The 110,512-nt window shown below is 69.3% G+C and carries 110 protein-coding genes, 5 tRNA genes, 1 other RNA gene and 1 pseudogene (1 of these 117 cut by a window edge); 43 read left to right on the top strand and 74 right to left on the bottom strand.

The window, feature by feature from the left end:
• The 9 genes from lon to GRI72_RS04325 all read right to left on the bottom strand — a co-directional run.
• A protein-coding gene (lon, locus tag GRI72_RS04365; RefSeq protein ID WP_160732728.1) for an endopeptidase La crosses the window boundary here: on the bottom strand, positions 1-887 show its 5' end (the start). 1,540 nt of this gene lie to the left of the window's left edge; 887 of the gene's 2,427 nt are visible here — the first part of the coding sequence; it begins with the start codon at positions 885-887; its stop codon lies beyond the left edge, outside the window.
• A 383-nt stretch (positions 888-1,270) separates the two neighbouring features.
• Complete coding sequence (locus tag GRI72_RS04360; protein ID WP_237486790.1) at positions 1,271-2,053, bottom strand: class II aldolase/adducin family protein; 783 nt, start codon at positions 2,051-2,053, stop codon at positions 1,271-1,273.
• A 96-nt stretch (positions 2,054-2,149) separates the two neighbouring features.
• The gene (locus GRI72_RS04355; RefSeq protein WP_160732726.1) at positions 2,150-2,491 is read right to left on the bottom strand and encodes a YbaB/EbfC family nucleoid-associated protein; all 342 of its coding nucleotides are present in this window, start codon (positions 2,489-2,491) and stop codon (positions 2,150-2,152) included.
• A 28-nt stretch (positions 2,492-2,519) separates the two neighbouring features.
• On the bottom strand, positions 2,520-4,340 hold the full coding sequence (locus tag GRI72_RS04350) for a DNA polymerase III subunit gamma/tau (protein WP_160732725.1): 1,821 nt from the start codon (positions 4,338-4,340) through the stop codon (positions 2,520-2,522).
• Positions 4,341-4,386: 46 nt separating this feature from the next.
• An RNA gene (gene ffs, locus GRI72_RS04345) (signal recognition particle sRNA small type) lies at positions 4,387-4,481 on the bottom strand.
• Between the two features lie 68 nt (positions 4,482-4,549).
• A complete protein-coding gene (locus GRI72_RS04340) occupies positions 4,550-4,828 on the bottom strand; it encodes an NADH dehydrogenase ubiquinone Fe-S protein 4 (protein ID WP_160732724.1) in 279 nt (92 codons plus the stop codon).
• A gap of 17 nt (positions 4,829-4,845) precedes the next feature.
• Positions 4,846-7,320: an ATP-dependent helicase HrpB gene (gene hrpB, locus GRI72_RS04335; RefSeq protein WP_160732723.1), complete on the bottom strand. Its 2,475-nt coding sequence runs from the start codon at positions 7,318-7,320 to the stop codon at positions 4,846-4,848.
• A gap of 104 nt (positions 7,321-7,424) precedes the next feature.
• A complete protein-coding gene (locus GRI72_RS04330; protein WP_160732722.1) occupies positions 7,425-7,811 on the bottom strand; it encodes a DUF1801 domain-containing protein in 387 nt (128 codons plus the stop codon).
• 12 nt (positions 7,812-7,823) lie between these two features.
• Entirely contained in the window at positions 7,824-8,849 is a 1,026-nt protein-coding gene (locus GRI72_RS04325; RefSeq protein WP_160732721.1) for a polyprenyl synthetase family protein, read from the bottom strand.
• Positions 8,850-8,927: 78 nt separating this feature from the next.
• On the opposite strand from GRI72_RS04325, the gene GRI72_RS04320 reads away from it, so the two are divergent.
• Positions 8,928-9,263, top strand: coding sequence for a chorismate mutase (locus GRI72_RS04320; RefSeq protein WP_160732720.1), 336 nt, complete (start codon positions 8,928-8,930; stop codon positions 9,261-9,263).
• Positions 9,260-9,793 (top strand): hypothetical protein, encoded by a 534-nt coding sequence (locus GRI72_RS04315; RefSeq protein WP_160732719.1) that lies wholly within the window; start codon positions 9,260-9,262, stop codon positions 9,791-9,793. The genes GRI72_RS04320 and GRI72_RS04315 overlap by 4 nt, the downstream gene beginning before the upstream one ends.
• Positions 9,794-9,797: 4 nt before the next feature.
• Here GRI72_RS04315 and GRI72_RS04310 read toward each other — a convergent pair whose 3' ends face one another.
• From GRI72_RS04310 to GRI72_RS04295, 4 genes are all read right to left on the bottom strand, one after another.
• On the bottom strand, positions 9,798-11,339 hold the full coding sequence (locus GRI72_RS04310) for a sensor histidine kinase (protein WP_407675100.1): 1,542 nt from the start codon (positions 11,337-11,339) through the stop codon (positions 9,798-9,800).
• Positions 11,290-11,967, bottom strand: coding sequence for a response regulator transcription factor (locus tag GRI72_RS04305; RefSeq protein ID WP_160732717.1), 678 nt, complete (start codon positions 11,965-11,967; stop codon positions 11,290-11,292). The genes GRI72_RS04310 and GRI72_RS04305 overlap by 50 nt, the downstream gene beginning before the upstream one ends.
• A 120-nt stretch (positions 11,968-12,087) precedes the next feature.
• Positions 12,088-12,393 (bottom strand): PepSY domain-containing protein, encoded by a 306-nt coding sequence (locus GRI72_RS04300; RefSeq protein ID WP_160732716.1) that lies wholly within the window; start codon positions 12,391-12,393, stop codon positions 12,088-12,090.
• Positions 12,394-12,495: 102 nt separating this feature from the next.
• A complete protein-coding gene (locus tag GRI72_RS04295; protein WP_160732715.1) occupies positions 12,496-13,221 on the bottom strand; it encodes an SIMPL domain-containing protein in 726 nt (241 codons plus the stop codon).
• Between the two features lie 153 nt (positions 13,222-13,374).
• Here GRI72_RS04295 and GRI72_RS04290 point away from each other — a divergent pair, with 153 nt between their 5' ends.
• A complete protein-coding gene (locus tag GRI72_RS04290) occupies positions 13,375-14,970 on the top strand; it encodes an amidohydrolase family protein (protein WP_237486788.1) in 1,596 nt (531 codons plus the stop codon).
• Positions 14,971-15,020: 50 nt separating this feature from the next.
• Complete coding sequence (locus GRI72_RS04285) at positions 15,021-16,826, top strand: ABC-F family ATP-binding cassette domain-containing protein (RefSeq protein WP_160732713.1); 1,806 nt, start codon at positions 15,021-15,023, stop codon at positions 16,824-16,826.
• Positions 16,827-16,830: 4 nt separating this feature from the next.
• Here the strand turns inward: GRI72_RS04285 and GRI72_RS04280 are convergent, their stop codons facing one another.
• Positions 16,831-17,307: a DUF6456 domain-containing protein gene (locus GRI72_RS04280; RefSeq protein ID WP_160732712.1), complete on the bottom strand. Its 477-nt coding sequence runs from the start codon at positions 17,305-17,307 to the stop codon at positions 16,831-16,833.
• A gap of 103 nt (positions 17,308-17,410) precedes the next feature.
• On the opposite strand from GRI72_RS04280, the gene GRI72_RS04275 reads away from it, so the two are divergent.
• Positions 17,411-17,983 carry a helix-turn-helix domain-containing protein gene (locus GRI72_RS04275; protein ID WP_160732711.1) on the top strand — a complete coding sequence of 191 codons (573 nt, stop codon included), beginning with the start codon at positions 17,411-17,413 and terminating at the stop codon, positions 17,981-17,983.
• Entirely contained in the window at positions 17,944-19,158 is a 1,215-nt protein-coding gene (locus GRI72_RS04270; protein WP_160732710.1) for a glycosyltransferase, read from the top strand. Before GRI72_RS04275 ends, GRI72_RS04270 begins: the two co-directional genes overlap by 40 nt.
• A 114-nt stretch (positions 19,159-19,272) precedes the next feature.
• On the opposite strand, the gene secF is transcribed toward GRI72_RS04270, so the two are convergent.
• From secF to yajC, 3 genes are read right to left on the bottom strand one after another with little or no spacing between them, the layout of a single operon-like run.
• Positions 19,273-20,250, bottom strand: coding sequence for a protein translocase subunit SecF (gene secF, locus GRI72_RS04265; protein WP_160732709.1), 978 nt, complete (start codon positions 20,248-20,250; stop codon positions 19,273-19,275).
• A gap of 12 nt (positions 20,251-20,262) precedes the next feature.
• Entirely contained in the window at positions 20,263-21,858 is a 1,596-nt protein-coding gene (gene secD / locus GRI72_RS04260) for a protein translocase subunit SecD (RefSeq protein ID WP_160732708.1), read from the bottom strand.
• A 13-nt stretch (positions 21,859-21,871) separates the two neighbouring features.
• Complete coding sequence (gene yajC / locus GRI72_RS04255) at positions 21,872-22,192, bottom strand: preprotein translocase subunit YajC (protein WP_160732707.1); 321 nt, start codon at positions 22,190-22,192, stop codon at positions 21,872-21,874.
• 209 nt (positions 22,193-22,401) lie between these two features.
• Between yajC and GRI72_RS04250 the strand changes: the two genes are divergently transcribed.
• The 6 genes from GRI72_RS04250 to accC all read left to right on the top strand — a co-directional run bounded on the left by GRI72_RS04250 (position 22,402) and on the right by accC (position 26,406).
• Positions 22,402-22,478: transfer RNA gene (locus tag GRI72_RS04250), tRNA-Pro, on the top strand.
• Positions 22,479-22,567: 89 nt separating this feature from the next.
• Positions 22,568-23,461 (top strand): HpcH/HpaI aldolase/citrate lyase family protein, encoded by an 894-nt coding sequence (locus GRI72_RS04245; RefSeq protein ID WP_237486785.1) that lies wholly within the window; start codon positions 22,568-22,570, stop codon positions 23,459-23,461.
• 111 nt (positions 23,462-23,572) lie between these two features.
• Complete coding sequence (locus GRI72_RS04240; protein WP_160732706.1) at positions 23,573-23,986, top strand: holin family protein; 414 nt, start codon at positions 23,573-23,575, stop codon at positions 23,984-23,986.
• 38 nt (positions 23,987-24,024) lie between these two features.
• Positions 24,025-24,459, top strand: coding sequence for a type II 3-dehydroquinate dehydratase (locus GRI72_RS04235; protein ID WP_160733212.1), 435 nt, complete (start codon positions 24,025-24,027; stop codon positions 24,457-24,459).
• Between the two features lie 79 nt (positions 24,460-24,538).
• Positions 24,539-25,036 (top strand): acetyl-CoA carboxylase biotin carboxyl carrier protein, encoded by a 498-nt coding sequence (gene accB / locus GRI72_RS04230; protein WP_160732705.1) that lies wholly within the window; start codon positions 24,539-24,541, stop codon positions 25,034-25,036.
• Positions 25,037-25,044: 8 nt separating this feature from the next.
• A complete protein-coding gene (accC, locus tag GRI72_RS04225) occupies positions 25,045-26,406 on the top strand; it encodes an acetyl-CoA carboxylase biotin carboxylase subunit (protein WP_160732704.1) in 1,362 nt (453 codons plus the stop codon).
• A gap of 72 nt (positions 26,407-26,478) precedes the next feature.
• On the opposite strand, the gene GRI72_RS04220 is transcribed toward accC, so the two are convergent.
• The 3 genes from GRI72_RS04220 to GRI72_RS04210 form a co-directional block, all read right to left on the bottom strand.
• Positions 26,479-26,985, bottom strand: coding sequence for a hypothetical protein (locus tag GRI72_RS04220; protein ID WP_160732703.1), 507 nt, complete (start codon positions 26,983-26,985; stop codon positions 26,479-26,481).
• Positions 26,986-27,063: 78 nt separating this feature from the next.
• On the bottom strand, positions 27,064-27,564 hold the full coding sequence (locus tag GRI72_RS04215; protein WP_160732702.1) for a tetratricopeptide repeat protein: 501 nt from the start codon (positions 27,562-27,564) through the stop codon (positions 27,064-27,066).
• A 129-nt stretch (positions 27,565-27,693) separates the two neighbouring features.
• Positions 27,694-28,158 (bottom strand): Lrp/AsnC family transcriptional regulator, encoded by a 465-nt coding sequence (locus GRI72_RS04210; RefSeq protein WP_160732701.1) that lies wholly within the window; start codon positions 28,156-28,158, stop codon positions 27,694-27,696.
• 210 nt (positions 28,159-28,368) lie between these two features.
• Between GRI72_RS04210 and GRI72_RS04205 the strand changes: the two genes are divergently transcribed.
• The 4 genes from GRI72_RS04205 (at position 28,369) to GRI72_RS04190 (ending at position 31,407) form a co-directional block, all read left to right on the top strand.
• Positions 28,369-30,147: a histidine kinase dimerization/phospho-acceptor domain-containing protein gene (locus tag GRI72_RS04205; protein WP_160732700.1), complete on the top strand. Its 1,779-nt coding sequence runs from the start codon at positions 28,369-28,371 to the stop codon at positions 30,145-30,147.
• 32 nt (positions 30,148-30,179) lie between these two features.
• On the top strand, positions 30,180-31,178 hold the full coding sequence (locus GRI72_RS04200) for a polysaccharide deacetylase family protein (protein ID WP_160732699.1): 999 nt from the start codon (positions 30,180-30,182) through the stop codon (positions 31,176-31,178).
• Between the two features lie 54 nt (positions 31,179-31,232).
• Positions 31,233-31,309, top strand: a tRNA-Ile gene (locus GRI72_RS04195).
• Positions 31,310-31,330: 21 nt separating this feature from the next.
• Positions 31,331-31,407: transfer RNA gene (locus tag GRI72_RS04190), tRNA-Pro, on the top strand.
• Positions 31,408-31,554: 147 nt separating this feature from the next.
• Here the strand turns inward: GRI72_RS04190 and GRI72_RS04185 are convergent.
• From GRI72_RS04185 to dgcN, 4 genes are all read right to left on the bottom strand, one after another.
• Positions 31,555-34,398, bottom strand: coding sequence for a TonB-dependent receptor plug domain-containing protein (locus tag GRI72_RS04185; RefSeq protein WP_237486783.1), 2,844 nt, complete (start codon positions 34,396-34,398; stop codon positions 31,555-31,557).
• Between the two features lie 144 nt (positions 34,399-34,542).
• Positions 34,543-36,168 (bottom strand): N-acyl-D-amino-acid deacylase family protein, encoded by a 1,626-nt coding sequence (locus tag GRI72_RS04180; protein ID WP_160732698.1) that lies wholly within the window; start codon positions 36,166-36,168, stop codon positions 34,543-34,545.
• Positions 36,169-36,262: 94 nt separating this feature from the next.
• A complete protein-coding gene (gene dgcA, locus GRI72_RS04175; RefSeq protein WP_160732697.1) occupies positions 36,263-37,252 on the bottom strand; it encodes an N-acetyl-D-Glu racemase DgcA in 990 nt (329 codons plus the stop codon).
• Positions 37,210-38,247 (bottom strand): N-acetyltransferase DgcN, encoded by a 1,038-nt coding sequence (dgcN, locus tag GRI72_RS04170; protein WP_160732696.1) that lies wholly within the window; start codon positions 38,245-38,247, stop codon positions 37,210-37,212. Before dgcN ends, dgcA begins: the two co-directional genes overlap by 43 nt.
• Positions 38,248-38,429: 182 nt before the next feature.
• Between dgcN and GRI72_RS04165 the strand changes: the two genes are divergently transcribed.
• The 4 genes from GRI72_RS04165 (at position 38,430) to GRI72_RS04150 (ending at position 43,106) form a co-directional block, all read left to right on the top strand.
• Positions 38,430-39,770, top strand: coding sequence for an MATE family efflux transporter (locus tag GRI72_RS04165; RefSeq protein WP_160732695.1), 1,341 nt, complete (start codon positions 38,430-38,432; stop codon positions 39,768-39,770).
• A gap of 113 nt (positions 39,771-39,883) precedes the next feature.
• Complete coding sequence (ettA, locus tag GRI72_RS04160; RefSeq protein ID WP_160732694.1) at positions 39,884-41,563, top strand: energy-dependent translational throttle protein EttA; 1,680 nt, start codon at positions 39,884-39,886, stop codon at positions 41,561-41,563.
• A 77-nt stretch (positions 41,564-41,640) separates the two neighbouring features.
• Positions 41,641-41,907 carry an acylphosphatase gene (locus GRI72_RS04155; protein ID WP_160732693.1) on the top strand — a complete coding sequence of 89 codons (267 nt, stop codon included), beginning with the start codon at positions 41,641-41,643 and terminating at the stop codon, positions 41,905-41,907.
• 362 nt (positions 41,908-42,269) lie between these two features.
• Positions 42,270-43,106: an RcnB family protein gene (locus GRI72_RS04150; protein ID WP_160732692.1), complete on the top strand. Its 837-nt coding sequence runs from the start codon at positions 42,270-42,272 to the stop codon at positions 43,104-43,106.
• Positions 43,107-43,209: 103 nt separating this feature from the next.
• Here GRI72_RS04150 and GRI72_RS04145 read toward each other — a convergent pair whose 3' ends face one another.
• Positions 43,210-43,767: a cytochrome b gene (locus tag GRI72_RS04145; protein WP_337191127.1), complete on the bottom strand. Its 558-nt coding sequence runs from the start codon at positions 43,765-43,767 to the stop codon at positions 43,210-43,212.
• A gap of 86 nt (positions 43,768-43,853) precedes the next feature.
• On the opposite strand from GRI72_RS04145, the gene GRI72_RS04140 reads away from it, so the two are divergent.
• Positions 43,854-44,522, top strand: a complete 669-nt coding sequence (locus tag GRI72_RS04140; RefSeq protein WP_160732691.1) for a prolyl hydroxylase family protein — start codon at positions 43,854-43,856, stop codon at positions 44,520-44,522.
• Positions 44,523-44,534: 12 nt separating this feature from the next.
• Here the strand turns inward: GRI72_RS04140 and GRI72_RS04135 are convergent, their stop codons facing one another.
• Both GRI72_RS04135 and GRI72_RS04130 read right to left on the bottom strand, forming a co-directional pair.
• Positions 44,535-46,178: a lysine--tRNA ligase gene (locus GRI72_RS04135; protein ID WP_160732690.1), complete on the bottom strand. Its 1,644-nt coding sequence runs from the start codon at positions 46,176-46,178 to the stop codon at positions 44,535-44,537.
• Positions 46,179-46,304: 126 nt separating this feature from the next.
• Positions 46,305-47,009, bottom strand: a complete 705-nt coding sequence (locus GRI72_RS04130; protein WP_160732689.1) for a hypothetical protein — start codon at positions 47,007-47,009, stop codon at positions 46,305-46,307.
• A gap of 198 nt (positions 47,010-47,207) precedes the next feature.
• Here GRI72_RS04130 and GRI72_RS04125 point away from each other — a divergent pair, with 198 nt between their 5' ends.
• Complete coding sequence (locus GRI72_RS04125) at positions 47,208-49,958, top strand: ATP-dependent DNA helicase (protein ID WP_160732688.1); 2,751 nt, start codon at positions 47,208-47,210, stop codon at positions 49,956-49,958.
• Positions 49,955-50,482, top strand: coding sequence for a histidine phosphatase family protein (locus GRI72_RS04120; protein WP_160732687.1), 528 nt, complete (start codon positions 49,955-49,957; stop codon positions 50,480-50,482). Before GRI72_RS04125 ends, GRI72_RS04120 begins: the two co-directional genes overlap by 4 nt.
• Before the next feature lie 9 nt (positions 50,483-50,491).
• Here GRI72_RS04120 and GRI72_RS04115 read toward each other — a convergent pair whose 3' ends face one another.
• The gene (locus GRI72_RS04115) at positions 50,492-51,454 is read right to left on the bottom strand and encodes an AraC family transcriptional regulator (protein ID WP_160732686.1); all 963 of its coding nucleotides are present in this window, start codon (positions 51,452-51,454) and stop codon (positions 50,492-50,494) included.
• A gap of 83 nt (positions 51,455-51,537) precedes the next feature.
• On the opposite strand from GRI72_RS04115, the gene GRI72_RS04110 reads away from it, so the two are divergent.
• Positions 51,538-52,512, top strand: a complete 975-nt coding sequence (locus GRI72_RS04110) for an SDR family NAD(P)-dependent oxidoreductase (protein WP_160732685.1) — start codon at positions 51,538-51,540, stop codon at positions 52,510-52,512.
• A 15-nt stretch (positions 52,513-52,527) separates the two neighbouring features.
• Here GRI72_RS04110 and GRI72_RS04105 read toward each other — a convergent pair.
• The 4 genes from GRI72_RS04105 to grxC all read right to left on the bottom strand — a co-directional run bounded on the left by GRI72_RS04105 (position 52,528) and on the right by grxC (position 54,236).
• A tRNA-Arg gene (locus GRI72_RS04105) sits at positions 52,528-52,604 on the bottom strand.
• A 40-nt stretch (positions 52,605-52,644) separates the two neighbouring features.
• Entirely contained in the window at positions 52,645-53,106 is a 462-nt protein-coding gene (locus GRI72_RS04100; RefSeq protein ID WP_160732684.1) for a DUF1178 family protein, read from the bottom strand.
• Positions 53,107-53,115: 9 nt separating this feature from the next.
• A complete protein-coding gene (locus GRI72_RS04095; protein WP_160732683.1) occupies positions 53,116-53,976 on the bottom strand; it encodes a carbon-nitrogen hydrolase family protein in 861 nt (286 codons plus the stop codon).
• Positions 53,973-54,236 (bottom strand): glutaredoxin 3, encoded by a 264-nt coding sequence (gene grxC, locus GRI72_RS04090; RefSeq protein WP_160732682.1) that lies wholly within the window; start codon positions 54,234-54,236, stop codon positions 53,973-53,975. The genes GRI72_RS04095 and grxC overlap by 4 nt, the downstream gene beginning before the upstream one ends.
• Positions 54,237-54,404: 168 nt before the next feature.
• Between grxC and GRI72_RS04085 the strand changes: the two genes are divergently transcribed.
• The gene (locus GRI72_RS04085; protein ID WP_160732681.1) at positions 54,405-54,902 is read left to right on the top strand and encodes an Hsp20 family protein; all 498 of its coding nucleotides are present in this window, start codon (positions 54,405-54,407) and stop codon (positions 54,900-54,902) included.
• 478 nt (positions 54,903-55,380) lie between these two features.
• Here GRI72_RS04085 and GRI72_RS04080 read toward each other — a convergent pair whose 3' ends face one another.
• Both GRI72_RS04080 and secG read right to left on the bottom strand, forming a co-directional pair.
• Positions 55,381-57,015 carry a CTP synthase gene (locus tag GRI72_RS04080; RefSeq protein ID WP_160732680.1) on the bottom strand — a complete coding sequence of 545 codons (1,635 nt, stop codon included), beginning with the start codon at positions 57,013-57,015 and terminating at the stop codon, positions 55,381-55,383.
• Positions 57,016-57,106: 91 nt separating this feature from the next.
• Positions 57,107-57,484 (bottom strand): preprotein translocase subunit SecG, encoded by a 378-nt coding sequence (secG, locus tag GRI72_RS04075; RefSeq protein WP_202388930.1) that lies wholly within the window; start codon positions 57,482-57,484, stop codon positions 57,107-57,109.
• Positions 57,485-57,636: 152 nt separating this feature from the next.
• On the opposite strand from secG, the gene GRI72_RS04070 reads away from it, so the two are divergent.
• Positions 57,637-59,061 carry a glutamate ligase domain-containing protein gene (locus GRI72_RS04070; protein WP_160732679.1) on the top strand — a complete coding sequence of 475 codons (1,425 nt, stop codon included), beginning with the start codon at positions 57,637-57,639 and terminating at the stop codon, positions 59,059-59,061.
• On the opposite strand, the gene GRI72_RS04065 is transcribed toward GRI72_RS04070, so the two are convergent.
• Positions 59,058-60,002 (bottom strand): DUF808 domain-containing protein, encoded by a 945-nt coding sequence (locus GRI72_RS04065; RefSeq protein WP_160732678.1) that lies wholly within the window; start codon positions 60,000-60,002, stop codon positions 59,058-59,060. The two genes, GRI72_RS04070 and GRI72_RS04065, sit on opposite strands and share 4 nt — an antisense overlap.
• Before the next feature lie 218 nt (positions 60,003-60,220).
• Here GRI72_RS04065 and rpsF point away from each other — a divergent pair, with 218 nt between their 5' ends.
• The 4 genes from rpsF (at position 60,221) to GRI72_RS04045 (ending at position 63,031) form a co-directional block, all read left to right on the top strand.
• Positions 60,221-60,586, top strand: a complete 366-nt coding sequence (gene rpsF / locus GRI72_RS04060) for a 30S ribosomal protein S6 (protein WP_160732677.1) — start codon at positions 60,221-60,223, stop codon at positions 60,584-60,586.
• A complete protein-coding gene (gene rpsR, locus GRI72_RS04055; protein ID WP_160732676.1) occupies positions 60,586-60,810 on the top strand; it encodes a 30S ribosomal protein S18 in 225 nt (74 codons plus the stop codon). Before rpsF ends, rpsR begins: the two co-directional genes overlap by 1 nt.
• Positions 60,811-60,823: 13 nt before the next feature.
• Positions 60,824-61,465: a 50S ribosomal protein L9 gene (rplI, locus tag GRI72_RS04050; protein WP_160732675.1), complete on the top strand. Its 642-nt coding sequence runs from the start codon at positions 60,824-60,826 to the stop codon at positions 61,463-61,465.
• 126 nt (positions 61,466-61,591) lie between these two features.
• The gene (locus tag GRI72_RS04045) at positions 61,592-63,031 is read left to right on the top strand and encodes an AMP nucleosidase (RefSeq protein ID WP_160732674.1); all 1,440 of its coding nucleotides are present in this window, start codon (positions 61,592-61,594) and stop codon (positions 63,029-63,031) included.
• A gap of 63 nt (positions 63,032-63,094) precedes the next feature.
• Here the strand turns inward: GRI72_RS04045 and rimK are convergent, their stop codons facing one another.
• The 11 genes and pseudogenes from rimK to trmD all read right to left on the bottom strand — a co-directional run bounded on the left by rimK (position 63,095) and on the right by trmD (position 71,640).
• Positions 63,095-64,000 carry a 30S ribosomal protein S6--L-glutamate ligase gene (gene rimK, locus GRI72_RS04040; protein WP_160732673.1) on the bottom strand — a complete coding sequence of 302 codons (906 nt, stop codon included), beginning with the start codon at positions 63,998-64,000 and terminating at the stop codon, positions 63,095-63,097.
• A 10-nt stretch (positions 64,001-64,010) separates the two neighbouring features.
• Positions 64,011-64,454 (bottom strand): ATP-dependent zinc protease family protein, encoded by a 444-nt coding sequence (locus GRI72_RS04035; RefSeq protein WP_160732672.1) that lies wholly within the window; start codon positions 64,452-64,454, stop codon positions 64,011-64,013.
• A gap of 61 nt (positions 64,455-64,515) precedes the next feature.
• On the bottom strand, positions 64,516-66,363 hold the full coding sequence (locus GRI72_RS04030) for a M2 family metallopeptidase (protein ID WP_160732671.1): 1,848 nt from the start codon (positions 66,361-66,363) through the stop codon (positions 64,516-64,518).
• Between the two features lie 112 nt (positions 66,364-66,475).
• On the bottom strand, positions 66,476-67,231 hold the full coding sequence (locus tag GRI72_RS04025; RefSeq protein ID WP_160732670.1) for an alpha/beta fold hydrolase: 756 nt from the start codon (positions 67,229-67,231) through the stop codon (positions 66,476-66,478).
• 12 nt (positions 67,232-67,243) lie between these two features.
• A complete protein-coding gene (locus GRI72_RS04020) occupies positions 67,244-67,975 on the bottom strand; it encodes a hypothetical protein (protein ID WP_160732669.1) in 732 nt (243 codons plus the stop codon).
• A pseudogene (locus GRI72_RS04015) lies at positions 67,972-68,073 on the bottom strand (2-hydroxychromene-2-carboxylate isomerase); the annotation flags it as partial. The pseudogene GRI72_RS04015 and the gene GRI72_RS04020, both read right to left, overlap by 4 nt.
• 64 nt (positions 68,074-68,137) lie before the next feature.
• The gene (locus GRI72_RS04010) at positions 68,138-68,575 is read right to left on the bottom strand and encodes a GyrI-like domain-containing protein (RefSeq protein WP_160732668.1); all 438 of its coding nucleotides are present in this window, start codon (positions 68,573-68,575) and stop codon (positions 68,138-68,140) included.
• Positions 68,572-69,219: a 2-hydroxychromene-2-carboxylate isomerase gene (locus tag GRI72_RS04005; RefSeq protein WP_160732667.1), complete on the bottom strand. Its 648-nt coding sequence runs from the start codon at positions 69,217-69,219 to the stop codon at positions 68,572-68,574. Before GRI72_RS04005 ends, GRI72_RS04010 begins: the two co-directional genes overlap by 4 nt.
• 32 nt (positions 69,220-69,251) lie before the next feature.
• Positions 69,252-70,277 (bottom strand): aspartate-semialdehyde dehydrogenase, encoded by a 1,026-nt coding sequence (locus GRI72_RS04000; RefSeq protein ID WP_160732666.1) that lies wholly within the window; start codon positions 70,275-70,277, stop codon positions 69,252-69,254.
• A 149-nt stretch (positions 70,278-70,426) separates the two neighbouring features.
• Positions 70,427-70,801, bottom strand: a complete 375-nt coding sequence (gene rplS / locus GRI72_RS03995) for a 50S ribosomal protein L19 (RefSeq protein WP_160732665.1) — start codon at positions 70,799-70,801, stop codon at positions 70,427-70,429.
• The gene (trmD, locus tag GRI72_RS03990; protein ID WP_160733208.1) at positions 70,798-71,640 is read right to left on the bottom strand and encodes a tRNA (guanosine(37)-N1)-methyltransferase TrmD; all 843 of its coding nucleotides are present in this window, start codon (positions 71,638-71,640) and stop codon (positions 70,798-70,800) included. The genes rplS and trmD overlap by 4 nt, the downstream gene beginning before the upstream one ends.
• A gap of 42 nt (positions 71,641-71,682) precedes the next feature.
• Here trmD and GRI72_RS03985 point away from each other — a divergent pair, with 42 nt between their 5' ends.
• Positions 71,683-72,609, top strand: a complete 927-nt coding sequence (locus GRI72_RS03985) for an NAD(P)/FAD-dependent oxidoreductase (protein WP_160732664.1) — start codon at positions 71,683-71,685, stop codon at positions 72,607-72,609.
• Here GRI72_RS03985 and GRI72_RS03980 read toward each other — a convergent pair.
• From GRI72_RS03980 to GRI72_RS03955, 6 genes are all read right to left on the bottom strand, one after another.
• Positions 72,596-73,123: a hypothetical protein gene (locus tag GRI72_RS03980; RefSeq protein ID WP_160732663.1), complete on the bottom strand. Its 528-nt coding sequence runs from the start codon at positions 73,121-73,123 to the stop codon at positions 72,596-72,598. The genes GRI72_RS03985 and GRI72_RS03980 overlap by 14 nt on opposite strands.
• Positions 73,124-73,178: 55 nt before the next feature.
• The gene (rimM, locus tag GRI72_RS03975; RefSeq protein ID WP_160732662.1) at positions 73,179-73,667 is read right to left on the bottom strand and encodes a ribosome maturation factor RimM; all 489 of its coding nucleotides are present in this window, start codon (positions 73,665-73,667) and stop codon (positions 73,179-73,181) included.
• A 10-nt stretch (positions 73,668-73,677) separates the two neighbouring features.
• A complete protein-coding gene (rpsP, locus tag GRI72_RS03970) occupies positions 73,678-74,157 on the bottom strand; it encodes a 30S ribosomal protein S16 (protein ID WP_160732661.1) in 480 nt (159 codons plus the stop codon).
• 40 nt (positions 74,158-74,197) lie between these two features.
• Positions 74,198-75,631, bottom strand: a complete 1,434-nt coding sequence (gene ffh / locus GRI72_RS03965) for a signal recognition particle protein (protein ID WP_160732660.1) — start codon at positions 75,629-75,631, stop codon at positions 74,198-74,200.
• 185 nt (positions 75,632-75,816) lie between these two features.
• Positions 75,817-75,892 (bottom strand) — tRNA-Ala (locus GRI72_RS03960).
• Between the two features lie 111 nt (positions 75,893-76,003).
• The gene (locus GRI72_RS03955; protein ID WP_160732659.1) at positions 76,004-76,330 is read right to left on the bottom strand and encodes a TIGR02300 family protein; all 327 of its coding nucleotides are present in this window, start codon (positions 76,328-76,330) and stop codon (positions 76,004-76,006) included.
• Positions 76,331-76,535: 205 nt separating this feature from the next.
• Between GRI72_RS03955 and aroA the strand changes: the two genes are divergently transcribed.
• The gene (aroA, locus tag GRI72_RS03950) at positions 76,536-77,849 is read left to right on the top strand and encodes a 3-phosphoshikimate 1-carboxyvinyltransferase (protein ID WP_160732658.1); all 1,314 of its coding nucleotides are present in this window, start codon (positions 76,536-76,538) and stop codon (positions 77,847-77,849) included.
• 4 nt (positions 77,850-77,853) lie between these two features.
• Here aroA and GRI72_RS03945 read toward each other — a convergent pair whose 3' ends face one another.
• Positions 77,854-78,174 (bottom strand): DMT family transporter, encoded by a 321-nt coding sequence (locus tag GRI72_RS03945; protein ID WP_160732657.1) that lies wholly within the window; start codon positions 78,172-78,174, stop codon positions 77,854-77,856.
• A 287-nt stretch (positions 78,175-78,461) separates the two neighbouring features.
• On the opposite strand from GRI72_RS03945, the gene GRI72_RS03940 reads away from it, so the two are divergent.
• Both GRI72_RS03940 and GRI72_RS03935 read left to right on the top strand, forming a co-directional pair.
• Complete coding sequence (locus GRI72_RS03940) at positions 78,462-78,755, top strand: CBU_0592 family membrane protein (RefSeq protein WP_419880236.1); 294 nt, start codon at positions 78,462-78,464, stop codon at positions 78,753-78,755.
• Positions 78,752-79,378, top strand: coding sequence for a (d)CMP kinase (locus GRI72_RS03935; RefSeq protein WP_160732656.1), 627 nt, complete (start codon positions 78,752-78,754; stop codon positions 79,376-79,378). Before GRI72_RS03940 ends, GRI72_RS03935 begins: the two co-directional genes overlap by 4 nt.
• Positions 79,379-79,436: 58 nt before the next feature.
• On the opposite strand, the gene GRI72_RS03930 is transcribed toward GRI72_RS03935, so the two are convergent.
• Positions 79,437-82,259, bottom strand: a complete 2,823-nt coding sequence (locus GRI72_RS03930; RefSeq protein ID WP_202388929.1) for an autotransporter family protein — start codon at positions 82,257-82,259, stop codon at positions 79,437-79,439.
• Between the two features lie 176 nt (positions 82,260-82,435).
• On the opposite strand from GRI72_RS03930, the gene GRI72_RS03925 reads away from it, so the two are divergent.
• The 3 genes from GRI72_RS03925 (at position 82,436) to gloB (ending at position 85,693) form a co-directional block, all read left to right on the top strand.
• Entirely contained in the window at positions 82,436-82,885 is a 450-nt protein-coding gene (locus tag GRI72_RS03925; RefSeq protein WP_160732655.1) for a hypothetical protein, read from the top strand.
• 239 nt (positions 82,886-83,124) lie between these two features.
• Complete coding sequence (rpsA, locus tag GRI72_RS03920; RefSeq protein WP_160732654.1) at positions 83,125-84,825, top strand: 30S ribosomal protein S1; 1,701 nt, start codon at positions 83,125-83,127, stop codon at positions 84,823-84,825.
• A gap of 112 nt (positions 84,826-84,937) precedes the next feature.
• Positions 84,938-85,693: a hydroxyacylglutathione hydrolase gene (gene gloB / locus GRI72_RS03915; protein WP_160732653.1), complete on the top strand. Its 756-nt coding sequence runs from the start codon at positions 84,938-84,940 to the stop codon at positions 85,691-85,693.
• Positions 85,694-85,705: 12 nt separating this feature from the next.
• Here gloB and GRI72_RS03910 read toward each other — a convergent pair whose 3' ends face one another.
• The 9 genes from GRI72_RS03910 to GRI72_RS03870 form a co-directional block, all read right to left on the bottom strand.
• Complete coding sequence (locus tag GRI72_RS03910) at positions 85,706-86,323, bottom strand: flavodoxin family protein (RefSeq protein WP_160732652.1); 618 nt, start codon at positions 86,321-86,323, stop codon at positions 85,706-85,708.
• Between the two features lie 128 nt (positions 86,324-86,451).
• A complete protein-coding gene (locus GRI72_RS03905) occupies positions 86,452-87,015 on the bottom strand; it encodes a F0F1 ATP synthase subunit B family protein (RefSeq protein ID WP_160732651.1) in 564 nt (187 codons plus the stop codon).
• Complete coding sequence (locus GRI72_RS03900; RefSeq protein WP_160732650.1) at positions 87,008-87,502, bottom strand: F0F1 ATP synthase subunit B family protein; 495 nt, start codon at positions 87,500-87,502, stop codon at positions 87,008-87,010. Before GRI72_RS03900 ends, GRI72_RS03905 begins: the two co-directional genes overlap by 8 nt.
• A gap of 77 nt (positions 87,503-87,579) precedes the next feature.
• Positions 87,580-87,807 (bottom strand): F0F1 ATP synthase subunit C, encoded by a 228-nt coding sequence (locus GRI72_RS03895; protein ID WP_047805836.1) that lies wholly within the window; start codon positions 87,805-87,807, stop codon positions 87,580-87,582.
• 47 nt (positions 87,808-87,854) lie between these two features.
• Positions 87,855-88,613, bottom strand: coding sequence for a F0F1 ATP synthase subunit A (locus tag GRI72_RS03890; protein ID WP_160733205.1), 759 nt, complete (start codon positions 88,611-88,613; stop codon positions 87,855-87,857).
• A gap of 70 nt (positions 88,614-88,683) precedes the next feature.
• Positions 88,684-89,019, bottom strand: a complete 336-nt coding sequence (locus GRI72_RS03885; protein WP_160732649.1) for an AtpZ/AtpI family protein — start codon at positions 89,017-89,019, stop codon at positions 88,684-88,686.
• A gap of 127 nt (positions 89,020-89,146) precedes the next feature.
• Positions 89,147-89,548: a YdbL family probable chaperone protein gene (locus GRI72_RS03880; protein ID WP_160732648.1), complete on the bottom strand. Its 402-nt coding sequence runs from the start codon at positions 89,546-89,548 to the stop codon at positions 89,147-89,149.
• A gap of 11 nt (positions 89,549-89,559) precedes the next feature.
• Entirely contained in the window at positions 89,560-89,769 is a 210-nt protein-coding gene (locus GRI72_RS03875) for a YnbE family lipoprotein (RefSeq protein WP_237486780.1), read from the bottom strand.
• A 47-nt stretch (positions 89,770-89,816) separates the two neighbouring features.
• Complete coding sequence (locus tag GRI72_RS03870) at positions 89,817-93,092, bottom strand: intermembrane phospholipid transport YdbH family protein (RefSeq protein WP_237486778.1); 3,276 nt, start codon at positions 93,090-93,092, stop codon at positions 89,817-89,819.
• Between the two features lie 104 nt (positions 93,093-93,196).
• On the opposite strand from GRI72_RS03870, the gene radC reads away from it, so the two are divergent.
• Positions 93,197-93,907: a RadC family protein gene (gene radC / locus GRI72_RS03865; protein ID WP_237486777.1), complete on the top strand. Its 711-nt coding sequence runs from the start codon at positions 93,197-93,199 to the stop codon at positions 93,905-93,907.
• 26 nt (positions 93,908-93,933) lie between these two features.
• Here radC and GRI72_RS03860 read toward each other — a convergent pair whose 3' ends face one another.
• The 7 genes from GRI72_RS03860 to GRI72_RS03830 all read right to left on the bottom strand — a co-directional run bounded on the left by GRI72_RS03860 (position 93,934) and on the right by GRI72_RS03830 (position 99,937).
• Positions 93,934-95,157, bottom strand: a complete 1,224-nt coding sequence (locus GRI72_RS03860) for a mechanosensitive ion channel family protein (RefSeq protein WP_160732645.1) — start codon at positions 95,155-95,157, stop codon at positions 93,934-93,936.
• 156 nt (positions 95,158-95,313) lie between these two features.
• Entirely contained in the window at positions 95,314-95,700 is a 387-nt protein-coding gene (locus GRI72_RS14685; protein WP_337191126.1) for a DUF1801 domain-containing protein, read from the bottom strand.
• A complete protein-coding gene (locus GRI72_RS14680) occupies positions 95,697-96,110 on the bottom strand; it encodes a DUF1801 domain-containing protein (RefSeq protein WP_160732644.1) in 414 nt (137 codons plus the stop codon). The genes GRI72_RS14685 and GRI72_RS14680 overlap by 4 nt, the downstream gene beginning before the upstream one ends.
• Positions 96,107-96,304, bottom strand: a complete 198-nt coding sequence (locus tag GRI72_RS03845) for a hypothetical protein (RefSeq protein WP_160732643.1) — start codon at positions 96,302-96,304, stop codon at positions 96,107-96,109. Before GRI72_RS03845 ends, GRI72_RS14680 begins: the two co-directional genes overlap by 4 nt.
• Entirely contained in the window at positions 96,304-96,714 is a 411-nt protein-coding gene (locus GRI72_RS03840) for an SRPBCC family protein (RefSeq protein WP_160732642.1), read from the bottom strand. Before GRI72_RS03840 ends, GRI72_RS03845 begins: the two co-directional genes overlap by 1 nt.
• Positions 96,711-97,055, bottom strand: coding sequence for a metalloregulator ArsR/SmtB family transcription factor (locus GRI72_RS03835; protein WP_160732641.1), 345 nt, complete (start codon positions 97,053-97,055; stop codon positions 96,711-96,713). Before GRI72_RS03835 ends, GRI72_RS03840 begins: the two co-directional genes overlap by 4 nt.
• A 92-nt stretch (positions 97,056-97,147) precedes the next feature.
• A complete protein-coding gene (locus GRI72_RS03830; RefSeq protein WP_160732640.1) occupies positions 97,148-99,937 on the bottom strand; it encodes a DUF3857 domain-containing protein in 2,790 nt (929 codons plus the stop codon).
• A gap of 128 nt (positions 99,938-100,065) precedes the next feature.
• Between GRI72_RS03830 and purB the strand changes: the two genes are divergently transcribed.
• Positions 100,066-101,376, top strand: coding sequence for an adenylosuccinate lyase (purB, locus tag GRI72_RS03825; protein ID WP_160732639.1), 1,311 nt, complete (start codon positions 100,066-100,068; stop codon positions 101,374-101,376).
• 103 nt (positions 101,377-101,479) lie between these two features.
• On the opposite strand, the gene GRI72_RS03820 is transcribed toward purB, so the two are convergent.
• Both GRI72_RS03820 and cobS read right to left on the bottom strand, forming a co-directional pair.
• A complete protein-coding gene (locus GRI72_RS03820) occupies positions 101,480-103,678 on the bottom strand; it encodes a transglycosylase domain-containing protein (RefSeq protein WP_237486775.1) in 2,199 nt (732 codons plus the stop codon).
• A 49-nt stretch (positions 103,679-103,727) separates the two neighbouring features.
• Positions 103,728-104,720, bottom strand: a complete 993-nt coding sequence (gene cobS, locus GRI72_RS03815) for a cobaltochelatase subunit CobS (RefSeq protein ID WP_160732638.1) — start codon at positions 104,718-104,720, stop codon at positions 103,728-103,730.
• 100 nt (positions 104,721-104,820) lie between these two features.
• Between cobS and GRI72_RS03810 the strand changes: the two genes are divergently transcribed.
• The gene (locus GRI72_RS03810; RefSeq protein ID WP_160732637.1) at positions 104,821-105,678 is read left to right on the top strand and encodes an oxygenase MpaB family protein; all 858 of its coding nucleotides are present in this window, start codon (positions 104,821-104,823) and stop codon (positions 105,676-105,678) included.
• A 24-nt stretch (positions 105,679-105,702) separates the two neighbouring features.
• On the opposite strand, the gene soxR is transcribed toward GRI72_RS03810, so the two are convergent.
• Positions 105,703-106,194: a redox-sensitive transcriptional activator SoxR gene (soxR, locus tag GRI72_RS03805; protein ID WP_160732636.1), complete on the bottom strand. Its 492-nt coding sequence runs from the start codon at positions 106,192-106,194 to the stop codon at positions 105,703-105,705.
• 117 nt (positions 106,195-106,311) lie between these two features.
• Here soxR and GRI72_RS03800 point away from each other — a divergent pair, with 117 nt between their 5' ends.
• Entirely contained in the window at positions 106,312-106,683 is a 372-nt protein-coding gene (locus tag GRI72_RS03800) for a VOC family protein (RefSeq protein ID WP_160732635.1), read from the top strand.
• A gap of 6 nt (positions 106,684-106,689) precedes the next feature.
• On the opposite strand, the gene ubiA is transcribed toward GRI72_RS03800, so the two are convergent.
• Positions 106,690-107,592 (bottom strand): 4-hydroxybenzoate octaprenyltransferase, encoded by a 903-nt coding sequence (gene ubiA / locus GRI72_RS03795; RefSeq protein ID WP_160732634.1) that lies wholly within the window; start codon positions 107,590-107,592, stop codon positions 106,690-106,692.
• A gap of 217 nt (positions 107,593-107,809) precedes the next feature.
• On the opposite strand from ubiA, the gene GRI72_RS03790 reads away from it, so the two are divergent.
• Complete coding sequence (locus GRI72_RS03790) at positions 107,810-108,571, top strand: 16S rRNA (uracil(1498)-N(3))-methyltransferase (RefSeq protein ID WP_160732633.1); 762 nt, start codon at positions 107,810-107,812, stop codon at positions 108,569-108,571.
• Between the two features lie 49 nt (positions 108,572-108,620).
• A complete protein-coding gene (locus GRI72_RS03785; protein ID WP_160732632.1) occupies positions 108,621-109,991 on the top strand; it encodes a glutamate--cysteine ligase in 1,371 nt (456 codons plus the stop codon).
• Positions 109,992-110,512 lie beyond the last annotated feature (521 nt).

Raw genomic sequence — 110,512 nt, 5'->3', positions numbered from 1 at the left:
TCGAGGTAGTTGCGGATGACGGTCGCCTCCGCGCTCATCGGCTGCATCGTCTTGAGCTTCTTCAGCTCGCTCTCGGCCTTGGCGCGGGCTTCGTCCGACAGTTCGAGGCTCTCGATCTTGGCCTGGAGCTCGGCGATCTCGTCACCGTCCTCGCCGTCGCCGCCGCCCAGCTCGCTCTGGATCGCCTTGAGCTGTTCGTTCAGGTAGTATTCGCGCTGCGTCTTCTCCATCTGCCGCTTCACGCGGCCGCGGATCTTGCGTTCGACCTGGAGGACCGAGAGCTCGCCTTCCATGAACGACATGACCATCTCGAGCCGCTTGAGCGGGTCGAGCTCGGTCAGCAGCGCCTGCTTGTCGGCCACTTTCGCGCCGATCGCGGCGGCGATCGTGTCGGCGAGCTGGCCGGCATCGTCGATCTCGCCCAGTTCCTCGCCCGCGCCTTCGCCCAGCTTCTTGTTGAGCTTCGCGTATTCGTCGAACTGCTCGATCACTTGGCGCATCATCGCCACGACTTCGTTGCCCGAGGCCGTGCCCGGTTCGCGCAGGGTCACTTCGGCCACGATGAAGTCGCCGTTGGGCTTCAGCCCTTCCAGCCGGGCGCGCGCCGTGCCCTCGACCAGCACGCGCACGGTGCCGTCGGGCAGCTTGAGCATCTGCAGCACCTGGGCGACGGTGCCGATGTCGTAGAGATCGTCTTCCCCCGGCTCGTCGCACCCGGGATCGAGCTGCGAGAGGAGGAAGATGTCCTTGCTGCCGTCTTCGCCGCTCGCCTCCATCGCCGCTTCGAGCGCGGCGACCGACTTGTCGCGCCCGACGAAGAGGGGCACGACCATGCCGGGGAAGACGACGATGTCGCGCAGGGGGAGAAGGGGGTAATGCTGGTTCATTGCGTCAATCCGTAGGTCTGGCGCGGCAACCGGTGCGCCGCGCCTGGCCCGGAGATATGGGAACCCGCCCCGCCGGCCGCAACGCCTGCCTCCCGCGAAGCTGTGGATGCCGCCCCCGGCGGAGGAGACATGGACCGCCTGTTACACTGTCCTGAGGAAGAAAAACCGCGTCCCCTCAGCCCCCGCCGAACGCCGCCTGCGCGGCGCGCGCGAGGCTGCATGGCGGGTAACGGGATGACGCGTGACGAGCGGAGCATGGCCCCACGATGGCAGATTCGCGCCGTGTAGGAAAACGATGCGCGAACGATCTTCGCGGCGCCCGGACAAAGGGCCGCCGGCGCACCCGGCGGGCGGGACGCGCCGCCCCGCGCGTGGCCCCTATTCTATTCGCGGAAGCCCGGGTCGATCCGGTCGAGCTTGCGCAGGAGCGCGGGCCAGGCGAGCGCATTGGCGACCATGCCGATGCCGGCGGGCGGGGTCTGCTCGCGCACTTTTTCCGGCGTGCCCTGGGGCGGGTTATGCAGCCCGTCGCGCCCGGCGGAAAGCATCTTCACCTGGGCATCGCAGGCGCGCTCGAGGAAATAGAGGCGCAGGAAGCATTCGCCGACCGTGCGGCCGATCGCCAGGGTGCCGTGGTTGCGCAGGATCATCGCGTGCCTGTCGCCCATGTCCTCGACCAGGCGCTCGCGCTCTTCCAGGTCGGTCGCGATCCCCTCGTACTCGTGATAGGCGATGTCGCTGCGCGCGATCATCCCGGTCTGGGTATGCTCCATCAGCCCGTCGGCCATCGCGCTGACCGCCTGCCCCGCCGGGGTGTGCAGGTGCATGACCGCATGGGCATCCTCGCAGTTCATGTGCAGCGCCGAATGGATCGTGAAGCCCGCCGGGTTGACCGGGTGGCTGGTGGGGATGACCGGCTGCCCCTCGACATCGATCTTCACCAGGCTGGAAGCGGTGATTTCCTCGAACATCATGTCGTAGGGATTGATCAGGAAATGGTGCTCCGGTCCCGGCACGCGGGCGGAAAGGTGGGTGAAGATCAGGTCGTCCCAGCCGTAGAGCGCGACGAGGCGGTAGGCGGCGGCGAGATCGACCCGCACCGCCCATTCCTCGTCCGAAACCTGCGCGCGAACGTCCGCGTCGGACCCGGTCGCGTTATCGTTCATCACCGTTGCCATGCTGCCTCTCCGATTGGTTGTCTTTCGCCACCGGTAGCATGATTTGGCGGGCGTGCGCCATGGCCATGGCGCCAGGACCCCGGGTCACCCCATGCCGGGCAGGTTGAAGCCCGGGGGCAGGCCCATGCCGCCCTGCATCTTCTTCATTTCCTCGTTCGAAACGCGGTCCGCCTTGTCGCGCGCGTCGTTGAAGGCGGCGGTGACGAGGTCTTCCACCATCTGCTTTTCTTCGGGCTTCATCAGGCTCTCGTCGATCTCGACGCGCAGGATGCGGCCCTTCGCGCTGGCACGGACCTTGACCATGCCGCCGCCGGCCACGCCCTCGACCTCGATCGCGTCGAGCTTGGCCTGCATCTCGCCCATCTGGGTCTGGATCTGCTCGGCCGCCTTCTGCGCGGCCTGGATCATCTCTTCCATCGATTGCATCGCTTGCGTCCTCGTTGTTCCGTTCGGGTCAGCGGCCCCAGGCCTGGCGGCCGGCGGGCTGGATCTCGGCATCCTCGACCAGCTCGGCCTCGGGGAAAGCCTCGAAGGCCGCCTCGACCAGCGGGTGCGCGCGCATTTTCGCCTGAGCTTCCGCTTTCGCCGCTTCCTCGCGCTCGCGCAAGCTCGGCTCGCCGCCGGTCTCGCGCTGTTCGACGTCCCACCGGCTGCCGGTGAGCTTGTAGAGCGTGTCGCGGAAATCGGCCGCCGGATCGCCGACGAAGCCGGGCGCGAGGGCATAGACCAGCCGGCCCTGCGCCACCTCCACCGGGCGGACCCAGTCGCGCATCGTCTGCGCCACGCGCAGCGCGCCGGCGGCATCGACCTGCTCGACCAGCGCCTGCCAGTCGATCGCGCCGGCGGCGGCCGGGGCGGTGCCGGAGGGGGCAGCCGCGTCGCCGGCAGCAGGGGCGACGCCGCTGGCGGCCATGTCGTCCAGCTTCTTCGCCAGCCTGCCCGGATCGGGCAGGTCGGCGGCGTGGAGCACGCGCAGGAGCGCCATCTGCGCCGAGACCAGCGGATCGGGCGCCTGGCGCACCTCGTCGTAGCCCTTGAGCAGGAGCTGCCACAGGCGGTGAAGCTGGCCGGCGGAAAGGCGCGCCGCCCATTCGGCCAGCGCGGCCCGTTCCTCCGCGCTCGGCGCGTCGGGCTCCGCCTGGCCGATCTGGGCGACGGTGATCCGATGGACGAGATCCATCAGCCCGCGCATCAGCGCCAGCGGTTCGACGCCGAGCGCGTACTGGTCCGATACGCCGTCGAGCAGGGCCCGCGCATCGCCTTCCAGGATCGTGCCGAGCAGGCGGCGCTGCGCGCCCTTGTCGGCCAGGCCCAGCATGTCGCGCACCCGATCCGCCGTGACCTGCCCGTCTTCGCCCAGGTCGGCATGGGCGATCGCCTGGTCGAGGATCGAGAGCCCGTCGCGCACCGAGCCTTCGGCCGCGGCGGCGATCATCGCCAGGGCCTCGGCCTCGGCCGCGACCCCTTCCTGTTCGCAGACCCAGGCGAAATGCGCCTGGAGCAGTTCGGCCGGGATGCGGCGCAAGTCGAACCGCTGCGTCCGGCTGAGGACGGTGACCGGCAGCTTGTCCACCTCGGTCGTCGCGAAGAGGAACTTCACATGCGCGGGCGGTTCCTCAAGTGTCTTCAGCAAGGCATTGAAAGCATTGCGAGACAACATGTGAACTTCGTCGATGATATAGATCTTGTAACGCGCGCTGACCGCGGCGTAGCGGACCGCCTCGATGATCTCGCGCACGTCGTCCACGCCGGTATGGCTGGCGGCGTCCATCTCGATCACGTCGATATGGCGCCCCTCGGCGATCGCGCGGCACGGCTCGCACACGCCGCACGGGTCGATCGTCGGCCCGCCCTGCCCGTCGGGGCCGATGCAGTTGAGCGCCTTGGCCACCAGCCGCGCGGTCGATGTCTTGCCCACCCCGCGCACGCCGGTCATCAGGAAGGCATGGGCCAGCCGGTCGCGCTCGATCGCGTTGGCGAGCGTGCGCACCATCGGTTCCTGCCCGATCAGCTGGGAAAAGGTCTGCGGGCGATACTTGCGCGCCAGCACGCGATAGGGCTGGTTCGCCGGGGGCGGCGTTTCTTTCGCGGCGGCAGGCTCCGCCGGCTGCGCTGGGGGAGAATCGACGGGCGGATCGGCCGGCGCATCGCCGAACATCGCGCCCTGCCCTTCGGCCTCCAGCTCGGCCGCGCTCGGCTTCGCCGCCGCGTCCTCCCCCGTATCCCAGGGCAGGTCGTGCGCGCCGTTTCCCGCGTCTGTCGGTGAATCACCCATGCTCGCCTAGGTAGGCGCTTGCCGGGGGATTGTCATGCTGGTGTGGAGAAAAGGAGCCGGGCGACCCGCCGCAATTCACCTGGGCTGCTTCCTTCCGGACCTGACCCGGTGAGCGAACGCAAACGTCCACCCGACTCCCGGGCCGCCATATGGCCGGGCCCGCGGCGGATTTCAACCTTGAAGACGGCCGCGCGGCGCGCCCGGCGCGATCAGCGGAAATTGTCGGCGTAGGCCTGGAGCTTGAGATGCCGCGGCGGCGTTTCGTGAACGCGCGCGGGAATGCCGTATTTCGCGGCATAGGCCTGCGCCGCCGCCTTGTCGGGGAACGTCAGCTGGACCTGCGCCTGGGTGTCGCCGCTGCCGATCCAGCCCATCAGCGGATCGGGCAGGCGCGCCTCGGTCTGCTCGAATTCGAGCACCCATTCGTCGATCCGGGCCTTGCCGGACTGCATCGCGTTCTTGGGTCGCTGATAGATACGGGCTGCCATGGGCTCGGTCCTCTAGATCACGAATCGCCGCGTGAAAAGGCGTTCCTCGTCTTCAGGCTCGGCTTTTCGGCCCAGGGTTCCTCGGGCCAGCGGTGCTTGGGATAGCGGCCCTTCATCTCCTTCTTCACCTCGGCCCACGATCCGCGCCAGAAGCCCGGCAGGTCGCGAGTGGCCTGGATCGGCCGGCCCGCGGGGCTGGTCAGCTTGAGCAGCAGCGGCGTGTCGCCGATCACCGGGTGCCGCTCCAGCCCGAACAGCGCCTGGACCCGCACTTCCACGCTCGGCGCGTCGTCGCCGGTGTAATCGATCGCGTGGCGGGTGCCCGCGGGCGAGACGAACTCGCGCGGGGCGCCGCGATCGAGCGCCTGGCGGCTGTCCCAGTCGAGCAGCCCGAGCAGGGCCTCCACCACCCGCCCCCGCGGGACCGCGAGATCGCGTCGCCCGGCAAGCAGGGGGCGCAGCCAGAGATCGGCATTCGCCGCCAGTTCCCCGGGTTCGAGCGCGCGGATGCCGGCATGGCGCGCGCGGGCGAGGAGATCGGGGGGGAGCCATGTCCCCAGCCGTTCCACCGCCTTTTCCACAAGGATATCCACAGCGGCCTCGCCATCGGGCGCTGGGTCGGGGCCGCTCGCGAGGACGATGGCGTCAAGCCGCCGCTCCAGCCGCGCCTCGATCCGCTGCTCCCCCTCGTTCCAGCGGACCACCTGCCGCCGCGCGATCCGTTCGGGCAGCCAGCGCTCGATCGCGCTTTCCTCCAGCGGCAGGGCGGCGGTGATCCGCGCGCCTTTCGCCTGCCCCTGGGCATCGCCGATCGCGATCCACTCGCTGCGCGCGAGCGGGCTCGCCGGGTCGAGCACGAACCCGCGCCCCCCGGCCGAGAGCCAGTGTTCGCCCGAGCGATCGCGTCGCCGGGCGACGTTGTCGGGCATTCCGGCGGCGAGCAGGATGCCGGGCGGGACCGCGCCTGCCCCCCGATCCGCCGCCGCCGGCTTGTCCGTCCCCGCCAGCTTGACCGCCTGCGCGGCCCAGCGCGCGGCCAGCTTGCGGCTCGCCCCGGCGCGGGCGGAGCGGTCGCCGGCCCAGCGCTGGAGGCGTGACGCCAGGTCCTCCCCCCGGCCGCCCAGCCCGCGCTCCTGCAGCAGCAGCGCGATCCGCGCCGCCTCTTCCGCCGCGCCGTGCTCCGCGCCGAACAGGACCATGGCGGCATGGGCCGGCCCCAGCGGCAGCGCGGCCAGCGTCTCGCCGCGCGGCGTGATCCGCCCCGCGCCATCGAGCGCGCCGAGCCGTTCGAGCCGTTCGCGCGCCGAGGCGACGGCGGCTGCCGGCGGCGGGTCGATCCACGGCAGCGAGGCGGGATCGGCCGTGCCCCACCGCGCGAGCGCGAGGACGAGCGGGGCGAGATCGGCGCTGGCAATTTCCGGCAGGTCGAACGCGGGCCGTCCGGGGTGGGCCGCCTCTTCCCACAGGCGATAGGCGACGCCCGGGCCCTGCCGCGCCGCGCGGCCGGCGCGCTGCCCGGCCGCGGCCTGGCTGGCACGGCGGGTGACGAGATGGGTCGTGCCCGCCGCCTTGTCGAACAGCGCGTGGCGGGCGAGGCCGCTGTCCACGACCACCGACACCCCGTCGAGCGTCAGCGAGGTTTCCGCGATCGCGGTCGCGAGCACGATCCGGCGGCGGCCCTGCGGATCGCGGCGGAGCGCGGCGCGCTGGGCCGCGGGATCGACCTGGCCGTGGAGCGGCAGGACCGGGGTGTCGGGCAGCCGTTCGGCGAGCCGTTCCTGCACCCGCGCGATTTCCCCGGCACCGGGCAGGAAGGCGAGCAGGTCGCCGCCCGCCCCCGCGCCATCGCCTGCCGTCTCGCGCCAGGCGGTCATGACGGCGGCGGCCATCGCATCCTCTATCCGCTTGTCAGGGAACGATCCCAGCCACCTGATTTCCAGGGGAAAAGCGCGCCCCTCGCTTTCCACGACCGGGGCATCGTCCCCCAGCAGGGCGGCGAAGCGCGCGCCGTCGATCGTCGCCGACATCACGCAGATGCGCAGGTCCTCGCGCAGGACCGCGCGGCTTTCGAGCGCGAGCGCCAGCCCGAGGTCGCTGTCGAGGTGCCGTTCGTGCGCCTCGTCGAACAGCACGGCGGAAACGCCGGGCAGTTCCGCGTCGGCCACGATCCGGTTGACGAAGATCGCCTCCGTCATCACCAGCACGCGCGTTCGCGCCGATGTGCGGCTGTCGAGACGTGTCATGTAACCGACTGTTTCGCCCGGCTTTTCGCCGATGAGCGCGGCCATGCGCTCGGCCGCGGCACGGGCCGCGACCCGCCGCGGGCTGAGCACGATCACCTGCCCGCTGCACCATTCCTCGCCCAGCAGGGCCGGGGCGACCGCGGTGGTCTTGCCCGCCCCCGGCGGCGCGACCAGCACGGCCGCACCGGGCCCGCGCAAGGCGGCCAGCAGCTCGGGCAGGACGGCGTGGATGGGAAGCTCGGCGGGCACGGGCCGTTCCCTATCCCGTCGGGCCGAGCGAAGTCGAGATGGCGTGGCGTCCCCCTGCCCGGCGAGGTTGCGCCGGCAGGCCAGCCGCGCCGCAACGCCGGCGGTCAGCCCCGGGCCGTCGGGTCGCCCAGCGCGCGGTTGAGGGCCGCCGCCTCGCGCGCCAGCCGCGCGAGCGCCGCAGGATCGATCGCATCGCCTTCACGCAGCACGAGGTTGCCCAGTTCATATTTTCCGCTCGGCCTGATTCGCGGCTCGATCCCGGTCAGCCGCTTGCCGCGCCAGAAACCGAGCAGGACGCGCTCCGGCTCGGCGCGGATGAGGATGCACGGACCATTGTCGAGGAAGACCAGGTTGCCCCACTTGATCGCCTGTTCGAACGGTGCGGCCGCGGCAATCGTCTCGCGCATGGGAGGCACGACGCGCGCCTGCCAGCCGGACAGGCTTTCGACGAAGGCTTCGGGGCTGGCCGCTGCCTTCATCGCCGGTTTCATCGCTGCGGAGGCTCAATAACCGCGCGCGACCGCGAAATGCGCGGCTTCGGCCATGGCCGAGCGCGCCTTGCCGTCGGGGAAGATCGAGATCGCATCGACCGCGCGCGCGGCGAAATGGCGCGCCCGCTCGCGCGTCGCCTCGACCGCGTCGTACTTGTCGATCAGGTGGATCGCCTCGGCCAGGTCGGCGTCCGCCGTGCGGTGGCCGGCAATCGCGGCCTGCCAGAACTTGCGCTCTTCCGCCGTGCCGCGGGCATAGGCGAAGATCACGGGCAGGGTCATCTTCCCTTCGCGGAAGTCGTCGCCGCGGTCCTTGCCCATTTCGGCGGCATCCGAATCGTAATCGATCGCGTCGTCCACCAGCTGGAAGGCGACGCCGAGGTTGCGGCCGTAATCGTCCAGCGCCTGTTCCTCGCGCTCCCCGCACTCGGCCACGACTGCGCTGATCCGGCTGGCGGCGGCGAACAGCGCGGCCGTCTTCGCGCCGATGATCTGGAGATAGCGCTCCTCGCTCGTTTCGATCTGGCGCTGCGCGGTCAGCTGCGAGACTTCGCCCTCGGCAATCACCGCGCTGGCGCCCGAAAGGATCTTCAGCACTTTCAGGCTGCCATCCTCGGTCATCAGTTCGAAGGCGCGGCTGAACAGGAAATCGCCGACCAGCACGGTGGCCGGGTTGCCGAAGATGATATTGGCCGCCGCCTTGCCGCGCCGCAGCTCGCTGCCGTCCACGACATCGTCGTGCAGCAGGGTGGCGGTGTGGATGAATTCCACCGCCGCGGCCAGGCGATGATGGCGCGTGCCCTGGTATCCGACCAGCTCCGCCCCGGCGAGCGTGAGCATCGGGCGCAGGCGCTTGCCCCCGCCGGAGATCAGGTGCCCGGCGAGCCGCGGGATCAGCGGGATTTCGCTCTGCATCCGTTCGAGGATCACCGCGTTGACCGAGTTCATGCCGTTCGCCGTCAGCGCCAGCATGGGTTCGAGCGTGGGCGGCGCATCGGCCGGGTTCCGGCGCGGCAGGGGGACGATATCGGCAGTCATTGCGCGCCCGCATTGCGGCGCATGGCGGGGCTTGGCAAGCTTGGATTTGTTCGCGGGCGCGTGATAAGCCCGCCCGCGATGCCCGATTCCGCGACCCTGGATCCGAACGCCCCGCCCGCCGCCGCCGGCGACGCGCAGCTCGCCGCCTTCCGCCGCAGCATCGACAATATCGATGCCGCGCTGATCCATATCCTGGCGGAGCGGTTTCGCATCACCCAGGCCGTGGGCGAATACAAGGCGGCCAACGCCCTGCCCCCGGCCGACCCTGCGCGCGAGACCGAGCAGATCGCCCGCCTGCGCGCGCTGGCGGAGGACGCGCAGCTCGATCCCGAGTTCTCGGAGAAGTTCCTGCGCTTCATCATCGACGAGGTCATTCGCCACCACGAGCGCGCGCGCGAAGGCGGCCGCGCTTGAGCGAAGGCGGCGCCTCCGCCCCCGGCGGCGAGGCCGACAGGTCGCGCGACGCCGCCGCCACGCTGGGCGGGCTCGAATATCTGCTGCCCTTCGCCGCCGCCGCCGCATCGGGCATCGCGCGCGAGGAGTGGAAGCATTTCCGGCTGGCCCGGCGCGCGGATTTCGAGGTGCGCGTGATCGACGGCGACTGGGAGGACGAGGGCGCGCGCCGATACCGGTGGACGCTGGAGATCGCGAACAACACCCCCTCCGGCGCGAAGATCGTCGATTGGGATACGACCCACGCCTCGGGCGGCGCGCTCTATCGCGATGCCCCGGGTTCGGAGATGGAACGCCGTTCGGACGGGCCGAGTCTCCAGCCGCTCGACCCGTTCCTCGCCCGCGAATCGGAGACCAAGCTCTACTTCCGCGCCGCGATCGACGATGCGCCGGGCCGGCCGGCCAAGAAGTTCGTCAAGCTGGTCCTGAGTGTCTTCCCTTTCGATCGCGACGGCCCCCGCGACGTGCCCTGCACGCTCGCCATTCTCTAGCCGGCTAGGCCGCGCGCGGGAGGATCAACCGGACGAGCAGGCCGCCGAGGTCTTCGCTCTCGTCCAGTTCGACCGCGCCGCCATATATCTCCGCCACGTCGCGCACGATCGCGAGGCCCAGCCCGGTCCCCGGCTTGTCGGTATCGAGCCGCGCGCCGCGATCGAAGATGCGCGTTCGCTCCGCCGGGGGGATGCCGGCGCCGTCGTCCTCGATCCAGGTCACGCAGCGCTCCGCATCGGGCTCCGCGTCGATCGTCACGAAGACGCTGCCGCCGCCGTATTTCGCGGCATTCTCGATCAGGTTGCCGAGGATCTCGTCGAGGTCCTGCCGCTCGATCGCGACGCGCGCCTGGCGGTTGCCGTCGATGTCGAACCGCACGTCGGGATAAAGGCGCTCGACCGCGCGGCGCACGGCCTCAGCGCTTTCGCAGGCCGGGGTCCGCGCGTGGCCGACCGATCGGCGACCCACCGCGCGCGCGCGGGCCAGGTGGTGATCGACGTGGCGGCGCATGGTTCGCGCCTCGCGGATCACGGTCGCGGCAAGGTCCGGCGCCTGCGCGGTGGCGGCGTTGTTGACCACGGTCAGCGGGGTCTTGAGCGCATGGGCGAGGTTGCCGGCATGGGTCCGCGCCTCTTCCGCCTGTCGTTCCGAGTGGGCGAGGAGCATGTTCAGCTCCTCCACCAGTGGCTGCACCTCCAGCGGCAGGGGGTCGGAAACCCGGTTGCTGCCGGTCGTGCGGATTCGCTGGATCGCCGCGCGGATGCGCCGCAGCGGACGCAGCCCGTAATAGCTTTGCAGCACGGCCATCCCGAACAGGCCGAGGCCGAGCGCGACGAAGCTCCACGTCAGGATCGAGCGGATGCGGACGATCTGCGCGTCCAGTTCCTCGCGCGCGGCGGCGACCATGAAGGTCCAGCGCGTCTCGCTGTCGGGCAGGATCACGCTGCGTTCGACCACCCGCAGGGGCTCTTCCGGGAACTCGAGATTGTCGTAGTAGTGCGGCTGGTTGTCGAGATGCCCGCCGCGCGGGGTCAGCGTGCGGTCCCACAGCGATTGCGAGGGTTCGAGCGAATAGGATTCGAACCCCTCGCGCCCTTCGGCGGTGATCTGCCAGTACATGCCGCTGTTGGGTTCGAGGAAGCGCGGTTCGCCGATCGGGCGGATGAAATAGACCTCGCCGTCGGGCGCGACTTCCGAAATGACGATCATCGTGTTGAGCAGGTAGCCGAGCCGCTCGTCGAAACTGCGTTCGACCTGGCCGGTCAGGGTCCGTTCCAGCGCGATCCCCCCGCCCAGAAGCAGGACGACGATCCAGCCCGCGGCGATGAGCAGCATCCGCCGGGCGAGGCTGCCGGTATGGGGGGAGGCAAGGTCGTCCCCGCCCCCGCCCGGGCCGCCGGGGCCCGGATCGCCGGAACCATCGCCCCCACCATCGCCCGCGCCGCCGCCCGCGACCGGTGCCGGCCCGCGGGTGGCGGGCGCGCGCGCCGGGTCGTCAGGCGCGCGGTGCGTCGTCGGGGTCGTCGAGGCTATAGCCGAGGCCACGGATGGTCGTGATCACGTCCGCGCCCAGCTTCTTGCGGATGCGGGTAACGAAGACCTCGATCGTGTTCGAATCGCGGTCGAAATCCTGATCGTAGATGTGTTCGATCAGCTCGGTACGGCTGACCACCTTGCCCTTGTGGTGCATCAGGTAGCTCAGCAGCTTGTATTCCTGCGCGGTCAGCTTGACCGGCTCCCCCTTCAGCGTGACCCGGCCCGAGCGCGTATCCAGCCGCACGTCGCCGGCGATCAGCTCGCTCGAGGTATTGCCCGAAGCGCGGCGGATCAGCGCGCGCAGGCGGGCGATCAGTTCCTCGGTCTGGAAGGGCTTGGCGAGGTAGTCGTCGGCCCCGGCGTCGAGCCCGGCGACCTTGTCCGACCAGCTGTCGCGCGCGGTCAGGACGAGAACGGGGAACGTGCGCCCTTCGCGCCGCCACATGCCGAGCACGGTCAGGCCGTCGATCTCGGGCAGGCCGAGATCGAGGATGACCGCGTCGTAATCCTCGGTCGAGCCGAGGAAATGGCCGTCTTCGCCGTCGGTCGAAAGATCGACCGCGTAGCCGTTCTGTTCGAGCGTGGACTTGAGCTGCTGGCCGAGTGTCGGTTCATCCTCGACGATCAGTATGCGCATCGGTGGTCGTTCCCCCTGGATCAGGCCATCGCTAAGTGGGCGTTCGCGTCCGGGCCGTCAACAAGGCCGCGGCCCTTCCCGCCCCGCGGTGCGGCGCGCGCGGTCACCGGCGCCGGGCCATCAGCGGCTGCGCCGCACGACGCGCCCCGTGCGCGCATCGACGTCGACGAAGATCACCCGGCCATTGCGAATGAACTTCAGCCGATAGATCTTGGCCGTCGAATCGTAGGCCGGACCGATATACTCTGCGCCCCGCATCGTCGGGACGACGCGGCGTTCGATATCGGCGAGGCGCAGCTGGTTGCCGGCCTGCATCTCGCGCCGCGCGTCGCTCTGGTCGTCGAGCGACTGGGCGTGCGCGGGCGGCACGGCAAAGCCGGCGATCGCGATCGTGGCGGCCAGGCAAGGGACGATGAGCTTTCGCATGACGCCAACTTGCCTAGACCGAAACGATTGAACAAGCTCTGAATATTGCCGGGCGATCCGGTTCAGACAGGTCCGTCCCGCGAAAGGCGCGCGGGCCGCCCCCTATCGCGTCATCTCGAACGTCAGCGTCACCGTGGCGGCCGTGCCGACTTCGCCGGGGGCGATCCGGGTCCCGGCATCGGCGCTTTCCGCGCTCTGGCGCATGGCCATCGGCCGGGGGCCGCCATGCGACTGGAAACTTTCGGAAATTTCCAACAGTCGCACGTCCGAATATCCGGCCATGCGGGCATATTCGCGCGCCATGTCCTGCCCGCTGGCAAAGGCGCGCGAACGCGCCTCGCGCCGGGCGGCCTCGTCCGCCTCGAGCATGAAGTTGGGGCCGTAGATATTGTTGGCTCCTGCGGCGACGAGCGCGTCGAGCGCTTCGCCCGCGCGGTCCAGATCGCGCAGCTTGACCTGGACCTGGTTGGTGACGTCATAGCCGACGAAAGTGCGCGTGCCCCCTTCGCGGTCGTAATCGTATTGCGGGTTGAGGCTGAAGTTGGCCGTCTGGATGTCGCGCGCGGCAATGCCCAGCTCGCGCAGTTGCGCCGTGACCCGGGCCATGGCGCGCGCGTTCTCGCGAACCGCCTCCTGCGCGCTGGCCGCGCGGGTCGTGACCCCCGCCCCGATCTGCGCCACGTCGGGTTCGCCATAGACGGTCTCGCTGACGGTCAGTTCGACCACCGGACCCTGCGCCTGGACCTGGATCTCGGCGGCCTGCGCGGGCACGAGGGCGACCGGGGTGCAGAGCGCGGCGAGGGCGAACAGGGGCATGGAACGGATCATCGGGCGATCTCCTTTGGTCGTGGACCGGGGTCTTGGGCCGTGGTGCTTGTCGGGCAGGGGTGATGCGGCCCTTCCGCTTACGCGCCGATGAACCGCCTTGTTCCCCGGACCGATCGCGGCAATAGGGGGCACAGCAAGAGGGGGGAGGAAGTCTTGACGTCGATCCTGCGGGCCATTGCCACGATCCTGCTGGGCTGGAGCGCGGTGACAGCCGCCCAACCGTCGATGGAGCGGGTGCCCGATCGCCTGCCCGGCGAAGGCGACGGGCCCTATTCGACGCTGGTGATCGAGGGGGCGACCTTGATCGACGGCACCGGAGCCCCGCCGATGGGCCCGGTGGACATCGTGGTCGAGGGGAACCGGATCGTCGCATTGCACCCCGGCGGCGCGCCGCAGGACGTGCGGCGCCGCGCGGCGCGCACGATCGCGGCGCAGGGGATGTACGTCCTGCCCGGCTTCGTCGATACCCACGGGCACAACGGCGACCCGGGCAAGGCGCCGCAGCCCGGCTACGGCTATCGCCTGTGGCTGGCCCACGGGGTGACGACGGTGCGCGGCGTCTCGTTCTATTTCGGCCCCGGCCAGCCGGACCTTTCGGATGCGGAGCGCAGCGCGGCCAATACGATCGTGGCCCCGCGCCTCGTCCCCTACGCGGTGTTCGGCGACAAGTGGGACCGCGGCACGCCCGATACGCCGGAGCGGGCTCGCGAATGGGTCCGCTGGGCCCGCGCGGCCGGCTATCACGGGGTCAAGTTCTTCAACGGCCAGCCGCCGGCCGTGCTGGCCGCCGCGCTGGACGAGGCGAAAGCGCAGCAGATGGGCACCGTCGCGCACCTGGCCCAGGTCGGCGTCGCGCAGGTCAACGCGCGCAAGGCGGTGGAAATGGGTCTTGGCGGGGTGACCCATTTCTACGGCCATTTCGAAAGCCTGCTGGCCGACGGCGTCGTCCCCGCCTACCCGGCCGGCTACAACTACCTCGACGAGCAGGACCGCTTCGCCTGGGTCGCGCGGCTGGCCGACCAGATCGTTGAGCCCGGCAGCGAGGAATGGGACGCCTATGTCGATTTCCTGGTCGAAAGCGGCGTGACGCTGAGCCCGACGTTCAACATCTATTCCGCCAGCCGCGACGTCATGCGGATGCGGACGGCCGAATGGCACGAGAAATACACGCTGCCCTCGCTGATGAATTTCTACGAGCCGAGCCTGACCAATCACGGCAGCTATTACCACGACTGGTCGAGCGAGGACGAAGTCGCCTGGCGGCGGTTCTATGCGCCGTGGATGCGGCTGACCAACGAGTTCAAGAACAGGGGCGGGCGGGTCACGGCCGGTTCCGATCCCGGCTATATCTACCAGACCTGGGGTTTTGCCTATGTCGGCGAGCTGGAGATGCTGCGCGAGGCGGGGCTGAGCCCACTCGAGGTGATCCAGGCGGCGACGATCAACGGCGCGCGCGAGATCTACGAGCCGAAGGGCATCGAGCCGCCGATGGGCAGCATCGCGCCCGGCAAGCTGGCCGACCTGGTGATCGTGCCCGAAAACCCGCTCGACAATCTCAAGGTCCTCTACGGCACCGGCCACACGCGGCTCGACCGCGCGACCAACCGGCTGGAAACGGTCGGCGGCGTGCGCTGGACGATCAAGGACGGGATCGTTTACGACGCGCCCGCCCTGCTCCAAAGCGTGGCCGAAATGGTCGCCGCGCAGAAGGCGCGCGATGCGCGGCAGGGGCCCGCCGCCGGCTCGTGACCCCATCGCCGCTTGCGGCAATGCCCGCCCTCGCCTAACCCGCGCGCCCTATGGCGCAACCACCGATCCTTTCCTGGGAAGGCCTCGCCCTGCAGCAGGGCGGCCGCTGGTTGTTCGGCGGCCCGGGGGAAGACGGCATCGACCTGCATATCGGCCCGCGCGACCGGCTGGCGCTGATCGGCCGCAACGGCGCCGGCAAGACCACGCTGTTCCGCCTGATCGACGACCGGATCGAGGCCGACCATGGCCTTCGCAAGGTCAAGCCCGGCACGCGGATCGTCGTGCTGGAGCAGGAACCGGACTTTTCCGGCTGCGACACGCTGATGGATTTCGCGCTGCGCGGCCCCCACGCCCCGGCCGAGCACGAGGTGGAAGCGATCGCCGGCCAGCTGGGGATCGACATGGCCACGCGGGCCGCGGGCGCGAGCGGGGGCGAGAAACGCCGCGCCGCGATCGCCCGGGCCCTGGCGCAGGAGCCCGACCTGCTGCTGATGGACGAGCCGACCAACCACCTCGACCTGGCCGCGATCGACTGGCTGGAAGGCTGGCTCGACCGGTACAAGGGCGCCTTCGTCGTCATCAGCCACGACCGGACCTTCCTGAAGCGGCTGACCCGGGCGACGATCTGGCTCGACCGCGGCCGGCTGCGGCGCAAGGAAGTCGGCTTCGGCGGCTACGAGGCGTGGGAAGAACAGGTCTATGCCGAGGAAGCGCGCGCCGCGGAAAAGCTCGACGCCAAGCTGAAGATAGAGGCGCACTGGCTCGAGCGCGGGGTGACCGCGCGGCGCAAGCGCAACCAGGGCCGGCTGGAGAAGCTGTGGCAGATGCGCGCCCAGCGCGCGGCGATGATCGCGCCGAAAGGCACGGCCAAGCTCGGCCTTGCGACCGAGGAGGAGTTCAAGTCGAAATCGGTCATCGTGGCCGAGGGTGTCTCGAAATCCTATGGCGAGCGCCGGATCATCCGCGACTTCAACTTGCGCATCCAGCGCGGCGACCGGATCGGCGTGGTCGGCGCGAACGGCGCGGGCAAGACGACCCTGCTGAAGCTGCTGACCGGCGAGATCGCGCCCGACGAAGGGACGGTCGAGATCTCGAAGAAGCTGACCGGCGTGATGATCGACCAGCAGCGCAGCCTGCTCGAAGGCGATCGCACGGTCCGCCAGGTCCTGGCCGAGGGCGGCGACTGGATCGACGTGCGCGGGGCGCGCAAGCACGTCCAGGGCTATCTCAAGGAATTCCTGTTCGATCCCAAGGTCGTCGATACCAAGGTCGGGATCATGTCGGGCGGCGAGCGCAGTCGGCTGCTGCTGGCGCGCGAGTTCGCCCGCAAGTCCAACCTCCTCGTGCTCGACGAGCCGACCAACGACCTCGATCTCGAGACGCTCGACCTGCTGCAGGAAGTGATCGCCGATTACGAGGGGACCGTCCTGATCGTCAGCCACGATCGCGACTTCCTCGACCGCACGGTCACGCTGACGCTGGGCCTCGACGGCAGCGGCTTCGTCGATATCGTCGCCGGCGGGTACGCGGACTGGGAGGCGAAGCGGCGCGAACGGTCCGCCCCCGCGCGCGCCGCGCGCGGCAAGGCCCCGCCGCCCCCGCCTGCCCCCCCGCCGCCGCCACGCGCGAACAAGCTGTCTTACAAGGACCAGCGCGATTACGAGATGCTGCCCGCCCGGATCGAGGAGCTGGAAGGCGCGATCGCCCGGGGCGAGGCGATCCTGGCCGATCCCGACCTCTTCACCCGCGACCCGCAGAAGTTCGCGAACATCACCAAGGGGATCGAGAACGCCCGCGCCGAGAAGGAAGCGGCGGAGGAGCGCTGGCTCGAACTGGCCGAAATGGTCGAGGGATAGCGCGTCAGGCGATGCGGTAGAATTCGGCCACCCGGTCGAGCGCGATCCGCAGCACGACCTTGCCGCTGCGCGCGGGCCAGGCCAGCGCGCGCTCTGCATCGGCCAGGCTTTCGCACCCGCAGACCACGCGCCACAGGATGTCGGACAGGCCCCGGCCGGCCAGCGCCAGCGCCCCGTCGAACCGCTGCTTCGCCGCGACCTGCCGCTCGCCCGGGGCCATGCGCGGCGCGCCGCCGGGCACCTTGATCCGCACCGGGTCCCACCGCATCGTGACGTCGGGCGACAGCTGGGCGCGCTCGAAATCGGCGCGCAGGCATTCGCCGGCGGCGAACAGGCGATCGTCGAGGTGGCCGCGCGCGTGGAGCCACGACAGCGGCGATTCGGCCAGGTTGACCGTGACCGTGCGCCGCCGGCCCCGCGCCGCCCCGGTGCGGCGGGGCCCCTCCCCCGTCAGTTCGCGTTCGACAAGCTTGCGCGGCATCGCGTGCTCCCTTTCCCGGTGTTGCGCCAGTGACGAATCGACCCTTGCCAAATGGCGAGCGCTGTAGGAAAGTGAAAACCGATTTGGTTAGATGGAGAGCGCCGTGATCAATCGCATCCGCGACATCCGCAAGGAAAAGGGCATGACCCTGGCGGACCTGGCAGAGGCCTGCGACCCGCCGACCACCGCGCAGACGATCGGCCGGCTCGAAACCGGGATGCGCAACCTCTCGACCAAGTGGATGGACCGGATCGGCAAGGCGCTGGGCGTATCGCCCGAGGCGCTCGTCCGGGCCGAGGAAAGCCAGCACCCGCAAGTCGTCGCCACCCTCTCGGCCGGGGGCGCGGAGCCGCTGGCCCGCCCGCGCGACGCGATCGCGCCGAGCGAGATCGGCGGCGAATCCCCGCTCGTCGTGCTTTCGGTGGAAGGCGCCACCGGCCCCTATCTCGCCGGCGACCAGGTCTGGCTGCGCCGGATCGCGCCCGAAGAGGCGCCGCGCGCGATCAATCGCGACGTGCTGGTCCCGCGCAAGGGCGGGCGATTCGCCTTCGGGCGGCTGATCGATCGCAAGGGCACGATGGTCGGCGTTCTCCCGCCCGGCGCGGGGGAGAAACAGCAGGTGATCGATGCGCCCGAATGGCTGGCAGTGGCCGAGATGCTGGTGCGGCGGCTGTGACCCGGCGCCTGCTGTCCCTCTCGACGCTCTACCCCAACGCCTCCACCCCGCAGTTCGGCACTTTCGTCGCCCGCTCGCTGGAAGCGCTCGCCGCGCGGGGGGACTGGGAAGTAACGGCGATCAACCCGATCGGCATCCCCCCGCTCGCGCTCGGCCGCTATCGCGCGCTCGCCGCAGCGGCGGTGGACGGGGTGGAAAACGGGGTCGATGTCCGCCGGCCCAGTTACCTGCTGGTGCCGCGCATGGGCGGGCGGATCAATCCCAGCATGATCGCGCGCGCCGTCCTTCCCCTCGCGCGCGAACTGCATGAACGCCGGCCGTTCGACCTCGTCGATGCCCAGTTCTTCTATCCCGACGGCCCGGCCGCGGCCTGGATCGCGGGGCAGCTGGGCCTGCCATATGCGATCAAGGCGCGCGGATCCGACATCACGCTATGGGGCACCAAGGGCTTCGCCCGCGAACAGATGCTGGAGGCCGCCGCCAGGGCGCGCGGCCTGCTGTCGGTTTCGCGCGCGCTGGCGGACGACATGGTCGAGATCGGGATGCCGCGCGGCAAGATCGCGATCCACTACACCGGGCTCGACCGCGATCGCTTTCGCCCGCTGGCCCATGCCGGTCTGCGCGCGCGCCTGGGCGAGAAGCTGGGCCTGCCGCTGAGCGAAGGCGAACGGCTGGTCGCGACCGTCGGCGCGCTGATCGACCGCAAGGGGCAGGACCTCGTGATCGGCGCGATCGCCAGCATTCCCGGCACCCGCCTGCTGCTGGTCGGCAAGGGGGAGGACGAGAAGCACCTGCGCGCCCTCGCCCGCGACCTGGGCGTGGCCGACCGCGTGCATTTCGTCGGCTCGGTCGATCACGACACCCTGCCGGTGATCCTTTCCGCGGCGGACGCGATGGTTCTGCCGTCGAAGAAGGAAGGGCTGGCCAATGCCTGGGTCGAGGCGCTGGCCTGCGGCACGCCGATCGTCATTTCCGAAGCCGGCGGCGCGCGCGAGCTGGTGACCGGGCCCGATGCCGGATACGTGGTCGCCCGCGATATCGACGCGATCGCCGGCGCGCTGCAGAGGCTGTTCGCCGATCCGCCCCCGCGCGAACGCGTCGCGGCGACGGTGGAGCGGTTCGGCTGGCCCGCCCACGCCGCCCGCCTGGCGGGGCTCTACGAAAGCTTCGCCTAGCGAGGCGGCGCCCCGCAGCAGGACGTTCGCGGCCCGCACGCCGTTCGCACGGCGCGCGGTCAGGCCCGATTTCTCAGGCCCGATCTGTCAGGCCCGATCTGTCAGGCCCGACTTTCAGGCCTCGCCCCGAGCGATCTTTTCCTGCTTGTCCGCCTCGGTCTCGGTCGGGACGAAGCTGTTCGAATCGACCCCCAGCCAGATCAGGATCGGCGCGGCCATGTAGACCGAGCTGTAAGTGCCGACGAAGATCCCCAGCGTGATCGCCGCGACCATGCCGAACAGGCTGGCCGGGCCGAACAGCAGCAGCGGGACCAGCGCGATCAGCAGCGTCAGCGAGGTCATCACGGTACGCGCCAGCGTCTCGTTCACCGACAGGTCGAGCAGCTCGGGCGTCTGCATCTTGCGGTACTTCTTCAGGTTCTCGCGGATGCGGTCGTAGACGACGATCGTGTCGTTCAGCGAATAGCCGATGATCGCCAGGATAGCGGCGATGATCTGCAGGCTGAATTCGAGCTGGAACAGCGCGAACATGCCCAGCGTCAGCGAGACGTCGTGGAACAGCGCGAACAGCGCGCCGACCCCGAACTGCCATTCGAACCGGATCCAGATGTAGAGCGCGACCGCCAGCATGGCCGCGATCAGCGCGAAGGCCGCGTCGCTGCGGAATTCGTCGGAGACCTTGCCCGAGACGTTCTCGTTCCCGTCGAGCCGGAAATCGGCGAACCCGCTTTCCAGCTCGGCGACGATGGCATTGGCGATGTTCTGCGCCGCTTCGGGGTTGCCTTCCGCGCTGTCGGGCAGCGGGACGCGGATCGAGACCTGGTTGTCCTCGCCGAAGCGCTGGACGATCGGCTCGCCATATCCCAGCTCGGCGACCGTCTCGCGAAGCTCGCCCACGGGGGCCTGCTCGCTTTCGGTGAAGGTCGCGGTGATGTTCAGCCCGCCGGCGAAATCGACGCCGTAGTTCAGCCCCTTGGTCAGCACGAGGCCCCAGCTCGCCGCGATCAGCAGCATGCTGACGACGTAGAACGGGATGCGCCAGCGCAGGAAGCGGATGTTGGTATCGTCGGGGACGAGTTTGAGCAGTTTCATCGGTCGTCTCCCTTAAATGTGCAGGTCTTGCGGGCGCGCCTTGCGCAGCCATCCGGCCACCCACATGCGGGTGAGCGCGACCGCGGTGAAGACGCTGGTGAACAGGCCGATCACCAGGACGACCGCGAAGCCGCGGATCGGGCCGGTGCCGAACATGAACAGCAGGACGCCGGCGATGAAGTTGGTGATATTGGCGTCGAAGATCGCGCGGCTCGCCTCGCGATAGCCGTTCTCCACCGCGGCGATCACGCGCCGCCCGCGCTTGCGTTCCTCGCGTATTCGCTCGTTGATCAGGACATTGGCGTCCACCGCCGCGCCGATCGTCAGGACGAAACCGGCAATGCCCGGCAGGGTCAGCGTCGTGTTCATCAGCGCCATGATCCCCAGGATCATCAGCACGTTGAAGACCAGCGCGATCGTCGCATAGACGCCGAAGCGGCCGTACGACGCGATCATCAGGGTCACGACCGCGATCGAGCCGACCAGCATGGCGAGGAGGCCGAGACGGATCGATTCGGCGCCGAGGTCGGGGCCGACCGTGCGTTCCTCCACCACCGTCAGGTCGACCGGCAGCGCGCCGGACTGGAGCGAGATCGCCAGCTGCTGCGCGCTCTCGGGCGTGAAGTTGCCCGAAATCTCCGACACGCCGGAAAGGATGCGGTCCTGGATCACCGGCGCCGAGATGACTTCGCCGTCGAGGATGATCGCGAACTGCTTGCCCACGTTCTCCGACGTCAGCTTGGCGAAGCGATTGCCGCCCTGCTGGTCGAACTGGATGACGACGACGTCCTGGTTATCCTGGTTGCGGCTGGCCTGGGCGCGGATCAGCGATCCGCCGTCGATCCCGCCGAGGCGGTAGACGGCCACGTTCTGCCCGGCGAAGCCGCTGTCGGCCGCATAGGGGAAGATCTGCTGCCCCGGCTCGGCAATGCCCTGGGCCAGGTCGGTCTGCAGCGCGTTCTCGTTGACCAGCTTGAATTCCAGCTTGGCCGTGCGCCCGACCAGTTCCTTGACCTGGTCCGGGTCCTGCAGGCCGGGGACCTGCACGACGATGCGGTTGTCGCCCTGGCGGATGATCGTCGGCTCGCGCGTGCCGAGCGCGTTGATGCGCCGGTCGATCACGTCCTGCGAGGAATCCATCGCCGCGTTCAGCGCGGCGTCGAGCCCCGCCTCGGTCGGGGTGAGGATGATGCGGGTTTCATCGACGACCGAGAGATCCCACTCGCGCACCAGCCCTTCGCCGTTGAGCAGCGGTTCGAGCAGGCCGCGCGCGCGATCGACGTCGGCCACGCTCTCGACCATGAAGCTCAGCCGCCCGCCGGCCGTGGAGACGTCGCCGAAGTTCACCCCGGGCTCGGCCCGGCGGAGGGTCGAGCGAACCGATTCCTCCATGTTGCGAAGGCGCTGGCTCGCGACTTCGGCGGGGTCGGCTTCAAGCAGGATGTGGCTGCCGCCGGCAAGGTCGAGCCCGAGGTTGACCTCCGGGTCGGGCAGGGCCGCGGGCCAGCGTGCGCCCGAAAGCGAGAAGATCGAGGGCAGCGCCAGCGCCGTCAGGGCCAGCGTCAGCCCCCAGAACCAGCCACGCTTCCAGAGCGGGAAATCGAGCATTCGCCGGCCTCGCTCAGTCGTTCGCCGCGGCGCCGCCCGGCGGCACGACGTCGCCGATCGTGTTCTTGACCGTCTTGACGCGGACGCCCTGCGCGATCTCGATATCGGCGTAGTGATCGTCCACCTTGACGACCTTGCCCACGATGCCGCCGGCGGTGACGACCTGGTCGCCCTTCTTGATACCGGCGATCTTTTCGCGGTGCTGCTTCTGCTGGCGCATCTGCGGGCGGATGATCAGGAACCAGAAGATCGCGATCATGCCGACGATCGGAAGCCATTGGATCCACGCAGGCGGCGCCTCTGCGCTGGCCGCGGCGGCAAGGAAATCGAGCATGAAAATGTGCCTATCGAACTTGAGCCAAGAACTGTGCGGGGACGCACCCGGCCCGTGCGTTGCAGGACCTTCCGCCTCCCCGGCGATCAAGTGGGCGCGCCTAGCAGCATTGCAAGATGAGGGCAACGAATCGCGCATCGTGCACACACCGAAGATCGGCGCTTGCCAGCGCCCGGCCCGCCCCCTATAGGGCCGCCCTCCACTGGATACGGGACGTAGCGCAGCCTGGTAGCGCATCACACTGGGGGTGTGGGGGTCGCTGGTTCGAATCCAGTCGTCCCGACCAGTGGAATTCCTCCGACATCGAAGACCGTTCCCGGGGCTTGCGCCCCTGCCGCTTCGCCCCTAGCGCGCGCGGCATAGGAGGATCTGCCGATGAGCGCGCCCACCCCCGCCCTGCCCCGCATGCGATCGTGGCTGTTCGCCCCGGGCGACAGCGAGCGCAAGATGGCCAAGGCCGCCGATGGCGCGGCCGATATCGTCCTGCTCGACCTGGAAGATTCGGTCGCCCCCGACAGCAAGCCGGCGGCGCGCGCGATGGTGCGCGATTTCCTCGCCGCGCGCGAGGATCGGCGGCGGCTGTGGGTCAGGGTCAATCCCCTGTCGGGGGGCGAGACGCTGGCCGACCTCGAAGCCGTCATGCCTGCCGCGCCGGGTGGGATCATGCTGCCCAAGGCCGAAGGGCGCACCGATGTCGAGGCGCTCGACGCCCATCTCTCGCGGCTGGAAAGCGCGCACGGGATCGCCGCCGGGCAGACCCGCGTGGCCGCGCTGGTGACCGAGACCCCGCGGGCGATGTTCCGCACCGGCGACTACGAGGGCGCGCCGCGGCTGGCCGCGATGAGCTGGGGCGCGGAGGACCTGTCCTCCGCGCTCGGCGCGCGCGTCCAGTTCGGGCCCGACGGACGTTACATGCCGACGTTCGAGCTGGCGCGCAGCCTCTGCCTGCTCGGCGCGGCGGCGGCCGGGGTCGCACCGATCGAGACGATCCAGGCCGATTTCCGCGACTTGGAGGGCTTGCGCGAACGCGCGCGGACCGTGCGCGGCCAGGGCTATCGCGGGATGCTCGCGATCCACCCGGCGCAAGTCGAGGTGATCAACGCGGCCTTCACCCCGGGCGAGGAGGAGATCGCCCATGCGCGCAAGGTGATCGCGGCCTTCGCCGCGAACCCCGGCGCGGGCACGGTCGGGCTGGACGGGGCCATGCTCGACCGGCCGCACCTCGCGCTCGCGCACAACCTGCTGGCGGACGCGGGCCTCGAGGCCTGAGGGAGAAAAAGCACCTGAGGGCGATAAAGCACCCGGGGGCGAAAAAGCATTTTCCTACACTAACCGATATGGTTATCTGATGGCGCGACTCGCACCCATGGAGATCGCGTCATGCCCCTGCTCGAATCGCTCATCGCCCCGCTTTCGACGATTATCGACAAGGTGATTCCCGACAAGGACGCGCGCGCCCGCGCCAAGCTGGAACTGCTCCGGCTGGAGGGGACGCAGGAACTGCGCCAGATCGAGGCCCGCCTCTCGGCCATCGTGGCCGAGGCGAACGCGCGCGATCCCTGGACCAGCCGCGCCCGGCCCAGCTTCCTCTACGTCATGTATGTCCTGCTGCTGTTCGCCCTGCCGATGGGCGTCCTCTCCGCCTTCGACCCGGCTGCCGCGCGCAATATCGCCAGCGGGATCACCGCCTACCTGCGCGGCCTGCCCGAAGAGCTCTACATGCTCTTCGGCACCGGCTACCTCGGCTATACCGCCGCGCGGCAATGGGGAAAGGCGAAGGGCGTCGACAGCTGAGGGCCCGCCACGCTAAGCGCAGCGGCATGAGCGTTCCGATCACCGATACCGTCTATGTCCTCAACGGGCCCAATCTCAATCTCCTGGGCCTGCGCGAACCGGAGATCTACGGTTCGGACACGCTCGACGACATTGCCGCCATGCTGGAAGACCGCGCCCGCGAACTGGGCCTGGCGATCGACATGCGCCAGACCAACCACGAGGGGATGCTGGTCGACTGGCTGCACGAGGCGCAGGCGGAAGGGGCGCGGGCGGTCCTCCTCAACCCAGCCGCCTATACCCATACCTCGATCGCGCTGCTCGACGCGGTCAGGGCGATCCGCACCCCGGTGATCGAGGTGCACTTGTCCGACCCCGCCACGCGCGAGCCGTTTCGCCACCAGTCCTACGTCGGCATGGCCGCGGCGCGCACGGTCAAGGGGCTGGGCGCGCGATCCTATCTCGTCGCGCTGGATGCCGTCGCGGAATTGTAACCTTGCGCCCGCCGCCCCCCTTGCCAGCCGGGGCCGAGCCGCGCATAGGCGGGCGCTCGAAACGAACAAGGGTTGTTTGATGGCCGAGAACAAAGGCAGCGCCGGGCGCAAGTCCGGCATGGACGTCGATACCGCGCTGGTCCGCGAGCTGGCCGAAATGCTTGCGGACACCGGGCTTACCGAAATCGAGGTCGAGGATGGCGACCGCAAGGTCCGCGTGTCGCGCGGCGGCATGGCCGCTGCGCCCGCCGCCTTCGCACCGCCGGCACCGGCCCCCGCCCCGGCTGCATCGGCCGCGGCCCCTGCGGCAGAGGCCGCCCCCGCCCCGGCGGCGGACGATCACGCCGGCGCGCTGAAATCGCCGATGGTGGGCACCGTCTATCTCGCCGCGGAGCCGGGCGCCGATCCCTTCGTCAAGGTCGGCGACAGCGTGAAGCAGGGCGATACCCTGCTGATCGTCGAGGCGATGAAGGTGATGAACCCGATCACCGCCGACAAGGCCGGCACGGTCAAGGCGATCCTGGTGGACAACGCGCAGCCGGTCGAATTCGACCAGCCGCTGGTCGTCATCGGCTGAGGCGAACCGTGGGCATTTCCCGAATCCTGATTGCCAACCGCGGCGAAATCGCGCTTCGCATCCACCGCGCGGCGCACGAGATGGGCATCGAGACCGTCGCCGTCCATTCGACCGCCGATGCCGACGCCATGCACGTGCGCCTGGCCGACCACGCCGTGTGCATCGGCCCGCCGCCCGCCACCGACAGCTATCTCAACGTCGCCAACATCATCTCGGCGGCGGAGATCGCGCAGGCCGACGCGATCCACCCCGGTTACGGCTTCCTGTCGGAAAACGCCAAGTTCGCCGAGATCGTCGAGGCGCACGACATCAAGTGGATCGGGCCCAAGCCCGAACATATCCGCACGATGGGCGACAAGGTGGAAGCGAAGCGCACCGCCGGCGCGCTGGGCCTGCCGCTGGTGCCCGGCAGCGACGGCGCCGTTTCCGATTACGACGAGGCGCGCCGGATCGCGCGCGAGATCGGCTATCCGGTGATCATCAAGGCCGCCAGCGGCGGCGGCGGGCGCGGGATGAAGGTCTGCGAGGGCGAGGACCAGCTCGAAAGCCTGATGAAACAGGCCGGGAGCGAGGCCAAGGCCGCCTTCGGCGATGCGACCGTCTATATCGAGAAGTATCTCGGCAATCCGCGCCACATCGAATTCCAGGTGTTCGGCGACGGGCGCGGCGGCGCGATCCACCTGGGCGAGCGCGACTGCTCGCTCCAGCGGCGCCACCAGAAAGTGCTCGAGGAAGCGCCCTCCCCGGTCATCACGCCGGAAGAACGCGATCGCATGGGCGGTGTCTGCGCGAAGGCGATGGCCGACATGGGCTATCGCGGCGCCGGGACGATCGAGTTCCTGTGGGAAGACGGCGAGTTCTACTTCATCGAGATGAACACCCGCCTGCAGGTCGAACACCCGGTGACCGAGATGATCACCGGGATCGACCTGGTGCGCGAACAGATCCGCATCGCCGACGGCAAGGACCTGTCGGTCACTCAGGACGAGATCACCTTCACCGGCCACGCGATCGAATGCCGCCTGAACGCGGAAGACCCGTGGACCTTCGCCCCCTCGCCGGGCACGGTGAACTACTATCACGCCGCGGGCGGCATGCACGTGCGCGTCGATAGCGGGCTCTACGCCGGCTATCGCATCCCGCCCTATTACGATTCGATGATCGCCAAGCTGATCGTCTACGGCCGCAACCGCGAACGGTGCATCATGCGCCTGCGTCGCGCGCTGGAGGAAATGGTGGTCGAGGGCGTGAAGACCTCGATCCCGCTCCATCAGGAACTGATCAAGCAGCCCGACGTGCTGAGCGGCGACTATTCGATCAAGTGGCTGGAACAATGGCTGAAGGAACGCAGCGCCGACAGCCAGGCGTGACGGACAAGAATCCGCCCCGTTTCCGCGGCAGGAGGCGCGAGCGGGGAAGATCGCCGCGATCGGTCGGGCGACTCATGGCCGGCTCCCGTGGCGCTGCTCCGCGGCCTTCCTGAGGTCGTCGAGCGTCTGCCCCGGGCCGGGCGTCAGGTATGCGGGGGCTGGCGCCTCGCCTGCCGGGCACATCCCCGGCCGGGCGCCGCCTTCGATCCGCAAGATGTTGTAGGTGCCCTGGGCGTTGCGCCGCAGCCACCACTTCCTTGTTCCAAGATCGTCGCGCCAATAACTGTGCTGGACAGAAAGAGCGGCGATCTCTCCATCGATGATCTGACCTGCAACGACGCGCTCGATCCGCAGGTCTATGAAGTACGGCCAAGACATTACATGGCCGTTGTATTCGGGATCGGGGAAATCGCCCGGAACCTGGCCGACAACTTCGGCGAGCACCAGGGCGTCGAAACAATCCCGCGCGGAACTGCCGGGCCCCGCCCCGGTCAAAGCGGCGCAGCCGGCTGCCGCGAATGCGGCAACTCCAGCAACGATCCTCGCCCGCTTCATCGGCATGTCATCGCTGGGCTTCATCAAGCGATCCGGCAATCGCCGTCATTCCAGCGCCGTCATTCCAGCGAAACGCCCGGTTCGTGCCTGCCGGCCGGAACGTCAGGCTGCGAGCCGGCGCAGTTCGTCCGCAGCAGCGCCCGCGACATGCCTGTCCCCCGAATCGCGCGCCTTTGCCAGCCAGAAGGCGGCCAGCCCCTGATCGGGATCGACGCCCCATCCCCGGGAAAACGCCACGCCGACGAGCAGCATCGAACGACTGTCCCCGATGACTGCGGCTTCGTAGAACCACCCGAGAGCCCTGGCGGAATCGACCGGCACGCCGTTGCCTTCGGCATAAAGCCAGCCGAGCTCGCGCATTGCCCAACTCTCACCGGCATCGGCCAGTTTCAGCAGCAGGGGTACTGCCTCGGCAAATTCGCGTTGGCGCAGCTTGGCGATCACCATGCCGCGATCGGTATCGCCACCGGAATAACTGATCGTCGCATCGCCCGGACGACTCTCATTGATCAATCCGGAGAGCGAAGGCTCGGCCTTCGCGGCCACCGGAAGGCTGGCTGCGAGGAGACAGGGAAGACAAGTCAACGAAAGGGAAATGCGCATGGCAGCCTCCATAAATCGAGTAGAGAGTGCCATGTACGATGATCGTGGTCAAATCGGCTATTCGGCGCCCGATTATTGCAAGTCGAGGCGATTCCAGTCGCTCAACTCTCCAACGACTTGGGGAAAGGACTACTCCAGCGGAACGCCCGGTTCGTGCTTGCTGGTCCGGATCGTCAGGCTGGTCTTCACGCTGGCCACGTTGGGGGCCGGGGTCAGCTTGCTGGTCAGGAATTCCTGGAAACTCTGCAGGTCGCGGCTGACGATCTTGAGGATGAAGTCGATCTCGCCGTTGAGCATGTGGACTTCGCGCACTTCGGCCAGTTCCTGCATGTGCGTTTCGAACTCGCGCAGCGCATCTTCGGCCTGGCTCTTCAGGCTCACCATCGCGAAGACGGTGATCGCGAAGCCCAGTTTCGATGCGTCCAGCTCCGCGTGGTAGCCGCGGATCACGCCTTCTTCTTCCAGCGCGCGGACCCGGCGCAGGCAGGGGGGCGCGGTCAGGCCGACGCGATGCGCCAGTTCCACGTTCGTCACGCGCCCTTCGTTCTGCAACTCGGCCAGCAGGCGCCGATCGATCTCGTCCAGATTCGCCATTGCGGGTGCCCCCACGTCTGCCGCGCAATGCGCGCGACCCCTTCTGCAACTAAACGGCGCGGCTATTGCTCGCTGCCTAATATTATTAGCCTTGCCAGCAATTGTCCCGCTTTGCAACGCAGTCTGCGGCGCCATGCCCGTAGTGGTGGAAACTGCTAGAACGATGCGTTCACGGGGCCCTGGCAAGGGCCTATGCCGTTTCGGAGATCCATGCAGTTCGACGACCGCCTCGCCACAGTGTTGCGCCACCGCGCGGGCAGCGGGCGCGCGGCGCGTACGCAGTTCCGGCAGTTGCTCGACCTGCTGGGTGCGCGGCGCGGCGGTTTCGAGCGCGGGCTGACGTCGGCCGCCTGGCTGCGCCTCGGCGCGCTGGGCGAGGCTATCCCCCCGGGCGAACGGGCGGCGATGATTCGCGATCGCGGCTGGCACTTCCGCAACCCCGAACTGGCGGCCCACCTGGCGGAAGACGAACCCGAAGTGGCCGCCGCCGCGCTGTCGCGGGCCGACCTGGTCGAAGAAGACTGGGAAGCGCTGATCCCGCGCCTGCCGGTGCGCGCGCGCGGGTTCCTGCGGCTGCGGCGCGACCTGCCGCCCGGCGCGGTCGAGCTGCTCGAGCGGCTGGGCATCCACGATCGCGGCCTGCCCCTTCCCGGGCCCGCGGAGGCGGACGAGACGGTGGCGGAGGCTCGCGCGCCGCAACCGGCGCCGCCTTCTGCGGCCGAAGGCATTGAATCGACTGCCGAGCGCGCTTTCGTCGCCACGCCGGCCAACGACGAGGGCGCGCCCGACGCGGACGAGGAAACCGCGATCGGCGCGCTCGTCCGGCGGATCGAGGCGTTCCAGCGCGCCCGCTCGGAAAAGCCCGCGGCCGATCCATCCCCGCGCCTGCCTCTGGACGAAGAGGACGAAGGCGACCTGCCGCCGCTGCGCGGTTTCGCCTTCACGACCGATGCCGCCGGGCGGATCGACTGGGCCGAGCCGGGCGTCGCCCCGATGGTCGTCGGTACGCGCCTTTCCGGCGAGGCCGCGCGCCGCGCGCTGCGCACCTGGCAGCGGCTGGACGGCGCGCGGATCGCGCTGCGCGGCGCGGAGCCGGTCGCGGGCGAATGGATCGTCGATGCCGCGCCGCGCTTCGCCGCCCCCGGCGGCCATTTCTACGGCCTCGCGGGGAAGTTCCGGCGCCCGGCCCTCCAATGCGCCCCCGGGGCCGCAAGGGGCGGCGGGTCGGGCAACACGGGGGGCAACACGGGGGCCGACCCGGGGGGCGAGAGCGACCGCATCCGCCAGTTGCTCCACGAGTTGCGCACGCCGGTCAATGCGATCCAGGGCTTCGCCGAGGTCATCCAGCAGCAGGTCTTCGGCGAGGTGCCGCACGAATACCGGGCGCTGGCCGCGAATATCGCCGGCGATGCCGCGCGGATGCTGGCCGGGTTCGACGAGCTCGACCGCCTGGCGCGGATCGAGACCGGCGCGCTCGAACCGGCAGAGGGGGAATGCGACTTCGCCCGCCTCTGCCGCGGGCTGGCGAAGCAGCTGGAAAGCGTGCTGGCGCCGCGCCTTTCCGGGTTCGAGCTGGACATTCCCGCCGGCCCGGCGATCGTGCCGCTCGCCCTGCGCGAGGGGGAGGCGCTTGCCTGGCGCTTTCTCGCCACGCTCGCCACCGCGCTGGGTGCGGGGGAGACGGTCGCGCTGTCGCTGTCCGGCGAGAGCGGGGTCATGCGGCTCGACGCGGGGCTCCCGGCGAGCCTGGCGGCGGAAGAGGATGTCTTCGCCGCGGTGCCGCAGGCCAGCCAGGGCGCGCTGAGCGCGGGCATGTTCGGCGCCGGGTTCGCGCTCCGCCTGGTCCGGGCCGAGGCGGGTCTCGCCGGCGGGGACCTGCAACGTGTGGACGACACGCTGCGCCTGGCGCTGCCGCTCTTGACCGCGTCGGGCCGCGATTCTAGCGCCATGACCGAGCGCGAGCAGAAGCGAACCCCCGAAGCGCGCTGATCGCTGCGGATTTCCGCTGGAGAAACAGCGCCTTGAACAAGCCCGTCTATTCCCTCCCCCCCGCCGGCCCCCGCGCCCGTTTCGCGCCCGAATTCGGCCGCAGGGTCCTGCTGACCGTCGATACGGAGGAGGAATTCGACTGGGGCGGCCCCTTCACCCGCGACCGGCACGGGCTGCGCCACGTCCCGCGCCTGCGCAATTTCCAGGAGTTCTGCGAGGCGCAGGGGATCGTGCCGAGTTACCTCGTGGACTGGCCGATCGCCAATTCGACCGTCGCCAAGGACATCCTGGGCGATGCCATCGCCCGCGGCACGGCCGAAGTCGGGATACAGCTGCACCCCTGGGTCAATCCGCCGTTCGACGAGGACGTGGACGAGCGCAATTCCTATGCCGGCAACCTGCCGCCGGACCTGGAGCGGGCCAAGTTCCTGCAACTGCGCGACGCCATCGCGAAGAATTTCGGCACCAATCCCCAGCTCTACCGCGCCGGGCGCTACGGCTTCGGCTCCGCGACCACGCAGCTCCTGCGCGAGGCCGGGGTCGGGGTGGACACCTCGTTCCGCCCGCTGTTCGATTACCGCGCCGGGCACGGGCCGGACTACGCCGCCTATCCGCTCGAGCCCTTCTGGCTCGACGGGGAGATGTCGGTCCTCGAGCTGCCGCTGACGACGGTCTACTGGGGCATGTTGCGGCGGCAGGGGCGCCTGCTCTACCCCGCCCTCTCGCGAATGCCGCGCATGCGCGGGATCGCCGCGCGGCTGGGCCTGCTCGAACGCATCCCGCTGACGCCGGAAGGGACCACGGTGGACGACGCGATCCGCGGGCTCGACATGGCGATCGACGACGGGCTGCCGCTGATCGTGCTGTCGTTCCACAGCCCCTCGCTCGCGCTCGGCCACACGCCCTATGTCGAGACCGACGACGACCTCGACGCGCTCTACGACTGGTTCCGCGCGGTCTTCGCCTATCTCGCCCGGCACGACATCCGCCCGACCACGGTGGCGGAGATCATGCAGGCGGTCGTCGCCTGACGCTTGCGCGCCGACGCGCCGCGGGCTAGTCCGCCGGCGCCGAACGGTACCCGGGGGCCTGTAGCTCAGTTGGTTAGAGCTGGCCGCTCATAACGGCTAGGTCGCGGGTTCGAGTCCTGCCGGGCCCACCAGGTACCGCGGCAACCGTCGGTCGGGGAGTGGCGCAGTCCGGTAGCGCGCTTGCTTTGGGAGCAAGATGTCGCAGGTTCGAATCCTGTCTCCCCGACCAGCATTTCCCCCGACCATCATTTTCCCCGGCCTTCCCCGCACCGCACCGGCTCCTGCCGGGAGCGCCCGCAGCGCTGCGCCCGGCGGCGCGCAAAAAGAAGGGGGCGGCCAAGCCGCCCCCCAGGCAGGGATAGTCTTTCCCGGCAGGTCAGAACGCGATCGTCGCGCCGATCCGGAACGTGCGGCCCAGCAGGTCGAACAGCGACTGGTTGGTCGCCGGCGTGGCATAGGCGCTGCCGGCCGGGCCGGAGCCGACCACCGGCGGGTCCTTGTCCAGCAGGTTGCTGACCGCGAAGAACAGGCTGAGTTCGGACATGCCGAGGCTGAAGTCGTGATAGACCGAGGCATCGAGGTAGAACGCGCCGTCGATGTGGTTGGTGTTGATCGTGCGCGCCGTGGCCGAGGATTCGGGGCAGCCGGACGTGCATTCGACGAAGCTGTTGTCGTAGGTGCCCGAACTGATGCCGCGGCCGATCAGGTTCAGGCGCAGCGGCCCGTCGGCATAGCTCGCGATCATGCGATAGACGAACTCCGGATTGCCGTAGGCGGTGTTCTCGCCGACGATATCGATCGCCGGGTCGATCCCGTTGTCCACCGTGTTTTCGAGGTAGAGCGTGGCAATGCCCCGCAGGGTGAGCGCCCCGGCCCCCAGGTCGGTGCGATAGGACGTCTCGAAATCGAGGCCGCGGGCCCGCTGCGATGCGAAGTTGAACGGGCTTTCGAAAATCTGCAGGTTGGTGCCGAAATCGTTCGGCCCGCGCACGATCGCCGCGCAGTATTCGCTGACCCCTTCGTGACACCGGTCGATGATCGTCTGGGCGTCGAGCGAGTCGATCGCGTCCTTGATCTTGATGTCGTAGTAATCGACCGAGGCGGAAAAGCCCGGGAAGAAGCGCGGCTGGACGACGACCCCCACGCCCCACTGATCGGCCTTTTCCGGTTCGAGCCGCGGGTTGCCCGTGCTCGTGCCGGCGAAGGGGGTGGACTGGTTGTTGTTGAACGGATCGAGCACGGTGTTGGTCCGCGTCGAGCCGGCAGTGAACAGCTCCGCCAGGTTGGGCGCGCGGATATCGCGCGAGCGGGTGGCACGGAAACGCAGCCCGTCGATCGGCTCGAACGTTGCCCCCAGCTTCCAGGTGGTGACATAGCCGCTGGTCGAATAGTCGGTCGCGCGGATCGCGCCGTTCACGTCGAACCCGTCGAAGACCGGGGCGAGGACTTCGATGTACCCCTCGGTCACCGAGTAATCGCCGAAGCTGGGCAGGTAATTGCCGGTGAACCAGCCCGACTGGTACCGGTCCTCGACATAGCCGGAGACTTCCTCGGTCCGGTGCTCGCCGCCGATCGCGACCGACAGGGGCCCGGCAGGCAGGTCGAAGGCGGTGAACGAGAGGTTGGCGGCGACCACGTTCTGCTCGAACCGCTGCTTGCGGTAGAGATCGCCGAGGATCCAGTCGAGCGCCGCGGGATCGGCCACGCCGACGCCGAAACGGTTGAGCGGAACGCAGCCGTTGTCGGTATCGGTCAGGCTCGAACGGCACACGATCGTGCCCTGGGCCACGCCCAGGGCATTGCCCGCCGGGGCGAAGACCGCGTCGGTCGCCAGCGCGAAGCGCGTGTTGTTGGCAATGCCCAGCGCCTCTTCACGCGTATTGGCGATGCCCTTCTGGTAATAGACGTCCCAGCGGGCGTAATCGGCGAACAGCGGAAATTCGCCATTGGCCCCGACGACGTAGCGCTGGACCCCGCGCGTGGTGCGATTGGTGCGAATGCCCAGATCGGCGTTGGTCGTGCCGAAGCGGAAAGAGGTTTCGCCGGCGGCCAGCAGCGCGCTGCGCACTTCCTCGGGCAGGAAGGCATTGTCCGCCTGGATCGTGACATTGCCCTGGTTGCGGTGGATGCCGAGCTGCCCCTGGTTGACCGAGCGTGCATAGCTGCCCTGCGCGAAGACGTTGAGCCAGGGCGCGACTTCGTAGCTGATCCGGCCGAAGATGCTCTTGCGGTTTTCTTCCGGATCCAGCGACTGGGTGTCGTTCACCTGGGTCATGGCCCAGTCCCCGCCGATGATCCACGGATTGGCGACCGTGCCGAAATCGAACTGGCCGATCGCGCCGCCCTGCCCGAAGTAGAGGCCGCGCAGGGGGCCATCGGTGATCAGCCCGCCCGGCGTCGCGAGGCCGAGCCCGACCTGGTCGACGATCAGCCGCTCGGGCTCGCCATTGCCGGGCGCATATGCCGGGTTGGTGATCTGGTACCAGCCCTTGTCGTTCCAGTCGCGCGGCACGCCGTGCAGCCCGTCCTTCACCGCCAGTTCGCCGTTCAGCAGGATATGGCCGCGCCCGTCGGCGAAGGGCGTGCCGAACGTCAGGTCGAGCCGGTAGTTGGGCGCATCGCCATACGTCGTGATGCCCGCTTCGGCCCCGGCCTTGAGGCCGGTGAAATCCTCGTCGAGGATGAAGTTCACGACGCCGGTGACGGCATCGGACCCGTAAGCCGCCGAGGCGCCGCCGGTGACCACTTCGACCCCGGAGATCAGGCCCTGGGGAAAGGTGTTCACGTCAACCTGGCCGCCCAGCGCCGAGCCGACCGACCGCTGCCCGTTGAGCAGCACGAGCGTGCGATTGGTGCCGAGGCCGCGCAAGTTGATCGTGTTGAGGCCCGACGTGCCCGCGCTCATCGACAGGTTCGAACTGGCCGGGGTCGCGCTGCCGATGACCGAGGGGATCTGGTTCACGAAATCGGCGATATTGGCCGGGGCCGTCGCCTCGATGTCCTCGGTCTGGAGCACGGTCAGCGGGGTCGGCGCATTGTAGCCGTCGCGCTGGATGCGCGACCCGGTGACGACGATCAGGCCTTCGCCCGTCCCCGCCGCCTGCGTGTCCTCGCCGGGGGCCGCCTCGGCCGGCGGGGCGGCGTCCTGCGCCTGGGCCATCGATGCGCACAGGAGGCTGCCCGCCAGTGCGATGTGCGAAGTGATCAGTTTTCCCGTCATGTTCGTTCCCTTCGATATGGGCCTCGCGCACGGCCTCGGGCGCCAGGCTTTTTCGGCCTTTCCGCTCCGCCTCTTGCCGGGCGGGTTTCGTGCATCCTCCGGTGGATCGCCGCCTTTTCGCGGCGAGGTATTCCCGCCGCTGCCCTACGGCGCCGGGCAGTCGGCGCTGCGCGATCGTCGCGGAAGCGGGCGCCCCGCCGCCTTGCCGGTCGGCGCGCCGTCCTCCAGCGCGACAACGCCGTTGATCACCACCGTCTGCACGCCGGTGGAAAACAGCGTCGGCTCGAGGAAGTCGGCGCGCGGGGCGTAGTTCTCAGGATCGAAGACCACGACGTCGGCGAAGGCGCCTTCGCGCAAGCTGCCGCGCCCTTCGATCGAAAAGGCCCGGGCGGGCACGATCGTGCTCTGGTCGATGAACTGCCTGAGGTCGATCACCTGCCGTTCGCGCACGTAAGTGTCGTACTTGCGCGCATAGCTGGCGTAATAGCGCGGGTGCCCGGCCGACGCGTCGGAACTGGTCATGACCCAGGGCCGCACCATGAAGGCCGCGATGTCCGCCTCGTCCTGGTTGAACGAGGCAACGCCGGCTTCCGAACGGCGCAGGACGTCGATCGCCGCCTGCACCGGGTCGCCGCCGGCCGCGGGAGCGAGGTCTTCCAGCGTCTTGCCCAGCACGTCGGCCGGGCCGCGGGTGATCAGCAGCGAGGCGGGCCCGCCGCGGCGGCGCATGTTCTCCGCCATCTCGGTGCGGATGCGCGCCATCTGCGCCGGGTCGTCGAAGCGGGCGAGCATGGCCTCGCGCCCGCCGTCCTGCGCCCAGCGCGGCATCAGCGCGGCCGAAAGCCCGGTGCCCGAGGCGGGCCAGGGGTACTGGTCGGCATGGACCACCTGCCCTTCGGCGCGGGCGGCCTCGACCGCCTCGATCACCGCGCCCGCCTGGCCGTGAACGTCCACGCCCAGCGCCTTGATATGCGCGATGTGGACCGGGATGTCGGCCTGCTTGCCGATGTCGATCGCCTCGGCCACCGCGCCGGCCAGGCCGATCGTGTAGCTCGATTCGTCGCGGATATGGCTGTCGTAGATCCCGCCGTGGCGCGCGGCGACTTTCGCCAGGGTGACGACTTCGCCTTCCTCGGCATAGCTTTGCGGGGCGTAGAACAGCCCGGTCGAAAGACCCAGCGCGCCCTCGCACATCGCCTGGTGCGTCAGGGCGGCCATTTCGGCCAGCTCGTCTTCGGTCGGGGCGCGGTCGTCGCTGCCGATCACTTCGCCGCGCAAGGCGCCGAGGCCGACGTACGTGGCGAAATTGACGCCGTAATCGCGCCCGCTATCCCTGCCGAACGTGGCCGCGACATCGGGATCGCCGCGACCGTCCACGCCGATGAACGCGGTCGTCACGCCCTGGGTGATGAACGGCAGGACCAGCCGCGCGGCCGGGATGCGCGACATCAGGGCGCTGTCGGCATGGGTGTGCGGATCGATGAAACCCGGGGCGACGATCATGCCGTCGGCCGAAATGGTCCGCTGCGCGGCGTGGGGGTAGCGCGGGCCGGCATAGACGATCCGGTCGCCGGCGATCGCGATGTCGCCGGTGAAGGGATCGGCACCGCCCGGATAGATCGTGCCGCCGGTGATCAGGATATCGGCCCCGGCCTGCACCTCACCGGCCCGCACCGCCGCGTCCTGCGCGGCGGCGGGCGCGGCCAGAACCAGCGCGGCGCCCATCAGCCCGGCGATCCTGCCTGCGAACTTCGCTTGCGTAACTCTCATCCCGCCCTCCGTTTGTTACAGCAGTATTGCGAAAGCGGCCTCTCGCGGGAACACCCCCGGCGATCATATTCGCAGCGCAGGATATAACCGTAGTCTATATCTCGCCCCAGAATCCGCGTTCGGCGGGCGCCATCACGCCGCCCGTCTCGCTCACCCCGCCCGGCATGTCCTCCGCCAGCCAGGTCGGCCCGTCGAGATCGACGAAGCCGCAATGCTGCGCCACGATCATCGCCGGCATGATCGACAGCGAACTGGAAACCATGCAGCCGATCATCAGCCGGATATCGACTTGCCGCGCCGCCTCCATCATCGCCAGCGCCGTCGTCAGCCCGCCGGTCTTGTCGAGCTTGATGTTCACCACGTCGTAGCGCCGCGCGAGATGGGCGAGATCGCCGGTCACGTGGCCCGATTCGTCGGCCGCCAGCGGCACCCGGCGCGCGAAGCCTTCCAGCGCCTCGTCGCTGTCGGCGGGCAGCGGCTGCTCCAGCAGGTCCACCCGCAGCTCCGCCAGGGCGTCCTGCCAGTCGGCCAGCTGCGCGATCGTCCAGCTCTCGTTCGGGTCGACGATCATCCGCGGACCCGGCGCCGCCTCGCGCACGGCGCGCACGGCATCGACGGGGTTTTCGGCATCGACCTTCACCTTCAACAGCGGCACCCGGCTGATCGCCGCCGCCGCCCGCGCCATCGCGGCAGGCGTGTCGAGGCTGATCGTCATCGCGGTCGGCACCGGTTTCAGCGGCCCCCAGCCCAGCGTTTCGGTGATCGACCGCCCGGCCACGCGCGCCTCCAGGTCCCACAGCGCGCAGTCCAGCGCGTTGCGCGCGGCGCCCGGCGGCATGATCTCGACCAGGCGATTGCGCCCGGCCCCGCGCTCGATCTCATCGCGCACCGCCTCAACCTGGCGCAGCACGCTCTCGATCGATTCGCCGTAGCGGGCATAGGGCACGCTCTCGCCCCGCCCGACATGCTCGCCCGCGGCGATCTCGACCTGCACCGTATCCGCCGCGGTCTTGACCCCGCGCGAGATACGGAACGGCCGGTTCAGGCGGAACGGGACGTGCCGGGCAGAGAGCTGGCGAAGCATTCGTCGATCCTGTCTACGATGGGGTCCGCGCCATGCGCGTAGGGGTCGGTGCAAGGTAGCCCGGTGGCGTCCGCCGTGCGCGCGCACAAGTCGCGCGCCTCGTCCGCCGGGAGGGAGGAGGTGTTGAGCGCCACGCCCACCGGCACCACCGCCGGGTTGGTCAGGCGCGCGACCTGCAGGTTGGCGGCGATCGCGTCTTCCAGCGCGGGCACGCCGAAGTGCGGCAGGCCGCGCATGTGCTCGCGCAGCGGATCGTGGCAGATCACGATCGCATCGGGCTGCGCGCCGTGCAGCAGGCCGGTGGAAACCCCCGCGAACGAAGGGTGGAACAGCGATCCCTGTCCCTCGATCAGGTCCCAGCCGCCATCGTGCCGCTCGGGCGAGAGCTGTTCGATCGCGCCGGAGATGAAATCGGCGATCACCGCGTCGAGCGGCACGCCCGATCCGGCGATCAGGATGCCCGTCTGCCCGGTGGCGCGGAAATCGGCGCGGTAGCCGCGCGCGCGCATCGCCTTTTCGAGGCACAGCGTGGTGACCATCTTGCCGACCGAGCAATCGGTGCCGACCGTCAGCAGGCGCATCCCGGCACGCGGGCGGCCGGTGCCCACCGCAAGGTCGAACGCCGGGTCGCGCACGTCGATCAGCGCGCGTCCGTTGCGCTTCGCCGCCTCGACCAGGCGGGGCACGTCGCGCAGGCGGCCGTGGAGGCCGGCGGCGATGTCGAGCCCCGCGTCGAGCGCCGCCTCGGCATCGCGCACCAGCTCTTCGTTGAGCGCGCCGCCCGCGCTCGCCACGCCGAGCACCAGCGTCTTCGCGCCGGCCGCGGCCGCCTCGGCGAAATCCATCCGCGGCAGGCCGAGCGTGAGGTTGCCGGGCGGGCGCGAGAATTCCCCGATGCAGGCTTCGGAACGGAACATGGCGACCCCGCGCGAGGTCTTGATCGACAACGGGTCTGCGGTCGATCCGAGGTAGAGGAAATAAGGTGCGCGTATCATCTTGATTACCGTTGCTGGGTCTCTAGGCACGCACCTTGGCAGCCTTCACCGGACCGGTCCTATCGCTTAAGGCTGCCCGGTTATAACCGTTGGCTATGGTGTCGGGGCCGATCGCGAAAGCGCGCGTTCGGCCCGGCAAGAGGAGAGCAAGGCCCATTTCCGCCGATCCGCCCGCCCCCGCCGTGCCCGGCCGCTTCACGCTCGATTCCCGGGCGATCTGGGCGATCTGGGCCATAGCCCTGCCCGCGATGGTGACCAATGTCGCGACCGCGCTGATCGGCCTGGGCGACATGTGGATCGTCGGCCGGCTCGACGACGCGGCGACGCAGGGCGCGGTCGATGTCGGCGCGCGCCTGTTCGCCATGCTGTTCACGGTGATGAACTTCCTCAAGATGGGCACGACCGGCCTCGTCGCGCAGGCGGGCACGCGCAGCGGCGCGGCGGAACAGGCGGCGATCCTGCTGCGCGGGGGCACGATCGCGCTGGCGATCGCGGGGGCGCTGCTGCTGGCCAAGCCGCTGCTGATGCCGGCCCTGCTCGACGCGCTGGGCGCGCGCGGCGAGGTCCTGGCCGCGGCGCGCACATATGCCGATATCCGTTACTGGTCGGCCCCCGGCGTCATGCTCAACCTCGCGCTGATCGGCTATCTCGTCGGGCAGCGCCGGATGGGCGCGGTCCTCGCGATCGAGGTCCTCTACAACCTGCTCAACGTCGCGCTCGGGCTGTGGTTCGTGCTCGATCTCGACATGGGTATCGCCGGGGTCGGCTGGTCCAGCTTCATCGCCGAATACGCGAAGCTGGCCGTGCTCGGCATCGTCGTTTCGCGCGGCAGCCACGGGGCCGCCCTGTTCGCCGCCGCGCGCGGGAAGGCGGTGCTGCGCTGGGCCAGCCTGCGCCCTTTCCTGACGGTCAACCGCGACCTGTTCCTGCGCACCGTCGTGCTGATGATCGCGCTCGCCGCGCTCACCCGCCTGAGCGCGGAGCGCGGGCCGGTCGTGCTGGCGGCCAACGGCATCCTCTACCAGATGTTCGTCTTCACCGCGCTCCTGCTCGACGGGTTCGAGAACGCGGCCCAGGTCCTGAACGGAGAGCGCCGCGGGGCCGACGACCGCGCCGGGTTCACCGCCTATATCCGTGCGATCCTGGTCCGCGGGATGGGCGCGGCGGCGCTGGTCGCGCTCGGTTTCGCGCTGCTGGCGGACCCGGTCCTGGCCAGTTTCGCCGCGACCCCCGCGGTCGCCCGCGCGGCGCAGGAACAGGCGATCTGGCTGGTCCTGATCCCCTTCGCCGGGGTCGCCGGGTTCGTGTTCGACGGGATCTTCGTCGGCGCGAGCTGGACGCGCGCGCTGCTCCTCTCGATGCTGGGGGCGAGCGCGGTCTATGTCCTGGCGCTGTGGCTCGCCTGGCCGCAGGGCAACTGGGGCCTGTGGCTCGCCTTCACGCTGTTCCTCGCCGCGCGCGCCGCGTTCCAGGCCGCCATGCTGCCCGCGCTGATGCGGCGCGGGTTCGCCGGCCCGGTCTAGCGCGTTCCCGGCCCGGCGGGGCCGCGTCCACGTGCAGCTTGCCCGCGCGCGCCGCAGGCCCTATCTGGCCGCCAATTCCGAAACACCCGCGATCATTTCCCGAAGGACGACTGATGGCCGCCCAATACGCATTCGTCATGAAGAACATGACCAAGACTTTCCCCGGTGCGCCCAAGCCGGTGCTGTCGAACATCAACCTGCAGTTCTACCAGGGTGCGAAGATCGGCATCGTCGGCCCGAACGGCGTGGGCAAGTCCACCCTGATGAAGATCATGGCCGGGATCGATACCGATTTCAGCGGCGAGGCCTGGCCGGGCGAGAACATCACCGTCGGCTACCTGCCGCAGGAACCGCAGCTCGACGAAAGCAAGACCGTGCTGGAAAACGTGCGCGACGGCGCGCGCGAAGTGGCCGACATGGTCGAACGCTTCAACGCGATCAGCGCCGAGATGGGCGACCCGAAGGACGATACCGATTTCGACGCGCTGATGGAGGAGATGGGCACCCTCCAGGAAAAGATCGACGCGGTCGACGGCTGGACGCTCGACAACCAGCTGGAAATCGCGATGGAGGCGCTGCGCTGCCCGCCGGGCGACTGGCCGGTGACCGATCTTTCGGGCGGTGAGAAGCGCCGCGTCGCGCTGACCCGCCTGCTGATCCAGAAGCCGTCGATCCTGCTGCTGGACGAGCCGACCAACCACCTCGATGCCGAAAGCGTCGAATGGCTGGAAAACCACCTGAAGGAATATGCCGGCGCGGTGCTGATGATCACCCACGACCGCTATTTCCTCGACAACGTCGTGGGCTGGATCCTCGAGCTCGATCGCGGGTCCTACTATCCCTACGAAGGCAATTACTCCACGTACCTGGAAAAGAAGGCCAAGCGGCTCGAACAGGAAAGCCGCGAGGAATCGGGCCGCCAGAAGGCGCTCAGCCGCGAGCTGGAATGGATCAGGCAGACGCCCAGCGCGCGCCAGACCAAGTCCAAGGCGCGTATCCGCAAGTTCGAGCAGCTGCAGGACGCGCAGCAGGACCGCAAGCCGGGCAAGGCGCAGATCGTCATCCAGGTGCCCGAACGGCTCGGCGGCAAGGTGATCGAGGCGAAGAACATCTCGAAGGCCTATGGCGACAAGCTGCTGTTCGAGGATCTCAGCTTCACCCTGCCGCCGGGCGGGATCGTCGGCGTGATCGGCCCCAACGGCGCCGGCAAGTCCACCCTGTTCCGCATCCTCACCGGCCAGGAGACGCCCGACAGCGGCACGATCGAGGTCGGCGACACCGTGCGCCTGGGCTACGTGGACCAGAGCCGCGACGACCTGAACGCGAAGAACAACGTGTGGGAAGAGATTTCCGACGGCCTCGACTACATGAAGGTCAACGGTCACGACATGAGCACGCGGGCCTATGTCGGCGCGTTCAACTTCAAGGGGCAGGACCAGCAGAAGAACGTCGGCAAGCTCTCGGGCGGCGAACGCAACCGCGTGCACATGGCCAAGATGCTCAAGCAGGGCGGCAACGTGCTGCTGCTCGACGAACCGACCAACGACCTCGACGTCGAAACGCTGGGCGCTCTGGAAGAGGCGATCGAGAACTTCGCCGGCTGCGCCGTGGTCATCTCGCACGACCGCTTCTTCCTCGACCGGCTGGCGACCCATATCCTTGCGTTCGAGGGCAACAGCCACGTCGAATGGTTCGAAGGCAACTTCGAAGCTTACGAGGAAGACAAGCGCCGCCGCCTCGGCGATGCGGCGGACCGGCCGACCCGGCTCGCGTACAAGAAGCTGACGCGCTGAGCCGCGCGCCCGCCCGCCCGGCGCATGCCGCGGGGCGGGCGGGGCCGCGAGGCGCGTCGGAAAGGAAAGGCCCGCCGATGATCGCCCGCCATCTCGTCGTCCACGGCAAGGTCCAGGGCGTGTTCTACCGCGACTGGACGGTGGCCACGGCCCGCGCGCTGGGCCTGGCCGGCTGGGTCCGCAACCTGGCCGACGGCACGGTCGAGGCGCACCTGCAGGGCCCGGCCGAGGCGGTCGAACGGATGATCGCGCAAATGCACGATGGGCCGCCGCGCGCCCGGGTGGAGCGGATCGCCGCGACCGCGGCGGAGCCGGCGACGATAGAGGGCTTCGAACGCCGCTAGAAAAAAGCGTTTTCCTACAGTGCGCCGGCCGGTCTAGCCTCGCTGGCCATGCCTGCACCTTCCCCTTACCGCCTTCACCGGCAGCCGTCCGCCCCGCGACGGGCCATCGCGGCCGCCTCGCGCGCCGGCGGGCGGGCGGGCGGGCTTTTATCGCCTGGACAGTGTAACAGGCGGTCCATGTGTTGCTGGCGCGCGACGAACCGAGCGCCAGCGTTCATGCGGCGCGGACCGAACATGAACAGCAGCCTAAACGTCCGGTTCAGTCGGGGGTCATTCGCGGGCGCCTATACCCGGCCCATTGCACATGGAGGGGCCGCGAGTTGGTGGGCGCGGCGTTCTCGACCAAACGGAGAGCCGCAGACATGACATTCGGACAATTCCTGAAGGGGAGCGCCCTGACCGGCCTGGCCGGCGCGCTCGCGCTGACCGCGCTTCCCGCCCAGACCCACGCCGCGGAATCCGCGCAGCAGCGCGCCCAGGAGCGCGAATCGCGCGTGCCGTGGAACCGCGACCGTTCGCGCGCCCGGTCCGAGCGTTCCGAACGCCGGCGCGAAGTGCGCCAGGAACGTTCGCGCGAACGCTCGAGCCCGTCGCGCGCGGTTGCCCCGTGGAACCGCGATCGCTCGCGCGCCGACGACCGGCGCGAGAACCGGCGCGAGCGCAACCAGGAACGGCGCGAGAACCGGCGCGAACGCAACCAGGAGCGGCGCGAAAACCGGCGTGAACGCAATCGCGAGCGGCGCGAGTACCGGCGTGACCGTAACGAGAACCGGCGCGAGCGCTGGGAAGACCGGCGCGACTACCGCCGCGACCGGTGGGAGGATCGCCGCGACCGGCGCGACTACCGCCGCGACCGGTGGGAAGATCGCCGCGACTATCGCAACCATCGCGCGTGGAACCGCGCCTGGCGCAAGAACAACCGGTACAACTGGCATCGCTATCGCGCGGCCAACCGGCATCTCTATCGCCCCGGCCGCTACTACGCGCCCTATCGCAACTATCGCTACAACCGGGTGAACATCGGCATCCGGCTGGGCAGCATGTTCTACGGCAGCCGCTACTGGATCAACGATCCGTGGCACTATCGCCTGCCGCCGGTCTACGGCCCCTATCGCTGGGTCCGCTACTACGACGACGTGCTGCTGGTGAACGTGCACACCGGCCAGGTCGTGGACGTGATCTACGACTTCTTCTGGTGATCGGGGGCGCCGACGGCGCCCTCCCCCGCCGCCGGGGTCTCTCAGCCCGGCGGCCCTTTGCGGGCCCCCGCCATCGCACTGGCGGGGGCTTTCGCATGGGCGATCAGGCCTTCGGCCGGCCGAACGGCAACATGCGGAACAGGTTGCCGTCGCGATCGACCAGCGTGTGCTTCAGCGTGCCCAGGACGTGGATCGCGGTCACCACCAGCAGCGCGACCCCGGCCGCGGCGTGCAGTTCGAAGATCCGCCCCGCCCCTTCCGGGTCCGACGCGACCGGCAGCGCCGGCAGCGAGACGACGCCGAAGACATCGACCCCGTTGCCGTACTTCGACATCGCGTACCACCCGGCCAGCGGCATCGCGATCAGCAGGACGTAGAACAGCGTGTGCGTCGCCCTGGCCAGCCAGCGTTCCCAGCCGGCGAGATGGCTCGCCAGCGGGGGATTGGGCTGGACCAGCCGCCAAGCCAGCCGCGCGAGCGCGAGCAGCAGGACGACGACGCCGAGCGAGAAATGGTTGCCCATGATCTCGCGCCCGGCCGCCTCCGACGCGGCGTTCTCGCCCGCCACGGCCAGCCGCCACTGGGCGATCACGCCGATCGCCAGGAGCCAGTGCAGCGCCATGGCCACTTTCGGATATCGATGTGCGGGGGTATCGTTCACGACGTCTCTCCTCCCATATCGTGCGCGGGGCCGCCGCCCCGGCTGCCCCCTTGAAGCACACTCCGGCGCTGATAGGAAAGCGTGCGATGACCAAGACCGCCACGATTCCCGACAAGGACGCGCTCAAGCGCGTCGGCGCCTCCGTCCGCAAGCGGCTCGAAGCCGATCCGCAGGCCTACAAGGTGCCGACCGACAAGGCGGAGATCTACGCTTTCGGCCAGTTCCTCAGCCCGGCCGAGTGCCAGCGGCTGATCATGATGATCGATGCCGTGGCCCAGCCCAGCACGCTCTACGACACCGACTACGCGACCGGGTTCCGCACGTCCTATTCGGGCAACCTCGACCCGCGCGACCCCTTCGTCGCCGGGATATCGCGGCGGATCGACGACGCGCTGGGCCTGAAGGCCGAAATCGGCGAGGCGATCCAGGGCCAGCGCTACATGCCGGGCCAGCAGTTCAAGCCGCACAACGACTGGTTCTACACGACCGAGGAATACTGGAAGGCGGAGCGCAAGCGCGGCGGCCAGCGGTCGTGGACCGCGATGGCCTTCCTCAACGCGGTCGAGGCCGGGGGCGAGACGCACTTCACCGAAGTCGGGATCAAGATCCCGCCCAAGCCCGGCGTCCTGCTGACCTGGAACAACGCCCTGCCCGACGGCTCGCCGAACGAGGACACGCTCCACGCCGGCACCCCGGTCGAACGCGGGGTGAAATACGTCATCACCAAGTGGTATCGCACGCGCAAGTGGGGCTGATGCCCCGGCGGATCACGCAGGCGATCGGGCGCGGGCGAGCGCCTCGGCGATCAGCCTGCGCGTGTCGGCAATGCCGTAAAGCGCGATGAAGCTGCCCACCCGCGGCCCCTGGCTCGACCCGAGGAGCGTCTCGTAGAGCGCGCGGAACCAGTCGCGCAGGCTCTCGAACCCGAATTCTTCCTGCTTGCCGATCTCGTAGACGATCGTCTGCAATTCCTCCGCCGGGGCATCGGCGGCGACCATTTCCAGCGCCATATCCAGCGTCTTCAGCGCCGCCGCTTCCTCCGCCGTCGGCGCGCGCCGCTCCAGCGTGGGGGCGATGAAATCGCGGTTGTAGGCGAGCGCCGCGTCGACCAGCCGGTCGAGCTCCGGGTGGCGCGCCGGGTCGGGATCGTCGATGTAGTTGCCGAGGTAGGACCAGACCTGCTCGCGCGTCGCCCCGGCGCCGAGCACGCCGACCAGGTTCAGCAGGAGGCCATAAGTGACCGGCAGGCTCTCGCCCGCGCCGGGCGCCTCGGCCCCGTCGAACCCGCCGTTCGCGCGCAGGAGATGCCAGGCCGGGTTGCCGAGCTGCTTGTCGAGCGATTGTTCGGCAATGCGCTGACGGAACTGCCAGTAATCGTCCACCGCGCGCGGGATCACCCCGACGTGCAGCTGCTTGGCGCTCTTCGGATTGGGGAAGATATAGAAGCCGAGGCTCTCCTCGCTGCCGTAGGTCAGCCATTCCTCGATCGTCAGGCCGTTGCCCTTCGACTTGGAGATCTTCTCCCCTTTCTCGTCGAGGAAGAGCTCGTAGATCAGGCCTTCGGGCTTGCGCCCGCCGAGCACCTTGACGATCTTGCCCGACTGGATGCCGCTGTCGGTCAGGTCCTTGCCATACATCTCGTAATCGACTCCCAGCGCGTACCAGCGCATGGCCCAGTCGACCTTCCACTGCAGCTTGGCCATCCCGCCCAGCGCGGACTGTTCCACGGTCTTGCCGTCTTCGTCCTCGAAGCGGACGATCCCGGCCTCGGCATCGACGACCTCCACCGGCACCTGCAGCACCGCGCCGGTCGAGGGGCTGACGGGAAGCACCGGCGAATAGGTCCGGCGGCGTTCCTCGCGCAGGGTCGGCAGCATGATGTCGAGGATCGCCTGGTTGCAGCGCAGCACCTGGCGCAGCGCATCGTCGAAAGCGCCGTCGTCGTATCGCTGGCTGGCGGAGACGAACTCGTAATCGAAGCCGAAGCGGTCGAGAAACTCGCGCAACCTGGCGTTGTTATGGTGCGCGAAGCTGGCAAAACCGGCCCCGAACGGGTCGGGAATGCGCGACAGCGGCTTGCCGATATGACCGGCCAGCATCTCGCGGTTGGGGACGTTGTCGGGCACCTTGCGCAAGCCGTCCATGTCGTCGCTGAAGGCGACGAGGCGCGTCTTGCCGTCTTCGGGCCGCGCGCCGATCAGCGCCTCGTAGGCGCGGCGAACCAGCGTCGTGCGCAGGACTTCCTGGAACGTGCCGATATGCGGCAGGCCGGAGGGGCCATAACCGGTTTCGAACAGCACCGGCTCGCCGCCCGGCTTGCCGTCGGGATAGCGCTTGAGCAGCTTCTGCGCCTCCTGGAACGGCCAGGCCTTGGACACGCGGGCGGCTTCGATTAGGGTCTGTTCGGTCATGGCGGCAGCCTCTTGCCCAAGCGGCCCCTTGTTGCAAGTGCGAAGGCGGCGCGCGGGCCGATGCGAGAGAAGGGACGCCCCTGTCGGAACGCCCCTTCCCTGCGACCCTCTTGGTCGGAACCCGGGTCAGGCGCGGTGTGGCCCTTCCGGCGTCGTTCCGGCAGCCCGCGACGCGGGGTCGCGCGGCTGCGAGGGGGAGGCGATCGGCCCGGTGCTCGCCAGCGAGGCCCCGACGGGGCGCGCACGGCGGCGGAACCAGGCGAAAGCGGCGAGCCCCAGCGCCAGCGGGATCAGCCCGGCGAGACCCAGCGCGACGATCGCGAGCCAGCTCGTGCCGTTCTGCGCGGGCTCCACCGGCGTGGCAGCGGGCGAGGCGGTGGCCGCCGGCGGGGTGCTGTCCGGCGTGGGCAGGATCGCGGTATCGCCCGTCGCCGGGGCGGCGGGCCCCACGGACTGCGCCGCCGCGACCCGGAGGCCGGGTTCGATCGCGGGGCCGGCCGCGGTGTCCGTCCCTTCCGATGCCGCGACACGGGCCCGCGCGCCTTCGTTCGCCTCCGGGAGGTCCGCCGAGGCCCGGGCGGCCGGGTCGATGCCGTGGGCGGGCAATTCGAGCAGGAACGGCTGGTGCTGCGCCTCGGCCGCGTTGAGCGGCAGCGGCGTTGCCGGCACCGGGGCGGAAGCGGCCGGCGGGGCCACCGGCATCTGCAGCACGATCGTGTCGGCTTGCGCGGCCGGTGCATCGGGCTGGGCCAGCGCGGGCGAGGCGAAGGCGGCGGCCGCCAGCGCCGCTGCACGCGCGACCTGCGGAAGGTATGGGGCCGGTCTGGTCATCTCGCGGCATAAACGCGCCAGCGAGGCCGGGCGTTCCCGGCCCGATCGGGCGGGCCGGGGCACCGGGCCTTGGTTTTCAAGGGTTTCGCGCCCGGGCCAGCGCCGGGCCGTGCGGTGGCAGCGCCGCCCCGCGCGCCGGCCGCGATCGGGCGCTCCTGCGATGTTTACATTCCGTTCCCCCTGTCGCATCGTCGCGCCATGCCCCCGCAACTGACGCTTCCCGCGCTCCACGCGAGCCACGCCGGCACCTGGCTGCGCGAGCCCGAGGGGCCCACGCGCGGCTGTTCCAAGGGGGAAGCGATCATGGCCGCGGCCGATACGCCGGTGCTGATCGTCAATGCCCCGCTCGTCGCGACGCGGCTGGGCTATCCCGATCTCTCCGGGCTCGACCTGCTGGAGCTGTTCGCATTCGTCCATCCCGCGCGTTTCTGCGTGCCGACGCCCAAGGGCCTGGCCCACGCGCTCGACCTGGAGGTGCCCGAAACCGACGACGACGTGCCCGGCTTGCTGCAACGCGCCGCCGGTGTCCTGCTCGCGCGGTGCGGGGCCGACGACTGGGCCGAGCGCGAGGGGGCCTGGTCGTCGCTGCAATCGCTCGTGCGGCTTCGCTGGCCCTGGGCGCAGGTGCTGGCAGCCCACGTCGCGCGCCCCGAACGGGCGGAGAAATGGCTCTTCTCCCGCCTGCCCGAATGGGAGGAGGCACCCGACCGCCCGGCGCCCGGCCAGGTCCTGATCGAGGAAGCCGAGATCGAAGGCCAGCTGGCGCACCTGACCGGCAGCGGAGCCGAGCGGCGCGAGGGGCAGCACAGCTACGCGCGCGACGTGGGCAAGGTCTTCGCCCCGCGCGCCGGGCGCGGTGCGCCGCATGTCCTGCTGGCGCAGGCCGGCACCGGGATCGGCAAGACGCTGGGCTATCTCGCCCCGGCCTCGCTCTGGGCCGCGGCGGCGGGCGGCACGGTCTGGGTCTCGACTTACACCAAGAACCTCCAGCGCCAGTTGCGCGGCGAGAGCCGACGGGCCTGGCCCGAGCGCCGGGCGGACGGAACGCAACCGGTCGTCGTGCGCAAGGGGCGCGAGAACTATCTCTGCCTGCTCAACCTCGAGGACGCGCTGCAAGGCGGGTTCGCCGGGCGCGCCGCGATCCTGGCCCACCTGGTCGCTCGCTGGGCCGCCTATAGCCGGGACGGCGACATGATCGGCGGCGACCTGCCCGGCTGGCTGGGCACGCTGTTCCGCAAGCGGGGCATCGCCGCGCTCACCGACCAGCGAGGCGAATGCGTCTATGCCGGCTGCCCGCACTACCGGAAATGCTTCATCGAGCGCGCGGCGCGCGCCTCGGCCCGGGCCGACCTCGTGATTGCCAACCATGCCCTGGTGATGATCAACGCCGCGCGCGCCGGGTTCGGCAGCGGGCGCGACCAGGGACAGCGCCCAACGCGGATCGTGTTCGACGAGGGGCACCATGTCTTCGATGCGGCGGACAGCACCTTTGCTGCCGCCCTGACCGGGCAGGAAACGATCGAGCTGCGCCGCTGGATCGTCGGGCCGGAACGCAAGAATCGCGGCCGCCGGCGCGGGCTGGCCGCGCGGCTGGCCGATGTCGCCAGCTACGACGAGGCCGGGGGCGAGGCGATCGAGGCCGCGCTGGAGGCGGCCCGCGCGCTGCCCGCCGACGGCTGGCTGCAACGGCTGCAGGAGGGCGAGCCGCTGGGCGCGCTCGAGCGGCTTCTCGCCGCGGTGCGCGGCTGCGTCTATGCCCGCGACGAAAGCGGCGGGCAGGAAGCCGGCTATGGCATCGAGACCGAGGCCGCCGGGCTGCCGGGCAACGTGATCGAGGCCGCGCAGGATGCGCGCGCCGCCCTCGCCGCGATCCGCCACCCCCTCGCCCGCCTGGGCGCGCGGCTGGAGGCGATCGTCGAGGACCCGCCCAACTGGCTGGACGGCCAGGGCCGCGCCCGGATCGAGGGCGCGCGGCACTCGCTCGCCTGGCGGATCGACCTGGTCCTGGCATGGGAGGCGCTGCTCGACCGGCTGGGCGGGCCCGCCGATCCCGAGTTCGTGGACTGGCTCGCGGTCGATCGCAGCCCGAACGATGCGGGCGCGCGCGAGTTCGACGTCGGCATCCACCGCCGCTGGCTCGACCCGATGAAGCCTTTCGCCCGCGTCGTGCTGGAGCCTGCGCACGGCGTCATGCTGACCAGCGCGACCTTGCGCGACGGCGAGGACTGGGAAAGCGCGATCGAACGCTCGGGCGCGCGCCATATCGAGATCGAGCCGATGCGCAGCCACGCGGAAAGCCCGTTCGACTATGCCGCGCGGGCCGAAGTCCTGATCGTCACCGACGTGCGGCGCGGGGACATGCCGGGCCTCGCCGGGGCCTATGCCCGGCTGATAGAGGCCGCGGGCGGCGGCGTCCTTGGCCTGTTCACCGCGGTTCGCCGCCTGCGCGCGGTGCACGGACGAATCGCCGACCGCCTCGCCCGGGCGGGCCTGCCGCTCTATGCCCAGCACGTGGACCCGATCGACACCGGCACGCTGGTGGACATCTTCCGCGACGATCCCGCCGCCAGCCTGCTGGGGACCGACGCCCTGCGCGACGGGGTGGACGTGCCCGGGCGCTCGCTGCGCTGCGTGGTGATGGAACAGGTGCCCTGGCCCCGCCCCGACATCCTGCACCGCGCGCGCCGCGCGGCCCACGGCGGCTCCGCCTACGACGACCGGATCATCAGGGCGCGGCTGGCCCAGGCCTTCGGCCGCCTGATTCGCTCGCGCGACGACAGCGGCCACTTCGTCGTCCTCTCGCCCGCCTTCCCCAGTCGGCTGCTCTCCGCCTTCCCCGCCGGCACGCCTGTCATCAGGCTGACGCTGGCGGAAGCTTTACAACGCGTGGCCGCGGGTGTTTCAGGGGCCGGGGCAGACAGCCAAGCAGAGGACCGCCAGCCGTCGTGAAAATCCTGGGATTGTTGCGCCATGCCAAGTCGGACTGGGACGACGTGGGCAAACGCGATTTCGACCGCGGGCTCAACGAACGCGGCCGCAAGGGCGCGCGGCTGATCGGCCGCCATATCGGCGCGCGCTGGCCGGAGTGGGACGCGCTGATCGCCAGCCCGGCGGAACGCGTCCGCCGCACGCTGGAAGCCGCGCTGCCCGCGATCGAGCCTGCATTCGACCAGCGCCTCTACCTCGCCGGCGGCGACACGATCCTCGACGTCGTGCGGGAAAAGGCGGGCGATGCGGACCGGGTCCTCGTCACCGGACACAACCCGGGCCTGCAGGAAACGCTGTTCGCGCTCGTCCCCCCTTCCGCCGAAGACCGCCTGTTCGACGAGGCGGCCGTGAAGTATCCGACGGCTGCCTTCGCCGTGCTCGAACTCGATATCGACGACTGGGCCGACCTGAAGGCCGATTGCGGCCGGCTGGTCCACTTCATCCGCCCGCGCGATCTCGACCCGGCGCTGGGCCCGGAGGACTGACCCGGCCACTCAGCCGCAGGACTGCTCCGGCTGCGCGCCGCGGCGATAGGCGCTCGGCGTACAGCCCATCGTGCGGCGGAAGGCCGCGCTGAAGGCCCCTTCGGAAGCATAGCCTGCCGCGTAGCCGATCGTCGCCACGCTATCCCCGCTGCGCCGCAAGCGGTCCGCGGCAAGCTGCATCCGCCAGCGAGCGAGGTAATCGAACGGCGTGCGGCCGACGACGCGGCGAAACCGCTCTGCAAAACTGGTCCGCGACATGCCGGCGGCCGCGGCCAGATCGGCCAGGGTCCAGCGCCGCGCCGGCTCGCCGTGGATGGCGCGCAGCGCGCGGCCGAGGCGCGGGTCGGCAAGGGCCGCGAGCCAGCCCGATCCCCGCCCCCCGGACAGCCACAAGCGCAAGACCTGGAGCAGCATGATCTGCGCCAGGTGATCGCCCATCAGCCTGCTGCCGGGCGCGCCCTCGGCCAGTTCGGTGGCCAGCTGGGCCAGCGACCAGCGCAGCACGGCCGCCTGGTCGCTCGCCCGGCTGACATGGACGATCGCCGGAAGTTCGCCGAACAGCAGGCCGGCGTGATCGCCGTCGAAAGCGAAGCGCCCGCCGACGAGGAAGAAGTCCTGCCCGCCCTGGAAGGTGGCGATGCCGTCGCTGGCGCGGTCGTAGATCCGGGCCGATTCGACCTCGGGCAGCGAGAGGTCCGTCGCCATGCGGAACGGCCTCCCGCGCGTCAGCAGGAAGCAATCCCCGGCCGCGATCCGCCGCGGTTCGGCGCCGTCCACCGATACCCAGCAGGCCCCGTGGATAACGGCGTTGAACTTCACCCCTTCATGCCCCGGGAACCGGATCGCCCAGTCCCCGCCCGCGCGCAGGCCGGCGCTGACCGCCGTCCGCGGCCGCAGCAGGGAAAGGATATCCGATAGAGGGTCCAGGGGGTGTTCCGAATGCTCGCGAAAGAGTCGCGGACCATAGCGCATGGATCGTCCGTGTGCCGAGCGCCATCTTCGCCACCGCGTGTCGGCCGAGCCGCGGCGGCGCACCGACTGACCGGAGAATCCCCATGACAGACAGGCAGCATCCACTGGGCAGCGGCTTCGGCGCCCGTTCGACCGCGGGCGATGTCCTCGCCGGCATCGACCTCGGCGGCCAAAGAGCGGTCGTGACCGGGGGCCATTCCGGCCTGGGGCTGGAGACGACCCGGGCGCTGGCCGAAGCTGGCGCCGACGTGATCGTCGCCGCGCGCGACACGGCCGCCGCGCGATCCGCGACCCGCGGCCTCGCCAGGGTGACGGTGGCAAGGCTCGATCTGGCCGACCTGGCCAGCGTACGCCGTTTCGCGAGCCACTATGCCGGGGCAGGCGGGAAGAACGGCGCGGCAATCGACATCCTGGTCAACAATGCCGGCGTGATGGCCTGCCCCGAAACCCGGCTGGGCCCGGGATGGGACGCGCACTTCGCGATCAACCACCTCGGCCACTTCGCGCTGACGAACCTGGTCTGGCCCCTGCTTGCCGATGGGGCACGGGTGGTCTCGGTGTCTTCGGCCGGCCATCACTACTCACCCGCGCGGTGGGACGACCTGCATTTCGAAGCCGGCTACGACAAGTGGCTGGCCTACGCCCAGTCCAAGACCGCCAATGCCCTGTTCGCGGTTCATCTCGACCGGCTCGGCCGCGAGCGGGGAATCCGCGCCTTCTCGGTCCACCCGGGCAAGATCTTCACCCCGCTCCTGCGCCATGTCGGCCGCGACGAGATGGTCGCGGCGGGCTGGATCGACCGCGACGGCAACCCCGCCGACCCGACGTTCAAGAGCCCCGCGCAGGGGGCGGCAACGCAGGTCTGGGCCGCGACGTCGCCCCTGCTCGCCGGCCTCGGCGGTCTCTATTGCGAGGACTGCGATGTCGCGCGGCGGAACGACACGGCGGAAGCGACCCTGGAGGGAGTGAAGCCTTACGCCACCGACGAAGCGGCCGCCCGGCGCCTGTGGGATCTCTCGGCGGAAATGACCGGGATCGGCCCGGGACAGTCGGGCTGAACGGCAGGATGGCGGTGGTGCGCCCGACAGGATTCGAACCTGTGGCCCCCGGATTAGGAATCCGATGCTCTATCCGACTGAGCTACGGGCGCACGCGGCACGCCGTTTAGGGGACGGGGCGCTGGCTGGCAATCAGTTGAGTTCGTCCGGCTCGGCCACCGGGAACGGCAACGGGGCGACCGAGATTCCCTCGTCGAGCAGTTCCTGCGCTTCCTTCAACGTGGCCTTGCCGTGGATCGCCTCCAGGTCCTTCTCGCCGTAATGCATGGCGCGCGATTGCTCGGCGAAACTGTCGCCCACCCACTTGCTGTTCTCCAGCGCCTTCGCCTGGGCGCGGGCCAGCGCCTTCATCGCCTTGCGGACTTCGGGCGGGATCTCGCCGTTCGTCACCTGCCGGCGGGGCGCGGGCCGCTCTTCGCGCTGGTTGCCCTTGGCCGGAACCGCGGGCGCCATCGGGGCCTTCGCCACCTTGTCCGATCCGCATTGCGGGCAGGCGACGAGGCCGCGCGCCTGCTGATCGGCAAAGTCGTCCGAGGAACCGAACCACCCTTCGAACCGGTGGCCCTCGATGCAGGAAAGGTCGAAAACGATCATCGCGGCGCGCTACTCAAGGATTTCGCGGCGGTTGGCAAGGCTGGGCACCTGGCGACGGGCCTCCGCGATCCGCGCCGGATCGATCTCCGCGAAGCCGAGCCCGGCCTCCTCCCCGCCCATGTCGAGCAGGACTTCGCCCCAGGGGTCGACGACCAGGCTGTGGCCATAGGTCCGGCGGCCGTCGGCGTGGCGGCCGACCTGGGCCGCGGCCACGACGAAAGCGCTGGCCTCGATCGCGCGGGCACGCTGGAGCACGTGCCAGTGCGCCCGGCCGGTGGGGACGGTGAAAGCCGCGGGGATCGCGATCGCGTCGCACCCGGCGCGGCCCAGCGCGTCGAACAGCGCGGGAAAGCGCAAGTCGTAACAGACCGCCAGCCCCAGCCGGCCCAGCGGCGTGGTGGCGGTCACCACCCGGTCGCCGGGGCGGTAGGCGTTCGATTCGCGCCAGCTTTCCCCGCTCGCGAGATCGACGTCGAACATGTGAATCTTGTCGTAACGGGCGGCGATGGCGCCGTCGGGACCGACGAGGTAACTGCGATTGGCCCAGCGGGGCGCCTCGGCGCCACGGACTGCGCCCGCCCCCGCCCCTTCCGCCGCGGGGTCGAGCGCGACGGCGAGCGAGCCGAGCGCGACCCAGATCCCCTGCGCGGCAGCTTCCTCGCGCACGGCGGCCAGCACCCGGTCTTGGTCCTCGCGCGCGATTGCCGCGGCGGCACGCTTGCGATCGCGGTCGAGAAGGCCGGACATCTCGGGCGTGAAGAGCATTTCGGCCCCTTCCCCCCCGGCCTGGCGCACGGCATCCACGATCGCCGCGGCGTTCTGCGCGGGATCGATTCCCGCGGTCATCTGGAACAGCGCAATCCGCGTCATCCGGCGAGCAGGTCGTCGAGCTTGCCTTCGCGTTCGAGCGCATGAAGCTCGTCCGAGCCGCCGACGTGAACCTCGCCGATAAAGATCTGCGGCACGGTGCGGGCGGCCGGGGCGCGACGGGCCATCTCTTCGCGGTCGGGGCCGCCCATCGTGATATCGTACTCGGTATAATCCACGCCCTTGTCGTCGAGCAGGCGCTTGGCACGGTAGCAGTAGCCGCAACCGAACTTGGTATAGATGTCGACTTTGGGCGTAGCCATTGAATATCCTCGATTCTTCCCCGCTGCTAAGGCCCTTGAACGGGTCGCAGCGCATCCTATCTGGCAAGTGGAGGCGCGTGCCGCAATGGACGTGCCCTCCAATCGAACGGGGTGCCGGATAGCCGGGCCCCACACAGTGTCAAATTGCTCCAAGGAGGATTTGTTTCGATGAACCGTTTCGATTTCAGCCCCTATCGCCGCTCGACCGTCGGGTTCGATCGCCTGTTCGACCTGCTCGAACGGCAGGCCCGCAGCAATTCGGGCGACAACTACCCGCCGTTCAACATCGAGCGGCGCGGCGAAGACAATTACCGCATCACGCTCGCCGTCGCGGGTTTCCGCCCCGGCGACCTGGACATCACCGCCCAGCAGAACCTGCTCGTGATCCAGGGTCGGAAGCGTGAAGAGGGCGAAGACGATGCCGAAATGCTCCATCTCGGCATTGCCAATCGCGGCTTCGAACGCCGGTTCGAACTGGCCGATTTCGTCCGGGTGGAAAATGCCCGCCTCGAAGACGGCCTCCTGGCGATCGACCTCGTCCGCGAAGTGCCCGAGGCGATGAAGCCCAAGAAGATCGCCGTGAACGGGCAGAAGACGCTCGAAGTCGTCCGCGACGACAAGGATGGCGACGGCGACGAGCCGGAAAAGGCCGCCGACGCGGCCTGACCGAAGGCGCACCCTGCCCCGGCGGGGTGCGCTCCCCCCTTTTTCGCTTCGATTCCGCAAGGAAGGCGTGCCCGCCCAGGTCATCGGGCCCGTGACGCGGCGCGCGGGCCTCTGTGCGGCGCCTGCCTTCACGGGCGATATACTTGTGCAATGGGCAGCGGGGCGGACCGTTGGGGGCAGGCCCGAAAGCCTGCCCCCGCGACGCAAGCGCCGCCCTGCCCGGTGACTGGATCGTCCGGGTCGCAGAAGACGATCAAGTTCGTGGCAAGCCAGGTCGCACGCGTCCGGCGTGCGAATTGCCGTGCATTCGGGCCCGAGGCCCTGCCCCTGCACCTTGCGCCAATCGCGCCAAAAGTAAAGCGCGCACGCAACCTTTGTTAACCCGCTGTGCCAGTATCGCACGGGATATTGCGCGTCCCACGTGGCCGTGCCGACCGGGCTTTACGCGCTGGCCGGGGGCGTTCCCCGGTGCTTTCGGTCAGACGAGGCGCGACTGGTCGAGCGCGGCGGCGACGAACCCGGCGAACAGCGGATGGGGATCGAACGGCTTGGATTTCAGCTCCGGGTGGAACTGGACGCCGACGAACCAGGGGTGGTCGGCCCGCTCGACGATCTCGGGCAACAGCCCGTCGGGCGACATGCCCGAGAAGATCAGCCCGCCCTTCTCCAGCGGCTCGCGATAAGCGGAGTTCACCTCGTAGCGGTGGCGATGACGCTCCGAAATATCGGTCGCCCCGCCGTAGATCTGCGAGACGCGGCTGCCCTCTGTCAGGCGCGCCTCGTAGGCGCCGAGGCGCATCGTTCCGCCGAGGTCGCCGCCCACTTCGCGCTTCTGCAGGCCCTCCTCGCTCATCCACTCGGTGATGATGCCGACGACCGGCTCGGCCGTTTCGCCGAACTCGGTCGAGGAGGCCGCGTGATGCCCGCCGCTGCGCGCGCCCTCGATGCAGGCCATCTGCATCCCCAGGCAGATCCCGAAGAACGGCACCTTGCGTTCGCGGGCGAAGCGGACGCTGGCGATCTTCCCTTCCGACCCGCGCTCGCCGAACCCGCCGGGCACGAGGATGCCGTGCAGCGGCTCCAGCCGGGCGGCGATCTCTGCGTCGTCCTCTTCGAAGACTTCGGCGTCGATCCAGCGGATATTGACCTTGGCCCGGTTGGCCAGGCCGCCGTGGACGAGCGCCTCGTTCAGCGACTTGTAGGCATCGGGCAGGCCGACGTACTTGCCCACGACGCCGATCGTCACCTCGCCCTCGGGGTTTTCGTAGCGGTCGACGATATCGTGCCAGGCGGCGAGATCGGGCTGCGGCGCGTCGGTAATGCCGAAACCGCGCAGGACCTCGCCGTCCAGCCCCTCGGCATGGTATTGCAGCGGCACCGCGTAGATCGACGACGCGTCGAGCGCGGGGATAACCGATTCCTGCCGCACGTTGCAGAACTGCGCGATCTTGCGCCGCTCGCTGTCGGGCAGCGGGTGTTCACAGCGGCACAGCAGCACGTCGGGCTTGATCCCCAGGCTGGCGAGTTCGCGGACCGAATGCTGCGTCGGCTTGGTCTTCAACTCGCCGGCCGCCGCGATATAGGGGACCAGCGTGACATGGACGCTGAGCGTCTGGTCCGGTTCCAGCTCGTTCCTGAGCTGGCGGATCGCCTCCATGAACGGCAGTGATTCGATGTCGCCGACCGTGCCGCCGATCTCGCACAGGATGAAATCGTGATCGCCCTGGTCGGCCAGCGCGAATTCCTTGATTGCGTCGGTGACGTGGGGGATCACCTGGACCGTCGCGCCCAGGTAGTCGCCGCGCCGTTCGCGCGCGATGATCTGCTGGTAGATCCGGCCCGAGGTGACGTTGTCGCTCTGGCGCGCGGAAACGCCGGTGAAGCGTTCGTAATGCCCCAGATCGAGGTCGGTCTCCGCCCCGTCGTCGGTGACGTAGACTTCGCCGTGCTGATAGGGGCTCATCGTCCCCGGATCGACGTTCAGATAGGGGTCGAACTTGCGAATGCGGACCTTGTAGCCGCGCGCCTGGAGGAGCGCGCCGAGGCTGGCCGCCATGAGACCTTTGCCGAGCGATGAAACCACGCCGCCGGTGATGAAAATGTACCGCGCCATGGGAGTCGGGCCTTAAGCGTGCGAGTGGAGTCGGGGCAAGCGGAATGCGGCGGGCCATGGCCCGCAATCCACATTTCCTGCGATTGCGGGGTTATTCGCTCGCGCCGGCGAGCGGATCGTCGGCACCGGGCGCCGGATCGGCCGCCGGTGCCGTCGGCTGAGCCGTGCCGCCCGCGGCCTGGCCCAGCGGATCGGCCGGGAGCGAGCGATCCAGGGTCGAGGTAATGCTGTCCTGCCCGCCCGATTCGGCGGCGATCGCCGCCAGCGCGATCGACAGGGCGACGAACAGGATCGCCAGCCACTTGGTCGCGCGCGACAGGAAATCGGCCGCGCCCCTCGCGCTCATCAGCCCGGTCGGGCTGCCGCCGATGCCGAGGCCGCCGCCTTCGGACCGCTGCATCAGGACCACGCCGACCAGGGCGGCGGCGACAATCGCCTGGAGCACGAAGAGGAAAAGGAACAGGGACATCTATCAATCTCGATCGGTTCGCCGGCGCGGGGCGCGCGGCACTGTCTGCGCCCGGCATCTAGGGATTGTGACGCGGCGGGGCAAGCCGCCGATTGGCCCGCGCGGTCGAGCGCGCTTGTATCGGCCCCGACAACTGAATACCAACCCGCGCGATGCATGAAATCCCCACGACCGAAGAGCTTTTCGCCCGCCCGTTCTTTTTCTGCGGGATCGGCGGATCGGGCATGTTGCCGCTGGCCCAAATCGTGAAGGGGCGCGGGGCCGAAGTCGCCGGCAGCGACCGCAGCCGCGACCAGGGGCGCACGCCGGCCAAGTTCGCGGCCCTCGAAAGCCAGGGATTCGCGCTGCACCCGCAGGACGGCAGCGGCATCGTCTCCGACCGGCAGATCCTGGTCGCCTCGGCCGCGGTCGAGGACAGCGTGCCCGAGATCGTCCGGGCCAACGAACTGGGCTGCCTTCGGATGAGCCGCGCGCAGCTCAACTCGATCCTGTTCAACACCGCCGGCGCCGGGCTGGCCGTGGCGGGGACGAGCGGGAAGTCCACCGTGACCGGGATGCTGGGATGGATCATGCACGCCGTGGGCCGCGATCCCACGGTGATGAACGGCGCGGTGATGAAGAACTTCGTATCCGACGAACGGCCCAATGCGAGCGCGCTCGTCGGCGGGAAGAGCATCTATGTCAGCGAAGTGGACGAGAGCGACGGGTCGATCGCGCTCTATCGCCCGGCGATCGGCGCGCTGCTAAACGTCAGCCTCGACCACAAGGAAATGGACGAACTGCGCCAGCTGTTCGGCGACTTCCTCGGCCGCAGCCGGATCGCGGTGATCAATGCCGACGACGAGGAGGCCCTGGCCCTCCTGCCGCGCGCGAACGAGGTGATCACGTTCGGGATCGCGCAGGAAAAGGCGCAGATCGGGGTCGTGCCCGGTTCGGTCGCCGAAGGGCCGATCCGCCAGGCCGCGCTGGTCGTCGATCGCCACGACGGCAGCGAACACGCGCTGACGCTGAACATGCCGGGCCGGCACAACCTGTCGAATGCGCTGGCGGCGATTGCCGCCGCCGCGGCCGCCGGCGTGCCGGTGGCCGCCGCGGTTGCCGCGCTGGCGGATTTCCGCGGTCTCGCGCGCCGGTTCGACATGGTCGGCATTTCCGCCAGCGGCATCACCGTGATCGACGACTTCGGGCACAACCCCGAAAAATGCGCCGCCACCCTGCGGACGCTGAAGGCGCACGAAGGGCGGGTGATCGCCTTCTTCCAGCCCCACGGCTATGGCCCCTTGCGCCAGATGGGGGCCGAACTGGCCGAAACTTTCGCGCGCGAGCTTGCCGCCGAAGACCGGACGATCCTGTGCGATCCGGTCTATTTCGGCGGCACGGTCGATCGCAGCCAGGGCAGCGAGCGGATCGTGCGCCTGATCGAGGAAGCCGGGGGAGAGGCCGAATATATCCCCTCGCGCAAGGCCTGCGGCGACCGGATCGTGTCGATCGCGCGCCCGGGCGACCGGGTGGTGATCATGGGCGCGCGCGACGACACGCTGGGAACGTTCGCGCGCGACCTGCTCGCCCGCCTCTAGTGCGCCTCGCCCCCCAGGCCCAGGACCTTGTGCAGAACGAAGGCGATCGCGCCGCCGAGGACGAGGCCGAACAGGGCCGACAGGGCCGCGTAAGTCGCCCAGCCCAGGATGCCCGATAGCGCGCCGGTCGCCCCTTCGACCGCGTGCTGCACCGCGTGGGCCCAGTCGGCCGGGGCGTGCAGGCCCAGTTCGTGCAGCCCGTGAAGGATGATCCCGCCCCCGACCCAGAGCATCGCGACCGTCCCGATCAGCGAGAGCGCGACGAGCAGTTTCGGCATCGCGGCCAGGAGGAACCGGCCGACCCGGCGCGAGAGCGTCGATTCGCGACCCGCCAGGTGCAGGCCGACGTCGTCCATCTTCACGATCAGCGCGACCGAGCCGTAGACGACCACGGTTATGACCGCGCCGACCAGCGCGAGGACCGCCGCGCGGGTGAGGAATGTCTCGACCGCGACTTCGTTGAGCGTGATCGCCATGATCTCCGCCGACAGGATCAGATCGGTGCGGATCGCGCCCGACACGCGCTTCTTCTCGAACGCGGCCGGGTCCTCGATCGGATCGTCCAGCGTCTTCCCGTGCTTCGCGCCGCCCAGCTTCTCCAGGACTTTCTCCGCCCCTTCGTAGCTGAGATAGGCCCCGCCGAGCATGAGGACGAAGATGATCGCCGCCGGCAGGAACTCGCTGAGCAGCAGGGCGCCGGGCAGCAGGATCAGCAGCTTGTTCCTGAAGCTGCCCTTGGTGATCTTCCAGATGATCGGCAACTCGCGCGCGGGCGAAAGCCCGGTGACATAGGAAGGCGTGACCGCCGCGTCGTCGATCACGACCCCGGCCGCCTTCGTGCCCGCGCGGCTCGCCGCCACGCCGACATCGTCGATCGAGGCGGCCGCCGTGCGGGCAATCACGGAAACGTCATCGAGCAGGGCCACCAGTCCGCCGGGCATCGAACCTCCTGTTTCGCAAGCTTTCCCCTGCCCTGCCGCGAGCCACCGGCCGGCACAAGCCCAACCTTGGCCTTGCATTCCGCGCCCAGGCCGCTATGTGCGCGCCTTCCTGCCGCCCGGCGACCGCAGTCGCCCGGCAGGAAAGAAGAAAGCCGGAGGGGCCCCGCAATCCCGCGGATCAGCCAGCGATCGGCATTGCAGAGTGAAGGAAGCGAAGCATGGCTCTCTACGAGCATGTCTTTCTCGCGCGGCAGGACCTGAGCCAGAGCCAGGTCGACGCGCTGGCGGCAACCGCCACCGAAATCGTCGAGAAGAACGACGGCAAGGTCACCAAGACCGAGACCTGGGGCCTCAAGAGCCTCGCGTACAAGATCGACCGCAACCGCAAGGCGCACTTCGTGCTGCTCAACATCGAGGGCCCCGGCTCCGTTGTCGAGGAACTGGAGCGCCAGACCCGTATCAACGAAGACGTCATCCGCTACATGACCGTGCGCGTCGAAGAGCACGAGAGCGGCCCCAGCGTGATGATGCGCAAGAGCGACCGCGACCGCAAGCGTCGCGCCGACCGCGAGGAGCGCGACTGATGGCCCGTCCGTTTTTCCGCCGCCGCAAGTCCTGCCCGTTCGCGGGCAAGAACGCGCCGAAGATCGATTACAAGGACGTGCGCCTGCTCCAGGGTTTCATGTCCGAACGGGGCAAGATCGTGCCCAGCCGCATCACCGCCGTCAGTGCCAAGAAGCAGCGCGAACTCGCCAAGGCGATCAAGCGCGCGCGGCACATCGGCCTGCTGCCCTACGTCGTGAAGTGAGAGGAGAATAGACATGGACATCATCCTCCTCGAACGCATCGGCAACCTGGGCAACATCGGCGATGTCGTGACCGTCAAGGACGGCTACGCCCGCAACTTCCTCCTGCCGCAGAAGAAGGCGCTGCGCGCCAACGACGCGAACCGCAAGGTCTTCGAAGCGAACCGTGAACGCCTGGAGAAGGAAAACGCGGAACGTCGTGGCGAGGCCGAGAAGCAGGGCGAAAAGATCGACGGCGTCGAGATCGTCCTGATCCGTGCCTCGTCCAATGCCGGCCAGCTCTACGGGTCGGTCAACGTGCGCGATATCGTGACCGGCCTGGCCGACAAGGGCCACGAGATCGACAAGCGCCAGGTCGTCATGGGCCACCCGATCAAGACCATCGGCATGCACGATGTCACGATCACGCTGCATCCGGAAGTTCACGTCACCGTCAAGGCCAACGTGGCCCGCTCGGAGGACGAGGCCGAACTGCAGAGCCAGGGCATCGACGTGATCGCGCAGATGTTCGAAGACGAGCAGAAGGAAATCGAGGAAATGGCCCAGGCCAATGCCGTCGATCCGACGCTCGAACCGGGCGAGATCCCGGCCGACATGCTCGAACAGGATGCCGGCGAAGGCGAAGCCGCGGCCGAGGAAGAGACCGGCGAAAGCTGATCTCCCGCGCCCGGCGCAAGCCCGGAACAATCGAAAAAGGCGCGGCCCTTCACAGGGTCGCGCCTTTTTTCATGCGGCTGGCCGGCGGACTTTGAATTGTCACGCGGGCGGCGCTATCTGCCCCCGATGGAATCACCCGAAAAGATCATCGAAGACCTGATCCGGCTCTACGACGAGTCGGTCGAACGGCTCCGCGCCGATATCGTCGCCTTCGCGCGCGAGGGCACCCTGCCCAAGCCCGAAAAGCGCAGCGACGGCAGCTATGCCTACCCCGAGATTCGCCTGCGCTTCCGTGGCGGGGCCCGCCCGGCCGACAGCAGCCGCGCCTACGGCCGGCTCAACGCCCCGGGGATCTATGCCACGACCGTCACCCGGCCCCGGCTTTTCGCCGACTACCTGGCCGAACAGCTGCGCCTGATCGCCAGCGATTACGACGTCGATTGCGAAGTCGGCGCCTCGCGCCAGGAAATCCCCTTTCCCTACGTGCTCGACGGCGATGCCGGGGCCGAGCTGGCCGGCATCAGCCCCAACGAGCTGGCGCGGCATTTCCCCGCGACCGAGCTGGCCGACATCGGCGACGAGATCGCCGACGGCTACGAGCTGGGCGCGCCGGGCGATCCGTTCCCCCTGTCGCTGTTCGACGGGCTGCGGACCGATTTCAGCCTCGCGCGCCTCGCGCACTATACCGGCACCGACCCGGCGCATTTCCAGCGCTTCATCCTCTTCACCAACTATCACCGCTACGTCGACGAGTTCGTGGACTGGGCCGGCGCGCAGCTGGGCAACGACGACTGCACCGCGCTCGCCGGGGCCGGCGGGCTCTATATCGACACCCCGCGCGAGAATGCCCGGGCCGAGCTGTCGGACACCGCATGGCGCCGGCACCAGATGCCCGCCTATCACCTGATCGGCAAGAACCGCGGCGGGATCACCCTGGTCAACATCGGCGTCGGCCCGTCGAACGCCAAGACGATCTGCGACCACCTGGCCGTGCTGCGGCCCGAGGCGTGGCTGATGATCGGACACTGCGGCGGCCTGCGGCCGAGCCAGAAGATCGGCGACTACGTGCTCGCCCATGCCTACTTGCGCGACGACCACGTGCTCGACCCCGTCCTGCCGCCCGAGATCCCGCTGCCCGCGATCGCCGAAGTCCAGCAGGCGCTCGCCAAGGCGGCGGAGGACGTCAGCGGAACGCACGGGGCCAACCTCAAGCGGCGAATGCGCACCGGCACCGTGGTGACGACCGACGATCGCAACTGGGAACTGCGCTATACCCAGTCGGCCCGCCGCCTCTCGCTCAGCCGCGCGGTCGGGATCGACATGGAAAGCGCCACCATCGCCGCCCAGGGCTATCGCTTCCGCGTCCCCTACGGCACGCTCCTGTGCGTGTCGGACAAGCCGCTCCACGGCGAGATCAAGCTGCCCGGCCAGGCGAACAAGTTCTACGAAGAAGCCATCGCCGCCCACATGCAGATCGGCGTCACGACCTGCCGCCTCCTGCGCGAGGAAGGCAACCGCCTGCACTCGCGCAAGCTGAGGGCGTTCAACGAACCGCCGTTCCGGTAAGGCGCTGGATGCCGGCCTTGCCGTCGCCGCCGGATCAGGCCCGGGCGACGGAGAGAGGTTCCCTCACCCCTTCCCCTTCGTCCTGGTTTTCCAGGCCTTGGCATTGGCGGCGACGAAATCGATGATCATGCCGGCGATGTCCTTGCCCGTCGCGGCCTCGATCCCCTCGAGACCGGGCGAGGAATTGACTTCCATGATCACCGGGCCGTGATCGCTGCGCAACATGTCCACGCCGCAGACGTTGAGGCCCATCTTGCGCGCGGCGCGCACCGCGGTCGAGCGTTCTTCGGGCGTGATCTTGATCAGCTTCGCACTGCCACCCCGGTGGAGGTTGGACCGGAAATCGTCGGGGGCGCCGGTGCGCTGCATCGCGGCGACCACCTTGCCCCCGAGCACCAGCGCGCGGATATCGGTGCCGCCGGCTTCCTTGATGAATTCCTGCACCAGGATGTTGACGTTGGCCCCGCGGAACGCCTCGATCACCGACTTCGCGCTCGCTTCCGTCTCGGCCAGGACGACGCCGATCCCCTGCGTCCCCTCCAGCAGCTTGATCACCACCGGCGGCCCCTTGACCGACCGGATCACTTCCCCGGTCTGCTTCGGATCGTGGGCGAAGGCGGTCAGCGGCAGGCCGAGGCCATGCTTGGCAAGGATCTGCATCGAACGCAGCTTGTCGCGGCTGCGCCCGATCGCGACGCTTTCGTTCAGCGGCCAGACCCCGGCCATCTCGAACTGGCGCAGGATCGCCAGGCCGTAATTGGTGATCGATGCGCCGATGCGCGGGATCACCGCGTCATATCCGCTCACCGTTTCGCCGTTGTAGCTGACGGTCGGCCGGTGGCTGGCGATATGGACGGTACAGCGCAAGGTGTTGAGAATGTCGAGCGTGTGCCCCCGCTCCTCCGCCGCCTCGACCAGTCGCCGGTGCGAATAGAGTTCCGCATTGCGCGCGAGCATGGCGATTTTCATGGCTGCAAGATCATGGTTTGTAGCCTTTTTCCACCTCGAGCCCGGGGGTTTGAAGCCACGAATGCCCCGAGTCGACGACGAACCGGCACCTTAGCGCAGAACGGCCGACAAGCATCGGGAATTTCATGTCCGAACGATCGGCAAGGCTGATCTCGGCACGGAATTCGAGATTACCGATCCTCAGTGGCGTCTTGATGACATAGCGAAACTGGGTCTTGCCGTTGGAACTGGTGATGCCGCGCCTGTCGACGTGCACCGCCTCGCACACCTGGCGGACGTGCTGGCGTTCAAAATCGACCGCGAAACGCACGTATTCCGCGCCGTCGCGTGCGAACTTCTCCAGCACGACGCCATGGAGCGAGGATGTCCGCGCCCCCGTGTCGATCTTGGCCGGGACATTGTGCAGCCCCAGTTCGGGCAGGTGGACCAGCTCGCGCCAGCCCACCGTCGCCATGCGCGTTTCCGGGCCGCTCAAGCGCGCATCGCCCGGCCGCCGCACCCGCCCGCCGGCACGCTCACCATCCGGAGGGCTTGCCCTTGTTCTGCTCGTCCAGCCATGCCTTCAGCGGGGCGAAATATTCGAGCATCGGCCGCGCGCTCATCTCGCGCGTGCCGGTGAAGGCCTCCAGAGCGTCGGGCCAGGGCTTGCTCGCGCCCATTTCCAGCATCGCGTTGAGATTGCGGCCGACTTCCTCGTTGCCGTAGAAGCTGCAGCGGTGCAGCGGCCCGTCCCATCCGGCCTGCTTGCACGCTGCCTCGTAGAACTGGAACTGCAGGATCCGCGCGAGGAAGTAACGCATGTAGGGTGTGTTGCCGGGGATGTGGTACTTCGCGCCCGGATCGAAGGCATCGGCCGGGCGCTCCACCGGCGGCTCGATCCCCTGGTAATCGCGCTTCAGGTCGACCCAGGCGGTGTTGTATTCCGCCGGGCTGATCGAACCGTCGAACACGCCCCAGCGCCACTTGTCCACCAGCAGGCCGAAGGGAAGGAAGGCGACCTTGTCCATCGCCTGCCGGAGCAGGAGGCCGATGTCCTTGTCCGCTCCCGGCACCTGGCTGCGATCGAGCAGGCCGATCTGCACCAGGTATTCGGGCGTGATCGACAGCGCGATCATGTCGCCGATCGCCTCATGGAAACCGTCGTTCGCGCCGTTCAGGTAGAGATAGGGCTGGTCCTTGTAGGCGCGCTGGTAATAGTTGTGGCCCAGCTCGTGGTGGATCGTGACGAAATCGTCGGCGTTCACCTTGATGCACATCTTGATCCGGATATCGTCCTTGTTGTCGATGTCCCATGCGCTGGCATGGCAGACGACCTCGCGGTCGGCCGGCTTGGTGAACATCGAGCGTTCGTAGAACGTCTCCGGCAGGGGTTCGAAGCCGAGCGAGGAGAAGAAGTCCTCGCCCGCCTTGACCATGTCCAGCGGGCCCTTGCCCTGCGCTTCGAGCAGTTCGCCGATGTCGTATCCGAGTTCGCCCGCGCCCTCGGGCGCGACGAGCGGGTAGATGTTGCCCCATTCCTGGGCCCACATGTTGCCCAGCAGGTCGGCGCGGATCGGCCCGGCAGGCGGCTGGACCGCATCGCCGTATTTCTCGTTCAGCTTCCAGCGGACGTAAGTGTGCAGCGCCTCGTAGAGCGGGCGGGTCTCTTCCCACAGGCGGTCGGTCACGGCGGTGAATTCGCCCGGGTCCATGTCGTAGCCCGAACGCCACATCGCCCCGACATTGTCGAAGCCGAGCTCGGCCGCGCCCTCGTTGGCGATCTCGACCAGGCGGGCGTAGTCCTCCTTCATCGGCGCGCCGACATTGTCGTGCCAGCTGGCCCACATCTCGGCATATTCCTCGGGCGTGTGGTCGAGATTGCCCATCTCGGCCTCGATGTCGGAGCCGGAGATCGGCTCCCCGTTCAGCGTGCCCTTGCCCTTGCCGTACTGGCTCTGCAGGTCGGTCGCGATCCGGTTCAGCTCGCCCGCCGCGCCCTCGGTCGTCGGAGCGGGCAGGACGATCCCGTTGCGCAGGATGTCAAGCTTGCGCGCGACATCGGGGTCGAGCCCTTCGACCTGCGCGAACTTCGCCGCCTCGAGCGCGTAGTTGACCGACTTCTCCGTCCCCTCGGCCCCCACTTGCGCCGCGAGCGCATTGGTGTCGTGCGTGATGTAGGTGGCGTTCACCCAGTAGACCCGGCTCGCGCGCACCGAGTAGTCGAACAGGTCCTGTTCGACCATCTCGACCCATTCGGCCGCGCCTTCGGGCGTCATCGGGTAGTGCGCGGTGGCGGCGGCGCTTTCCTGGCCCCCCTGCTGCGCGGCGGCAGGCGTGGCAAGCGATACGGCGAGCGCGGCGAGTGCGACGGATGCGAATTTCATGGCGGTGGCGGTCCTCTCTCGATCGGCAATGCGGTTTCCGCAGATACCGGTTTGTTAGCCGCAGCGCGAGGTGAATCAAGCCGATAGGCGCGTCGGCCCGCCAGCCGGAACCTCAGCCGCCGAGAAAGGCGACCAGTTCGTCGCCCAGCGCCCCCTCGGTTACCGAGCCCATGTGCGTGCCGGGAATCGTGACGTGGCGGGCATCGGGCAAAGTCGCCGCCAGCCGTTCGGCGGAGCCGTTGTCGTCGTCCTTGTCCCCGCACAGGACGAGCGTGGGCATCGTGATCCGCGCCAGTTCCCCCGGGTCGGTGTCGTCCACCGCCTGCAACAGCAGCCGCGCGGCGACGCGGTCGATCTTCATCGTCTTCATGAAACTGACCGGCATGAAGGCGGGATCGCCGCGCTTCACCTGGTCGAAACGGTCGATCGCATCGATGAAATAGGCGGCCCGGCGATTCCACCCGGCCAGCCCCTCCAGCCCCATGCCGGCCAGCACCAGGCGGCGAGGGCGCTGCCCCTCGATCACGGAACGGGCCGCGGTGCGGGCGCCGAGCGAGAACCCGACGAGATCGTAATCGTCCAGCTCCAGCGCGGCGACCAGCGCCGCGACATCGCGCGCCAGGACACCGGGCGGATAGCTTTCCGGGTCGTGCGGCTTGCCGCTTGCCCCGTGCGCGCGCAAGTCGGGCATGATCGCCTCGAACCCCGCGTCCGCCAGCTTGCCCGCGTGGCCGAAGCGGACCCAGTTCATCTCCGCGCTCGAGAACAGGCCGTGGAGCAGCAGGACCGGGCGCCCCGCTCCCATCCGGTGGACGGCCAGTTCGGTGCCGTCGAACGAAGAAAACGAAAAACTTCTTTGCGTATCCATTCGATCCATGGGTCAGTGTTCAAAGACACTCACCGGAGCCCTACCGTATCCCGGATCACGCCGTAACCCGGGATCGTCGGCAACGCCAGGTCCGTGCGACAGCGTGTTCGATCGAGGTGCTGGCAGTGCGATTTTTGCGCTGTCGATGATTCGTCCAGTGATCAAGTCGACACCAATCACCTTCGCGTCATCTTCTGTGGGCCAGACAATCATTCCGACCGTATTGTTGCCTCGAACTGTCGGCAGATCGACGTACCGTACATCTTCTGCGACTACAGTGCGGGTCATCGCAGGCAAAGCGCCAACGATCAAATCGGCTCGCCCCTGAGGATACTGAGAAGAACTCGCGACCGAAGCTACGTAACCGACAACCTTGGGCTCTTCACCCCCATGATCGAAGATCAGTTCGAACATTATGAGCGAATCTTGTGGGCTCACCGCAAGTTCGACAGATTCGCCCGATTTTGGATTCACTAGCGTAACTCCTCCAAGATCATCGCGTTCATTGTCATCGCCTTCCTCGTAGTATGCAACGAGTTGACCGTCAGCGGTGTCGATCCCTTGCCCTATCAACCGAGAGATTTTGTTGTGTTCCGAACCGTAGGGTCTTCCCTCGGTCCGGCTATCATCTGAGTATGGCCAATAGCCAGAAAGCAACATCAGGATCGCGGATCCGATCACGATCAACGCAATGGCCACCGCGTTGAAACGACCGAGACAGAAGAAAAATCTCTCCCAGTTCACCGTTCCACAAGCCCTTTCTGTTCCATCCGCCATTGCGCCATTGCGATCCGGTCCTGGCCGAAGAACGGCTCCCCGTCGATAACCAGCGTGGGCACCCCAACGGCCAGCTCGGTGCCGTCGAACGCGGTGACCGTCTGGTGTGAAAGCTCGCCCATGCCGGACCTATCGATCGCTGTCGCGCTGCGAGACGACGAGGTGCGCGCGCATCGGCGGCGATCCGTCGCGGTGATGTTCGTCGAGCATGTCCGGCCCGCCGGGCCGCCGGGCCAGGCCGCGCGCGTCGCGCGTCGCCTGCAATTCGCCATAGACGCCGGTGGCGTCGCCGCCCGCGTGGTCGGCGCTCAGGCTGGACAGGGCAGGCAGATCGAGGCTCTCCAGCCCCGGCACGACCTCTTCCGATTCAATCCCGACGAAATGGCGGAAGCCGTCGGGGCGATCCTCCCACGAAACGCCCCAGAGCGTCTCCGGGCGCTCTCCCAGCTTGCTCTCCAGCTCCTCCATCAGTCGGCGAATGGCGCCCGCCGCCGCCTCGGCATATGTTCCTTCCCATGCCAGGCCCGCCAGGCGGCGGGGCGGATGTTCGGTCAGCATCGCGGTCATCGTTTCTCCAGTCCCTTCTGCTCCATCCTCCACCGGGCGATGGCGATCCGGTCCTGCCCGAAGAACGGCTCGCCGTCGAAAACCAGCGTCGGCACGCCCCAGTGGCCGGCATCCTCCAGCGCCTGCTGGTTCGCCGCGATCTCGGCGTCGAGCGTTTCGGGCTCGGCCGCCACCTCGCGGTCCAGCTCGGCGAGGTCGAGCCCGGCCCGCTCTGCCGCCCCGGCGAGGTGATCGCCCTCGTGCCAGTTTTCCGCCCCGCCCCAGATCAGCTGCGCGGCCTCGTGCGCGAAGGCCAACCCCCGGCCCCGCCGCGCCGCCGCCTGCCCCAGCCGCGTGATCCGGCGGATATAGGGCTGCTCGGGCGCGATCCGGCGGGTCGCCACGTCCTGCACGATCGGATCGGGGCGCGGCAGGGCGAAGGGGATGTCGTGGAACTGTGCCACGCGCGCCATGTCGAGAAAGGTGTATTGCAGCCAGTTCGGATGATTGCGCTCGAAGAAATCCGGCTGACGGATGGCCAGCGGATAGACGGGACGCAGCGAGATATCCACCGCGCAGTCCCTCGCCATCGCGCGATAGCGGCCGATGGCGAGGTAGCTGTACGGGCTGCGGAAGCTGAAATAGAGTTCGGCGGACAGGGTCATGCGGCGCCTTGTGCCGCAAGGCCCGGCGCGCGTCACCCCTTCTTCAGGTGCCGCCGGCCGAGCAGTTCGGCGATCTGCACCGCGTTGAGCGCGGCGCCCTTGCGCAGGTTGTCGCTGACGCACCACAGCGTCAGGCCGTTCTCGACCGTAGGGTCTTCGCGCACGCGGCTGATATAGGTCGCGCCGTCGCCCGCGCTCTCGACCGGGGTGACGTATCCGCCGTCCTCGCGCTTGTCGACGAGCATGATTCCCGGCGCCTCGCGCAGGATATCCATCGCCGCCTCGGCCGAAAGCTCGCTCTCGAACTCGATATTGACCGCTTCGGAATGGCCGACGAAGACCGGCACACGCACGCAGGTGGCGTTGAGCTTCACCTTCGGATCGAGGATCTTCTTGGTCTCGACCACCATCTTCCATTCTTCCTTGGTCGAACCGTCGTCCAAGAAGACGTCGATGTGCGGGATGACGTTGAAGGCGATCTGCTTGGTGAACTTCTTCGGATCGACCGGGTCGCCGACGAAGATCGCGCGGCTCTGTTCGAACAGCTCGTCCATCCCCGCTTTCCCCGCGCCGGACACCGACTGGTACGTGCTGACGACGACCCGCTTGATCGTCGCCGCGTCGTGCAGCGGCTTGAGCGCGACGACGAGCTGCGCGGTCGAGCAGTTGGGATTGGCGATGATGTTGCGCGCGGTATAGCCGTCGATCGCGTCGGGGTTCACCTCCGGCACGATCAGCGGCACGTCCGGCTCCATCCGGTAGAGCGAGGAATTGTCGATCACCACGCAGCCGGCGGCGGCCGCCTTGGGCGCATATTCCTTCGCCGGGCCGCTGCCGGCGGCGAACAGGGCGATGTCCCAGCCGGTGAAATCGAAATGCTCGATGTTCTTGCACTTGAGCATCTTGCCGGTGTCACCGAATTCGACCTCGGTCCCCACCGAACGCGAGCTGGCCACCGCGGCCACTTCGTCGCAGGGAAACTCGCGCTCGGCGAGAATCTGCATCATCTCGCGCCCGACGTTCCCGGTCGCGCCGACGATTGCCACCCGATATCCCATCTGCTGCTCCTAGCTGGTTCCGGTCGCGTGCCTAGCGCCCCGCGGGGCGCGCGCAACCGCAATTGAAATTGTGCCGGGCCAAGCAAAAGGGGCGCCCCGACCCTGTGCCGGAGCGCCCCTTCGCTTGTCTCGTTCCCGGTCGGAGGCTGTCAGGCCTTCGCGGTCGGGCGACTGTCGCGGCGCTCGGCGATGCGGGCCGATTTACCGGTGCGGCCGCGCAGGTAGTAGAGCTTCGCCCGGCGCACGACGCCGCGGCGAACCACGGTAATGCTGTCCACGACCGGCGAATAGAGCGGGAACACGCGCTCCACGCCTTCGCCGAAGCTCATCTTGCGCACGGTGAAGTTCGAACCCATGCCGCGGTTCGAACGGGCGATCACCACGCCTTCGAAATTCTGCACACGCTCGCGCGTGCCTTCGACGACCTTCACGCCGACGCGCACGGTGTCGCCGGCGCGGAATTCGGGAATGTCCTTCCCGAGGTTCTCGATGGCTTCGGCCTCGAGCTGCTGGATCAGGTTCATTTGCCTGGTCTTCCTACGTCTTTTCGCTGCGCGCCAGAGGCAGGTCGGTCCCGAGCGTCACAGTAACGCTCCCAAAGGTCCGGCCTGCGTGACCGTGTGTCATCCTCGCTGCGTTGCCTGCGCCACGCCGCGATCTTCGCATGATCCCCCGATCGCAGCACTTCAGGGATCCTGCGCCCTTCCCATTCGACAGGTCGGGTATATTGCGGGTATTCGAGAAGCCCTTCCTCGAAGGATTCCTCGGCCCCGCTCGAAGCCGCGCCCATTACGCCCGGAAGCAGGCGAATGCAAGCGTCGAGAATCGCCAGCGCGGCCGGCTCTCCGCCCGAGAGCACCACGTCGCCGAGACTGACCTGCTCGATCTGCGGCCGCGCTTCGAACAGGCGCTCGTCGAACCCCTCGAACCGGCCGCACAGGATCACCACGCCCGGGCCCGCCGCCAGCTCGCGAATCCGCGCCTGCGTGATCGGCTCGCCGCGCGGCGTCATGGCGAGGATGGGCCTCTCTCCCTCCCCTTCACGGGAGAGGGTCGGGGGGAGGGGGTCGCCCGCTACCTGTGCCGCGGCCCCCTCTCCCAACGCTCTCCACCGGAGGGGAGAGGGCTTCGCCAGCACCGAATCCAGCGCCCTCGCCAGCACGTCGGCCTTCAGCACCATGCCCGCCCCGCCCCCGGCCGGCGTGTCGTCCACCGTGCGGTGCCGGTCGGTGGCGAAATCGCGGATCTGCACGCTCTCGCAGGCCCAGTCGCCCCGCTCCAGCGCGCGCCCGGCCAGCGAAACGCCGAGCGGCCCGGGAAACATCTCGGGATAGAGCGTTAGAATGGTGGCGGCAAAAGTCATGACCACGCCCATGCGCCAGGCGGAAGGGGATTAGCAAGCAGGATGGACGACTGCATCATCATCGGCGCCGGCCCGGCCGGCCTGACCGCGGCGATCTATCTCGCGCGCTATCATCTCTCGATCCGGCTGTTCGACTGCGGCACCAGCCGCGCGGCCTGGATACCGTGCACCCACAACCATGCCGGCTATCCCGACGGGATCGCGGGCAAGGAGCTTCTGCGCCGGATGAACGCGCAGGCGCGCAAGTACGGCGCCCTGCGCGAGGAAACGCGGGTCGAGCATCTGGCCAAGGCCGGCGACCGCTTCACCGTGGGCACCGCGGCGGGAACCTTTACCGCGCGCACCGTCCTGCTCGCCACCGGGGTCGTCAACCGCCGGCCCGATGCCCTGGCCGACGAGCTGCACGACGCCGCGCTCGCTCGCGGGCTGATCCGCTATTGCCCGGTCTGCGACGGATACGAGGTCACCGACCGCAAGGTCGCGGTGATCGGCACCGGAAAGCATGGCACGGCGGAAGCGCTGTTCCTGCGCGGCTTCACCGCCGATCTGACGCTCGTCAGCCCCCACGGCGACCACGACCTCGACGCGGAGTGCTCGGCCCGGCTCGACGACGCGGGGATCGCCCGCGTTCCCGGCCCCTGCGGCGGCTTCGCGATCGAGGGCGATCGGCTGGCTTTCGACACGGCCGAACGGCGCATGTCCTTCGAAAGCGTCTATCCGGCGCTCGGCACCCATGTCCGCTCCGAGCTGGCGGGGCTGGCCGGGGCCGGGACGAGCGAGGATGGCTGTATCGCGGTCGACGATCACCTGGAAACGAGCGTGCCCGGCCTGTTCGCTGCCGGCGACGTGGTGATCGGGCTCGACCAGATCAGCCACGCGATGGGCCAGGCCGGGGTCGCCGCGACGACGATCCGCAACCACCTGGCGCGCGAACGCCCGCTCCGCCGTCAGCCCGTCAGCCGCACTTGACGAAGACCACGCCGTCCCCGGTGATCGGCTGACCGGCGAGCGTCACCTCGCGTTCGCCGGACGACGGCATGACGGCTAGCCCGTCGGGGCCGCGCGCCGCGATCGGAAGCGGCGGAATCCCCTCGTCCCAGCGCAGGGCCGGGTCTTCGCCCAGGGCGACGCGCCCGGTGGCGGGGATGCCGTTGACGCTGGTTTCGATCACGTGGTCGCCGCCGCGATTGGCGCGGACCTGGAAATCGGGCCGGTCGCAGTCGGCCTCGACGCCCTTGGCGACCCACGAACCACGCACGTAGGACGCGGTGAGCGGAATGCTGCCGGTCCGCGCCGGGTCGCGATCGCGCGCAGGCTCCGCCGGCGCGTTGTCGGGAGAGCCTGCCGGGCGGTCGATATCGTCAATCGCGCCGGCATCGGTGTCGGCACCGGCATCGGCCGGTTCGCCGGAGGGTTCCGGCGCGCCGCAGGCGGCAAGCGCGAGGAGGAAGGGCAAGGCGGTCACGATCGGTCGCTGTATCATGCCCTTTCAGCGAGGGAGCAGCGCCGCAGTTCCGCAAAATCTCGCCGGGTGCCGGCTATTGCTCCGCGAAAGCGGCGGCGACGACCAGGCGCGCCGCGTCCCAGCCGGGAACGGCCGCGTCGATCAGCGGCACCATGAACCGCTTGCCATCGGGCCGCTCGATCTCGACCAGGTCGGTCGCGCCGAAGTTCTCGACCGCGACGACGGTGCCGAGCGGCTCGCCACCCTCGGTCTGGGCGGAAAGGCCCAGCAGGTCGGCGTGGTAGTACTCGCCGTCGTCGAGCGCGGGCAGCGCGCTGCGTGGAACGGTGAGGGCGGTGCCGCGCAGGCGCTCGGCCGCGGCACGATCGGCAACCTCGGCGAAGCGGGCGATCGCCCCGCCCTTCCTGTCGCTGCGGACTTTCAGCAATGTCAGCGCGCCATCGTTGAAGGCCTCGTGCGCGCGCAGCGAATCCACCCCGTCGCCGAACAGCTTGAGGCGGACTTCGCCCGTCACGCCATGCGCGCCGGCGACGGCGGCAAGGGTGACGGGCCTGTCGTTCATCGCGAGGCGCTCAGCCTTCCGACTTCTCTTCGCTCGATTCGTCGGCGGCCGGCGCTTCCTCGCCAGCAGCGTCCTCGGCCGGCGCTTCCTCGGCCGGTGCTTCGGCAGCGGCCTTGGCCTCTTCCTCGGCCGCCTTCTTGGCTTCCTCGGCCTCGGCCAGCTTCGCGGCCTTTTCCTCGGCGCGTTCCTTGGCCTTCTCGCCCGGCTCGGCCTTGTTCGGGTTGTTGCGCGCGGCACGCTCGCGGATACCGGCGGCGTCGAGGAAGCGGGCGACGCGGTCGCTCGGCTGGGCACCGACGCTCAGCCAGTAACGGGCGCGGTCCTCGTTCAGCTGGACGCGCTTCTCGTCGTCCTTGGCGAGCAGCGGATTGTAGGTCCCGATCTGCTCCAGGTAGCGGCCGTCGCGCGGCTTGCGGCTGTCGGCCGCGACGATGCGGTAATAGGGCCGCTTCTTCGCGCCACCGCGCGAGAGACGAAGTGCAATTGCCATTGTACGTTACCTTTCCAAAGTAAATTTCTGAATAAACGAATTATTTCTTCGATCCAGGGAGGCCGGGAAGCCCAGGCATCCCGCCCGGCCCCGCGCCCGGGCCGCCCAGGCCGGGCATGGCGGCGCCCATGCCGCCGCTGCCCAGCAGCGCGCCGAGCCCCTTGAGGCCACCCATCTTCTTGATCTGCTTCATCGCGCGGCTCATTTCCTGGTGCATCTTGAGCAGCTTGTTCACGTCCTGCACCTGCAGGCCGCTGCCGGCCGCGACGCGCTTCTTGCGCTTGGCGTTCATCAGCGCCGGGTTGGCGCGTTCCTTGGGCGTCATCGACCCGATGATCGCGTCCATGTGGACAAGGACCTTGTCGTCCATCCCCGACTGCGACAGCGCCGCCTTGGCCTTCTTCATCCCGGGCAGCATCCCGGCCAGCATTCCCAGGCCGCCCATGTTCTGCATCTGGCGCAGCTGGGTGCGCAGGTCGTTGAGGTCGAACTGCCCCTTGGCCATGCGCTTGGCCATGGCCTCGGCCTCTTCCTCCTTGATCGTCGCCGCCGCCTTCTCGACCAGGCTGACGACGTCGCCCATGCCGAGGATGCGGCCGGCCACGCGCTTGGGATCGAAGGCCTCGATCGCGTCGAGCTTCTCGCCCGTGCCGGCGAACTTGATCGGCTTGCCCGTGACATGCCGCATCGAGAGCGCGGCGCCGCCGCGCGCATCGCCGTCCATCCGGGTCAGCACGACGCCGGTCAGCGGCACTTCCTCGGTGAAGCTTCTGGCGACGTTGACCGCGTCCTGCCCGGTCAGCGAATCGACCACCAGCAGGACCTCGGTCGGCGTGGAGACGCCGGCGACGGCCTTCATCTCGGCCATCAATGCCTCGTCCACGTGCAGGCGGCCGGCGGTGTCGAGCAGGAGGACGTCGGCCGATTGCAGCTTCGCCGATTCCATCGCCCGGCGGGCGATATCGACCGGCTGCTGCCCGGCGACGATCGGCAGCGTCGCCACGCTCACCTGCTCGCCCAGCACCGCCAGCTGCTCCTGCGCCGCGGGGCGATTGACGTCGAGCGAGGCCATCAGGGCCTTCTTGCCGTGACGTTCCTTCAGCAGCTTGCCCAGCTTGGCGGTCGTCGTGGTCTTGCCCGAGCCCTGGAGGCCGACCATCATGATCACGACCGGGGGCTTCGCCTCGAGCGTGAGGCCTTCGACCTCTTCCCCGCCGAGCATCTCGACCAGCTCGTCGTTGACGATCTTGACGACTTGCTGGCCGGGGGTGACCGACTTGAGAACCTCGGTCCCGATCGCCTTCTCGGTCACGGCATCGATGAAGCGGCGCACGACCGGCAGCGCGACGTCGGCTTCGAGCAGCGCGACGCGCACTTCGCGCATCGCATCGCGCACGTCCTGTTCCGACAGCGCCCCGCGACCACGCAGGCGGTCGAACACGTTGCCGAGCCGGTCGGACAGGTTGTCGAACATCGCCTACTCCATAAAGGTCTGCGGCCCGGTCGGCGGGCCAAACGCGAAAAACGCCGGCGGACGAAACCTCGTCGGCCAGCGTGGGGCGAACCCCTTGTAAACCCAAATTCCTATCCGGGTATGTCGAGATCCGGTCAGCGGCGGCGCGAAGGCCCCGATGGCCGGATGTCGGCAGATCCGGTAACTGGTGGAGCCGAGGGGGATCGAACCCCTGACCTCTACAATGCCATTGTAGCGCTCTCCCAGCTGAGCTACGGCCCCGTTCCAGTCATGTTCCGGCGCGCACTGGGTGGCGAACCGGCCCGCCGAAGCGGGAGGGCCGCCCTTTATTGAGAGCGGCCCGGCTTGGCAAGTGCGATTTCGCGGAAAAGTTCAGCTGTCTTCCTCTTCGTCGTCGCCCTTGCCCTTGGAAACGCCGAGATCGTCGTCGCCGCCGAGATCCACCTCGTTGTCGGGCGAATCCTGATCGTCGTCGACGTCGATATCCTCGAGGTCGTCGCCGCCCAGGTCGCTGTCGGCTTCCTTGTCCTTCTTTTCCTCTTCCTCGAACGGAATCGGCTGCTTGGTCTTCAGCACCGGTTCGGGGGTCCATTCCTCGCCGCACTCGATGCAGGTGACCGGGTCGTCCTTGCCCAGGTCGTAGAAACGTTCACCGCACTTCGGGCACGTACGCTTCGTGCCCCATTCTGGCTTGGCCATTGTCAATCCTTAACGTCGCCCGCCGCCACGACGGGGCAGAAATCCGAAAGTGTAACGTGATGGGTGCGGCCGCAACGGGAATCAAGAGCGCACCGCATGCGGCGCGCGCCTTGCCATAGGGCAATCGCGCTGTCAAAAGCCGCGGCCGTTCGCCCCGCCTGGTGAAGGATCTCTCTTGCACGCGCAGCCCCGCCCCCGCCGCTTCATGCCCTCTTCCCCCCTGCGCGGGACAATTCGCGTGCCGGGCGACAAGTCGATCAGCCACCGCGCGCTGATGCTGGGCGCGCTGGCGGTGGGCGAAACCCGGGCCAGCGGGCTGCTGGAGGGCGAAGACGTGCTGGCCACCGCCGCCGCGATGCGGGCCTGCGGCGCGCGGATCGAGAAGCAGGGCGATACCTGGTCGATCCACGGCGTCGGCGTGGGCGCGCTGCTGCAACCAGAAGGCGCGCTCGACATGGGCAATTCGGGCACGTCCACCCGGCTGCTGATGGGTCTGTTCGCGAGCCACGCGATCACCGCCGTGCTGACCGGCGACGCCAGCCTGACGAAGCGCCCGATGGGCCGCGTGATCGAGCCGCTTTCGCAAATGGGCGCGAGCTTCACCGCCTCGCCCGGCGGACGTCTCCCGCTGACGGTGGAGGGGCTGTGCCCGGCGGTGCCGATCGAATATCGCCTGCCCGTCGCCAGCGCCCAGGTGAAGAGCGCGCTGCTGCTCGCCGGGCTCAACACCCCGGGCATCACCACGGTGATCGAGCCGGTGCCGACGCGCGACCACTCCGAACGGATGCTGCGCGGCTTCGGCGCGCAGATCGATGTCGAGGAGATCGGCGGCGAGCGGATCATCCGCCTGCACGGCGAGGCGGAGCTTTCGCCCCGGGCGATCGAGGTTCCCGGCGATCCCTCGTCCGCGGCCTTCTTCCTGGTCGCGGCGAGCCTGGTCGAAGGCAGCGACCTGACGATCGAGAACGTCGGCCTCAACCCCACGCGCGCCGGCCTGGTCGGCGTCCTGCGCCAGATGGGCGCCGACATCACGGAAGAAAACCCGCGCACCGTGGGCGGGGAGCCGGTCGCCGACTTGCGCGTGCGCCATGCCCCGCTGAGCGGGATCGACGTCGATCCGGCGCTCGCGCCGAGCATGATCGACGAGTTTCCCATCCTGTTCGTGGCCGCCGCGCTGGCCGAGGGCACGACCCGCACCAGCGGGCTGGAGGAACTGCGGGTGAAGGAAAGCGATCGCCTCTCGGCCATGGCCGCCGCGCTCGCCGCCGCCGGCGCCCGGGTGGAGGAAAGCGCAAACGGGCTGGTCGTCGCGGGCACGGCGGGCGAACCGCTGGCGGGGACCGAGCCCGCCGCCGCGGTCGCCACCCATCTCGACCACCGGATCGCGATGAGCATGGCCGTCGCCGGCCTTGCCAGCCGGGCCGGGGTGGAAGTGGACGACACGCGCCCGATCGCGACCAGTTTCCCGGCCTTCACCGACCTGCTTGCCCGCGCGACCGGGACGGCGGACGCGCGCTAGCGCATCACGCCGGGCTGGACAGCTTCATCAGCACGATGCCCGAGACGATCAGGCCCGCGGCGAACAGGCGCATCGGCGTCACCGCCTCGCCCAGCAGGACGATGCCGAGCACGAAAGCCCCGACCGCCCCGATCCCGGTCCAGATCGTATAGGCCGTGCCCAGCGGCAGCGCCCGCATGGCCAGGGCCAGGAGGGCGAAGCTGAAGATCATGGCGACGATCGTGACGATCGAGGCGACCGGCCGGGTGAACCCGTCAGAAAGCTTCATCGAATAGGCCCAGACCGTTTCCAGCAGGCCGGCGACAAACAGAAATATCCAGGCCATGGCAGCCCCTTCGTTCCATTGCAGCGACTGCCGGGCCGTCCCGGTCTTGATCGCCCGCGAGGGGGCACGCGCGGACGTGGCCGGCGCGCCTGCCAGATAGGGTGCGCCTTTGCGGTTCTCAATCCTTGAACGGGTCTTTAAGGGCCCGAACGGGATCCCAACGGGCCCCGCAGCCGATCGCGCGGCCCGCGCAATTTGCAGGAGCGACAGCAATGACCATGGCCGGCAACGGCATTCCCGAAGGCAGCCAGGCCACGCCGGCCTGGTCGCTCGGCGCCGAACTGGGCCTGCCCTACCCCGGGCCGGAGCTGGCCAATTACATCGGCTTCGCCGGAATGGCCTGCATCATCGCGGCCTATGCCTACCAGACCGTGCGCGACAATCCCGACCCGTTCGTGCAGCACGGCACGAACCTGCTCGGCGCGGCGCTGCTGACGATCTCGCTGCTGGTCTATACCAACCTCGCCAGCCTGGTGCTCGAAGGGTTCTGGGCCGCGATCGCGGTCTACGGCCTGGTCAAGGCCTTCTTCGCGCGGCGCCCCGCGGCCCGCACGGCCGCCGGGAAAGGAGAACGGCAATGATCATCGCAGTCGATGGCCCCACCGCCTCGGGCAAGGGCACGATCGCGCGCGCGCTGGCCGCGCATTTCGGCCTGCCGCATCTCGACACCGGGCTGCTCTACCGCGCGGTCGGGCGGCAGGTCTTCCTCGACGGGGGCGACCCGGACGATCCGGCCGACGCGCTGGCGGCAACCGCCTTTCCCGATGCGCTGCTGGCCGATCCGCACTTGCGCGACGAGGATACCGGCGGGCTGGCGAGCCGGGTCTCGATCCACCCGGTCGTGCGCCAGGCGCTGTTCGAACGGCAGCGCACGTTCGCCACGCGCCCCGGCGGCGCCGTGCTCGACGGGCGCGACATCGGCACGGTGATCGCACCGGAAGCGCAAGTGAAGCTGTTCGTGACCGCCAGCGTCGAGGCGCGCGCGCTCCGCCGGTGGCAGGAAATGCACGACCGCGGCGCGGAGGCGACGCTGGAGGACATCGCCGCCAACCTGCGCCGCCGCGACGCGCGCGACATGGAGCGCAAGGATGCCCCGCTGGTCGCCGCGCCCGACGCGCTGGTGATCGATACTTCCGCGCTCGACCGCGACCAGGCGATCGCCGCCGCGATCGAAGCGGCGCGGACCGCGCTGGACGCCGCCTAGGCCGGCTGGACCGCCCGGCTTGCCCGGGCCAGGCCAACGCGCCGGGCCGGCGGCGCGGTCACCAGGCGATCGTCAGCCCCGCCGTGCCGCTCAGCCGCCGGTTGCGCGGGCCGCCCGCGTCGAGCGCGTAATCGCCCTTCAGGTGCAGCGCGACATTGCCCAGCCGGGCGACGACGCCGGCCCCGCCCTCGAACGCGGTGCGGTCGAAGTCGGTCCGGATCGCATCGCTGCCGAACCGCACCGCCTGGCTGCCCGAAAGGCCGTGCAGCACGCTGGCGTGGACATAGGGCAGTATCCGCGCCCCGCCCTCGCCATAGTCGCCCGCCAGCCGCAGGCCGAGACGCCCGGCCAACGCGTCGCCGCGCGCGTAGCCGATCGTGGAGAAGGCGTCCTCGCGGTCGTCCAGCCGCACCTCGCGCCACTCGATCTGGGCCTGCGGCTCGAGGGTCCAGCGGGGCGAGAGCGCGAGCGGGTAACCGGCCTCCAGCGTGGCGGCGAGCCCGGTCCCGTCGAGGTCGATCGCCATGCCCGTATCGGCCGAGGCGCCGCCTTCGAACCAGTTGTGCGCGAAGACCGCATCGACGTACCAGCCATCGGCCCCGACCACGCTGGCATATCCGGCCAGCGTCGTGCTGCGCACCTCGACCTGTCCGACAGTGAGATCGTTCCAGCCGATCGAGCGGCCGCGCACCGTGCCGTCGCCGGTGATCCGGCCGCCGAAGATGCCGAGGCGCAGCGTGTCGCCCCCTTCCCCGCCCAGGCCGACGAGGTCCTGGCCGACCTGGAAGCCCGAGAAATCGCCGTCGAACGAGGGCGCGACGTCGCCGCGCCACTTGATCTCGCTGTCCTCGGCGAACAGCCGGCCCCAGGTCGCGGGCAGGATGCCCCCGCCGCGCAAGATCCCTTGCTCGCCGCGCCGCTCGTGAAACGTACCGAGCGACAGGTGCGACAGGTGATGCATGACCGCGACCGGCGCGACGAAGGCCGGGACTTCGGGCCGATAGAGCGGCACGATCTCGCGCGTGTCGGCGGTGGCGCCGGGGGTGGGCGGCGCGACCGGGGCCCCGGCCACCGGCACCGGCGCGGGGTCTTCCGGCACGGGCGGCGGCGGCGGCGGGGGATCGGGCTGCGGCGCAGGTGCGGGCGGTGGCGGCGCGGGCGGCGGCGGGGCGCCCTCTTCGACCGGGGGCGCGGGATCGACCGGATCGGGGTCCGCCGGGGTCGGCTCGGGCGGCAGCGGCGGCGGCGGCGGAACCGGTGCCGGCGGCGGGGCCGGCGGCTCCGGTGCGACCGGCGGCGGCGGCGGAGGGGGCGGCTGGTTGGGCGGCGGCGCCGGCGCCGGCTCGGGCTGCGCCACGTCGGCCGGCGGGTTCGCCAGGGTCGAGCGCAGATACCAGTTCTCTCCCGTGCCGTTCGACAGGCCGCCGCGAAAGAGGAAATACTCGAACGCGCCGATCGCGACCCGGTGATTGAGCGCGAATGCCCCGCTGGCCGTGCTCGCCCCGTTGAGCGCCTCGACCACCAGGATGCCGTCGGCGGTCGTTTCGGCGCCCGCGCCGCCGGCGTTGAGGATCGTCACGCCGGTCGTGCCGGTCGCGGTGCCCCCGTCGATCACCAGCCGGTCCGACAGCGAGCTGTCGTCGCCCAGGACCGTGTCGAGCAGCAACAGGCCGCCCTCCCCCACGTAATCGCCGGCCACGGTGAAGGTGTCGCCGGGGCCGGAACCGCCACCGGTCAGGTCGATCCGCCCGGCGTTGACCAGCATGGCCGTCGCGCCCGCGGCGAACCCCGCCACGCCGGCGTGCCCGCCGCCGCCGAACAGCGTGCTGGAAGCATCGATCGTCAGGGTCCCGGTGCCGGTGCCCACGTCACCCAGCACGAGCGTGCCGGCAAAGGCGATCTCGGTATCGTCGGTCAGCGCGATCGTTTCCCAGCCGGTGAAGCGCGCGACTTCGCCGGTCGTCACGTTGGCGAGCGTCAGCGCATCCACCCCGTCGCCGCCCGCGATTTCGGGCACGGCGCCAAGGTTCGCGTCGGTCAGGTTGGCGAGCACGGCGCTGTCGTCGTCGCGGCTCATGTCGATCGCGCCGTGGACGATGCCGCCCCCGTCCCAGGTCAGCAGATCGTCACCCGAGCTCATGCGGATTTCCCCGCCGACGGAGCCGCCGGTGATCGTGACGCTGTCGGTTCCGCCCGAAACGCTGATATTGCCGCCGATCGTGCCGCCCGAGAGGACGATCGTGTCGTCGCCGAAGCCCGCGACGAGGTTGCGATCGATCGTCCCGCCCGACATGTCGAACACGTTGTCGGCCAGCTTCAGGTTGACCCGGCCGATCCGGCCCCCGGTCATGACGGCGTGATCGCCGTCGTCGAAGGCATCGACGATCCGACCGCCCGACATGAAGAACGTGTCGAGATCCCCGCCCTGGTTGAGCGAATCGATCTGGCCGCCGGTCATCGCAAAGTCGTCCAGCCCGTCGCCCTGCTGGACATTGCCGGTCACCGTGCCTTCGGCGATCTCGAACCGGTCGTCGCCGTCGCCCTGGTGGACGGCGTCCGCGATCGTGCCCGATTCCATGACGATCGCATCGGCCCCGCCGCCGAAGTTCACGTCGCCAGCGACCGTCCCCGATCCGCCGGCCGGGAAAGTCAGCGTGTTGTCGCCGCCGAAATCGTCGAGGCCGCCGGCCGAGCTGCCGCTGTCGCAGACGTAAGTGTCGTCGCCCGCCGTGGGCACGAAGTCGCAGTCCGCCTGCGCCGGCGCCGCGTGGCACAGCGCAATGCCGGCCGCGCCCGCCATCAGCCAGGGCCTGTGCCCCGCCCGGCGGGGCAGCCCCCCGGCGAGCGCCCCGTTGCGACGACGATCGGCCATTGCACGCATATCGATTTCTCCCCTGCACCGCTGGCGGCCGGTCTTCGCGCCGGCGCTTCACCGGGGGACGCTGACGGGCAAGCGTTATCAATTCGTTGCACGGCACACTTCGCACCTCGCTCCCTTCGCTCCCGCCTCCGGGCGTTTCGTGCTATGCACGGGCGGGCAGCAGAAAGGATCGGACAATGCTTCGCATCGTGCTCGCGGCCGCAGCGCTCGCCGCACCCGCCACCGCCGCGCAGGCGCAGAAAAGCGGCATCGACAAGCTGATCGCCGTTACCCAGACCAAGACCCAGGACGCCGACGAGGAGGCGCTTGGCGAAGACGGTGAAGAGGCCAGCCCCGCCGACCGCGTCGGCGCGCAGGCCCAGCGCCAGGCCATGGACCGCGCGCGGCTGGGCCGGACGCTGACGGTCAAGTGCCGCGACGACGCGGCGATACGGGCCGAGCTCGACCGTGCCCGCTCGCTGCTCGAGGCCGCGCGCGGGCAAGACGGGGCCGCGCTCAAGGCCTCGATCGCGCGGGCCCGCGCGCACCTCGGCACGGCGCTCGCGGCCACCGGCTGCCCGCGCGGCAGCACGGCCGTGGGCAAGCGGACCGACGACGCGGCCTACGGCATAATTTCCAAACTCTGATCCGCGCGGCTCGCACCGCCGGCGGCCCGGCCCAAAAACCTTGCAATCTGCCCGCGCGTGATCTAGGCGCGCGCCCGTTCTCTTGATCGTTCGATTGACAGGACCCGCGCGAAGGCATCCGGCCCGTGCGGCAGCGGCCCTCTTGCCCCGCCAGCCGTCGCAATAGTGCGGCGGAAGCGGTGAAAGACCCCGGTAAAACCGGTGGCCGGAAGCAAAACGTGAACAGGATCACCAACTCTATGGCAACTTCCGCCAATCCCACGCGCGCCGATTTCGAGGCGCTGCTCAACGAACAGCTCGGCGGCGCCGGCGACGAAGGCTTCGAAGGCCGCGTCGTCAAGGGCACCGTTACCGCGATCGAAAACGGCATGGCCGTGATCGACGTCGGCCTGAAGAGCGAAGGCCGCGTCAACCTCAAGGAATTCATGCGCGTCGATGACGAGCACGGGCTCGAAGTCGGCAGCGAAGTCGAAGTCTACGTCGACCGCGTCGAGAACGCCGAGGGCGAGGCGATGCTCAGCCGCGACCGCGCCCGCCGCGAAGCCGCCTGGGACAAGCTCGAAAACGAATTCGGCGAAGGCAAGCGCGTCGAAGGGCGCATCTTCGGCCGGGTCAAGGGCGGCTTCACCGTCGACCTCGACGGCGCCGTGGCCTTCCTGCCCGGCAGCCAGGTGGACATCCGCCCCGTGCGCGACGTTACCCCGCTGATGGACATGCCGCAGCCGTTCCAGATCCTGAAGATGGATCGCCGCCGCGGCAACATCGTCGTCTCGCGCCGCGCGGTGCTGGAAGAAACCCGCGCCGAACAGCGCAGCGAGCTGATCGACAAGCTGTCCGAAGGCCAGGTGATCGACGGCGTCGTCAAGAACATCACCGACTACGGCGCCTTCGTGGACCTGGGCGGGATCGACGGCCTCCTCCACGTCACCGACATGAGCTACAAGCGGGTCAACCACCCGAGCGAGATCATCGAGATCGGCCAGACGGTCACCGTCCAGATCATCCGCATCAACGAGGAAACCCAGCGCATCAGCCTGGGCATGAAGCAGCTCGAAAGCGATCCGTGGGAAGGCGTCGGCGCCAAGTACCCGGTCGGCGCGAAGCTGACCGGCACCGTCACCAACATCACCGAATACGGCGCCTTCGTGGAGCTGGAGCCGGGCATCGAGGGTCTCGTCCACGTGTCCGAGATGAGCTGGACCAAGAAGAACGTCCACCCGGGCAAGATCGTTTCGACCTCGCAGGAAGTCGAAGTCATGGTGCTGGAAGTGGACAGCGAGAAGCGCCGCATCTCGCTCGGCCTCAAGCAGGCCCAGCGCAATCCGTGGGAAGAATTCGCGGAGAAGCACCCGATCGGCTCGAAGGTCGAGGGCGAAGTCAAGAACGCCACCGAGTTCGGCCTGTTCGTGGGCCTCGACGGCGACGTGGACGGCATGGTCCACATGTCGGACATCGCCTGGGGCATCTCGGGCGAAGACGCGCTGGCGCTGCACCGCAAGGGTGAACAGGTCGAGGCGGTCGTTCTCGACGTCGATGTCGACAAGGAACGCATCAGCCTGGGCATGAAGCAGCTCGAAAAGGGTGCGCCGAGCGAGGCGGGCGCTTCGGGCAGCCTGCGCAAGGGCGAAACCGTCACCGTCACCGTGCTCGAAGTGCGCGACGGTGGACTGGAAGTGCAGGTCGGCGAAGACGGTGCGACCGGCTTCATCAAGCGTTCGGACCTCGGCCGCGACCGCGACGAGCAGCGCCCCGACCGGTTCCAGCCGGGCCAGAAGGTCGATGCCATGGTCACCGGGTTCGACCGTTCGAAGAAGCCGAACTTCTCGATCAAGGCGCGCCAGATCGCCGAAGAGAAGGAAGCCGTGGCGCAGTTCGGTTCGTCCGACAGCGGCGCGTCGCTCGGCGACATCCTCGGCGAAGCGCTGAAGAAGAAAGACTGATCCGGGACCGGCGCCCCCGCGAGGGCGGGGGTGCCGAACCTGTCGGAAGGCCCGTCTGCCCCGCGGCAGGCGGGCCTTTCCTATGGCGCGCCACCGGCCTAGGATGGGCGCCATGCTCGACGTTCACCAGTTCCCCTGTCTCGGCGACAATTACGGCTACCTGCTGCACGATCCCGCCAGCGGCGAAACCGCCTGCATCGACACCCCCGACGGCGCGGAATACCTGCGCCAGGCGGCGGCGAAGGGCTGGCGCATCACCCAGGTCTGGAACACCCACTGGCACCCCGACCATGCCGGCGGGAACGCGGCGATCGTCGAAGCGACCGGCGCCACGGTCGTCGCCCCGCGCGAAGTGGAGAAGCTGTCCCCGATCGATCGTGTCGTGGCCGATGGCGACCGGGTCACGCTCGGCACGCACGAGGCGCAGGTGATCGACGTCGGCGGGCATACGCAGGGGCACGTCGCCTATCACCTGCCCGATGCCGGCATGGCCTTCGTCGGCGACAGCGTCTTCGCGCTCGGCTGCGGGCGCATGTTCGAGGGCACGGCCGAACAGTTCTGGGCCAGCCTGGAGCGGATCAGGGCCCTTCCGCGCGACACCACGCTCTATTGCGCGCACGAATATACCCAGGCCAACGCGCGCTTCGCGCTCCATGCAGACCCGGACAATACCGCCCTGCGCCGTTATGCCGAGGAAATCGATCGGCGCCGCGCCAAAGGCGAACCGACCGTGCCCATGCCGCTTTCGCGCGAGCTGGAGACCAATCCCTTCCTCCGCGCCGACGACGCGGGCCTGCGCGATCGCTGGGGCGGCAACGCCCCGCACGAGACTTTCGCCGCGCTGCGCGCCGCGAAGGACGCGTTCTGACGGCGCGCGCGCTCAGCCTTCCTGCCCGGGGTAGGGGCTGTCCTTCAGCAGGCCGGCGAGGTGCGCGGCATTGCCGGCCACCATCGCGGCGGTTTCGGACACCTTGTCGGGAACTTGGTCGAGGTCCTTGAAGTCGGTCGATCCCATCGCTTCGCCAACCCAGTAACAGGCCGCGGCGGCGGGGATCGTCCACCCGGTGTCGTTGAGCGACTGGAACAGCTGGGACGAGGCCCAGTGCGCGCCGTCCTCGTTGCCGACGATCGCCGCGACGGCGACCTTGGAATAGCTGGGCATCCGCCCCTTCTCGTCGGTCTCGCTCAAGAAAGCGTCCATCCGTTCGAGCACGCGCTTGGCGATCGAGCTGATCTGGCCCAGCCAGATCGGGCCGCCGAAGACGAGGATGTCGTGGGCGAGGATCTTTTCCCGCAACCGCGGCCAGTCGTCGCCCTCCCCCTCGTCGGACGTGACGCCGGGCAGGACGTTGTAATCGGCGATGCGCAGCGTTTCGGACAGCGTAACGTCGTGCCGGGCGAAGGCATCGCGCAGCACCGCAATCATCGCGTCGGTCGAGCTCGCCTCGTCGCCGGAGGACTTGAGCGTGCAGTTGAGGGCAATTGCGGAAAGGGCCATGTGATTCTCCTGTCTTCACAGGAAGAAGCACACGGCCCTTCTATCGTTCCGGCGTTTGCCGGCGCGCGGTGCCCGCAGGCTGGCGATCAGGGGCTGGCGATCAGAGGTTGGCGATCAGAGGTTGGCGATCAGAGGCTGGCGATCAGTTCGTCCGCCAGCTTGCGATCGGCGTCGGCGTCGTGCTTCTGCGCGATCAGCTTGCGCGAAGCCTCGGCAGCGGCGGCGGCGGCGCGGTTGCGCACGTCCTCCACCGCCTCGCGCTCGGCCGCGGCGATCTTGTCTTCGGCCATCCGCTTGCGCCGTTCGACCATCGCCTTGCTGTCGTCTTCCGCCTTGGCGAGGATCGCGTCGGCTTCGCGGCGCGCGTTGTCGAGCATCGCCTCGGCGTCCTTCTCCGCCCCGGCGACCTTGCGGCGATACTCGTCGCGCAGGGCCTCGGCCTCGGCGCGAAGGGTCTTCGCCTCGTCGAGCTGCTGGCGGATCGCGGCGATCTTGTTGTCGAGCCCGCCGACGATCATGCCGGGGACTTTCTTCCACACCGCGATCAGGATCAGCACGGTCATCGCCACCGCGACGATCTGGAACGGGGCCAGCCCGAACAGCTCCGGCTCGACGTGTTCGGCCGAACCGTGTTCGATCACGGTCTGCGCCTCGGTCTCGTCGGTCGTGAACACTTCCGGCGTGTTAGCCATGGCTCAGGGCCTCCTTCACGGCCTTCTTGGCGCTGGCCGGGGTCACGCTGGCCCCGGCAAGGCGCTGGACGATGTCGCGGGCCGCATCGGCCGCCACGTCTTCCACTTCGGCCAGGGCCGTCTTGCGCGCATCGGCAATCTCGGCTTCGGCCTTGGCCAGCTTGGTATCGAGGCGCTTCTGCGCCGCCGAAAGCTTCTTTTCGCTGGCCGCGGCCGCATCCGCCTTGGCCTGGGCGACCAGGGCCTGCGCGGCGGCGCGATTCTCGTTCTCGCGCTTGCGCCAGGCTTCCTCTTCCTCGTCCGCCTGGCTGCGCGCGGCCTCGGCAGCGGCAAGATCGGCGGCGATCTGGCTGTCGCGCTGGGAAACGGTGTCCATCACCTTGGGCACCATGCCCCGGCCGACAACGAAGAAGACGATCCCGAAGAACACCAGCAGCCAGAAGATCTGGCTGGAATAGGTATCTGCGAGCTGGGCTATCTGGGGCATCGAAGCACGTCCCGGAAGTCAGGCGGAAAAAGGCGTGCCGGCCGGGGCTGGCCCGGCCGGCGACGGGTATCGGTCGATCAGGCGACGAAGATCAGGATCATCGCCACGACGAACGCCAGCAGGCCGAGAAGCTCGGCAGCGGCGAAGCCGATGAACAGGCGGCCCTGCTGGCCGTCGGCGGCACCCGGGTTGCGCAGCGCGCTTTCGAGGAACGAGCCGAACACGTTACCCACACCGATCGCGGCCATGCCCGCACCGATAGCGGCGAGACCGGCGCCAACCAGCTTTGCAGCTTCTACGTCCATTTCAAAAACTCCTTTGGATCGAATACGTTAATTCGGGTTGGTAAAACTCAGTGAAGGTTCTCGGCGTCGTTGATGTAGAGCGACGTCAGGAGAGCGAACACGTAGGCCTGGATGCCCGCGACCAGGATTTCCAGCGCGCAGATGCCGATCATCAGCAGGAAGCTGGGCAGGCCGACCAGCGCGGCGAAACCGACGCCGGCATTGGTGCCGTCGATCACGAAGCTGGAAAGCACCTCCAGCAGGACGTGACCGGCCATCATCGCGACGAACAGCCGCAGCGCGAGGCTGAACGGGCGTACGGCGAAGCTGACCAGTTCGATCAGGAAAATCGCCGGGATCATCGGCAGCGGGGTCCCGTGCGGGACGAACAGGCTGAAGAAATGAAAACCGTGCTTCCAGAAGCCGACGATCAGGACGATCGAGAAACTGATCGCGGCCAGGACGCCGGTGATCGTGAAATGGCTGGTGAAAGTGAACGGGTGGAGGCCGACCACGCCGAGCGGCAGGAGGCCGAGGAGGTTGGCGAAGAGAATGAACATGAACAGCGAGAAGACATAGGGCACGTACTTGCGCCCGGCCTTGCCGATGTTCGCTTCCAGCATGTCGTCGATGAAACCGGTGAAGGTTTCGACCGCCATCTGCCAGCGGCCGGGCACGAGCTGGCGCTTCGTCCCGCCCCATACGAAGATGCCCAGGATCACGGTCGTGATCAGCATCCACAGCGCGCTGTTGGTGAAGGCGATGTTATAGCCCGCCAGTTCCCAGTTCTGCGAGCCGAACATCGGCTCGATCGTGAACTGGTACATCGGGTCGACCTTTGCCGGTTCGGCTGCCACGGCTGTTACGTCCCTACCTCATGAACATTCGCGCTCGCGGCTACCCCTCGGTCGAGGAGTCGTCGGAGCGCGTGTTCGCCATCCGGAAAATGTTCCTGAAGGCCACCACTATCCCGAGGAACAGGCCGGCCAACAGACCCCAGGGCGACGTGCCGGCGAAGGTATCGACCAACCAACCGAGCACGAGGCCGCCGAGAATACCGCCGAGAAGATCCGCCAGGACCCGGTTGCCGCTGCGGTAATTCGCATCGGCACCCTGGACCTGCGGCCGGTTGCGGTTGTCTTCGCGCTCGCGTGCGGCCTTGAGCCGCTCTTCGAGCGCGTCGATGCGCGCATCCTCGGCGATTGGTTCTCGTGCGGGCTTTTCGTCGCTCATGCCGTGTTCCTTAGGGGAATCCGCGACATGCGCAACACCTGCCCGCCGAGGGCGCCGCCCCCTTAGGCCGCCCCTTTTGGCGAGTCAATCGGCGGCTTGCCCCGGCCGGGGCCTGCGCGGCGCGCGATCAGGCCGGGCAGCGGCTGTCGCGCTGCGGCGGCGCGCCGGTGCGCGTCTGCCACGAACCGTCGGGCGCCTGGTACTTCTCCCCCGGAACGGTCTTCGCGATCGCGATGCAGCCGGCGGTCAGCGCATATTCCTCCACCGTCGCATTGGCGGCCTGCGCCCGCTGGGCATAGACCGCGCGACGCTTGATATTGATGTCGTTGACCATGCGCTGGAGATCGGGCGTGGCGGTGCCGACGATGCCGAGATAGCCGTCCATCCGTTCGCCCACCTTGCCGGCGGCGCGCGCGGCCTCGTAGGCCGGATCGCGCTGCGCCTGCGCCGGGGTGGCCAGGATCGCCCCGCCCGCCAGCGCGAAAGCGGCTGCGGCGAGCGAGAGCTTGCGGGTCAATGTCGTTTTCATGCCGGTTCCCATCAGAAGATGTCCGCGTTTTCCTCGATCGTGTTGCCCGCGTCTGCCGCGAGGCGATAGATCACTTCCTGCCGGATGTTGATATTCAGCTCGATCACGATCGGCCGTTCGGGCGCCTCCACCGAGATGCAGCCGCCCAGTGCCGCCGCGCCGGCCGTTACCAGCACCAGCGAACGGATCGCCCGCGTGATTGGCCGCGCTCCCCCCTGCATCGCCAGGGTTGTCGCAGCCGCGCAGCGGGCAGTCAATTCGGCGGGGATCATGGCATTGTCTCGCTTTCCTGGGTCTGAACGGGTGAATCGGCGGGCCGGGAATCGGCAGGCAGGGAATCGGCGGGCGGACTGCCCCCGCCCACCGGCCCGGGCGCGGGCTGCAGCCGCTCGCCGTCGTCGGACAGCAGCCCCAGCTCGCGCGGGTCGCGCACGAAGGCCGGATCGTAGAGCGACCGGAGATTGGTCAGCAACTGGGTGAAGGCGGCGCGGATGTTGACGCGGAATTCGAGCGGCAGCCCGGCGATCTGGCGGGTGACGAGGTTCTTGCTCGTCCCTTCCCCCTGGCTCACCCCCTCGAAGCGCAGCTCGGTCACGATCTCGCCCGAGAGGCTGCCGTTCATTTCCACCACCATCCGCCGGTAATCGAGCGAACGCAGCGCGTCGAAGGCGAAATTGGCCACCGGCGACAGGTCCTCGTATGTCAGTTCGCCGACATAGGACACGCTGCCGCCCGGCGCGCGCGAGACCAGGCGGCCGCCCTCGATCCGGCCGTTCCCGGCCGCGTCGAAGACGATCGGCAGTTCGCCGTCGAACGTGCCGGTGGCGTGGATATTGCCGAGATCGAGCTGCTGGACGAAAGTCGCCGCGTCGAGGCCCTCGATCACGAAGACATAGGCGCGCCGTTCGCTCGCGCCGATGTTCAGGTCCACCGGGCGCAGGGTCAGCGTGCCGCCCATGAAGGGCCAGGTCCCGCCGGCGATCGACAGGAACTGGCCCTCGCGCAAGGCGAATTCGACTTCGCCCCCCGTCGCCTCGACCCCCGGGTTGACCGATTCGACGCGCAGCCGCTGGCCCGGCACGGTGGTCAGGTCGAGGAGGTCGGAAAAGACGATCGTGCCCGCCGCGCCGCGCACCGGGCCGAAGGCGGCGGCGAAGTCCAGCCCCTCGCTCGAGAAGCGCCCGCCGCTCGTCACCCCGTCCCCGTCCCACGCGATCCGCCCGGTCCCGCGCACCACGCCGCGGGTATTGGCGATCACGCCCAGGGCCAGTTCGCTCAGCATGTCGGGCTGGAGCGCCTCGTCGAACCGCAGCGCGTCGACGTCGAGATCGGCATGGCCCGCCCCGCGCGCCAGGTCGTGGACGACTGCGACATCGACGACCGCGCGGTCGCTGCGCGGTTCGCGCAGCAGGGCGTCGGCGCGGATCACGTTGTCCTCCAGCGCAAGCCGCGCCCCGCGCGCGACCAGCGGGCGGAAGCGGTCCTGCTCGCTGCGGTCTTCGAGGACGAAGGCGCCGTCCTCGATCGCGAAGACGCCGCCGGCATAGCGCCAGCGGCCGCGCGTCTCGCGCAAGTCGAGCGGGACGGCGAACAGCGCGACGTCGGCATCGGCGAAAGTCCCCTCGATCGCGCTGCCCAGCGTCGCGCCGACCTGGCTGACGCGGAACCGGTTCGCTTCCTCGACCGGGCCGAGCGAGATGTCGAGGTCGCGCGCGCTGAGATTGCCGGGCCAGGCGAAGCCGACCGGGCCCGATTCGATGCGGATCGCCGTGCCCGCCAGCTCCCCCGCCAGGTCGAGCGACGGCGTGCCTGCCGCCAGCCGCAGCCCGCGCGCATCGTAGGCAAGGATCGGCGCATTGCGCGGCGGACAGAGCCGCAGGCCGCGGCGTTCGAGCACGAGGTCGGCCATCTCCAGCCGTTCGAACCGGAAATCGGCGCAGTCGTGCCACAGCGCGAGGCCGCGCGCGGGCGACCAGTTGCCGTCGAGCGGCACGACCAGCGCCCGCGCCGCGCCGCCCGGCAAGGCGCCCGAGACGACCGCGCGGCCGGAAAAGCCGAGCTGCCCGCCCGCGCCCTGGGCTAGCACGAGCTCGGGCAGGGCGACCCGCGAATCGCCGGCCGCGTATTCGGCCATCCGCATCCGCAGCACGGTATCGCGGCCGCCGAGCTGCTCCATCCGCCCGACCATGCGCGGCAGGCCCCTGCCCCCGGTGCGGAAATTGCCGGCGATGCGCGGCGCGCGCCCCGCGCCGCCCAGGTAGTGCACGCGCGAGAGGGCGAGCAGCGTTTCCCCGCTGCCCCCGCGCAGGCTGGCGCTGGGGACGACGGCGGTCACCGCCTCGCCGGTCCTGCGCCAGGTCAGTTGCCCGGCGAGCCGGCTGCCGCGCTCCTCGCGCCGGAGAGCGTCGGCCATCCGGCGGGCGAGCGGCGCGAGCAGCGTGTCGCCGCCGTCGCGGGTGACGGCCGCCAGCGCGTCGGAAACGGCCCGCCCCATGCGCAGGCCGTTGCCTTCGAGGTCGGCGTCGATCTCGACCCGCCGAAACCCGTCGCGCGCGCGCAGGCCGCCCTTGGCGGTGAGGACGGCGAACTGCGCCTGCGGATGGGCGAGACCGCGGCCGACCAGCGAATAGCGCGCCGTCAGCCGCGCATCGCGCCAGCTGGCGCGCAGGTTGGCGTTCAGCCCGTTCAGCCGCGCGCCGCCCAGCGTGGCACGGCCGGACGCGAGGCGGGCGCGGCCGTCGTAGCCGACGAGGTCGGCATCGCCCGTCGCCTCCAGCGCGAGCGCGAGATTCTCCACCGCCGGGCCCTCGCCCGCGCAGGCGAGGCGCGCCACGCGCAGCGGCCCGTCGAAGCTCGGCCGGCCGGCGGCGGTGGTCAGGCGACCGTAGAGCGTCGCGTCTTCGGCCCGGCATTCTCCGGCGGCGATTCGCGGCGCGACCGCGGCGAGGTGGCCATCGAAGCCGTCGTCGAGTTCCCCCTCGCCCGCGGCCTTGATCCCGACCGGCCCGTAATCGCTTTCGATCAGCGCGCGACCGTCCACCAGCCGCAAGTCGAGGTCGGGCAGCCCGGCGCGCGCGTCGCTGTCGGCGAAGAGCACCCGGTCGAGCGTGCCGAAGCTCAGCCGCCCGCCCGTCAGCCGCCCGAAAAGGCGCGCCCGGTCGAGCTCCACCCGGCCGATCGCCGGCGTGCCGAAGCGATAGCGCAAGTTGACCACGACTCGCGCGATCGTGAGGTCGGGCCGCGCAGGGTCGCCGATCACGACGTTGCGCAGCACCTGGCGTTCGGGCCCGATGCTCTCGATCTCGTACTGCGCGGGGAGGTCGTGGTCTTCCAGCATCCCGGCGATCACGTCCTGCGCGATCCGCTCGCGCGAGAACCACAGGACCGCGATCGCGCTTGCCACCAGCGCGAGCAGGAACAGCGACAGGCGCACGCGCCAGCGCGGAGCGCGCCGGCCCGATGCCGCCGAATCCGGCCTTTCCTCGTTCTCGTCCTCGGCCAGCGCCATCGTGCTCCACTTGCGCGCATCGCCCGGCAAAGGCAATGCATGGCGGTTGGGGATCGCGCCCCGGGGGATCGCAACCGAAGGGGCGCAACCCAAGAGGACGCGACATCTGGGGTCGCACTCCGGCGCAAGAGGGGGAGCCATTGCCGCAAGGGGGGAACAAGCCGCCCGGCAAGACGCCGGCCCACGCGGGCCTGGGCCACCGCGCGCGGCTGCGCCGGCGCCTGCTTGCCGGCGGGGCGGAGGCGCTGGCCGATTACGAAGTGCTCGAATATCTCCTTTTCGCCGCCAATCCGCGCGGCGACACCAAGCCGCTGGCAAAGGCGCTGCTCGACCGGTTCGGCTCGCTACCCGCGGTGCTCAACGCCGATCCCGCCGCGCTGGCCCGGGTCAAGGGCATGGGCGAGACGGGCACCGCCATGCTCAAGGCCACCGCCCTCGCCGCCCGGCGCATGGCCCGCGGCGAAGTCGAGCGAAAGCCGGTTCTGGGATCGTGGCAGGCGCTGCTCGATTACCTGACGATCGACATGGCGCACCTGACGGTGGAGCGGGTCCGCGTGCTCTATCTCGACACGCGCAACCGCCTGATCCTCGATTACCATGTCGGCGACGGTTCGATCGACGAGGCGGCGATTCACCCGCGCGAGGTGGTCAGGCGCGCGCTGGACGTGGGCGCGAGCGCGCTGATCCTGGTCCACAACCACCCCAGCGGAAACCCCGCGCCGAGCCAGGCCGACATCCAGGTCACCCGCCGGATCGCGGAGGCCGGCCGCCTGCTGGGGATCGTCGTCCACGACCACGTGATCGTGGGGCGCGAAGGCCATGCCAGCCTGCGCGCGAAAGGATTGATCTGACCCGAGGCCCCGCGGCGGCCGGCGCGCTAGCCTTCCGCCAGCGTGCGGAAATCGAGGCCGCTCGGCTGCTGGAATATCCGCAGGCCGAACTCGGGCAGGATCGCCAGCAGGTGATCGAAGATGTCCGACTGGATCCGTTCGTATTCGAGCCACGCGGTCGTGTCGGTGAAGCAGTAGATCTCCAGCGGCAGGCCCTGCGGCCCCGGCTCGCGCTGGCGCACCATCAGCGTCATCGCCGGGGAAACCCGCGGATGGGCGCGCAGATAGGCGAGGACATAGGCGCGGAACGTGCCCACGTTGGTCGCCCGGCGCGCGTTCACCGCCTCGCGCCCCGCCTCGCCCAGCCCGGCGTTCCATTCGCCCAGCTCGCGTTCCTTGTCGGCGAGGTAGTCCGCGATCAGCGCGACCCGCTTCAGCCGCGCGATCTCCTCGGCTTCGAGGAACCGGATCGAGTTCTGGTCGATGAAGATCGGCCGCTTGATCCGCCGCCCGCCCGATTCGGACATCCCGCGCCAGTTCCTGTAGCTTTCCGAAATCAGCCGGTGGGTCGGGATCGAGACGATCGTCTTGTCGAAATTCTGCACTTTCACCGTGTGCAGCGCGATATCGATCACGTCGCCGTCGGCCCCGGCCTGGGGCATCTCGATCCAGTCGCCCACCCGCAGCAGGTCGTTCGACGTGAGCTGGACCGAGGCGACGAGCGAAAGGATCGTGTCCTTGAACACCAGCAGGACCACCGCCGCCATCGCGCCGAGGCCCGAGAGGAGGAGGAGCGGCGACTGTTCGATCAGCACCGCGACGATCAGGATCGCCGCGCCCGAATAGACGACGATCTTCAGCACCTGGACATAGCCCTTGATCGGGCGGCTCGCGCTTTCGGGGCGCTGTTCGTAAAGCGCGTTGACGAAGCTGAGCGCCGCGCTGATCGCCATGGCGATGACCAGGATCGTCACCCCGTTGGCGACGTTCGCGATCACCGATGCGATTCCGGGCGCGAGATGCGGCACCGCGCCCACGCCGTAGGCGACGATCACCGTGGGCACGATATTGGCGAGATAGGCGACGACCTTGCGCGGGCTCGGCCCGTCCTGCGGCAGGACCCGCGCGATCAGGATGCGCAGGATGATCTTCTTGGCGACGAAGTTGCCCAGCCAGGCCAGCGCCGCCAGGATGCACAGGCCGACGACCATCTCGGCCGTCGGGGCAAGGCCGGTCAGGCCCAGGTCCTCGAAAGTCGGAAGTTCGATCATCGCGTCTTGCCGGGCGGGGAGCGGCCGAACCGCCCCGGCCTGTCCACTTGGCCCCTCGTTCTCGGTCGGTCGTGACGGGCGGCTAGGTGGACGCGGCCGCCCCGGCTGTCAATCGAAGCGCGCGCCCCCGACCGGCTGGGCGCGGCGCAGGCCCGGTCAGCCGGCCGCCCGGGCGCGGTTGGCGGCCACCGCCTCGCGCACCAGCGCGGTAAGCGCGGCCTCGTCCGGCTCGTCGCCTTCGCGCAGGTCGATCGCGCGGCGGACCTTGCCTTCCAGCCCCGCGTTGAACAGCCCGTGCGGATCGGCCAGCGCCGCGCCGCGCGCGAAAGTCAGCTTGACCTTGTCGCGATATGTCTCGCCCGTGCAGACGATGCCCTCGCAGGTCCAGGTCGGCACGCCCGCGGGGTTGGAGGGCTTGCGCCACTTCACCTCTTCCACGATGGCCGGGTCGGCGGCGAGGACGATCGCGCGCACCCGGGCGAGCGTTTCCTGGCGCCAGTCGCCGGCCCGATCGCCTGCTTTCGCGTCGCGCGCGCCGGTCACAGCTTCTCTCCCGGAAGGGCGGCGGCCTGCCTGATCCAGTCGGCAAACCGCTCGCCGGGCCGTTCGCCTTCGTGAAAGTGGCAATAGCGAACCTCGGGGTATTTCGAGGTCTCGGGCGGCTGGGGTTCGAGCGACCCGCCGCGAAAGAAGGTGACTTTCACGTAACGGTCGAAACAATGGAACGAGGCGAACCAGCACCCCTGCTCGACACCGTAGAACGGGGTGTTCCACTTCACCGCCTTCTGCACCCCGGGCACCTCGCGCACGATCGCCGCGTCGAGCGCCTCGCCGATCGGTTTCTTCCATCCGGGCATGGCGGCGATATAGGCCTGGACCGGGGCATCCCCCTCCCCCTTCGGGATCTGGGGATTGCCCCCGGCCAGCAGCTTCGGCTCGCCCTCGTCGCTCATTTCGCGGCTCCCGGCCGCGCCGGGCGGAACCACATGTACATGCCGGATGCAATCAGCCCCAGGAGGAACGGCAGCGGCGTGTAGTAAAGCCATTCGGGCGGCGTCGTCAGCGCCTGGAGCAGGAAGATCGCGGCGACGAGAGCGACGAAGGCCATCGATATCCAGCGGTGCCATTTCCTGATCGTTGCGGGCATCAGCCAATCCTTTCGAGCAATGCGTCGAGAGCCTTGAGAAAGCGCGGCCAGCCTGCGCGCGCGCCGTAATAGGCCTGTCGATCCTGCGGCCGGAACCCGGTCTGTTCCAGCGTCAGGCGGGTTCCCTCGGCAGCCGGCTCCAGCGTCCATTCGACCTCGCTGCGCAGTTCGGGGCCGTTCCAGGTATAGCGCAGCCGGCGCTGCGGCTCGACCTCGAGGACCTCGCCTTCGACCCGGCCCCATTCGGCATCCATCGCGAAGCGCGCGCCCGTCTCGGCCCGGAAATCGTTGGGCATGATCCATTCGGCCAGCAGCTCGCTCTGCGTCAGGGCGCGCCAGACGCGTTCGGGCGGGTGGGCGAACTCGCGTTCGATCGTCAGGGTGCGGGTCCGGTCGTCGCCTGGGGTCAATTGTCCATCCTTCGCAAGACATCGTCGAGCGCGTGGAGCCGCGCGTGCCAGGTCGCGCGCATTTCGCGGGTCCAGTCGTCGAGCGGGGCGAGCCGGTCCGCGCGCGCTCGGTAGAATGTCGCGCGGCCCGCCGGGCGGGCCTCGACCAGGCCGCCTTCCTTCAGGACCGCGAGATGCCGCGAGACCGCCGGTTGCGAGATCCCCGCGCCATCGGTCAGGCGGGCGACCGTCAGTTCCCCTTCGCGGCACAGGCGTTCGAACAGCGCGCGCCGGCTGCCATCCGCCAGCGCGCGGAAGACCTGGTCCCTCGCGGGGCTTGCGGGAGGCGCATCGGCGGGCACGACTCATTCATAACCACGCAGTTATGAATGAGTCAATCGGCGCTTGCCCGCTGCCCCGGCCCCCCTTTCAAGATTGGGCGAGATCGGCGCGATCAGCGCGGCGGGGCGATGCCGTATGCGCGATAGACCGCCTCGAGCGCCGGCTCGGCCGCGAGCGCTACCGCGATGTCCTCGCGCCCGCCGGCGTCGCCCAGTTGCAGCCGCACGATCCCGCGCATGTAGCGCGAGGCATGTTCGTCCGGCGAGGCGGCGAGCACCTTGTCGAGATCGGTCAGCGCGCCTTCCGCCTCGCCCAGGCGGAACAGGACCATGGCCCGGCTGTCGAGCGCGCCGATCCCGCCGGCCGACTGTTCCACGGCCTTGAGGCAGACCGGCAGCGTCTCGTCCGTCGCGCGGTTCCAGATCCCGGAATACCAGCACAGGGCATTGAACGCCTCCGACCCGGGGGCGGCGAACTCGACCAGGTCGGCCAGCCGTTCGAGCCCTTCCTCGGTCTGGCCGGCCCAGCCCTCGGCATAGGCGATCTGGATGTCGCCCCAGTCGGGATTGCTGGCGACCAGCGCGCTGTCCTGCGCCAGCGCGATCGCTTCCTCTCCGCGGCCGAGCTGGCCGAGGATCTCGACCTGCTTGAAGTGATCGGGATTGGCCGGATCGAGCGTTTCGGCCGCCTGGAGGTCGGCCAGCGCGCCCTCGAGATCGCCGAGCTGCCGCCGGGCCTGGGCGCGCCGGCGGTGAAGCCAGGCGGCGGGCTCGCGCTCCAGCGCGACGTCGAGGTCGGCCAGCGCCCCGTCCCAGTCGCCGACCCCGGCGCGGAAGATCGCGCGGTTGGTAAAGGCGCCGGCCTCGTCGTCGTCCTCGCGCTCCACCAGGACGGCATAGGCCTGCTCCAGGTCCTCCAGCATGGCCCGGTCGCTGCCGCGATAGTCCCAGGCGCGCCGGGTGTCGGCAGGCGCGACGAAAGTGGGCAGGCGGCGCTTCATGCGGATCGCCTCGCGCTTGGTCGCGGGCAGTTCGCTGGCCGGGATTTCCCACGCGTGGCTGACCACGTCCTGCGTGATCGCGATCCGGTCGCCCTCGATCCCGCCCGAGGAGACAATCCGGTTGCCGCCGATCTCGCGATCGAACGCCGGTTCCCCCCGCACGGTGAACCCCGCCCCGTCTTCGGGCAGCAGCCATTCCACCTGCGTGCGCCAGAACAGCGGCCCGTTCACCGTTACCGGCAGGTCGCGCCACTCGGCCCGCGCGCGGTCGTTGTCGAAGCGGAACGACGCGGCGGGGAGATAGGGCATTTCCAGCCGGTAACGGCCGTCGCGCATGTTCCACGGCGTGGTCATCAGCCCTTCGACCGTCACCGTCGCGCTGCCCGATTCGTCGTCGAAGGCGATCGACCGCTCGATCTGGCGATGATCGCCGATGATCGCGGTCGCCGCGCCCTGGATGAACTCGTCGCGCTGGTCGCCGTCTTCCAGCTGGGCCAGCATCCGGAAGGCCGAGGCATCGGGCCCGGTCACGGTCAGTTCGAGATCGAACAGCGCCGGCAGGGCGATACCGGCCCGCTGGTCCACCGCGAGGCGCACGGTGCGGCCCGGCACCGGCAGGGGCCGCGCGGGAATCGGCTGGAGCCCGGCCCCGCCCTCGCGCAGCGGCAGCGCGTGCCCGAACCGCGGAACCGCCGCCATCGTCTGCAGGCGCGTGCCCGTGCTCGTGCCGTCGAGCCAGTACGTCTCGCCGCCGATATCGGCGCGCACGATCACGTGGTTGAAGTTGCCCGGCACGGGCAGAAGCTCGGGAATGGCATCGCCCATCGTCGTGCTGACCAGCACGGCCTCGGCCTCGATCCCCAGCTCGCGCAGCATGGCAAGCAGGAGGAGCGACTTGGCCTTGCAATCGCCGTAGCGCTTCTCCCACGTTTCGGCCGGGGATTGCGGCAGGTAATTGCCCCCGTCGAGGCCGTTCATCAGGTAACCGACTTCTTCCTGCACCAGCTGCACGGCCAGCGCGGCGCGCGCGAGCGGGTCGCTTTCCGCGGCGCGGATACGGTCGAGCTCCTGCGCGATGGCGCCGCCGGGCGCGATCGTCCCCTCGGTCGCGTAGTAGGGCGCCATCGAGGCGGAAACCGCTTCCCAGCTGTCGAACGTGCCGGCCTGCACGGTGGGCGCGAGGCGGAACCGCACCGGCGCATCGTCGGGCATCTCCGGCGGTTCGGCCAGCGGCATGGCGATCGCCAGCCGCGTCATCCCGTCTTCGCGGGTCAGCCGGGCCGCGCCGTCCGCGCGGCGCAGCTGGTGCTGCACCGCCTGCCCTTCGGGCCAGGCGAGGACGATCCGCCCGCTCGCGACGGGCAGCGGCTCGGCAAGGATTTCGGAGCTCCATTCCATCTGCCCGTCGAGCGCCTGGTCGCGCCGCGTGACCGAGTAGGCGACCCGCAGCGTATCGCCGACGCGCAGGCCGGGGACGGCCAGCGTCGCGGTCAGCCCGCCATCGAGGATGCGTTGTTCCAGCTGCCGCTCGCGGCGAAGCACCTCGAACCCCGCGCCGTCGGCCAGGACATCGAGCGTTTCCCCGTCGCGCACCAGCTCGATCCGATGGACGATCAGGTCGCCCTTGTCCGGCAGCCAGTTGGCCGAGACGGTGCCGAGCTGGCTCAGCATCTCGGGCGTCTCGAAGGCCAGCGCGATGTCCCTGAACTCCCACACCGTTCCGCCGTCGAGCAGGACCTGCGATTCGATCAGCCGCATCGGCTTGCCCTGGTGGCTGTCCGCCGGGGGCAGTTCGGCCACCTCGACCCATTCCGGCTCCGGCTGGTAGAGGATCTCCTCCCCGGCCCAGGCAGGCGCGACGAGCGCCGCCGCGGATATTCCCCCGGCAATCAGACGAACCACGTGATGCATGTGCCCCCCAGCGATGCAATTCCCCTGCCGTGCACCCTACCCGCGATCTGGCGGGTTGCCAATCGGCCTCCCCGCATATAGCCGCGCCGCGACACCCGTTTTCCCGCCCGGAGTTTGCCATGGTCCCCCGTTACGCCCGCCCCACGATGTCCGCGATCTGGGAGCCGGAGGCGCGCTATCGCATCTGGTTCGAGATCGAGGCCCACGCGACCGAGAAGCTGGGCGAGCTGGGCGTCGTGCCGAAAAGCGCGGCGAAGGCGCTGTGGGACTGGTGGGCGACCGACCCGAAGATCGACGTACCCGCGATCGACGCGATCGAGGCGGTGACCAAGCACGACGTGATCGCCTTCCTCACCTGGGTGGCGGAGCAGGTGGGCGATGAAGCCCGCTTCATGCACCAGGGCATGACCAGTTCGGACGTGCTCGACACGACCCTGGCGGTGCAGCTCGCCCGCGCGTCGGATATCCTTCTGGAAGACCTCGACCTGCTGCTCGCCGCGATCCGCCGCCGCGCGGAAGAGCACAAGTACACCCCCACCATCGGCCGCAGCCACGGCATCCATGCCGAGCCGGTGACCTTCGGCCTCAAGCTGGCGCAGGCCTATGCCGAGTTCGCCCGCTGCCGCCAGCGGCTGGTCGCCGCGCGCGCGGAGATCGCGACGTGCGCCATTTCGGGCGCGGTGGGCACGTTCGCCAATGTCGATCCGGCGGTGGAAGAGCACGTGGCCGAGCGGCTGGGCCTGGCGATCGAGCCGATTTCCACCCAGGTCATTCCGCGCGACAGGCACGCGATGTTCTTCGCCACCCTGGCGGTGATCGCCGGGTCGATCGAGCGCGTCGCGGTCGAGGTCCGCCATCTCCAGCGGACCGAGGTGCTCGAGGCGGAGGAATACTTCTCCCCCGGCCAGAAGGGTTCGAGCGCGATGCCGCACAAGCGCAACCCGATCCTGACCGAGAACCTGACCGGCCAGGCGCGCATGATTCGCGCCTATGCCCTGCCCGCGCTCGAAAACGTCGCGCTGTGGCACGAACGCGACATCAGCCATTCCTCGGTCGAGCGCTTCATCGGCCCCGACGCGACGATCACGCTCGACTTCGCGCTCGCACGGCTGACCGGCGTGATCGACAAGCTGGTCGTCTATCCCGAGCGGATGCAGAAGAACCTCGACCGCATGGGCGGGCTGGTCCATTCGCAGCGCGTCCTGCTGGCGCTGACCCAGGCCGGGATCAGCCGCGAGGATGCCTATGCGATCGTCCAGCGCAACGCGATGAAAGTGTGGGAATCGGACGGCGAACTGGCGCTGCTCGACCTGTTGAAGCAGGACGCCGAAGTCACCGCCGCGCTGGGCGAGGCCGAGCTGGAGGAGAAGTTCGACCTCGATTACCACTTCCGCCAGGTGGACCGGGTGTTCGAACGCGTCTTCGGCTGAGGCCGCCGCGCGCGTCCTCCTGCGCCGACGGCGCCCGGAGGCACGATGGATGCCCGAACGAGTTCGGCATGACGGGAATGGGGCTGGCTTCCGCGCCGGATGACTAGCGCGGTGCGGTGTCCTGCGGTGGATCGTCGCGCGGCGCGGCGCCCGGTTCGAGCGCCAGCCCGTCGCGATCGAGCCTGACATCGACCGGCATTCCACCGACCTCGGTCGAAAGGGTCGCCCCGCCCCCATCCACGCGCAGGCGCGAACCGCCCTCGCCCAGCGGGATATCGCCGATCTGCGGCACGTCCTGCGGCTGGACAGGGCCGGCGGGATCGGGGCTCGGCGTCGGGCGCGGGCGGGCGGGAGCACGCGTCTCGCCCAGCGCGCGGGCCATGAAGTCGCGCCAGATCCGCGCCGGCAGGCCGCCGCCGCTGATCCCGGCGAGCGGCGAGTTGTCGTCGTTGCCGATCCACACCCCGACCACCAGATCGCCGGCATAGCCGACGAACAGCGCGTCGCGGTTGTCCTGCGTCGTCCCCGTCTTGCCGAAGTTCGGCGCGCGCAGCATCGCCGCGCGCCCGGTGCCGCGGTTGATCGCGCTGCGCAGCAGGCGCTCGATCGCCTCGTGCCGCCCGCGCGAGAGGCTGTCGCGCCCGTTCCACAGCCAGTCGAACCAGCCCGGCTCCTCCTCCACGAACGCGTGGGGGCGCACGGGGAAGGAATTGCCCGCGATCCCGGCATAGGCGGCGGTCAGTTCCATCAGCGTCATGGTCGAGGTGCCCAGGGCCAGGCTGGGGTCGCCCTCGGCCAGCGGCGAGGCAACGCCCAGCCGGCGGGCCGTGTCGATCACCGCCTCGCCCCCCACCTGTTCGAACAGCCGCACCGCGGCGACGTTGCTCGACCGGGCGAAAGCCTGTTCCAGCGTCAGGCTCTGCGAATAGGAACCACTGGCATTGCGCGGGCGATAGCTGCCCGTTTCGATCATGCTGTTGTCGATCGCGTCCTCGGGCGACATCCCCGCCTCCAGCGCGGCGAGATAGACGAACAGCTTGAAGGTGGAGCCCGGCTGCCGCCGCGCCTGGGTCGCCCGGTTGAACGGCGACCTGGCGTAATCGCGCCCGCCGATCATCGCTACGACCTCCCCATTCGGCCGCATCGCCACCAGCGCGACTTGCGCCGTGCCCAGCGGCGCGCGGGCGATCACGTCGCGGGCAATGCCCTGCAGGCGCGAATCGAGCGTGGTCGCGATCGTCTGCTCCGAATAGCCATTGCCGGTCAGCTTGCGCGCTTCGGGCAGGGCCCAGTCGGCGAAATAGGTCCCGGTCGGCAGCTCGTTGCGCCGGCGCACGTCGAGCCGGGGGGTCGGCAGGCGGCCCGCCTCCTCCGCGGTCAGGTAACCGGCATCGACCATCGCCGCGACCACCAGCCGCATCCGCCGCTCGGCCAAATCGAAATTGCGCGTCGGGGCGAGGCGCGACGGGGCCTGGAGCAACCCGGCCAGCATCGCGGCCTGTTCGGGCTTGAGGTTCTCCGGGTGGCGGTAGAAGTAATGGAGCGAGGCCGCGCGCAGGCCATAGGTATTGTCGCCGAAATAGGCGTTCGACAGGTACCGTTCGAGGATCTCGTCCTTGCTCAGCCAGGCTTCCAGCCAGAACGCGATCAGCGCCTCGCGCGCCTTGCGCGTCAGGCTCTGCTCGGGCGTCAGGAAGGTGAACTTGGCCAGTTGCTGGGTGATCGTGCTGCCGCCCTGGGTCGGCCCGCCGGTCAGGTTGGACCACAGCGCCCGGGCGATGCCGCGCGGATCGATTCCCCAGTGGCTGTAGAACCGCCGGTCCTCGATCGCCAGGAAGGGCTCGATAACGTGCGGTGGCAGGTCGGCCGCGCGCACCGGCTCGTCCACCACCGCGCCGTTGCGCGCGATCGGGGTGCCGTCCGATGCCAGCAGGGTCAGCTGCGGCGGCGCGATCGGTTCGAGCGAGCGCGACAGCGGCGCGGTCACCGCGAGCCAGCCGACCAGGAGGATAAAGGCGAACAGCCCCCCGGCCGCAATCCGCACCGTCCAGCGCCAGCGCCGTCGCCGGCGGTCGCGCTTCGGCTCGTCCTCGATATAGCGGTCGAGCTGTTCGAGCCGCTCGGCCCAGGGGTCGCCGGCCCGCGGCATCGCGCCGCCCCCGCGCGGCGCGGATTCCGGCGCGCCCGCCGGGTCGGACCAGCCACCGGCAGGGGCATCCTGCAACGCGTAGAATCCCGGTCCCTCAGGCTCGTCGCCATCGGTGCGCCGCTTGCGCGAAAGCCAGGAAAGGATGCGGGTCATCGACTTGCTGTGTTACACACTTAACACAGCCGGGCGCCGCTTCAACCCGTCACGCCGCCGAAACCACGCTCTCCGGCAGTTCCTCGCCGAAGACGCGCTGGTAATACTCGGCCACCAGCATCCGCTCCGCCTCGTCGCACTTGTTGAGGAAGCTGAGACGGAAGGCGAAGCCGATGTCCTTGAAGATCGCGGCATTCTCCGCCCAGGTGATGACCGTGCGCGGGCTCATCACCGTGGAGATGTCGCCGTTGATGAAACCCTGACGGGTCAGGTCGGCGACCTTGATCATGTCGGCGATCGTCTTCGGATCGCTGTCCGGGTTCTTGGCCGCGACGATCTCCTGCTCGGTCTCGGCCGGCAGGTAATTGAGCGCGACGACGATGTTCCAGCGGTCCATCTGCCCCTGGTTGATCGCCTGGGTGCCGTGATAGAGGCCGCTCGTGTCGCCCAGGCCGACCGTGTTGGCCGTGGCGAAGAGGCGGAAATTGGGATCGGGGCGGATCACCCGGTTCTGGTCGAGCAGGGTCAGCTTGCCCGCCTGTTCGAGCACGCGCTGGATCACGAACATGACGTCCGGCCGGCCGGCGTCGTATTCGTCGAACACCAGCGCCACCGGGTGCTGCAGCGCCCAGGGCAGCAGGCCTTCGCGGAACTCGGTCACCTGCAGGCCGTCGCGCAGAACGATCGCATCGCGCCCGACCAGGTCGATCCGGCTGATATGCGCGTCCAGGTTGATCCGGATGCAGGGCCAGTTCAGCCGCGCGGCGACCTGTTCGATATGGGTGGACTTGCCCGTGCCGTGATAGCCCTGGACCATCACGCGGCGATTGTGCGCGAACCCGGCGAGGATCGCCATCGTGGTCTGCGGTTCGAACACGTAGGCATCGTCGCGGTCGGGCGTGCGTTCGTCGGGCTTCGAGAACGCGGGCACTTTCCAGTCGATGTCGATCCCGAATGTCTCGCGCACGTCGACTTCGGTGTCGGGTGCGGCGATTACGGTCTTGCTCGCGTGGTCGAAGCTCTTGTCGGTCATGTCGTTCATCTCGCGCGGGTGACTATACGCGCGGCCGCACCGCTGCAAGCGCCGCGCGCGGCGCGCGGCGGAGATTTCATTGCCGCCGCGCCAGGCTATAGAGGCAGGCATGGCCGCCCCGCTCCCTTCCCAGCGCCTGCGCGAGCAACTCGTCCGGCGGGTGCGCGCGGTCTTCAACGAGGATGGCCAGCAGCCCGTCCCCCCTTCGGACGAGGCGCTGTTCGCGCGCGACACGCCGATCCGGCTGGTCCATGCCGACCTCGTCGGGATGATGGTCGGCGGGATTCGCGGCCTCCTGCTGCAGATGCTCCACCCCCACGCGCTCCAGGGCGTGCTCGACCATTCGGATTTCCGCCACGACATGCACGGGCGGCTGCGGCGCACCGCGCGCTTCATCGCGGTCACGACCTTCGGCCACCGTGACGATGCCCGCGCCGCGATCGCGCGGGTCAACCGGATCCACGAACGGGTCGGCGGCACGCTGCCCGACGGCACGCCCTATTCGGCGCGCGACCCGCGCACGCTCGCCTGGGTCCACGTGGCCGAAGCGACCAGCTTCCTCGCCGCCTACCTGCGCCACGTCGATCCGGCCCTGCCGCCGGCCGCGCGCGACGAGTACTATCGCCAGTTCGCCGTCGTCGCCCGCGCGCTGGGCGCGGCCCCGGTGCCCGAAAGCGAGGCCGAAGCGCGGGCGATCTTCGCCGAGCTGCGGGGCGAGCTGCGCACCTCGCCCGAGGCGCGCGAGGTCGCGCAGTTCGTGCTGACCCAGCGCCCCGAGGCTGCCCCGGCCGCGCTCCAGGCGACGCTCGCGGCGGAGGCGGTCGCCCTCCTCCCGCCGTTCGCCCGCTCGATGCTGGGGCTCCAGCGGCCCGGCCTCGCCGCCCTTCCGGCGCGCGCGGCGACGTGGGGCATGGGCAAGGCGCTGCGCTGGGCCTTCCGCCAGGGGCCGCGCCACCAGGGGCGCTGACGGCTCGTGGCCGGCCCCGGCCGGTCAGGCCGGCGGTTGCTGCGCGCCGGCCCTTTCGCCCTCCCCGTCCGCTTCCAGCCGGCGCAGGACGCGCGGGCCGGGCCCCGCCTCGCCCGCGCGGTCTTCGGGATTGTAGAGCTTGCAATGCTTCAGGCTCAGGCACCCGCAGCCGATGCACCCGTCGAGGTTGTCGCGCATCGCCTCGAGCTGCGCGATCCGCCGGTCGAGCCGGTCGCGGATCGCCTCGCTGATCTTCCACCAGTCGAAGCTGGTCGGGGTCCGCCCGTCGGGCAGGCGGGCGAGCTGTTCGGCGATCTCCTCCAGCGTCAGGCCCAGCTTCTGCGCGATCAGGATGAAGCTCAGCCGCCGAATGTCGGAACGCAGGAAGCGGCGCTGGTTGCCGCCGGTGCGATGGGCGGTGACCAGCCCCTTGTCCTCGTAGAAACGAATCGCGGAGGGGGAAAGGCCGGTGCGCCGGGCAAGGGCGCCGATGGGAAGGAGGTCGCTTGCGTGCATGATTCGCCGCTAGCGCATTTCGCGCTTGACCTCAACTTAAGTTGAAGTTGCATTGTCCGCCGCACCGATTCGCACGAAGCGCGGCAAGGGGCCGCTCGCGAGCCAAGGAGGTGCACAATGCCCAGGGGCCAGATCGAACACGCCAATCTCACCGTCACCGATATCGACCGCAGCGCCGCGCTGTTCGAAAGACTCCTCGGCTGGCACGAGCGCTGGCGCGGGCCGGCGATGCTCGGCGGGGAAACGATCCACGTCGGCGACGAGGCGACCTATCTCGCGCTCTACACCAATCCCGATGCCCGCGGCGGCTATGCCAAGGGCGTGCCGCTCAACCACGTCGGCCTGCTGGTGGACGATCTCGACGCGGCCGAGCGGATCGTGATCGAGGCCGGGCTGGAGCCCTTTTCCCACGCCGACTACGAACCGGGGCGCCGGTTCTACTTCCTCGACTGGGACGGGATCGAGTTCGAGGTGGTCAGTTACGGCTGATCGCCGTCAGGCATTGCCGACGACGAAGCAGGCGGCGGCGACCAGCGCGCCGGTCCACCGGTTCGAGCGGAAACGGTCGAGCGGGTTGGCCGGCTGCGCGGGATCGAGCGTCGCGACCTGCCAGGCGAGATGCGCCGCCGCCGGGGCCAGCGCCAGCAGCGCGACCCAGTCGCCGCGCAGCAGCCAGAAGGCGAGCGCCCACAGGGCCACCGCCCCGCCGTAGAACAGCGCCACGCCGGGCCTGACCCGCGCGCCCAGCCGCAGCGCGGAAGACCGGATGCCGACCAGCGCGTCGTCCTCCCGGTCCTGCAAGGCGTAGATCGTGTCGTAGCCGACGACCCACAGCGCGCAGCCGGCATAGAGCGCGGCCAGGGCATCGAGGTGGTCGCCGCGCAGCGCGATCCAGCCGACCGGCGCGCCCCAGCTGAACACCAGCCCCAGCCAGGCCTGGGGCCACCAGGTGATCCGCTTCATGAACGGGTAGGCGGCGACCAGCGCCAGGCTCGCCAGCGCGACGGCCTGCGCCTGCCACCGCAGCTGGAGCAGGACGATCAGTCCCACCGCGCAAAGCGCCAGCAGCCAGGCCCAGGCCAGGCGTTTCGATATCCGCCCGCTGGCGACCGGGCGCACGGCGGTGCGCGCGACCTTCCGGTCCAGCTCGGCATCGACGATGTCGTTGTAGACGCAGCCCGCCGCGCGCATCGCCACGCTGCCCAGCAGGAGCCAGGCGAGCAGCATCCATTGCGCGCCCGCCCCCGCCAGCCAGACGCCGAAGGCGCAGGGCCAGAACAGCAGCCACCAGCCGATCGGGCGATCGAACCGACCGAGCTGCGCGAGGTCGCGCGGGACCTGCGGCAGGCGGGCGACGAGCCCGCGGTGTTCGGTGTCGGGGACGATATTGTCGCTCATGTCCGATGCCCTGGAGTCGATTTCACTGGTCGTTTTCCTTGAGACCGCACCGGCCCGCACCCGGCCACCCAACGACAGGGTATTCCATGGGTGACCGGGTAGGGGTGCGGGCCGGTGCCGCTTCAGCCTTGCCGAAAACGACCCTAGCCCCCTCGCGAGGCGGGCGAAAGTCGCGATCGCGCCTTGATCGCCGCCCTCGCTCGGCTAGAGCGTGCCCATGCCCGCGACACCCGCCTGGCCGCCCCGCTCGACCCCGCGCCTATATATCGACGGCGAAATCGCGCCGGGCGCTACCGTGGCGCTCGATCCGGCGCAGGCGCGCTATCTCGTCGCCGTGATGCGGCGCGGCGAAGGCGACCCGGTGCGCCTGTTCGACGACCGCACCGGCGAATACCTCGCCCGCATCGCGCGTGCCGACGCGCGCAAGGGATCGGTCGTCGTCGAACAGCGCCTCGCCCCGCGCGAGGACGTGCCCGACCTGTGGCTCTGCGCCTCGCCGATCCAGCGCGACAACTTCGCCCTCGTCGCGGAGAAGGCCTGCGAACTGGGCGTGCGCCGGTTCGTGCCGGTCGCCATGCGCCGCTCGGTCGTGCGCAAGGTCAATCCCGAGCGGCTGCAGCGCCGAATGGTCGAGGCGGCCGAACAATGCGGGCGCACGGCCCTGCCCGAACTGGCCGAGACGCGCGATCTCGCCGCCCTTCTCGATGCCTGGCCGCAAGGGCGCACGCTGTTCTTCGCCGACGAGCTGGGCGGCGTTCCGGCCCCGCGCGCCTTTGCCGCGGCGCCCGGCCCGGCCGCGCTGCTGGTCGGCCCCGAAGGCGGCTTCGACGATGCCGAGCGCGAGGCGATCCGCGCCCTGCCCTCGGCGCGCCCGGTGGCACTCGGCCCGCGCATCCTGCGGGCCGAAACCGCCGCCATTGCCGCCACCGCGCTGTGGATGGCGACCTGCGGCGACTGGCACGCGGAAACGCAGGCGTAGAAGAATAATTTCCTTTCCACGAAAGGTCCGGTTTCCTAACTCCAGCCGAATGAGCACACGCGAGGCCGCCGCCGCCGAAGACCCGGTTATCGAGAGCCGCGACCAGCTGGTCGCGCCGATGCAGGCGGGTGAAAAACCCCGCGAGGCCTGGCGCATCGGGACCGAGCACGAGAAGCTCGTCTACAAGCACGGCGATTTCCACGCGCCCAGCTACGACGAAAGCTGCGGCATTCGCGACCTGCTGCTCAACCTGGAAAAATTCGGCTGGGAACCGGTCGAGGAAGGCGGCAAGGTCATTGCCATGCGCGGGGCCGACGGCACCGTCAGCCTCGAGCCGGCCGGCCAGCTCGAACTGTCGGGCGCGCCGCTCGAAAACCTGCACGAAACCTGCAACGAGACCGGCCGCCACCTCGAACAGGTCAAGGCGATCGGCGAATGCTGCGGGGTCGGCTTCCTCGGCCTCGGCATGTGGCCCGACAAGGCGCGCGATGACCTGCCGATCATGCCCAAGGGGCGTTACGACATCATGGTCCGGCACATGCCGCGGGTCGGCAATCTCGGCCTCGACATGATGCTGCGCACCTGCACGATCCAGGTGAACCTCGACTATGGCAGCGAGGCGGACATGGCGAAGAAGTTCCGCGTCGGCCTGGCGCTGCAGCCGCTCGCCACCGCGCTGTTCGCCAATTCGCCGTTTACCGAGGGCAAGCCCAACGGCTTCCTTTCCTATCGCAGCCACATCTGGTCGGACACCGACCCGCACCGCACCGGCATGTTGCCGTTCGTGTTCGAAGACGGCTTCGGCTACGAACGGTGGGTCGATTACATGCTCGACGTGCCGATGTACTTCGTCTTCCGCGACGGGAAATATATCGACGCCGCGGGGCAGAGCTTCCGCGATTTCCTCGACGGGAAGCTGCCCGCCCTGCCGGGGGAGAAACCGCGCGAGGGCGACTGGTGGGACCACCTTTCCACCGCCTTCCCCGAGGTCCGGCTGAAAAGCTTCCTCGAAATGCGCGGGGCCGACGGCGGGCCGTGGAGCCGGATCTGCGCCCTGCCCGCGTTCTGGGTCGGCCTGCTCTACGACCAGGCCGCGCTCGACGCCGCGTGGGACCTGGTGAAGGACTGGACGATGGAAGAGCGCGAGGCGCTGCGAAACGCGGTGCCGAAGCTGGCGCTCGACGCGCCCGTTCCCGGCGGCGGCACGCTGCGCGAACTGGCGCGCGACGTGCTCGCCATCTCGCGCGCGGGCCTCGCCGCCCGCGCCCGCCTCAACACCGGCGGCGACAACGAGACCGGCTTCCTCGAAACGCTCGACGAGAGCGTCGCCAGCGGCAAGGTCCCCGCGCAGCGCCTGCTCGATCTCTACCATGGCGAATGGGGCGGCGACGTGACCCGGGTTTACGAACAGAGCTTCTAGGGCCCATCGTCAATGCCCCCGCCTGCGCGGGTGCTCGGTCATGGATCGCCTCTGGCACATTTTCCTTGACATTTCTAACCGTTTTGGTTATGTGGTGAGGGCCAGTCCAGACTGGCTACAGCGACGGGGGCAAAGCGTGTACGCGTCACGTCTGGCCGCTTCGTCCATACGGCCGGTGCCTCGGGGGGCTAGTGACCGCTCAATAAAGCACCCCTGTGCCGGGATGCGAGGACATGGGAACCCGGGTTCGCTCTTCGCGGTGGCCCTCAACGCCGCGAACGACACGAACCCTGGTTCCAACGGACGCTGGTTCCAACGGACGGGGCAAGCGCGAGCCCTGGCCCTGTCCGCGCCTCGCATTCCTCGAAGGGCCGAGCGGGAGGTTGAAGGCAACCCCTCCCGCCACTCGCAAGGATGTTGCCAAGGCAACCCTGTGACGCCCAGGTGGCAATCCTGTGATGCCCAGGCGGCACCGGCCGGTTCCGTCCGCTTGCCTTTCCTCCCGGCGTAACCGTCCGCAC

Source organism: Pelagerythrobacter marinus, from assembly GCF_009827515.1.
Classification (GTDB): Bacteria; Pseudomonadota; Alphaproteobacteria; order Sphingomonadales; family Sphingomonadaceae; genus Pelagerythrobacter; species Pelagerythrobacter marinus.
The sequence above is the reverse complement of the archived record's forward strand: the minus strand, read 5'-3'. Positions and strand labels throughout refer to the sequence as shown.

Bases quoted from the DNA above. Each gene is read 5' to 3' on its own strand.
- GRI72_RS04360 (WP_237486790.1), bottom strand. From the start codon at position 2,053: ATGAACGATAACGCGACCGGGTCCGACGCGGACGTTCGCGCGCAGGTT.
- GRI72_RS04355 (WP_160732726.1), bottom strand. From the start codon at position 2,491: ATGCAATCGATGGAAGAGATGATCCAGGCCGCGCAGAAGGCGGCCGAG.
- GRI72_RS04350 (WP_160732725.1), bottom strand. From the start codon at position 4,340: ATGGGTGATTCACCGACAGACGCGGGAAACGGCGCGCACGACCTGCCC.
- GRI72_RS04340 (WP_160732724.1), bottom strand. From the start codon at position 4,828: ATGGCAGCCCGTATCTATCAGCGACCCAAGAACGCGATGCAGTCCGGC.
- GRI72_RS04330 (WP_160732722.1), bottom strand. From the start codon at position 7,811: ATGAAACCGGCGATGAAGGCAGCGGCCAGCCCCGAAGCCTTCGTCGAA.
- GRI72_RS04325 (WP_160732721.1), bottom strand. From the start codon at position 8,849: ATGACTGCCGATATCGTCCCCCTGCCGCGCCGGAACCCGGCCGATGCG.
- GRI72_RS04320 (WP_160732720.1), top strand. From the start codon at position 8,928: ATGCCCGATTCCGCGACCCTGGATCCGAACGCCCCGCCCGCCGCCGCC.
- GRI72_RS04305 (WP_160732717.1), bottom strand. From the start codon at position 11,967: ATGCGCATACTGATCGTCGAGGATGAACCGACACTCGGCCAGCAGCTC.
- GRI72_RS04300 (WP_160732716.1), bottom strand. From the start codon at position 12,393: ATGCGAAAGCTCATCGTCCCTTGCCTGGCCGCCACGATCGCGATCGCC.
- GRI72_RS04295 (WP_160732715.1), bottom strand. From the start codon at position 13,221: ATGATCCGTTCCATGCCCCTGTTCGCCCTCGCCGCGCTCTGCACCCCG.
- GRI72_RS04285 (WP_160732713.1), top strand. From the start codon at position 15,021: ATGGCGCAACCACCGATCCTTTCCTGGGAAGGCCTCGCCCTGCAGCAG.
- GRI72_RS04280 (WP_160732712.1), bottom strand. From the start codon at position 17,307: ATGCCGCGCAAGCTTGTCGAACGCGAACTGACGGGGGAGGGGCCCCGC.
- GRI72_RS04270 (WP_160732710.1), top strand. From the start codon at position 17,944: ATGGCTGGCAGTGGCCGAGATGCTGGTGCGGCGGCTGTGACCCGGCGC.
- secF (WP_160732709.1), bottom strand. From the start codon at position 20,250: ATGAAACTGCTCAAACTCGTCCCCGACGATACCAACATCCGCTTCCTG.
- secD (WP_160732708.1), bottom strand. From the start codon at position 21,858: ATGCTCGATTTCCCGCTCTGGAAGCGTGGCTGGTTCTGGGGGCTGACG.
- yajC (WP_160732707.1), bottom strand. From the start codon at position 22,192: ATGCTCGATTTCCTTGCCGCCGCGGCCAGCGCAGAGGCGCCGCCTGCG.
- GRI72_RS04245 (WP_237486785.1), top strand. From the start codon at position 22,568: ATGAGCGCGCCCACCCCCGCCCTGCCCCGCATGCGATCGTGGCTGTTC.
- GRI72_RS04240 (WP_160732706.1), top strand. From the start codon at position 23,573: ATGCCCCTGCTCGAATCGCTCATCGCCCCGCTTTCGACGATTATCGAC.
- accB (WP_160732705.1), top strand. From the start codon at position 24,539: ATGGCCGAGAACAAAGGCAGCGCCGGGCGCAAGTCCGGCATGGACGTC.
- GRI72_RS04220 (WP_160732703.1), bottom strand. From the start codon at position 26,985: ATGAAGCCCAGCGATGACATGCCGATGAAGCGGGCGAGGATCGTTGCT.
- GRI72_RS04215 (WP_160732702.1), bottom strand. From the start codon at position 27,564: ATGCGCATTTCCCTTTCGTTGACTTGTCTTCCCTGTCTCCTCGCAGCC.
- GRI72_RS04210 (WP_160732701.1), bottom strand. From the start codon at position 28,158: ATGGCGAATCTGGACGAGATCGATCGGCGCCTGCTGGCCGAGTTGCAG.
- GRI72_RS04205 (WP_160732700.1), top strand. From the start codon at position 28,369: ATGCAGTTCGACGACCGCCTCGCCACAGTGTTGCGCCACCGCGCGGGC.
- GRI72_RS04185 (WP_237486783.1), bottom strand. From the start codon at position 34,398: ATGACGGGAAAACTGATCACTTCGCACATCGCACTGGCGGGCAGCCTC.
- GRI72_RS04180 (WP_160732698.1), bottom strand. From the start codon at position 36,168: ATGAGAGTTACGCAAGCGAAGTTCGCAGGCAGGATCGCCGGGCTGATG.
- dgcA (WP_160732697.1), bottom strand. From the start codon at position 37,252: ATGCTTCGCCAGCTCTCTGCCCGGCACGTCCCGTTCCGCCTGAACCGG.
- dgcN (WP_160732696.1), bottom strand. From the start codon at position 38,247: ATGATACGCGCACCTTATTTCCTCTACCTCGGATCGACCGCAGACCCG.
- ettA (WP_160732694.1), top strand. From the start codon at position 39,884: ATGGCCGCCCAATACGCATTCGTCATGAAGAACATGACCAAGACTTTC.
- GRI72_RS04155 (WP_160732693.1), top strand. From the start codon at position 41,641: ATGATCGCCCGCCATCTCGTCGTCCACGGCAAGGTCCAGGGCGTGTTC.
- GRI72_RS04150 (WP_160732692.1), top strand. From the start codon at position 42,270: ATGACATTCGGACAATTCCTGAAGGGGAGCGCCCTGACCGGCCTGGCC.
- GRI72_RS04140 (WP_160732691.1), top strand. From the start codon at position 43,854: ATGACCAAGACCGCCACGATTCCCGACAAGGACGCGCTCAAGCGCGTC.
- GRI72_RS04135 (WP_160732690.1), bottom strand. From the start codon at position 46,178: ATGACCGAACAGACCCTAATCGAAGCCGCCCGCGTGTCCAAGGCCTGG.
- GRI72_RS04130 (WP_160732689.1), bottom strand. From the start codon at position 47,009: ATGACCAGACCGGCCCCATACCTTCCGCAGGTCGCGCGTGCAGCGGCG.
- GRI72_RS04125 (WP_160732688.1), top strand. From the start codon at position 47,208: ATGCCCCCGCAACTGACGCTTCCCGCGCTCCACGCGAGCCACGCCGGC.
- GRI72_RS04115 (WP_160732686.1), bottom strand. From the start codon at position 51,454: ATGCGCTATGGTCCGCGACTCTTTCGCGAGCATTCGGAACACCCCCTG.
- GRI72_RS04110 (WP_160732685.1), top strand. From the start codon at position 51,538: ATGACAGACAGGCAGCATCCACTGGGCAGCGGCTTCGGCGCCCGTTCG.
- GRI72_RS04100 (WP_160732684.1), bottom strand. From the start codon at position 53,106: ATGATCGTTTTCGACCTTTCCTGCATCGAGGGCCACCGGTTCGAAGGG.
- GRI72_RS04095 (WP_160732683.1), bottom strand. From the start codon at position 53,976: ATGACGCGGATTGCGCTGTTCCAGATGACCGCGGGAATCGATCCCGCG.
- grxC (WP_160732682.1), bottom strand. From the start codon at position 54,236: ATGGCTACGCCCAAAGTCGACATCTATACCAAGTTCGGTTGCGGCTAC.
- GRI72_RS04085 (WP_160732681.1), top strand. From the start codon at position 54,405: ATGAACCGTTTCGATTTCAGCCCCTATCGCCGCTCGACCGTCGGGTTC.
- GRI72_RS04080 (WP_160732680.1), bottom strand. From the start codon at position 57,015: ATGGCGCGGTACATTTTCATCACCGGCGGCGTGGTTTCATCGCTCGGC.
- secG (WP_202388930.1), bottom strand. From the start codon at position 57,484: ATGTCCCTGTTCCTTTTCCTCTTCGTGCTCCAGGCGATTGTCGCCGCC.
- GRI72_RS04070 (WP_160732679.1), top strand. From the start codon at position 57,637: ATGCATGAAATCCCCACGACCGAAGAGCTTTTCGCCCGCCCGTTCTTT.
- GRI72_RS04065 (WP_160732678.1), bottom strand. From the start codon at position 60,002: ATGCCCGGCGGACTGGTGGCCCTGCTCGATGACGTTTCCGTGATTGCC.
- rpsF (WP_160732677.1), top strand. From the start codon at position 60,221: ATGGCTCTCTACGAGCATGTCTTTCTCGCGCGGCAGGACCTGAGCCAG.
- rpsR (WP_160732676.1), top strand. From the start codon at position 60,586: ATGGCCCGTCCGTTTTTCCGCCGCCGCAAGTCCTGCCCGTTCGCGGGC.
- rplI (WP_160732675.1), top strand. From the start codon at position 60,824: ATGGACATCATCCTCCTCGAACGCATCGGCAACCTGGGCAACATCGGC.
- GRI72_RS04045 (WP_160732674.1), top strand. From the start codon at position 61,592: ATGGAATCACCCGAAAAGATCATCGAAGACCTGATCCGGCTCTACGAC.
- rimK (WP_160732673.1), bottom strand. From the start codon at position 64,000: ATGAAAATCGCCATGCTCGCGCGCAATGCGGAACTCTATTCGCACCGG.
- GRI72_RS04035 (WP_160732672.1), bottom strand. From the start codon at position 64,454: ATGGCGACGGTGGGCTGGCGCGAGCTGGTCCACCTGCCCGAACTGGGG.
- GRI72_RS04030 (WP_160732671.1), bottom strand. From the start codon at position 66,363: ATGAAATTCGCATCCGTCGCACTCGCCGCGCTCGCCGTATCGCTTGCC.
- GRI72_RS04025 (WP_160732670.1), bottom strand. From the start codon at position 67,231: ATGGATACGCAAAGAAGTTTTTCGTTTTCTTCGTTCGACGGCACCGAA.
- GRI72_RS04010 (WP_160732668.1), bottom strand. From the start codon at position 68,575: ATGACCGCGATGCTGACCGAACATCCGCCCCGCCGCCTGGCGGGCCTG.
- GRI72_RS04005 (WP_160732667.1), bottom strand. From the start codon at position 69,219: ATGACCCTGTCCGCCGAACTCTATTTCAGCTTCCGCAGCCCGTACAGC.
- GRI72_RS04000 (WP_160732666.1), bottom strand. From the start codon at position 70,277: ATGGGATATCGGGTGGCAATCGTCGGCGCGACCGGGAACGTCGGGCGC.
- rplS (WP_160732665.1), bottom strand. From the start codon at position 70,801: ATGAACCTGATCCAGCAGCTCGAGGCCGAAGCCATCGAGAACCTCGGG.
- trmD (WP_160733208.1), bottom strand. From the start codon at position 71,640: ATGACTTTTGCCGCCACCATTCTAACGCTCTATCCCGAGATGTTTCCC.
- GRI72_RS03985 (WP_160732664.1), top strand. From the start codon at position 71,683: ATGGACGACTGCATCATCATCGGCGCCGGCCCGGCCGGCCTGACCGCG.
- GRI72_RS03980 (WP_160732663.1), bottom strand. From the start codon at position 73,123: ATGATACAGCGACCGATCGTGACCGCCTTGCCCTTCCTCCTCGCGCTT.
- rimM (WP_160732662.1), bottom strand. From the start codon at position 73,667: ATGAACGACAGGCCCGTCACCCTTGCCGCCGTCGCCGGCGCGCATGGC.
- rpsP (WP_160732661.1), bottom strand. From the start codon at position 74,157: ATGGCAATTGCACTTCGTCTCTCGCGCGGTGGCGCGAAGAAGCGGCCC.
- ffh (WP_160732660.1), bottom strand. From the start codon at position 75,631: ATGTTCGACAACCTGTCCGACCGGCTCGGCAACGTGTTCGACCGCCTG.
- GRI72_RS03955 (WP_160732659.1), bottom strand. From the start codon at position 76,330: ATGGCCAAGCCAGAATGGGGCACGAAGCGTACGTGCCCGAAGTGCGGT.
- aroA (WP_160732658.1), top strand. From the start codon at position 76,536: ATGCCCTCTTCCCCCCTGCGCGGGACAATTCGCGTGCCGGGCGACAAG.
- GRI72_RS03945 (WP_160732657.1), bottom strand. From the start codon at position 78,174: ATGGCCTGGATATTTCTGTTTGTCGCCGGCCTGCTGGAAACGGTCTGG.
- GRI72_RS03935 (WP_160732656.1), top strand. From the start codon at position 78,752: ATGATCATCGCAGTCGATGGCCCCACCGCCTCGGGCAAGGGCACGATC.
- GRI72_RS03930 (WP_202388929.1), bottom strand. From the start codon at position 82,259: ATGCGTGCAATGGCCGATCGTCGTCGCAACGGGGCGCTCGCCGGGGGG.
- GRI72_RS03925 (WP_160732655.1), top strand. From the start codon at position 82,436: ATGCTTCGCATCGTGCTCGCGGCCGCAGCGCTCGCCGCACCCGCCACC.
- rpsA (WP_160732654.1), top strand. From the start codon at position 83,125: ATGGCAACTTCCGCCAATCCCACGCGCGCCGATTTCGAGGCGCTGCTC.
- gloB (WP_160732653.1), top strand. From the start codon at position 84,938: ATGCTCGACGTTCACCAGTTCCCCTGTCTCGGCGACAATTACGGCTAC.
- GRI72_RS03910 (WP_160732652.1), bottom strand. From the start codon at position 86,323: ATGGCCCTTTCCGCAATTGCCCTCAACTGCACGCTCAAGTCCTCCGGC.
- GRI72_RS03905 (WP_160732651.1), bottom strand. From the start codon at position 87,015: ATGGCTAACACGCCGGAAGTGTTCACGACCGACGAGACCGAGGCGCAG.
- GRI72_RS03900 (WP_160732650.1), bottom strand. From the start codon at position 87,502: ATGCCCCAGATAGCCCAGCTCGCAGATACCTATTCCAGCCAGATCTTC.
- GRI72_RS03895 (WP_047805836.1), bottom strand. From the start codon at position 87,807: ATGGACGTAGAAGCTGCAAAGCTGGTTGGCGCCGGTCTCGCCGCTATC.
- GRI72_RS03890 (WP_160733205.1), bottom strand. From the start codon at position 88,613: ATGTACCAGTTCACGATCGAGCCGATGTTCGGCTCGCAGAACTGGGAA.
- GRI72_RS03885 (WP_160732649.1), bottom strand. From the start codon at position 89,019: ATGAGCGACGAAAAGCCCGCACGAGAACCAATCGCCGAGGATGCGCGC.
- GRI72_RS03880 (WP_160732648.1), bottom strand. From the start codon at position 89,548: ATGAAAACGACATTGACCCGCAAGCTCTCGCTCGCCGCAGCCGCTTTC.
- GRI72_RS03875 (WP_237486780.1), bottom strand. From the start codon at position 89,769: ATGCAGGGGGGAGCGCGGCCAATCACGCGGGCGATCCGTTCGCTGGTG.
- GRI72_RS03860 (WP_160732645.1), bottom strand. From the start codon at position 95,157: ATGATCGAACTTCCGACTTTCGAGGACCTGGGCCTGACCGGCCTTGCC.
- GRI72_RS14680 (WP_160732644.1), bottom strand. From the start codon at position 96,110: ATGAGCGACGAGGGCGAGCCGAAGCTGCTGGCCGGGGGCAATCCCCAG.
- GRI72_RS03845 (WP_160732643.1), bottom strand. From the start codon at position 96,304: ATGCCCGCAACGATCAGGAAATGGCACCGCTGGATATCGATGGCCTTC.
- purB (WP_160732639.1), top strand. From the start codon at position 100,066: ATGGTCCCCCGTTACGCCCGCCCCACGATGTCCGCGATCTGGGAGCCG.
- GRI72_RS03820 (WP_237486775.1), bottom strand. From the start codon at position 103,678: ATGACCCGCATCCTTTCCTGGCTTTCGCGCAAGCGGCGCACCGATGGC.
- cobS (WP_160732638.1), bottom strand. From the start codon at position 104,720: ATGAACGACATGACCGACAAGAGCTTCGACCACGCGAGCAAGACCGTA.
- GRI72_RS03810 (WP_160732637.1), top strand. From the start codon at position 104,821: ATGGCCGCCCCGCTCCCTTCCCAGCGCCTGCGCGAGCAACTCGTCCGG.
- soxR (WP_160732636.1), bottom strand. From the start codon at position 106,194: ATGCACGCAAGCGACCTCCTTCCCATCGGCGCCCTTGCCCGGCGCACC.
- GRI72_RS03800 (WP_160732635.1), top strand. From the start codon at position 106,312: ATGCCCAGGGGCCAGATCGAACACGCCAATCTCACCGTCACCGATATC.
- ubiA (WP_160732634.1), bottom strand. From the start codon at position 107,592: ATGAGCGACAATATCGTCCCCGACACCGAACACCGCGGGCTCGTCGCC.
- GRI72_RS03790 (WP_160732633.1), top strand. From the start codon at position 107,810: ATGCCCGCGACACCCGCCTGGCCGCCCCGCTCGACCCCGCGCCTATAT.
- GRI72_RS03785 (WP_160732632.1), top strand. From the start codon at position 108,621: ATGAGCACACGCGAGGCCGCCGCCGCCGAAGACCCGGTTATCGAGAGC.